This is a genomic window from Streptomyces mauvecolor (genome assembly GCF_039532965.1).
GTDB lineage: Bacteria > Actinomycetota > Actinomycetes > Streptomycetales > Streptomycetaceae > Streptomyces > Streptomyces violascens.
Genome location: NZ_BAAASQ010000025.1, coordinates 1 through 111,683 on the forward strand (window position 1 = coordinate 1; position 111,683 = coordinate 111,683).

General features: G+C 71.6%; 102 protein-coding genes and 3 pseudogenes. 57 read left to right on the top strand and 48 right to left on the bottom strand.

Features of this window, described 5'->3' with window-relative positions; genetic code table 11:
• Nucleotides 1-121: 121 nt before the first annotated feature.
• Both ABD346_RS29975 and ABD346_RS29980 read right to left on the bottom strand, forming a co-directional pair.
• The gene (locus ABD346_RS29975) at nt 122-637 is read right to left on the bottom strand and encodes a hypothetical protein (RefSeq protein WP_344379161.1); all 516 of its coding nucleotides are present in this window, start codon (nt 635-637) and stop codon (nt 122-124) included.
• Nucleotides 638-648: 11 nt separating this feature from the next.
• Nucleotides 649-801, bottom strand: a complete 153-nt coding sequence (locus ABD346_RS29980) for a hypothetical protein (protein WP_344379162.1) — start codon at nt 799-801, stop codon at nt 649-651.
• A gap of 195 nt (nt 802-996) precedes the next feature.
• Between ABD346_RS29980 and ABD346_RS29985 the strand changes: the two genes are divergently transcribed.
• Nucleotides 997-1,926 (top strand): TroA family protein, encoded by a 930-nt coding sequence (locus ABD346_RS29985; RefSeq protein ID WP_344379163.1) that lies wholly within the window; start codon nt 997-999, stop codon nt 1,924-1,926.
• Between the two features lie 89 nt (nt 1,927-2,015).
• Nucleotides 2,016-3,251: a cytochrome P450 family protein gene (locus tag ABD346_RS29990; protein ID WP_344379164.1), complete on the top strand. Its 1,236-nt coding sequence runs from the start codon at nt 2,016-2,018 to the stop codon at nt 3,249-3,251.
• A gap of 1 nt (nt 3,252) precedes the next feature.
• On the opposite strand, the gene ABD346_RS29995 is transcribed toward ABD346_RS29990, so the two are convergent.
• The 3 genes from ABD346_RS29995 to ABD346_RS30005 are packed head-to-tail and all read right to left on the bottom strand — an operon-like array spanning nt 3,253 to nt 6,835.
• Nucleotides 3,253-4,233 carry a TolB family protein gene (locus tag ABD346_RS29995; RefSeq protein WP_344379165.1) on the bottom strand — a complete coding sequence of 327 codons (981 nt, stop codon included), beginning with the start codon at nt 4,231-4,233 and terminating at the stop codon, nt 3,253-3,255.
• The gene (locus ABD346_RS30000) at nt 4,230-5,489 is read right to left on the bottom strand and encodes an MFS transporter (RefSeq protein WP_344379166.1); all 1,260 of its coding nucleotides are present in this window, start codon (nt 5,487-5,489) and stop codon (nt 4,230-4,232) included. The genes ABD346_RS29995 and ABD346_RS30000 overlap by 4 nt, the downstream gene beginning before the upstream one ends.
• Nucleotides 5,489-6,835, bottom strand: a complete 1,347-nt coding sequence (locus tag ABD346_RS30005) for a discoidin domain-containing protein (RefSeq protein WP_344379167.1) — start codon at nt 6,833-6,835, stop codon at nt 5,489-5,491. The genes ABD346_RS30000 and ABD346_RS30005 overlap by 1 nt, the downstream gene beginning before the upstream one ends.
• Before the next feature lie 380 nt (nt 6,836-7,215).
• On the opposite strand from ABD346_RS30005, the gene ABD346_RS30010 reads away from it, so the two are divergent.
• Complete coding sequence (locus ABD346_RS30010) at nt 7,216-8,040, top strand: SAM-dependent methyltransferase (protein WP_344379168.1); 825 nt, start codon at nt 7,216-7,218, stop codon at nt 8,038-8,040.
• A 24-nt stretch (nt 8,041-8,064) separates the two neighbouring features.
• On the opposite strand, the gene ABD346_RS30015 is transcribed toward ABD346_RS30010, so the two are convergent.
• From ABD346_RS30015 to ABD346_RS30025, 3 genes are all read right to left on the bottom strand, one after another.
• A complete protein-coding gene (locus ABD346_RS30015; protein WP_344379169.1) occupies nt 8,065-8,322 on the bottom strand; it encodes a hypothetical protein in 258 nt (85 codons plus the stop codon).
• 142 nt (nt 8,323-8,464) lie between these two features.
• Entirely contained in the window at nt 8,465-9,364 is a 900-nt protein-coding gene (locus ABD346_RS30020; protein WP_344379171.1) for an NAD(+)/NADH kinase, read from the bottom strand.
• Nucleotides 9,361-10,365, bottom strand: a complete 1,005-nt coding sequence (locus tag ABD346_RS30025; protein ID WP_344379172.1) for an SPFH domain-containing protein — start codon at nt 10,363-10,365, stop codon at nt 9,361-9,363. Before ABD346_RS30025 ends, ABD346_RS30020 begins: the two co-directional genes overlap by 4 nt.
• A 306-nt stretch (nt 10,366-10,671) precedes the next feature.
• Between ABD346_RS30025 and ABD346_RS30030 the strand changes: the two genes are divergently transcribed.
• Complete coding sequence (locus tag ABD346_RS30030; protein WP_344379174.1) at nt 10,672-11,907, top strand: polysaccharide deacetylase family protein; 1,236 nt, start codon at nt 10,672-10,674, stop codon at nt 11,905-11,907.
• Between the two features lie 346 nt (nt 11,908-12,253).
• A complete protein-coding gene (locus ABD346_RS30035; RefSeq protein ID WP_344379175.1) occupies nt 12,254-12,454 on the top strand; it encodes a hypothetical protein in 201 nt (66 codons plus the stop codon).
• 69 nt (nt 12,455-12,523) lie between these two features.
• On the opposite strand, the gene ABD346_RS30040 is transcribed toward ABD346_RS30035, so the two are convergent.
• Nucleotides 12,524-13,201: a phosphatase PAP2 family protein gene (locus ABD346_RS30040; RefSeq protein ID WP_344379176.1), complete on the bottom strand. Its 678-nt coding sequence runs from the start codon at nt 13,199-13,201 to the stop codon at nt 12,524-12,526.
• A gap of 43 nt (nt 13,202-13,244) precedes the next feature.
• Nucleotides 13,245-13,919 (bottom strand): DedA family protein, encoded by a 675-nt coding sequence (locus ABD346_RS30045; RefSeq protein WP_344379177.1) that lies wholly within the window; start codon nt 13,917-13,919, stop codon nt 13,245-13,247.
• A 123-nt stretch (nt 13,920-14,042) separates the two neighbouring features.
• On the opposite strand from ABD346_RS30045, the gene ABD346_RS30050 reads away from it, so the two are divergent.
• From ABD346_RS30050 to ABD346_RS30080, 7 genes are all read left to right on the top strand, one after another.
• Nucleotides 14,043-14,438 carry a BlaI/MecI/CopY family transcriptional regulator gene (locus tag ABD346_RS30050; protein WP_344379178.1) on the top strand — a complete coding sequence of 132 codons (396 nt, stop codon included), beginning with the start codon at nt 14,043-14,045 and terminating at the stop codon, nt 14,436-14,438.
• Nucleotides 14,435-15,376 (top strand): M56 family metallopeptidase, encoded by a 942-nt coding sequence (locus tag ABD346_RS30055; protein ID WP_344379179.1) that lies wholly within the window; start codon nt 14,435-14,437, stop codon nt 15,374-15,376. Before ABD346_RS30050 ends, ABD346_RS30055 begins: the two co-directional genes overlap by 4 nt.
• Nucleotides 15,377-15,488: 112 nt before the next feature.
• Complete coding sequence (locus tag ABD346_RS30060) at nt 15,489-16,019, top strand: DoxX family protein (RefSeq protein WP_344379181.1); 531 nt, start codon at nt 15,489-15,491, stop codon at nt 16,017-16,019.
• A 175-nt stretch (nt 16,020-16,194) separates the two neighbouring features.
• Nucleotides 16,195-16,509 carry a hypothetical protein gene (locus ABD346_RS30065; RefSeq protein WP_344379182.1) on the top strand — a complete coding sequence of 105 codons (315 nt, stop codon included), beginning with the start codon at nt 16,195-16,197 and terminating at the stop codon, nt 16,507-16,509.
• A 138-nt stretch (nt 16,510-16,647) separates the two neighbouring features.
• Nucleotides 16,648-17,076 carry an aspartate 1-decarboxylase gene (panD, locus tag ABD346_RS30070; RefSeq protein WP_344379183.1) on the top strand — a complete coding sequence of 143 codons (429 nt, stop codon included), beginning with the start codon at nt 16,648-16,650 and terminating at the stop codon, nt 17,074-17,076.
• Nucleotides 17,073-17,444, top strand: coding sequence for a GNAT family N-acetyltransferase (locus tag ABD346_RS30075; RefSeq protein ID WP_344379315.1), 372 nt, complete (start codon nt 17,073-17,075; stop codon nt 17,442-17,444). The genes panD and ABD346_RS30075 overlap by 4 nt, the downstream gene beginning before the upstream one ends.
• 2 nt (nt 17,445-17,446) lie before the next feature.
• The gene (locus ABD346_RS30080; RefSeq protein WP_344379184.1) at nt 17,447-18,073 is read left to right on the top strand and encodes an aspartate/glutamate racemase family protein; all 627 of its coding nucleotides are present in this window, start codon (nt 17,447-17,449) and stop codon (nt 18,071-18,073) included.
• 460 nt (nt 18,074-18,533) lie between these two features.
• Here the strand turns inward: ABD346_RS30080 and gndA are convergent, their stop codons facing one another.
• Nucleotides 18,534-19,976, bottom strand: a complete 1,443-nt coding sequence (gndA, locus tag ABD346_RS30085) for an NADP-dependent phosphogluconate dehydrogenase (protein ID WP_344379185.1) — start codon at nt 19,974-19,976, stop codon at nt 18,534-18,536.
• A gap of 231 nt (nt 19,977-20,207) precedes the next feature.
• Between gndA and ABD346_RS30090 the strand changes: the two genes are divergently transcribed.
• Complete coding sequence (locus ABD346_RS30090; protein ID WP_344379187.1) at nt 20,208-21,392, top strand: transglycosylase family protein; 1,185 nt, start codon at nt 20,208-20,210, stop codon at nt 21,390-21,392.
• Here the strand turns inward: ABD346_RS30090 and ABD346_RS30095 are convergent.
• Nucleotides 21,362-22,279 carry a DMT family transporter gene (locus ABD346_RS30095; protein ID WP_381227287.1) on the bottom strand — a complete coding sequence of 306 codons (918 nt, stop codon included), beginning with the start codon at nt 22,277-22,279 and terminating at the stop codon, nt 21,362-21,364. The genes ABD346_RS30090 and ABD346_RS30095 overlap by 31 nt on opposite strands.
• A 348-nt stretch (nt 22,280-22,627) precedes the next feature.
• Here ABD346_RS30095 and ABD346_RS30100 point away from each other — a divergent pair, with 348 nt between their 5' ends.
• The 4 genes from ABD346_RS30100 (at nt 22,628) to ABD346_RS30120 (ending at nt 27,622) form a co-directional block, all read left to right on the top strand.
• Nucleotides 22,628-22,870 carry a hypothetical protein gene (locus tag ABD346_RS30100; RefSeq protein WP_053730920.1) on the top strand — a complete coding sequence of 81 codons (243 nt, stop codon included), beginning with the start codon at nt 22,628-22,630 and terminating at the stop codon, nt 22,868-22,870.
• Nucleotides 22,871-22,872: 2 nt separating this feature from the next.
• Complete coding sequence (locus tag ABD346_RS30110) at nt 22,873-23,421, top strand: Clp protease N-terminal domain-containing protein (RefSeq protein WP_381227285.1); 549 nt, start codon at nt 22,873-22,875, stop codon at nt 23,419-23,421.
• 201 nt (nt 23,422-23,622) lie between these two features.
• A complete protein-coding gene (locus ABD346_RS30115; RefSeq protein ID WP_344379189.1) occupies nt 23,623-25,965 on the top strand; it encodes a GH92 family glycosyl hydrolase in 2,343 nt (780 codons plus the stop codon).
• 130 nt (nt 25,966-26,095) lie between these two features.
• A complete protein-coding gene (locus ABD346_RS30120) occupies nt 26,096-27,622 on the top strand; it encodes an SDR family NAD(P)-dependent oxidoreductase (protein WP_344379191.1) in 1,527 nt (508 codons plus the stop codon).
• A 73-nt stretch (nt 27,623-27,695) separates the two neighbouring features.
• Here the strand turns inward: ABD346_RS30120 and ABD346_RS30125 are convergent, their stop codons facing one another.
• Nucleotides 27,696-28,268, bottom strand: coding sequence for an inositol oxygenase family protein (locus ABD346_RS30125; protein WP_344379192.1), 573 nt, complete (start codon nt 28,266-28,268; stop codon nt 27,696-27,698).
• Between the two features lie 343 nt (nt 28,269-28,611).
• On the opposite strand from ABD346_RS30125, the gene ABD346_RS30130 reads away from it, so the two are divergent.
• Nucleotides 28,612-28,785 carry a hypothetical protein gene (locus ABD346_RS30130; protein WP_344379193.1) on the top strand — a complete coding sequence of 58 codons (174 nt, stop codon included), beginning with the start codon at nt 28,612-28,614 and terminating at the stop codon, nt 28,783-28,785.
• 65 nt (nt 28,786-28,850) lie between these two features.
• On the opposite strand, the gene ABD346_RS30135 is transcribed toward ABD346_RS30130, so the two are convergent.
• Nucleotides 28,851-30,521, bottom strand: a complete 1,671-nt coding sequence (locus ABD346_RS30135) for an amidohydrolase (RefSeq protein WP_344379194.1) — start codon at nt 30,519-30,521, stop codon at nt 28,851-28,853.
• 345 nt (nt 30,522-30,866) lie between these two features.
• Between ABD346_RS30135 and ABD346_RS30140 the strand changes: the two genes are divergently transcribed.
• The gene (locus tag ABD346_RS30140) at nt 30,867-32,894 is read left to right on the top strand and encodes a prolyl oligopeptidase family serine peptidase (RefSeq protein WP_344379196.1); all 2,028 of its coding nucleotides are present in this window, start codon (nt 30,867-30,869) and stop codon (nt 32,892-32,894) included.
• 19 nt (nt 32,895-32,913) lie between these two features.
• Here the strand turns inward: ABD346_RS30140 and ABD346_RS30145 are convergent, their stop codons facing one another.
• Nucleotides 32,914-33,162: a hypothetical protein gene (locus tag ABD346_RS30145; RefSeq protein WP_344379197.1), complete on the bottom strand. Its 249-nt coding sequence runs from the start codon at nt 33,160-33,162 to the stop codon at nt 32,914-32,916.
• 123 nt (nt 33,163-33,285) lie between these two features.
• Here ABD346_RS30145 and ABD346_RS30150 point away from each other — a divergent pair, with 123 nt between their 5' ends.
• The 5 genes from ABD346_RS30150 to ABD346_RS30170 all read left to right on the top strand — a co-directional run bounded on the left by ABD346_RS30150 (nt 33,286) and on the right by ABD346_RS30170 (nt 41,672).
• Complete coding sequence (locus ABD346_RS30150; protein ID WP_344379198.1) at nt 33,286-35,649, top strand: alpha-L-fucosidase; 2,364 nt, start codon at nt 33,286-33,288, stop codon at nt 35,647-35,649.
• 88 nt (nt 35,650-35,737) lie between these two features.
• A complete protein-coding gene (locus ABD346_RS30155) occupies nt 35,738-36,958 on the top strand; it encodes a DUF6777 domain-containing protein (RefSeq protein ID WP_344379199.1) in 1,221 nt (406 codons plus the stop codon).
• Between the two features lie 306 nt (nt 36,959-37,264).
• The gene (locus ABD346_RS30160; RefSeq protein ID WP_344379317.1) at nt 37,265-39,259 is read left to right on the top strand and encodes a SpoIIE family protein phosphatase; all 1,995 of its coding nucleotides are present in this window, start codon (nt 37,265-37,267) and stop codon (nt 39,257-39,259) included.
• Between the two features lie 188 nt (nt 39,260-39,447).
• The gene (locus ABD346_RS30165; RefSeq protein WP_344379200.1) at nt 39,448-40,782 is read left to right on the top strand and encodes a wax ester/triacylglycerol synthase family O-acyltransferase; all 1,335 of its coding nucleotides are present in this window, start codon (nt 39,448-39,450) and stop codon (nt 40,780-40,782) included.
• A 29-nt stretch (nt 40,783-40,811) separates the two neighbouring features.
• On the top strand, nt 40,812-41,672 hold the full coding sequence (locus tag ABD346_RS30170; RefSeq protein ID WP_344379201.1) for an Fpg/Nei family DNA glycosylase: 861 nt from the start codon (nt 40,812-40,814) through the stop codon (nt 41,670-41,672).
• 7 nt (nt 41,673-41,679) lie between these two features.
• On the opposite strand, the gene ABD346_RS30175 is transcribed toward ABD346_RS30170, so the two are convergent.
• Complete coding sequence (locus ABD346_RS30175; RefSeq protein WP_344379202.1) at nt 41,680-42,300, bottom strand: anti-sigma factor family protein; 621 nt, start codon at nt 42,298-42,300, stop codon at nt 41,680-41,682.
• Nucleotides 42,301-42,423: 123 nt separating this feature from the next.
• Between ABD346_RS30175 and ABD346_RS30180 the strand changes: the two genes are divergently transcribed.
• The 4 genes and pseudogenes from ABD346_RS30180 to ABD346_RS30195 all read left to right on the top strand — a co-directional run bounded on the left by ABD346_RS30180 (nt 42,424) and on the right by ABD346_RS30195 (nt 46,506).
• On the top strand, nt 42,424-43,170 hold the full coding sequence (locus ABD346_RS30180; RefSeq protein ID WP_344379203.1) for a LytR/AlgR family response regulator transcription factor: 747 nt from the start codon (nt 42,424-42,426) through the stop codon (nt 43,168-43,170).
• Between the two features lie 44 nt (nt 43,171-43,214).
• Nucleotides 43,215-43,568 (top strand): annotated as a pseudogene (locus ABD346_RS30185) (hypothetical protein); the annotation flags it as partial.
• An 80-nt stretch (nt 43,569-43,648) separates the two neighbouring features.
• Nucleotides 43,649-45,328 carry a sodium/solute symporter gene (locus ABD346_RS30190; protein WP_344379204.1) on the top strand — a complete coding sequence of 560 codons (1,680 nt, stop codon included), beginning with the start codon at nt 43,649-43,651 and terminating at the stop codon, nt 45,326-45,328.
• Entirely contained in the window at nt 45,325-46,506 is a 1,182-nt protein-coding gene (locus tag ABD346_RS30195; protein ID WP_344379205.1) for a sensor histidine kinase, read from the top strand. Before ABD346_RS30190 ends, ABD346_RS30195 begins: the two co-directional genes overlap by 4 nt.
• Before the next feature lie 26 nt (nt 46,507-46,532).
• Here the strand turns inward: ABD346_RS30195 and ABD346_RS30200 are convergent, their stop codons facing one another.
• Nucleotides 46,533-47,027: a hypothetical protein gene (locus ABD346_RS30200; RefSeq protein ID WP_344379207.1), complete on the bottom strand. Its 495-nt coding sequence runs from the start codon at nt 47,025-47,027 to the stop codon at nt 46,533-46,535.
• Nucleotides 47,028-47,149: 122 nt separating this feature from the next.
• On the opposite strand from ABD346_RS30200, the gene ABD346_RS30205 reads away from it, so the two are divergent.
• Nucleotides 47,150-47,356, top strand: coding sequence for a zf-HC2 domain-containing protein (locus tag ABD346_RS30205; RefSeq protein WP_344379208.1), 207 nt, complete (start codon nt 47,150-47,152; stop codon nt 47,354-47,356).
• Here the strand turns inward: ABD346_RS30205 and ABD346_RS30210 are convergent.
• Nucleotides 47,257-47,877, bottom strand: coding sequence for a sigma-70 family RNA polymerase sigma factor (locus ABD346_RS30210; protein ID WP_344379209.1), 621 nt, complete (start codon nt 47,875-47,877; stop codon nt 47,257-47,259). The genes ABD346_RS30205 and ABD346_RS30210 overlap by 100 nt on opposite strands.
• Before the next feature lie 277 nt (nt 47,878-48,154).
• On the opposite strand from ABD346_RS30210, the gene ABD346_RS30215 reads away from it, so the two are divergent.
• Nucleotides 48,155-49,345, top strand: coding sequence for a CapA family protein (locus ABD346_RS30215; protein ID WP_344379210.1), 1,191 nt, complete (start codon nt 48,155-48,157; stop codon nt 49,343-49,345).
• Between the two features lie 16 nt (nt 49,346-49,361).
• On the opposite strand, the gene ABD346_RS30220 is transcribed toward ABD346_RS30215, so the two are convergent.
• Nucleotides 49,362-49,841 (bottom strand): universal stress protein, encoded by a 480-nt coding sequence (locus ABD346_RS30220; RefSeq protein ID WP_344379211.1) that lies wholly within the window; start codon nt 49,839-49,841, stop codon nt 49,362-49,364.
• A gap of 71 nt (nt 49,842-49,912) precedes the next feature.
• On the opposite strand from ABD346_RS30220, the gene lysX reads away from it, so the two are divergent.
• Both lysX and ABD346_RS30230 read left to right on the top strand, forming a co-directional pair.
• Nucleotides 49,913-53,185, top strand: a complete 3,273-nt coding sequence (lysX, locus tag ABD346_RS30225; RefSeq protein ID WP_344379212.1) for a bifunctional lysylphosphatidylglycerol synthetase/lysine--tRNA ligase LysX — start codon at nt 49,913-49,915, stop codon at nt 53,183-53,185.
• Between the two features lie 129 nt (nt 53,186-53,314).
• Nucleotides 53,315-54,160, top strand: coding sequence for a polysaccharide deacetylase family protein (locus ABD346_RS30230; RefSeq protein WP_344379213.1), 846 nt, complete (start codon nt 53,315-53,317; stop codon nt 54,158-54,160).
• 12 nt (nt 54,161-54,172) lie between these two features.
• On the opposite strand, the gene ABD346_RS30235 is transcribed toward ABD346_RS30230, so the two are convergent.
• Nucleotides 54,173-54,832 carry a class F sortase gene (locus tag ABD346_RS30235; RefSeq protein ID WP_344379214.1) on the bottom strand — a complete coding sequence of 220 codons (660 nt, stop codon included), beginning with the start codon at nt 54,830-54,832 and terminating at the stop codon, nt 54,173-54,175.
• Between the two features lie 332 nt (nt 54,833-55,164).
• Between ABD346_RS30235 and ABD346_RS30240 the strand changes: the two genes are divergently transcribed.
• Nucleotides 55,165-55,644 carry a hypothetical protein gene (locus tag ABD346_RS30240; RefSeq protein WP_344379215.1) on the top strand — a complete coding sequence of 160 codons (480 nt, stop codon included), beginning with the start codon at nt 55,165-55,167 and terminating at the stop codon, nt 55,642-55,644.
• A gap of 85 nt (nt 55,645-55,729) precedes the next feature.
• On the opposite strand, the gene ABD346_RS30245 is transcribed toward ABD346_RS30240, so the two are convergent.
• The 3 genes from ABD346_RS30245 to ABD346_RS30255 all read right to left on the bottom strand — a co-directional run bounded on the left by ABD346_RS30245 (nt 55,730) and on the right by ABD346_RS30255 (nt 57,858).
• Nucleotides 55,730-56,287 (bottom strand): hypothetical protein, encoded by a 558-nt coding sequence (locus ABD346_RS30245; RefSeq protein ID WP_344379217.1) that lies wholly within the window; start codon nt 56,285-56,287, stop codon nt 55,730-55,732.
• A 197-nt stretch (nt 56,288-56,484) separates the two neighbouring features.
• A complete protein-coding gene (locus ABD346_RS30250; RefSeq protein ID WP_344379218.1) occupies nt 56,485-57,246 on the bottom strand; it encodes a bestrophin-like domain in 762 nt (253 codons plus the stop codon).
• Nucleotides 57,247-57,270: 24 nt separating this feature from the next.
• Nucleotides 57,271-57,858 (bottom strand): hypothetical protein, encoded by a 588-nt coding sequence (locus tag ABD346_RS30255; RefSeq protein ID WP_344379219.1) that lies wholly within the window; start codon nt 57,856-57,858, stop codon nt 57,271-57,273.
• Nucleotides 57,859-58,085: 227 nt separating this feature from the next.
• Here ABD346_RS30255 and ABD346_RS30260 point away from each other — a divergent pair, with 227 nt between their 5' ends.
• The 3 genes from ABD346_RS30260 to ABD346_RS30270 all read left to right on the top strand — a co-directional run bounded on the left by ABD346_RS30260 (nt 58,086) and on the right by ABD346_RS30270 (nt 62,282).
• A complete protein-coding gene (locus ABD346_RS30260; protein WP_344379220.1) occupies nt 58,086-59,042 on the top strand; it encodes an SCO0930 family lipoprotein in 957 nt (318 codons plus the stop codon).
• Nucleotides 59,043-59,298: 256 nt separating this feature from the next.
• On the top strand, nt 59,299-60,111 hold the full coding sequence (locus ABD346_RS30265; RefSeq protein ID WP_344379221.1) for an SAM-dependent methyltransferase: 813 nt from the start codon (nt 59,299-59,301) through the stop codon (nt 60,109-60,111).
• On the top strand, nt 60,108-62,282 hold the full coding sequence (locus ABD346_RS30270; protein WP_344379223.1) for a putative bifunctional diguanylate cyclase/phosphodiesterase: 2,175 nt from the start codon (nt 60,108-60,110) through the stop codon (nt 62,280-62,282). The genes ABD346_RS30265 and ABD346_RS30270 overlap by 4 nt, the downstream gene beginning before the upstream one ends.
• Nucleotides 62,283-62,303: 21 nt before the next feature.
• On the opposite strand, the gene ABD346_RS30275 is transcribed toward ABD346_RS30270, so the two are convergent.
• Complete coding sequence (locus ABD346_RS30275; RefSeq protein ID WP_344379224.1) at nt 62,304-63,206, bottom strand: LysR family transcriptional regulator; 903 nt, start codon at nt 63,204-63,206, stop codon at nt 62,304-62,306.
• An 84-nt stretch (nt 63,207-63,290) separates the two neighbouring features.
• On the opposite strand from ABD346_RS30275, the gene ABD346_RS30280 reads away from it, so the two are divergent.
• Genes ABD346_RS30280 through ABD346_RS30290 form a run of 3 tightly spaced genes read left to right on the top strand, consistent with a single transcriptional unit; the run spans nt 63,291 to nt 66,698 of the window.
• Nucleotides 63,291-63,995 (top strand): succinate dehydrogenase, encoded by a 705-nt coding sequence (locus ABD346_RS30280; protein ID WP_344379225.1) that lies wholly within the window; start codon nt 63,291-63,293, stop codon nt 63,993-63,995.
• A gap of 1 nt (nt 63,996) precedes the next feature.
• On the top strand, nt 63,997-65,946 hold the full coding sequence (locus ABD346_RS30285) for a fumarate reductase/succinate dehydrogenase flavoprotein subunit (RefSeq protein WP_344379226.1): 1,950 nt from the start codon (nt 63,997-63,999) through the stop codon (nt 65,944-65,946).
• Nucleotides 65,943-66,698 carry a succinate dehydrogenase/fumarate reductase iron-sulfur subunit gene (locus ABD346_RS30290; protein ID WP_344379228.1) on the top strand — a complete coding sequence of 252 codons (756 nt, stop codon included), beginning with the start codon at nt 65,943-65,945 and terminating at the stop codon, nt 66,696-66,698. Before ABD346_RS30285 ends, ABD346_RS30290 begins: the two co-directional genes overlap by 4 nt.
• A gap of 57 nt (nt 66,699-66,755) precedes the next feature.
• Here ABD346_RS30290 and ABD346_RS30295 read toward each other — a convergent pair whose 3' ends face one another.
• From ABD346_RS30295 to ABD346_RS30310, 4 genes are all read right to left on the bottom strand, one after another.
• Complete coding sequence (locus ABD346_RS30295; protein ID WP_344379229.1) at nt 66,756-67,427, bottom strand: hypothetical protein; 672 nt, start codon at nt 67,425-67,427, stop codon at nt 66,756-66,758.
• 199 nt (nt 67,428-67,626) lie between these two features.
• Nucleotides 67,627-69,375, bottom strand: a complete 1,749-nt coding sequence (locus ABD346_RS30300) for a glycosyl hydrolase family 18 protein (RefSeq protein WP_344379230.1) — start codon at nt 69,373-69,375, stop codon at nt 67,627-67,629.
• 155 nt (nt 69,376-69,530) lie between these two features.
• The gene (locus ABD346_RS30305; protein ID WP_344379231.1) at nt 69,531-71,873 is read right to left on the bottom strand and encodes an ATP-binding cassette domain-containing protein; all 2,343 of its coding nucleotides are present in this window, start codon (nt 71,871-71,873) and stop codon (nt 69,531-69,533) included.
• Nucleotides 71,874-71,928: 55 nt separating this feature from the next.
• Complete coding sequence (locus tag ABD346_RS30310) at nt 71,929-72,951, bottom strand: LLM class flavin-dependent oxidoreductase (protein ID WP_344379232.1); 1,023 nt, start codon at nt 72,949-72,951, stop codon at nt 71,929-71,931.
• Between the two features lie 81 nt (nt 72,952-73,032).
• On the opposite strand from ABD346_RS30310, the gene ABD346_RS30315 reads away from it, so the two are divergent.
• Nucleotides 73,033-73,521 carry a phosphatase domain-containing protein gene (locus tag ABD346_RS30315; protein ID WP_344379234.1) on the top strand — a complete coding sequence of 163 codons (489 nt, stop codon included), beginning with the start codon at nt 73,033-73,035 and terminating at the stop codon, nt 73,519-73,521.
• Between the two features lie 215 nt (nt 73,522-73,736).
• Here ABD346_RS30315 and ABD346_RS30320 read toward each other — a convergent pair whose 3' ends face one another.
• The gene (locus tag ABD346_RS30320; protein WP_053725434.1) at nt 73,737-73,958 is read right to left on the bottom strand and encodes a dodecin; all 222 of its coding nucleotides are present in this window, start codon (nt 73,956-73,958) and stop codon (nt 73,737-73,739) included.
• A 355-nt stretch (nt 73,959-74,313) separates the two neighbouring features.
• Between ABD346_RS30320 and ABD346_RS30325 the strand changes: the two genes are divergently transcribed.
• The 3 genes from ABD346_RS30325 (at nt 74,314) to ABD346_RS30335 (ending at nt 77,598) form a co-directional block, all read left to right on the top strand.
• Nucleotides 74,314-75,450 (top strand): extracellular solute-binding protein, encoded by a 1,137-nt coding sequence (locus tag ABD346_RS30325; protein ID WP_381227263.1) that lies wholly within the window; start codon nt 74,314-74,316, stop codon nt 75,448-75,450.
• A 75-nt stretch (nt 75,451-75,525) separates the two neighbouring features.
• On the top strand, nt 75,526-76,026 hold the full coding sequence (locus ABD346_RS30330; protein WP_344379236.1) for a peptidylprolyl isomerase: 501 nt from the start codon (nt 75,526-75,528) through the stop codon (nt 76,024-76,026).
• Nucleotides 76,027-76,236: 210 nt separating this feature from the next.
• Complete coding sequence (locus tag ABD346_RS30335; RefSeq protein WP_344379237.1) at nt 76,237-77,598, top strand: NAD(P)/FAD-dependent oxidoreductase; 1,362 nt, start codon at nt 76,237-76,239, stop codon at nt 77,596-77,598.
• On the opposite strand, the gene ABD346_RS30340 is transcribed toward ABD346_RS30335, so the two are convergent.
• Nucleotides 77,578-78,402 (bottom strand): cytochrome c oxidase assembly protein, encoded by an 825-nt coding sequence (locus ABD346_RS30340; RefSeq protein ID WP_344379238.1) that lies wholly within the window; start codon nt 78,400-78,402, stop codon nt 77,578-77,580. The genes ABD346_RS30335 and ABD346_RS30340 overlap by 21 nt on opposite strands.
• A gap of 14 nt (nt 78,403-78,416) precedes the next feature.
• The gene (locus ABD346_RS30345) at nt 78,417-78,905 is read right to left on the bottom strand and encodes a DUF2243 domain-containing protein (RefSeq protein WP_344379239.1); all 489 of its coding nucleotides are present in this window, start codon (nt 78,903-78,905) and stop codon (nt 78,417-78,419) included.
• A gap of 233 nt (nt 78,906-79,138) precedes the next feature.
• Between ABD346_RS30345 and ABD346_RS30350 the strand changes: the two genes are divergently transcribed.
• Nucleotides 79,139-79,585, top strand: a complete 447-nt coding sequence (locus ABD346_RS30350; protein WP_344379240.1) for a nitroreductase family deazaflavin-dependent oxidoreductase — start codon at nt 79,139-79,141, stop codon at nt 79,583-79,585.
• A gap of 53 nt (nt 79,586-79,638) precedes the next feature.
• On the opposite strand, the gene egtD is transcribed toward ABD346_RS30350, so the two are convergent.
• The 4 genes from egtD to egtA are packed head-to-tail and all read right to left on the bottom strand — an operon-like array spanning nt 79,639 to nt 83,904.
• Entirely contained in the window at nt 79,639-80,601 is a 963-nt protein-coding gene (egtD, locus tag ABD346_RS30355) for an L-histidine N(alpha)-methyltransferase (RefSeq protein ID WP_344379241.1), read from the bottom strand.
• Nucleotides 80,601-81,353 (bottom strand): ergothioneine biosynthesis protein EgtC, encoded by a 753-nt coding sequence (egtC, locus tag ABD346_RS30360; protein WP_344379242.1) that lies wholly within the window; start codon nt 81,351-81,353, stop codon nt 80,601-80,603. The genes egtD and egtC overlap by 1 nt, the downstream gene beginning before the upstream one ends.
• A complete protein-coding gene (gene egtB, locus ABD346_RS30365; RefSeq protein WP_344379243.1) occupies nt 81,353-82,654 on the bottom strand; it encodes an ergothioneine biosynthesis protein EgtB in 1,302 nt (433 codons plus the stop codon). The genes egtC and egtB overlap by 1 nt, the downstream gene beginning before the upstream one ends.
• Complete coding sequence (gene egtA / locus ABD346_RS30370; RefSeq protein ID WP_344379244.1) at nt 82,651-83,904, bottom strand: ergothioneine biosynthesis glutamate--cysteine ligase EgtA; 1,254 nt, start codon at nt 83,902-83,904, stop codon at nt 82,651-82,653. The genes egtB and egtA overlap by 4 nt, the downstream gene beginning before the upstream one ends.
• A 136-nt stretch (nt 83,905-84,040) precedes the next feature.
• Between egtA and ABD346_RS30375 the strand changes: the two genes are divergently transcribed.
• Nucleotides 84,041-84,865: a TIGR02452 family protein gene (locus tag ABD346_RS30375; protein WP_344379245.1), complete on the top strand. Its 825-nt coding sequence runs from the start codon at nt 84,041-84,043 to the stop codon at nt 84,863-84,865.
• A 29-nt stretch (nt 84,866-84,894) separates the two neighbouring features.
• Here ABD346_RS30375 and ABD346_RS30380 read toward each other — a convergent pair whose 3' ends face one another.
• Nucleotides 84,895-85,356, bottom strand: coding sequence for a type II toxin-antitoxin system PemK/MazF family toxin (locus tag ABD346_RS30380; protein ID WP_344379246.1), 462 nt, complete (start codon nt 85,354-85,356; stop codon nt 84,895-84,897).
• Nucleotides 85,357-85,427: 71 nt separating this feature from the next.
• Here ABD346_RS30380 and ABD346_RS30385 point away from each other — a divergent pair, with 71 nt between their 5' ends.
• Together ABD346_RS30385 and ABD346_RS30390 are read left to right on the top strand one after the other, a co-directional pair.
• Entirely contained in the window at nt 85,428-86,474 is a 1,047-nt protein-coding gene (locus ABD346_RS30385) for a glycosyl hydrolase family 18 protein (protein WP_344379247.1), read from the top strand.
• A gap of 154 nt (nt 86,475-86,628) precedes the next feature.
• Nucleotides 86,629-87,276: pseudogene (locus tag ABD346_RS30390) on the top strand (eCIS core domain-containing protein); the annotation flags it as partial.
• Between the two features lie 448 nt (nt 87,277-87,724).
• On the opposite strand, the gene ABD346_RS30395 reads toward ABD346_RS30390, so the two are convergent.
• Nucleotides 87,725-89,083 carry a (2,3-dihydroxybenzoyl)adenylate synthase gene (locus ABD346_RS30395; RefSeq protein ID WP_344379318.1) on the bottom strand — a complete coding sequence of 453 codons (1,359 nt, stop codon included), beginning with the start codon at nt 89,081-89,083 and terminating at the stop codon, nt 87,725-87,727.
• A 482-nt stretch (nt 89,084-89,565) separates the two neighbouring features.
• Between ABD346_RS30395 and ABD346_RS30400 the strand changes: the two genes are divergently transcribed.
• From ABD346_RS30400 to ABD346_RS30415, 4 genes are all read left to right on the top strand, one after another.
• On the top strand, nt 89,566-90,120 hold the full coding sequence (locus ABD346_RS30400; protein ID WP_344379248.1) for an RNA polymerase sigma factor: 555 nt from the start codon (nt 89,566-89,568) through the stop codon (nt 90,118-90,120).
• Nucleotides 90,110-90,841, top strand: coding sequence for a QcrA and Rieske domain-containing protein (locus ABD346_RS30405; RefSeq protein WP_344379250.1), 732 nt, complete (start codon nt 90,110-90,112; stop codon nt 90,839-90,841). The genes ABD346_RS30400 and ABD346_RS30405 overlap by 11 nt, the downstream gene beginning before the upstream one ends.
• A gap of 204 nt (nt 90,842-91,045) precedes the next feature.
• Nucleotides 91,046-91,369: a cupredoxin domain-containing protein gene (locus tag ABD346_RS30410; protein WP_344379251.1), complete on the top strand. Its 324-nt coding sequence runs from the start codon at nt 91,046-91,048 to the stop codon at nt 91,367-91,369.
• 26 nt (nt 91,370-91,395) lie between these two features.
• Nucleotides 91,396-92,304, top strand: a complete 909-nt coding sequence (locus ABD346_RS30415) for a metallophosphoesterase family protein (protein ID WP_344379252.1) — start codon at nt 91,396-91,398, stop codon at nt 92,302-92,304.
• 30 nt (nt 92,305-92,334) lie between these two features.
• On the opposite strand, the gene ABD346_RS30420 is transcribed toward ABD346_RS30415, so the two are convergent.
• Nucleotides 92,335-92,700, bottom strand: coding sequence for a YybH family protein (locus tag ABD346_RS30420; protein WP_344379253.1), 366 nt, complete (start codon nt 92,698-92,700; stop codon nt 92,335-92,337).
• Nucleotides 92,701-92,818: 118 nt separating this feature from the next.
• Between ABD346_RS30420 and ABD346_RS30425 the strand changes: the two genes are divergently transcribed.
• Entirely contained in the window at nt 92,819-93,709 is an 891-nt protein-coding gene (locus tag ABD346_RS30425) for a LysR family transcriptional regulator (protein ID WP_344379254.1), read from the top strand.
• Nucleotides 93,710-93,794: 85 nt separating this feature from the next.
• The gene (locus tag ABD346_RS30430; protein WP_344379255.1) at nt 93,795-95,072 is read left to right on the top strand and encodes a MalY/PatB family protein; all 1,278 of its coding nucleotides are present in this window, start codon (nt 93,795-93,797) and stop codon (nt 95,070-95,072) included.
• Nucleotides 95,073-95,079: 7 nt separating this feature from the next.
• Here ABD346_RS30430 and ABD346_RS30435 read toward each other — a convergent pair whose 3' ends face one another.
• The 7 genes and pseudogenes from ABD346_RS30435 to ABD346_RS30465 all read right to left on the bottom strand — a co-directional run bounded on the left by ABD346_RS30435 (nt 95,080) and on the right by ABD346_RS30465 (nt 104,075).
• Nucleotides 95,080-97,809 (bottom strand): discoidin domain-containing protein, encoded by a 2,730-nt coding sequence (locus ABD346_RS30435; protein ID WP_344379256.1) that lies wholly within the window; start codon nt 97,807-97,809, stop codon nt 95,080-95,082.
• Between the two features lie 135 nt (nt 97,810-97,944).
• Nucleotides 97,945-99,012, bottom strand: coding sequence for a bile acid:sodium symporter family protein (locus ABD346_RS30440; protein WP_344379257.1), 1,068 nt, complete (start codon nt 99,010-99,012; stop codon nt 97,945-97,947).
• An 82-nt stretch (nt 99,013-99,094) separates the two neighbouring features.
• Complete coding sequence (locus ABD346_RS30445; protein ID WP_344379258.1) at nt 99,095-99,952, bottom strand: isocitrate lyase/PEP mutase family protein; 858 nt, start codon at nt 99,950-99,952, stop codon at nt 99,095-99,097.
• 479 nt (nt 99,953-100,431) lie between these two features.
• Nucleotides 100,432-101,331 carry an NAD-dependent protein deacetylase gene (locus ABD346_RS30450; RefSeq protein ID WP_344379259.1) on the bottom strand — a complete coding sequence of 300 codons (900 nt, stop codon included), beginning with the start codon at nt 101,329-101,331 and terminating at the stop codon, nt 100,432-100,434.
• 65 nt (nt 101,332-101,396) lie between these two features.
• Nucleotides 101,397-101,873: an SRPBCC family protein gene (locus tag ABD346_RS30455; RefSeq protein WP_344379260.1), complete on the bottom strand. Its 477-nt coding sequence runs from the start codon at nt 101,871-101,873 to the stop codon at nt 101,397-101,399.
• A 79-nt stretch (nt 101,874-101,952) separates the two neighbouring features.
• A pseudogene (locus tag ABD346_RS30460) lies at nt 101,953-102,776 on the bottom strand (exo-beta-D-glucosaminidase); the annotation flags it as partial.
• Nucleotides 102,777-102,902: 126 nt separating this feature from the next.
• Nucleotides 102,903-104,075, bottom strand: a complete 1,173-nt coding sequence (locus tag ABD346_RS30465; protein ID WP_344379261.1) for an ROK family transcriptional regulator — start codon at nt 104,073-104,075, stop codon at nt 102,903-102,905.
• 159 nt (nt 104,076-104,234) lie between these two features.
• Here ABD346_RS30465 and ABD346_RS30470 point away from each other — a divergent pair, with 159 nt between their 5' ends.
• The 3 genes from ABD346_RS30470 to ABD346_RS30480 all read left to right on the top strand — a co-directional run bounded on the left by ABD346_RS30470 (nt 104,235) and on the right by ABD346_RS30480 (nt 107,549).
• On the top strand, nt 104,235-105,683 hold the full coding sequence (locus ABD346_RS30470) for an APC family permease (protein ID WP_344379262.1): 1,449 nt from the start codon (nt 104,235-104,237) through the stop codon (nt 105,681-105,683).
• Nucleotides 105,684-105,815: 132 nt separating this feature from the next.
• The gene (locus ABD346_RS30475; protein ID WP_344379264.1) at nt 105,816-106,808 is read left to right on the top strand and encodes a GlxA family transcriptional regulator; all 993 of its coding nucleotides are present in this window, start codon (nt 105,816-105,818) and stop codon (nt 106,806-106,808) included.
• Between the two features lie 117 nt (nt 106,809-106,925).
• A complete protein-coding gene (locus ABD346_RS30480; protein WP_344379265.1) occupies nt 106,926-107,549 on the top strand; it encodes an isochorismatase family protein in 624 nt (207 codons plus the stop codon).
• Nucleotides 107,550-107,620: 71 nt separating this feature from the next.
• Here the strand turns inward: ABD346_RS30480 and ABD346_RS30485 are convergent, their stop codons facing one another.
• A complete protein-coding gene (locus tag ABD346_RS30485) occupies nt 107,621-108,316 on the bottom strand; it encodes an alpha/beta fold hydrolase (protein WP_344379319.1) in 696 nt (231 codons plus the stop codon).
• Between the two features lie 159 nt (nt 108,317-108,475).
• The gene (locus tag ABD346_RS30490; RefSeq protein ID WP_344379266.1) at nt 108,476-109,723 is read right to left on the bottom strand and encodes an MFS transporter; all 1,248 of its coding nucleotides are present in this window, start codon (nt 109,721-109,723) and stop codon (nt 108,476-108,478) included.
• Nucleotides 109,724-109,971: 248 nt separating this feature from the next.
• Here ABD346_RS30490 and ABD346_RS30495 point away from each other — a divergent pair, with 248 nt between their 5' ends.
• Nucleotides 109,972-110,994: a LacI family DNA-binding transcriptional regulator gene (locus ABD346_RS30495; RefSeq protein ID WP_344379267.1), complete on the top strand. Its 1,023-nt coding sequence runs from the start codon at nt 109,972-109,974 to the stop codon at nt 110,992-110,994.
• Between the two features lie 43 nt (nt 110,995-111,037).
• On the opposite strand, the gene ABD346_RS30500 is transcribed toward ABD346_RS30495, so the two are convergent.
• On the bottom strand, nt 111,038-111,616 hold the full coding sequence (locus tag ABD346_RS30500; protein WP_344379268.1) for a DUF4352 domain-containing protein: 579 nt from the start codon (nt 111,614-111,616) through the stop codon (nt 111,038-111,040).
• Between the last annotated feature and the right edge of the window lie 67 nt (nt 111,617-111,683).

The following is a 111,683-nucleotide window of genomic DNA, read 5'->3' on the forward strand; positions in this document are numbered from 1 at the left end:
CACTCGACGGACACCCGCCCATCACCCGCGTCAACAACCCTGCGGGTCAATACAGCTAGCGCAAGGAAGAGCTCGTGGCCCCGGTGCCGATGCCGGGGCCGCAGCCGTGCGAAGGCACGGCTCAGGAGTGCGCGGGCGGACAGTCGACCCGGATGTCCGGGGTGCTGTAGGTGTCGCTCGTGGAGAACAGGCCGCTGCCGTACTCGTAGTAGAGATACGAGGAGAACCCCAGACTGCGCCCGCACGCGGAGTCCGCGGCGACGCGGTACGTCAGGGTCACCGTGCGGCTGGCCCCGGGGGCGAGCGGGACCTCGTAGTTGAGGCCCAGTTTGCCGGTGTCCTTGCAGTCGGCGCCCGCCGTTTCGCACGAGACAAGGGCGTACTTGAGGCCCGCCTGGCTGCTGGTGTCCCAGGTCGGCTGGATCGACTGGTAGACGAACCGGATCTCCGTCGACTGCGTGTTGGTGAGCGTCATCGTCAGGTCCACGGTGGAGCCGGGGGTGACCGTGTCCTGGTCGGTGCTGAACGTCAGGTCGGCCGTGTCGGCGTTCGCCGGAGTGTCCACGCTGAACAACAGGGCGCCGGCGCATGTAAGGGCCGCGGCGAGACCGAGACCCACGAGGCGTGTCGTGTTCATGGCCTCGCAGACTAGAAGCCGCCGGGCCCGCCGTCGCCCACATCCTCGCCGTACGGCTCGAAACGGCCGTGCCTGGCGGCCCGGGCGGGCGGGTGCCGCCCGGGCCGGTTCCCGCAGTCCAGGGCGGGGATCGAGGCGGCCTCCGCCGGGCCGCGCGCCGACATGACGGATCCGGCGGCGCGCGGCGGAAACGGCGTAGTCCGTCTGCTCGTGGCCTCCCGGCACGGAATCCCCGGCACTGGCGGCAGTTGGCGGCCCGGTGCGGGAACTGGCGTGACGATCCCATGCGTTGGGCAGTCAAGCGGGGAACCGGCTTCGCACGAGCCGGCAACGCGACCGCATTGGGGGCGGATGACGTCATGGAGCAGACGGCCTGGCGATTCTCGGACGACCGTGGACAGATGTCGGGCGGCGGCGGCCGAGGACGTGGCGGCGCGGCGGCAGCACCTCCGTCCCGCGTGGTGGCCTACATCCAGGCCGGCGCGACACTGGAGGACCTGGGGATACGCCCCCTCGCGGTGTTCGGCTCCTTCCACGACGGCCCGGAACCCGACCCGGCCAAGTCCGGCGCGCTGCCGCTGGACGAGGTCGGCTACCTGGGAGCGGGAGCGGACCTCGATGTGGAGGCCCTGCTCGCCCCGGGGCCGGACCTCGTCGTGGCCGTCAGCTACGGCGGCGGCCAGGTCTACGGGCTCGACCCCGAGACGGCCAAGCACCTGGAGGAGCGGGTCCCGGTGGTCGTCCTGGACGTGGGCCAGGCGCACACGCCCGCCCGAATACGGGGCCGATTCGCCGATCTGGCACGGTCGTTGGGGGCTCCGGACGAGGATGCCGCCGCGCTGCTCGCCGCGGAGGAACGCCTACGTGCGACCGCCGCGCGCACCCCCCGGCCGCGCGTCCTCGCGCTCTCCCCGGCGAGTGCGGACGAGGTCCATCTGGCGCGCCCGCAGGCCTGGCCCGAGCTGCGGGCCCTCGCGGCGTACGGCGTGGATCTGATCGAACCGGGGGAGGGGGCGGGAGCCAACTGGTTCACGACCGGGTGGCCGGCGGCGGCCGAACTGCGGCCCGACATAGCGCTTGTCGATGTCCGGTCGAACGCGGCCCCGCTCGGCGAGCTGCGGTCCGACGCCGCCTGGCGCGCTCTGGAGGCCAGGGCGCGCATCCTGGCCTGGAACCCCGAATCCCCGTGCAGCGCCCGCGCCCACGCCGCCTGGATCGGCCAGGTCGCGGACGCGCTGGAGGAGAGCGTGGAGGCGCGGGGAAAAAGCCAGGGAGATTTGCCGACTTGATCATGACTTGCTCAGGATGCGCGCCGGAACGGTCAACGACGGTGTGTACTGGGCAGGTTCATCTCACACACAGTCAGGAGTGACCGAGGATGACGACCGTGCCCACCCGTGTGCCCCTTGATCCGTTGGGGGCGGACATAGCCGCCGAGAGCGCCCGCCTGCGCGCGCTCGGGCCGATCGTTCCGGTCACCCTGCCGGGCGGCATCCCCGCCTGGGCGCCGACCGGCTACGACACCCTCAAGACGCTGATCCTCGACCCCCGGGTCAGCAAGGACCCGCGCCGGCACTGGGCGCTCTTCCCCGAGCTGGGCCAACACCCCGAGTGGGGCTGGATCCTGGGCTGGGTCGGCGTGATCAACATGCTGTCCAGCTACGGGCCCGACCACACCCGGCTGCGCAGGCTCGTCGCGCCCAGCTTCACGGCACGGCGCACCGAGGCGATGCGCGGCCGGGTCGAGGCGATCACGGCCGAACTCCTCGACGGCCTCGGCGAAGCCGCGGCGTCCGGCGGCCCCGTCGACCTCAAGTCGGGCTACGCCCATCCGCTGCCGATGCGTCTCATCTGCGAACTCTTCGGCGTGCCCGACCACTTGACCGAGTCCACCGGGGCGCTGATCGCCGCCATCATGGACACCTCCGACCCGAGCCCGCAGCACGCCGCGTTCGTGCAGGAGCAGATCGCCACCGTGCTCCCCGCTCTCGTCGCGTACAAGACCGAGCGGCCCGGCGACGACATGACGACCGAGCTCATCAAGGTGCGCAACGAGGACGGCGACCGGCTGAGCGCCGAGGAGCTCGTCCACACGCTGCTCCTGGTCATCGGCGCCGGGTTCGAGACCACCGTCAACCTCATCGGCAACGCGATCGTCGCGCTCCTGGACGACCCGGCGCAGCTGGCGGCCGTCCGCTCGGGCGCGGTCGGCTGGGACGCCGTCGTCGACGAGACCCTCCGCGCCCACCCCTCGATCGCCAATCTCCCGCTGCGGTTCGCGATCAGTGACATCACGGTCGACGGCGTCACCGTTCCAGCGGGCGACGCGATCATCACCACGTACGCGGCCGCGGGCCTCGACCCGGCGCACTTCGGAGCCGACGCGCACACCTTCGATGCCGCCCGCGGCGCCGACGACCACCTCGCCTTCGGTATCGGCGTGCACCGCTGCATCGGCGCCCCGCTCGCCCGGATGGAAGCCCTCACCGCCCTCCCGGCCCTCTTCGACCGCTTCCCCGACCTCGAACTCGCCGTAAAGCCGGAGGAGTTGAAGCAGGTCCCGTCCTTCATCGCCTTCGGCTGGCAGGAGATACCGGCGCGCATCGGGAAGTAGCTCAGCGCACCGCGACGGGAGACGAGGCGCCCTCCGCGACGAGCCGGGGGGCGCCGCTGCCGTCGGCCGGCGCGGTCCACACGTCGCTCGCGCGGCCTGCCCCGCCGGGCAGTGCGTACGCGACCGTGCGGTCGTCCAGCCAGGCCGCCTGGTCGTCGACGCTGTGGCGCTCGGCCAGGGGGTGCTCGCTCAGCGTCGCGAGATCGAGAACGTACAGCCGCCACGGCGCGGCGGGGTCGTCCGAGACCTTCTTCTTGAAGGCGATGCGGGTGTTGTCGGGGGAGAGCGAGGGGCATTCGGCGTTCTCCCGCAGGGCTTTGGCGGACCAGTCCGCCATGTTCCCCTCCACGAGATACGTCCGCCCCTTCGTCGAGACGGTCGCGTAGAACCGGTTGTCGTCGCGAGCGAACGTCACACCCCAGTAGTTGACGTCGGGGGCGTGATGGCGGGCACCGCCGAGGGTGAGCGGGATCTCCTCCATCGACTTGATGAGATAGCCGGTGCGCAGGTCCAGGATCGAGGTGCGGGTGGAGAAGGCGGTGGTGGCGTACGAGTCGCCGACCGCGAACACCGTCCACGAGAGCATCCGTCCCGAGGCGGAGACCCGGGCCCGGTTCGGGATACCGGGGACGGCGATCCGGCGTACCTCGTGCAGTCGGCGGTCGAGAATGACGGCGTACGCGCGGGGTGGCACCCCGGGCTCCCGCCGCAGACACACCGCGGTGTCCCCGGCGGCGTAGAACCGCTCGCACACGGGACCGCCGCCGGTGCGGGGGCCGCGTGGCGCGTCGAGCGACTGGCGGGCGATGCGTCCGGTGGCCGTGTCCCGGAAGTAGAGGCCCGGGCCCTCCAGGGTGAACGAGCCTTCAGCGGCGGCCTGTTGGGGGCCTCGGTGCGCCGAGTGCAGTACGTAGCCGAGCGAGCCGGAGGCGAGCAGCAGGACGGCGACGACCACGACGGCGAGTTTCGCGCGGGGGCTCATGCGGTGGGCCTTTCCGGATCGGCGATCGATGTGCCGGGCAGCAGCACCCAGCCGCCCGCGAGGGACACGAGCAGCGCGGCGGCCGCCGCCCACAGCGCGGGGCCCGGCCCCCACACCGTCCAGGCGGCGCCGAACCCCGCCGTGCCGAGGAGCCGGGTCAGCGCCTGGGCGGTCTGGAGCAGGGCGAGCCCCCCGGCCCGCCCGCCGTCCGGCAGCGCCGGTGCGGCCAGCGCCATGAGTACGCCGTCCGTCGCCGCGTAGAAGACTCCGAGCAGGATCAGGACAGGCGCGACGACTGCCAGGACGGGCCCGCCGGCCGGCAGGAGCAGCAGCGCGTACACGCCGAGCAGCGCGACATGGCCGTACAGGAACGGCAGCCGGCGCCCGACGCGGTCCGCTGTGCGACCCGCCGGGATCGCGAGCAGCAGATACGCCGCCGCGGAACCGAGCGGAAGCAGCGGGAACCACCCGACCGGGATGTCGAGCCCGCGCTGCAGGAGCAGATAGACGAAGGAGTCTCCGACGGTCGCCCCGCCCAGCAGGGCCGCGGCGCACAGAATCCGCCGGAAGGCCGTGCTGCGCAGGGCCTCAAGTGGGTTGGTCCGGCGGCGGGTTGAGGGTTCCGCCGGTGGGGCCGGGACGTACAGGACGAACAGGAGGACGCCGAGCAGGCCCGTGCAGAAGCTGACGACGAACACCGCGTCGTAGGCGTCCGCCGTCGCCCACAGCAGGGCGAACGCGGCGAGCGGGCCGAGCAGCGCGCCCGTGGTGTCCATCGCGCGGTGCACGCCGAAGGCGCGGCCGAGCAGGTGCGGCGGGCTGCTCAGGGTGATCAGCGCGTCGCGCGGTGCGGTGCGGATGCCGTTGCCCACGCGGTCGACGGCGAGCGCCGTGGCGATCTGGCCGGCGGCGCCGCCCGCGAGGAGCAGGCCGAGGCGGGAGCAGGCGGAGAGGGCGTAGCCGAGTCCGGCGACGCGTCTGTGGCGTCCGCCGCGGTCGGCGGCGTGCCCGCCGAGCAGGCGCACGACGGCGGCCGCACCGTTGAACAGGCCGTCCAGGAACCCGAATTGGAGGGGGGAGAGGCCGAGGCCGACCACGAGGTAGAGCGGCAGGACCGCCGTGACCATCTCGGATGACACATCGGTGACGAGGCTGACGGTGCCGAGCGCGAGGACGGTGGCGGGGACGCGCCGCCCGGGCCCGCCGGTGGCGGACGGGGGCGGCGCGTCCCGGCGACCGGTGGTCGCCAGGTACATCAGTGGCAGGTGTAGTTCGGTGCGGAGTCCTTGACCTGGCCGTCGGTGCCGACGTAACTCCAGGTGTAGCCGGAGTCGTTGAGATCGAGCTTCAGGACGCCGTACTGGCCGCTGATCCGCTTCTGGCTGTTGGGCTGGACCTGCTCGATGGGGTACGGCTCGGCGCCGCCCATGCCGCCGACGATCTCCACGATGCCGTCGGCGGTCGCCTTCCCGTCCGGGTTCTGCGGGGCGAACCGCTCGTAGTGGTGGTCGTGGCCGTTGAGGACGAGGTCGGCCTTGGCGTCGTACAGGATCTTCCAGACCGGCTTGCTGACCGGGTCGTTGCCGTGCCCGCCCGACGAGTACAGCGGGTGGTGCCAGTACGCGGCGATGCAGCCCTTGCTGTTGCGGGCCAGATCGGACTTCAGCCAGTCGATCTGGGCCGTCTGGTCGAAGGAGTTGGAGTCCAGGGCGATGAAGTGCCAGTTGCCCTCGTCGTAGCTGTAGTAGCTCTTGCCCTGCGGGTAGGCGATCGCGCCGAAGTACGCCTTGTAGCCGGACAGGGTGCCCGCCGGGTCGTACGTCTCGTGGTTGCCGGGTACCGGGTGGGTCTTCGCCTTGAAGGCACCCCAAGTCTTGTCGTAGTAGGCGCGGAAGTCGGCGATGCGGGCGTCGTCGTACTGGTTGTCGCCCATCGTCAGATAGAAGCGCGGGTTGATCTTCTGGGCCAGGGCCGCGGTCTTGGGGTGGGCGCAGGCGCTGTCGGACGCGGTGCACTGGGCGGCGATGTCGCCGGCCGCGACCACGGTGAAGCCGCCGGTCGGCGGCGTGGTGCCGCCGAGCGTGCCGTACACCGCGAAGTCGTACAGCGAGTAACCGTAGGAGGTGCCGCGGGCCGTGGCGTACACCCGGACGTAACGGCCCTTGCCGGACAGGCCGGTCCAGTCGTCCGCGCCCCCGTTCCCGGCGGTCTCGGCGGCCAGACGGGTCCAGGTGGTGCCGTCGGCGGATATCTCCACGCGGTACGCCTTGGCGTACGCGGCCTCCCAGGTGAGGGCGACTCCGGTGACGTCGGCGGTGGCGCCGAGGTCGACCTGGATCCACTGCGGGTCCTTGCCCTCGGCGCTGGCCCAGCGGGTGGTGGCCGAGCCGTCGACCGCGTTCTGCGGGCCGAGCGAGGAACTCTCGGAGGAGGAGGCCGTCGCGGGCCTGCCGCGGGAGATGAGGGGGTCGGCGGCGGCCCCGGCCCGGTCGGGCCAGGTGAGCAACAGACCGGCGACGAGGACGAGGACGGCGGCCAACGCGAGGCCCGCGGTGGGGCGGCGCGGTGGCGAGAAGGGGGGAACGGAGGCGTTCAGGCGCATACCTGGACTCCCTGCCTTGGGGACGGCGAGAGCTGGACACCGGAGCTCGCGGCGCCGCACCCCCGCCCTTGTGGAGGGCAGGGGGCAGCGTCGCGACGGCCGGATCAGAGCTCTCGCTGAGCGCGTCATGCCCACGGGGGAGTTCGGGCACCGCGCCAAGCCGCCGCGGGAAGCGTATAGGACAGGAAAGTTTCCTACTAGTGGTTCGGCCGGCCCTTCAACTGCCGTTCCGGCAACGGGAGATGGGGAAAGGGTGGCTCCCGCCGGTGCGAGCCCGTCCGAGATACCGGTGCGCCGCGGCACGTTCTCTGTGACAGTTCGCAACACGAGTATCTAGATTGGCCGTTGACGCAGCACCGCATCTCCAGGAGACCACACCCGTGACCGAGAACCCCACCCCCTCGTCGACGCCCGACCATGTGCGCGACCGCATCAACACCGCGCAGCCGCACACCGCCAGGATCTGGAACTACTGGCTCGGCGGCAAGGACAACTACCCCGTCGACCGGGAGGTCGGCGACCAGATCAGAACGCTGCACCCGGGCATCGGCGACTACGCCCTGGCCGACCGGCTGTTCCTCGGGCGGGCGGTGCGCCATCTGGTGGCCGACCGGGGGGTGCGCCAGTTCCTCGACGTCGGCACCGGGCTGCCCACCGCCGACAACACCCACGAGGTGGCCCAGCGGATCGCGCCCGACTCCCGCATCGTCTACGTCGACAACGACCCGCTGGTCCTCGCGCACGCCCGCGCCCTGCTGACCAGCACCCCCGAAGGCCGTACCGACTACCTCGACGCCGATCTCCGCGACACCGCCACCATCCTGGAACACGCGGCGAAGACCCTCGACCTGAGCAAGCCGGTCGCCCTCATGCTGCTCGGTGTCGTCATCTTCATCCCCGAGGAGGCGGAGGCACTGCGGCTCGTACGCGAGCTGATGAAGGAACTCGCCCCGGGTAGCTACCTCGTGCTCTCGCACACGATCACCAGCCCGGCGATGCCCGACGTCGATGCCGCGGTGGCGTTCTGGAACGAGCACGGCACGCCGAAGCTGACCCAGCGCACCCCGGAGCAGGTGGCCCGGTTCTTCGACGGACTCGACCTGCTCGAACCCGGCGTCGTGTCGTGCTCGCGCTGGCGCCCGGAGGCGGGCGACACACTCCCCGACGAGGTGGCGATGTACGGCGGCGTCGGGCACAAGCACTGACGCGGCGCCCCCCTGCCGCCGCGGTCACGGGCGGGGCCTCCCCTGCGTGGGCGCCCCGCCGGTGTGCAGGCTGCCGACGAGCGCGAACAACTCGGCCTCGTTGCCCGCCAGCCCGGCCCGCGCCAGCGCGTCGTCCGCCTCGGCGATGACCCCTTCCAGGGCGAGCGGCCCCAGCGGGCGGTCCGCAGGCGAGTCGAGGGCGGCGCGCACCGTGTTCAACAGGCGCAGATAGGCCTGGGCGGCGGAGCGTTCATGGGACGTCATCAGGGCGGTGGCGGTCATCGGCAGCCTTCCCTCGGCAGTACGGGCTCACCCATCACGATGCCGTACGCCACTGACAATCGACCGTCACGGCCCGCTGACGCGCGGCCGATCGCTGCTCAGAGCTCGTGCCCGAGCCGGACGCAATCGCAGACACCGGCTCTCAACCCACCAGCCGCAGCGCCGTGTCCGAGACGCCGAGGCTCACCGACTGGCCCCATGTCAGGTCCATCGCATCGCTCTCCATGCCGTCCCCGAACGCGACCAGGCGGTCCGACTCCACGGTGATCCGGAGCCGCTCGGACCGTGACAACTCCCCGTCCACCAGTGAGGTCCCGGTCACGGGCGACGGCCACGCCTCGCGTACGAACCACACGAGACGGGCATCGGCGCGAGCCGGCAGCGCCGGGGCGCTCGCACGCTGCCGCCACAGCGAGCGCAGCCAGCCGGTGGCCCCCGTGCCCGTGCCGACCAGGACGCCGGAGGAGGCCTGCGCCTCCGCGGAGGCGGCCGGGTCGTCGGGGCCGATGCGGTAGCGGGCGCTCTGGTGGCCGGGCGCGCCGAGGTAGATCTCGTTGAGCGCGAGCAGGCGCTGGCTGTCGTCGGTGAGCGCCTCCACCATCGTGAGTTCCTCGACCACGCAGCCCCGCGAGGCCGCCGCGGGCAGCAGCGCCGCCGAGTCCGAGGGCCGGTGGCGCACCAGAACACCCGGATTGCGCCCCGGCTCGGGATCGATGCCGATCACCGGCTGCCCCGACAGGTACTTGGCGGCGTTGGCGACCAGGCCGTCCTGGCCGACCACCACGATCACGTCCTCGGGGGCGAACAGGAAGCGGTCGAGGTCGGCGCGCTCGACCCGGGCCTGGCGCCACTGCGAGGGAATGGCCGCCGCCACGTCGGCCAGCGCCCGCAGCGCCCGGTGGTGCCGCTCGGCCACCTCGCGGATGCTCCGGCCCCGCGAGGAGAGGAAGAAGTCGGCCTGGCCGTGCGTGCCGTGCCGGGCCAGCAACTCCTCGTACTCCGAGGTGCGGTGCACGAGGACCGCCCGCGGCGCCAGGCTCACGGCCGCACACCCCGGCCGAACCGGTCGAGCAGCGTGGTGAGCATGTCGGGGGAGAGGGTGAGGCTGTCGATCCGGGGCAGGTTCTCGGCCAGCCGCGTCGCGGCCAACGCGTGCAGGGTCGCCGCGTCCGCCTCGCCGTGCACCTGGAGCCAGGCCGCCTGAGCCCCGGCCTTCGCCTCGCCCGACGCGCGGGCCGCCTCGGCCTCGGCCTGGGCAAGGCGCACCGTGCGGGCGGCCTCCGCTTCGGTGCGTACCGCGTCCGCCGCCGCTGCCTCCTCCGCCTCGCGCCGGGCGTTGGTGCCGCGCTGCTCCACCAACTGCTCCTCACGGCGGGCCAGTTCGATGCGGCTGGCGAGCTCGTTCTCGGCGATGGTCCGCTCGCGCTCGACCGCCACCGCCCGCCGCTCGTACGTCGCCCGGTCCGCCTCCTGCTGGATCCGCTCGCGCGCCGGGGTGCGCAGCGCGCGCTCCACCTCGGGCTCGGGGCGGATCGCGACGACCCGGACCGCCACCACCTCGATACCGGTCGCGGGCAGCCGGGACTCCGCCGCGAGCCCGGCCGCGATCCGCTTCCGTACGGCGGCGACACCGTCGGCCAGGGCGGCCGCGAGCTCGGTGCGTGCGAGCACGTCGAGGGCGTGCTGCTGAGCCGTCTCGGTGAGGAGCGTCGACAGCTGCTCCAGGGGGTCGCCGCGCCAGATCCCGGTGTCCGGATCGATCGAGAAGTCGAGCCGGTCGGCGGCGATGCCCGGATCGCTGATCCGATACGTCACGGTCGCCTGCACCGTGACGTCCTGGAAGTCGGCGGTACGGGCGTGGAAGGCCATGGCCAGTTCCCGGTCGTTGACCGGCACTTCGGACAGCGCGGCGCTGAGCGGCTGGAACCAGAAGCTCAGGCCCACCCCGTCGTGGGCGGGGCGGCCGTTCTTGTGGTGCCGGATGTGCGAGGTGGGCGCGGAGCGCAGATGGCGCCGACCGAAGCGCCTGGAGATGTCGGCCATGCCGGGACCCCTTTCTTTTCGTCAGATCGACGATAGGGCCTTCTCTCGTTATCGTCAATATGACGTGAATGGGCAGGGGTTGCCTTGTCCGCTGCAAGGCGAAGTGGGCGTGCGGCCGGGGCGGGAGCGGTGTCGGGAAAGCCGTTTCCGCATGAGCTGGAAGCGCTGAGTCGATGGGTGGTCACCCGTGGTGACCGTGTGGGCCGGGTGAAGCGGCGGGCGGCTCAATTTGTATGGATATCTGGTTAATCCTGGACCATTCGGTCTACACATCAGGGGTCCGTGCGACGAGTGACGGGAGCAGGCATGCCAGGCATCAGTCGAAGGGGATTGCTGGGCGCGGGACTTGGGGCGGTCACCGCGGCGGGGCTCGCCGGGTGTGGCTCGTCAGGGGGTGAGGGCTCGGGCCGACAGGGTGATCCGGTGCGTGGACCGGGCCCGGCGGAGCCGGCAAAGCCGCAGGCCAGGCTGATCGGTGACGGTTCGACGGCGGACACCGGCAAGCAGCCGAACCAGCCCGAAAGGCCCGTCCCTCTCGAACCCGGCCAGACCCCGCCGCAGTTCGTGATCTTCTCCTGGGACGGTGCGGGCGAGGTCGGCAACGGGCTCTTCCCGCGCTTCCTCGAACTGGCCAGAAACCACGGCGCGGGCATGACGTTCTTCCTGTCCGGCCTGTATCTGCTCCCCGAGTCGAAGAAGAGCCTCTACAAGCCGCCGAACAACCCCGTCGGCGCCTCCGACATCGGCTACCTCACGGACGCGCACGTCAAGGAGACGCTGACCTACACCCGGCAGGCCTGGTCGGAGGGGCATGAGATCGGCACACACTTCAACGGCCACTTCTGCGCCGGCTCGGGATCGGTAGCCAACTGGACGGCCGCCCAGTGGAACAACGAGATCGACCAGGCGGTCTCCTTCGTCACCGAATGGCGCACCAACACCGGCTGGACCGACGAGGCCCCGTTGCCGTTCGACTACCACAAGGAGCTCGTCGGCGGCCGCACCCCGTGTCTGCTCGGCCAGGAGAACCTGCTGCCCACCGCCAGGGAACGGGGCTGGCGCTACGACGCCTCGTCGCCCGGCGGTCGTCAGAGGTGGCCGGAGAAGCGCGAGGGCGTATGGGACTTCCCGCTGCAGGGCATCCCGTTCCCCGGGCACTCCTTCGAGGTCCTGTCGATGGACTACAACATCCTCGCCAACCAGTCGAAGAACACCACCAAAGGCATGCCCTCGCGCTACCCCGGCTGGCGGGCCCAGGCCACCGCCTCGTATCTGGCGGGCTTCAGGCGCGCGTACGAGACGAACCGCGCGCCCTTCTACATCGGCAACCACTTCGAGGAGTGGAACGGCGGCATCTACATGGACGCCGTCGAGGAAGCGCTGAAGGGGATGGCCGGCAAGGAGGACGTACGACTCGTGTCCTTCCGCCAGTTCGCGGACTGGCTCGACGCGCAGGACCCGAAAGTGCTCGACCGGCTCCGCGCCCTCCAAGTGGGGCAGGCGCCCCCGGGCGGGTGGAACGCCTACTTCAAGGCGGCCTGATTCGAGGTGTGTCAAGACCGCGTAAGAGGTGCGCAGTTGACGGCGCCCCGGCCGTGATCACTCGATCGGGCGCCGGGTTCCGCATTTTGCCCGGAACCGGCCTGACCGTCGCATCCTGCGGCGATGTATGCCGTCAAGTGCAACACGCCGGATGTGGCGAGGCGGTTCGGGCGGCGCCGGGAGGCGGGCGCACGGACCCCGGGGTCTGCTCGGAACAGGGAAGCGGGCCCCGGCCGGGTCGGCCGGTGCGAGGGTGCGCCGGCTCCGCGCGGCCGTGAACCACGGCGGCCGCGGCACTCAGAGCGGCAAGCGGCCCCGGCGCGGTCCGGGGCGGAGGGAGCACACCATGCGTGAACTGCGAGCGGAAGCGGTTCTCGACCGGGCGGGCGCGGAGGACCGCAACGCGCTCCTGTGGCACGTGATGAGCACCGACGACCCCACCACCCTGTGCGGACGCAGTCTCGCCCGCCAGGAGGCGGCGACCCCGCAGAAGCCTGACCTGACCAACGCCGACCGCTACTGCGGGATCTGCATGGCCGCCTGCTGAGGTCTGGATGCCCGTGAACGGGGTGCGTTGGCGAGAGGTTTCTCGGTCACCCCTCAAGTGGCCCGCGGATCAAGGAAGTTGGTCGGACGACCGGCCGGAATCGGGCGCGGGGCCTGCTCCGTGCGCGCGTACGAGAGGGCCCGTGGCCAGGGTCGCGAGGCAGAGCCACAGGGAGGCGAGGAGCCAGCCGCCCAGCACGTCGCTCGCCCAGTGCACTCCGAGATAGATCCGGGAGAGCCCGACGGCGGCCGCCCAGAGCAGCAGCAGGGCGGCCGCCGGGCGGCTGGCCGTGGTGCGGGTCGCGAGCGCCCAGGCGAGCAGTCCGGCGGTGAGTGCGCTCGTGGTGGCGTGACCCGAGGGGAAGGAGTGGCCCGAGGCCGTGGTCGCCCAGTCGAGGGCGGCCGGGCGCGGGCGGGCGACGGCCGACATCAGGCCGTACCGCACCGCCTGGCCGAGGAGGAGTACCGCGAGCGCGCCCGCCGCCGCGTACAGGCGCTGTCGGTTGTCGCGGCCCGCGATCAGACCCGCGACGACGGCCAGGACGTAGGGGAGCGCGCCGGATCCGGTCGCCGTGACGGCGCGGGCGGTGGCCACGGCGACCGGCGGGCGGTGATCGAGCGGCCAGCGGTGCAGGGCCTCGTCGCCCGGCAGCGGCGCCCCGTGGCGTACGGCGACGAGCACCGTGAGCAGCACGAACAGGAGAAGCAGCACACAGGCCGCCGCGCCCGTGCGCCGCGCCGGACTCATCGAGCGGTCACCGGCGGCCGCCCGCGTTCGTCGTCCCCATGCATCAGCGCGAGTCCTCGGTGGCCGTGCGGGCACGGCGGGCGCGCACGATCTCCAGGGCGACGGGGGTGAGCGAGACGGCCACGACCAGCGCGACGAGCGGCAGCAGATAGCGGTCGATGTTCGGCACGGACGAGCCGAGCGCGTAGCCGCCGAGCACCAGTGCGCAGGTCCACACGAGCCCGCCGGCGATCTGCCAGAGGGCGAAGACCCGGGCCGGTACACCGAGTACGCCCGCGAGCGGGTTGAGCACCGTGCGGACGATCGGCACGAAGCGCGCGAGCACGATCGCCTTCGCGTGCCCGTACTTGGCGAGCAGTTCCTCGGCGCGGGCCGCTCCCTCGTGCAGCTTGCGGGACTTGCTGCGGGCCAGCAGGGCGCGGCCGCCGCGGCGGCCGATCCAGTAGCCCACCTGCGCGCCCACGAGAGCGCCCGCCACCGAGCAGATCAGGACCTGCGGCAGCGAGAGCGACACCGGTCCGTTGCCGCCGGGCACGCACAGCAGGCCCGCGGTGAAGAGCAGGGAATCGCCCGGAAGGAGGAAGCCGACGAGCAGGCCGGTCTCGGCGAAGAGCACCACGGCGATGCCGAGCGCGCCGAACGCGGAGAGCAGCGAGCCCGCGTCGAGGACGTTCAGGGCCTGTGGGGCCGAGGCTGCGAACAGGGGTACGACTGCCATGTCAGTGGGCCCTCCCATAATGGTGGTCGGGCCGCTCGTCCTGCGGATGCGCACGGCCCGGCTGACTACAGTGATGTAGACGGTCTACGGCACTGTAGACGAATGAAGCGGGAGGAGTGTTCCATGACAGCCACGGGAGACGTCGGGCACGGGGACGCACGACGCCCCGCGGGTGAACTGGAGGCCGGTGTCCTCGCCGCGCTCTGGGCCGCCGAGGCACCGCTCACCCCGGGCGAGGTCCAGGCCGCGCTCGGCGGCAGGCTGGCCCGCACCACCGTGACCACGATCCTGACCCGCCTGCACGACAAGGGCACGGTCACCCGCCAGCGCGCCGGGCGGGGCTACGCGTACACCCCGACGGAGGACGCGCCGGGGCTGACCGCCCGCCGCATGCACACCGAGCTGGCGAAGGAGGAGGACCGTTCGACGGTGCTCGCCCGGTTCGTCTCCCAGCTCAGCGACGAGGACGAGCAGCTGCTTCGCTCCCTCCTGGAAGACTCCGGGGGTGACGGGCGATGATCTTCTCGGTGTGGATCCCGCTGCTCGTGCCGTTCCTCGCCGTGCCCGCCGCGCGCCGGCTCGCCGAGGCGCTGCCGCCCCGGCCGGCCGCGTGGCTCCTCGCCGCCGCGGCCACCGGCCTCGCCGCCTGCTCGACCGCCGCGCTGGGACTGATCGCGCTGGCCGGGGCGCTCCGGCTGCCCTTCTTCGCCTCCCTCGAAAACCTGACGGCCCCGCTGGACGCGCTCCCGGCCTGGCTCGCCATACCCGCCGCTGCCGTCGCGGCCGGTCTCGTCGCCGTCTCCGGGGTCGCCCTGGTGCGCACCGTGAGGCGCCATCTCGCCGAACTGCGAGCCGCCCGCGGCCGGTTGGGGCCCGGCGCCGGAGAGCTCGCCGTGCTGCGCGACCCCAGGCCCGACGCCTATGCCCTGCCCGGCCGCCCCGGACGGATCGTCGTCACCACCGGAATGCTGCGCGCCCTGGAACCAGCCGAGCGCGAAGCCCTGTTCGCCCACGAGCGGGCCCACCTCGCCGGCCGCCACCACCTGTTCCTGGCCGCCGCCGAGCTCGCCGCGCACTGCCACCCGTCACTGCGTTCGCTGCGCGCGCCCCTCGCCTTCGCCCTGGAGCGGACGGCCGACGAGTACGCCGCCGGGGCCGTCGAGGACCGCAGGCTCGCGGCGCGCGCGATCGGTCGCGCCGCCCTCGCGTCCCGCGCGGCCGCACCCGGCCCGGCCCGGCCTCGCGCGGTGCTCGCCGCGACGGCGGGGCCGGTGCCGCGCAGGGTCGCGGCTCTGCTCGACCGCTGCCCCGCGCCCCGGCTGCCCCGCTCGCACGGAGCCCGCCTGATAGCGGCCGTCCTGCTGGGCTGCCTGTGCGTCTCGGCGGCCTCGGCGATCGAGGCCGCGGCGGATCTGCACGGCGGGATCGAGATAGCGCAGGGCGAGGCCACCCGCTGAGGGCGTGCTTTCCGCTCCCCGTGACCCGTACGGCCCAGCAACGCTGCGGGTCGGTACCCCGCGCCCCGGAGAGTGGATCCCGAGCCCATCGCCCCACGCTCCGGGAGAAGCCATGACCTGCCTCAACCGACGCGACCTCGGACTGCTCGTGCTGCGGGCCGGCACCGGCGCGGTACTCGTGGCGCACGGTGCCCAGAAGCTCTTCGGCTGCTTCGGCGGCGCCGGACTCGAAGGCACCGCCGCCTCCATGGAGAAGATGGGGTTCCGGCCCGGCAAGCAGAGCGCCATCGCCGCCGGGCTCGGCGAGATGGGCGGCGGCGCCCTGCTGGCCATCGGCCTCGCCACCCCGGCCGCCGGGGCCGCGGCTGCCGGAGCCATGGCGGGCGCGGTCTCCGTGCACGCTCCGGCCGGATTCTTCGCCGCGAGCGGCGGCTTCGAATACCCGGCGTTCCTCGGCTTCACCGCCGCCGCGATCGGCCTCGCGGGCGCGGGCCGCTACTCCCTCGACCACGCCACGGACCACGTACTCGACCAGCCCTGGACCGTCGCCCTGGCCTTCCTCTCCAGCGCGGTCGCGGCCGCGGCCGTGGTCGGCCGCCGGGCCAGGGAGCAGGCCGAGTCCGAGGTCGAGACGTTCGACTGAGGAAGGCCGCCCGACATCAGGCGGCCCTCCATCCGCGCAGGCGGGCGAGTGCGCGCCCGAGTCCCTCAGCCGCCGACGAACTGGGCGCGTACCAGCCAGCTGCGGGGGGCGCCGCGGCGCTCGCGGGACTGAACCCCGTAGGGCCAGCGCACAGCGCCACTGCGACGGCGCACGGATGGCCGGCTCTCCCGCCTGGAACTCGTACTTGACGGGGCTCAGCTTCGCCATCAGGGCCCGGGAGCCACCGGAGTCGAAGAAGGGGGCGCCGGCCGGGACGTTGCGCAGATCGGGGCCGAGAGCGGAGGCGAACGCCTGGGTGCGCTCCGCGAAGGATCACCTCCTGCGGGGCGAAGCTGCCCCCTCAAGAGCCACCGGACGAGGAGGCAGGCGCAGGCGGGGCAGCACGTACGTCGAGATCGACTCCGGGCACGCGGCCGCCACCGGGCGGCCCGAGCAACTCCTCAAGGTCGTGCAGGATTTCCTGGCGTAGGACCTGTCCGCGGCCCTGCCCTCCTGAGCACGAAGCGGTGTTCCTTGCGATCTACAGGTCAAAGGCGCACCGCTGTACACTGACAAGCGCCCTTGACCTGCATGAAGCAGGCAGGGAGCCGTCTTCTAGGAGCACAGAATGCTGCGCACCATGTTCAAGTCCAAGATCCACCGTGCCACCGTGACCCAGGCCGACCTCCACTACGTGGGCTCCGTCACCGTGGACGCCGAGCTCATGGAGGCGGCCGACCTGCTGCCCGGTGAGCTGGTCCACATCGTCGACATCGACAACGGCAACCGCCTGGAGACGTACGTCATCGAGGGCGAGCGCGGCTCCGGCGTCATCGGCATCAACGGTGCCGCCGCCCACCTCGTGCACCCCGGCGACCTGGTCATCCTCATCAGCTACGCCCAGGTCGACGACGCCGAGGCCCGCGCGCTGAAGCCCCGCGTGGTGCACGTGGACGCGGACAACCGGATCGTGGAGCTCGGCACCGACGCCTCGGCGCCGGTCCCCGGCAGCGACCAGGAGCGCAGCCCGCACGCCCGGATTCCCGCCCAGATCTGAACCGGCCACCACCGAAGAGGACCCGCACCATGGCAGAGATCCGAGACGACCGCTCCCGGGGGCTGCTCGCGGCCTTCGAGGACGGTGAAGTGGCGGGCCGCATCGCCTACTTCACGCTCGACGCCGAGCCGGCCGCGCTGGTCGCGGTGCACACCGTCGTGGAGCCGGCGTACGAGGGCAGGGGCATCGCGGGCGCCCTGGTGCGGGAGTTCTACGCCATGGCCGCGCGCGAGGGCGTGCCGGTCGTGCCGCTCTGCCCGTACGCCGCGAAGTGGGCCGAACGCCACCCGGACGAGGCGCCCGCCGCCCCGGCCGGCCTCGTCGAGGCCGCCCGGACCCAGCTCGCCGCCAAACCGGAACTCTGGTGACCATGCTCGCGCTGCTGCACACCTCGCCCGCCCATATCCCGGTCTTCGACGCCCTGCGGGACGAGGACGCCCCGGACCTCGAACTGTGCCACCTCGTGCACGAGCAACTGCTCAGCCAGGCAGGGGAGTTGGGCCTGGATGCCGTGACCGGAGACGTCCACGCCGCCCTCGCCGAGGCGGTGGCCCAGGGCGCGGACGCGGTCCTGTGCACCTGCTCCACGATCGGCGGAATCGCCGAGGCGGCAGCGGCATCGCTCGGCGTCCCGGTGCTCCGGGTCGACCGGCCGATGGCCGCGGCCGCCGTGGCGCTCGGCCGCCGGATCGCTGTCGTGGCGACGGTCGCCTCGACCCTGGAGCCGACCGCCGAGCTGATCCGCGAAGAGGCCGGAGACCGGCCCCTCACCCTGCGCACGGTGCTTGCCGAGGACGCCTGGCAGCACTTCGAGTCCGGCGACCCGGACGCGTACTTCGCCGAGATCGCCCGCGCGGTGGATGCCCTGACGGAGGTGGATGCCGTCGTCCTGGCGCAGGCCTCCATGGCTCCCGCCGCCGCACGGACCACGATCGAGGTCCCCGTGCTGTCCAGCCCCCGGCCCGGGCTGCGCGCGGCGGCGGCCGTGGCGGCCTGAGAGCCTGCTGCGGGGCTCCCTCCGGGCATGCGGGCCTGGCACCCACGCCGGTCCCGGATGCCGCGGTCCGAGCGGGCCGGAGTTCGGACCCGGGCTCCGACCCGGACGGGTTGAACCGGCGGGCGCCGGGAAGGCGCGCAGGTGAAGCTGAACTCAGACCCTGAGGAGGCCGACCATGACCGTCCCGCACCCGGATCCCGTCCCGCCGTGGCCCACGCCGCTGCCCGACCCGGAGCCGGGCCCGCTGCCCGGGCCGGGTCCGGATCCCTCGCCGCCGGGCCCGGGGCCTGGTCCTGACCCCCGGCCGCCGAGCCCCGGGCCCGATCCCAAGCCGCCCGAGCCGGACCCCGACCCCGGTCTGCCGGACCCGGTTCCGCAGCCCCCGGGTCCCGACCCCGTACCGGGTCCGCCGGAGCCCGAGCCGGCCGGCTGACGGCGCCGGGTCCGGCAGAGCCGCTGGTCAGCCGGTGCTCACCTCGGACCGGTCGCCGCCCCACAGCGTGTGGAACGAGCCCTCGCGATCGGTGCGCCGGTAGGTGTGCGCGCCGAAGAAGTCGCGCTGGCCCTGCGTGAGCGCCGCCGGGAGCCGCTCGGCGCGCAGCGCGTCGTAGTACGCGAGCGCCGCCGAGAACCCGGGCACCGGCACGCCCTGCCGGGCCGCCGCCACGATCACCGCGCGCCAGTCGTCCTGCGCCGCCCCGATCTCGTCGCCGAACCGCTTGTCCGAGAGCAGGCTCGGCAGGTCGGGCTGCGCGTCGTAGGCGCCGCGGATCCGGTCGAGGAACGCGGCCCGGATGATGCAGCCCGCCCGCCAGATCGCCGCGACCGCACCCGGGTCGACGTCCCAGTCGTAGTTCTCGCTGCCCGCCTGGATCTGGTGGAAGCCCTGCGTGTACGACACGATCTTCGACGCGTACAGCGCCTGCTCCACCTGTGCGGCGAAGGCCGTCGCCTCGGCCTCGCCGAGCGGCGCCGCGGCCGGCCCGGCGAGCGAGCGGGCCGCCTCGCGCAGTTCGGCGTGGCCCGACAGGGAGCGGGCGAACACGGCCTCGGCGATGCCCGACACCGGGACCCCGAGGTCGAGCGCGATCTGCACCGTCCAGCGGCCGGTGCCCTTCTGTTCCGCCTGGTCCTGGACCACGTCGACGAACGGCTTCCCCGTCGACGCGTCGACATGGGCCAGTACCTCGGCCGTGATCTCGATCAGGTAGGAGTCGAGGCGGCCGGTGTTCCAGCCCCGGAACGTCTCGGCGATCTTCGCGGGGGAGTAGCCCGCGACCGTACGCAGCAGGTGGTATGCCTCCGCGATGAGCTGCATGTCGGCGTACTCGATGCCGTTGTGCACCATCTTCACGAAGTGGCCCGCGCCGTCCGGGCCCACGTGGGTGACGCACGGGGTGCCGTCGGGAGCCTTCGCCGCGATGCGCTCCAGGAGCGGCCCGAGCGAGTCGTACGACTCGGCCGAGCCGCCCGGCATGATGCTCGGCCCGTGCAGCGCGCCCTCCTCGCCGCCAGAGATGCCGACGCCCACGAAGTGGATACCGCGCTCGCGCAGTTCGCGCTCGCGCCTGCGGGTGTCCTCGAAGTGCGCGTTGCCGCCGTCGATGATGACGTCGCCCTCTTCGAGGAGCGGCGCGAACTCCTTGATCACCGCGTCCGTCGGCTCGCCCGCCTTGACCATGATGACGAGCCGGCGCGGCCGCTCCAGGGCAGCCACGAACTCCTCGGGCGACTCGGCCGCGACGAAGCTGCCCTCGGTGCCGAACTCCTCGACCAGCGCGCGGGTCTTGGCGGCCGTCCGGTTGTGCACGGCGACCGTGAACCCGTTGCGCGCGAAGTTGCGGGCGAGGTTGCGGCCCATGACCGCGAGTCCGGTGACGCCGATCTGGGCTGTTCCACTCATGCGTGTGCTCCTGGATCCTCGGGGTTCGCGGCGCCACGAGCGACCGTCACGGCGCACGGTTGCCGCCCACCCTACGGAAGGTGCCACGTCATCCGGCACGGTCGGGATTCCCGACACGAGGGCCCGAAGGTCCCGAGGCCGTAGAGGGGCGCCGTCCGCTTGTCCGACCCCTTGTCATGACCAGTTCGCAGCCCCTATTTTGGCGGCTCTTGATGCCTTCGAGGGGGACTCATGGCCTTACGCGGCCGGCACCGCCGGTATCAGCCGAGCCGGATCAACCGGGCGTCGCTGACGGTCACGGCCGGCGGGGCGGGCATCGCTCTCCCGCTGATCGGCGCGGGCACCGCGGACGCCGCCTCCGCGGACGTGTGGAACAAGGTCGCGGCCTGCGAGTCGACCAACAACTGGCACATCAACACGGGCAACGGCTATTACGGCGGGCTCCAGTTCAGCCAGTCCACCTGGGAGGCGTACGGCGGCCGCCAGTACGCGGCGCGCGCGGACCTGGCCTCCCGCGACCAGCAGATCGCGATCGCCGAGAAGGTGCTCAAGGGGCAAGGCCCCGGCGCCTGGCCGGTCTGCTCGCGTGAGGCCGGTCTCACCCGGGGCGGAGCGGCCCCGCAGCTGACCACGGCGAGCAACGGCCGGACCGAGATCAAGCCGAAGGCGGCCCCCGCCGCGTCGAAGTCCCCGGCGCCCGCCGCGAAGAAGGCCGAGCCGCCGAGCCCCACCAAGGTCCCCGGCCAACGGGAGTCGTACACCGTCGTGCACGGCGACTCGCTGTCCACGATCGCCGAGCGCGAGCGCGTCCAGGGCGGCTGGCTCAAGCTGTACGCCGAGAACCGCACGGTCGTCGGGGCCGATCCCGACCTCATCCGGCCCGGCCAGCGCCTGACCCTGCCCGGCGCCGCCCCCGCGAAGCCGACGGCCCCGCCGAAGACCACCCCCAAGCCCCCCGCCGCCAAGCCCCCCGCTGCCAAGCCGCCCGCGGCGAAGGTCGCCGCCAAGCCGGCCGGGTTCACCGCACCCGTCGACGCGCATCCCAGCACGCCCTACCACAAGGCCGGTTCGTCCTGGGCGAGCGGCTACCACACCGGCGTCGACTTCCCCGTGGTCACCGGCACCTCGGTCAAGGCGGTCACCTCGGGCACGGTGGTCGAGGCGGGCTGGGGAGGCTCGTACGGCTACCAGGTGGTGATCCACCACCCCGACGGCAGATACAGCCAGTACGCCCATCTGTCGGCGGTCAACGTGAAGGCGGGCCAGAAGGTCAGCACCGGCCAGCGGATAGGGCGCTCGGGCGCGACCGGCAACGCGACGGGGCCGCATCTGCACTTCGAGATACGCACCGGACCGGCGTACGGATCCGATGTCGACCCGCTGGCCTACCTGAGAGCGGGCGGCGTCGCCGTCTGATCCGGAGTGTCCGGCCGGCGTCGGCCGGGCGCCGGGGGCGGCACCGGTTTGACGTGGTGGGCGGCGCTCAGCCGTTCCGTGGTGAGCAGGATGAGACCGCCCGCCGCCACGACACCGAAGCCGAGGGCGATCGCCGTACCCGCCGTCCCGTACCGGAACGACTCACCGAACAGGGTCAGGCCGATGGCCGCGGCGACCACGGGGTTGACGACGGTGACCGTCGCCAGAGGCGCCGCGAGCCCCGCGCCTCGGTAGGAGGCCTGCGAGAGCAGCAACCCTGAGATCGCGAACCCGGCTATGGCGAACAGGATGGGCAGTTCGCCGAGCGGAAGCCCCGACTGCCAGTCCTCGGCGACGGACTTGGTGAACACCGAGGCGAGACCGAAGGCACCGCCCGCCGCGGTGGCGAGCAGAACGCTGCGGGTGGCCGCCCGGCGCAGGGCCCTGGACGCCACGAACAGCGCCGCCACCGCGCCGAACCCGGCTGCCGCGAGCACCAGGCGCGACCCCATGGCGAGTGCGTCCGCGTCCGCCCCGTCGGTCAGCGCGAGCAGCCCGGCCAGGCCCGCGGTGGCCATGACCGCGCCGCGCCAGGCGGCCGCCCCGGCCCTGCGTCTGATGAACACGGCCGACATCGGCAGCGCGAACACGATGGTGAGCGCGCCCATCGGCTGCACCAGCGTGAGCGGGCCGTACGCCAGGGCCGCCACGTGCAGCGCCGCGCCGAGCCCGTTGAGCGTGACCGAGCCCCACCAGGCCGGGCGGCGCACGGGGGCGTACGTGCTGCTCGGCCCGGACGCGGCGACGCGCTCCTGCACGATCGCCGCCGCCGCGTACGCGACGGCGGAGACCAGGGACAGCAGCACGGCCAGGACAAGGGCGCTCATGGCTCCACGATGTCTCGTTGCGGACCCCGTGTCGTCGTCCCTGAGCACCGATTGCTCAGTACTCCAGAAGGAGTAGGGGCGTACGACCAAAGTCGTCCCCGATATCGGACTTTCAGTAAAACCGCAGCTCAAAATGGGCGTCAAGGGGATCGGAAGATCACCTTCCGTGAGTTGGCGCGCCCCTTGGCGCCGTTCGGCGAACGCCGCTGCCCGCGGGGTGGAAACCGGCCACCGGCAAGTGCGTGCCATGGTGGCGCGACCTGCCACCTACCGGGCAGTACAGCGTCGCCACTCGCCAGCTGTCAGGATTCCTTGACAGCGACTGCCTGTCAGGGCACCCTGACAGGCATGGGAGCTGAGGACACACCGGCCTCGCTGGCCGGACAAGTCACCAACAAGGACCCCGCCGTCGGACTCGCGGCGGTCGTCGCGCTGCGCCGCCTCCTGGAGGAGCTGGAGCGCGTCCATGTGGACAACGCCCGGGACCAGGGCTGGTCCTGGCAGTCCATCGCCACCTCGCTGAACGTCAGCAGGCAGTCGGTCCACGAGAAGCATGCGAGCAGGCGCAAAGCCACGGGCAAGGAGGACTGAAGGTGTTCGAGTTTTTCACTGAGCGTGCCAAGCGGGCGATCGTGGCCTCGCAGGACGAGGCGCTCGCGCTGGGCCACGACTTCATCGGCACGGAACACATCCTGCTGGGGCTCGCCGGCACCGACGACAGCGCCGCCCGGGACGCGCTGACCGCCCGGGGCGTCGAGATGGACCGGGCCCGCCGCGAGACCGTACGGATCCTCGAAGCAGCCGGGGTGCCGAGCACCGGAGGGCAGCCCGCGAAGGACGCGCTCGCCTCGATCGGCATCGACGTCGAGGAGATCAAGCGCCAGGCCGACAGCACCTTCGGCCCCGGCGCCTTCCAGTACCCCCGGCCCGCGTACACGCCGCGCGCCAAGAAGGTCCTGGAGGCCACCCTCCGCGAGGCGAAGGCCCTCGGGCACGACCGCTTCGGCACCGAGCACATGCTGCTCGGCCTGCTCGCGGCCGGTGACGGGGGCCGGGGGCTGGAGGTCCTCACCGCCCTCGGCACGGACCCGGAGGGGCTGCGCGCGGAGGTCCTCTCGCGGGTCGCGCCGGACCACGCGTAAACGCCGGACCGCGTGCAAAGGGCGGGAACGGCAAGGGAGTTGGGGGCTCGGCGTGAATTTCCGCCGAGCCGCCAACCCCTGCTCCAACCCGCGCCCGAACCCTTGACGCGTACACGCATGAGGCCGAAGAATGATCGCGCTCTGACAACGTTGTCCAGGGTTCCCAGCTCGTCCACGGTGTCCAAGGAGGCGGTCCCACTCATGCGTCCGAACCGGAGAACGCGCGGGGCGGGCATCGCGCTCGCCTCTCTCGCGCTGCTTGCCGGGGTGCTCGCCGCGCCCGCCGCCCAGGCCGCGCCACCGGCCGGTGGAGGCCGACTGACCGATCTGGTCAACCCGTTCATCGGCACGGAGAACGAGGGCAACACCTACCCGGGCGCCGCCGTGCCGTTCGGCATGGTCCAGCTCTCCCCGGACACCGGCCACAACACCGGCTACGACCACGCCCAGGACCACATCCGGGGCTTCTCCAGCGTGCATCTGTCGGGGGTCGGCTGCGGGCTCGGCGGCGATCTTCCCACCCTGCCCACCACGGGCGACATCACCGAGACCGACTATGCCCGCTACGCCGCCAAGTTCAGCCACGACACGGAGACGGCGAGCCCCGGCTACTACGGGGTCGGCCTCGACTCCGGGGTCACCGCGGAGCTCACCGCCACCACCCGCACCGGCGTCCAGCGCTACACCTTCCCCGCCACCGACAAGGCCAACGTCCTGCTCAACGCGGGCCAGTCACTGCACAGGACGATCTCCACGACCGTCGAGATCCTGGACGCGCGCACCGTCCGTACCGCCATCACCGGCAGCGGTTTCTGCCAGGACACCAAGCCGTACACCCTCTACACGGTCACCCGCTTCGACCGCCCCTTCACCGCGTCCGGCACCTGGAAGGACGGCAAGGTCAGCGAGGGTACGAAGAAATCCAGCGGCAGCGCGGGCAACGGTGCCTGGCTGCGCTTCGACACCACCGAGGACCGCACCGTCGAGGCGACCACCGCACTCAGCTACGTGGATGCGGCGGGCGCGGCCGGCAACCTGCGTGCCGAGGGCGGCAAGAGCTTCGACCGGGTCGCCCACGCGGCCCGGGGTGTTTGGGAGCGCAGGCTCGAAACCGTACGGGCCCAGGGTGGCAGCGACACCCTGCGCCGCACCTTCTACTCCTCGCTCTACCGCTCGTTCCTCGCCCCCGACATCGGCAGCGACGCCGACGGCCGCTACACCGGCTGGGACCAGAAGATCCACCGCGCGAGCGGCTTCGACTACTACCAGAACTGGTCGCTCTGGGACACCTACCGCACCCAGACCCAGCTCCTCTCGCTGCTGGCCCCGCGCGAGGCCCGCGACATGGCGATCTCCGTACTGAAGATCGACGAGGAGAGCGGCTGGCTGCCGAAATGGGGCTACGGCACCGTCGAGACCAACATCATGACCGGCGACCCGGTCACCCCGTTCCTCACCAACGCCTACGCGCAGGGGCTGCTCAAGGGGTACGAGGACGATGCGTACCGGGCGCTCAGGAAGAACGCGGACGGAGTGCCGCCCGCCGCCTCCCCGGCCGTCGGCCGCGAGGCCAACTCCCTGTACATCAGGGACGGTTACGCCCCTTACATCAAGGACCGCCCGCACGCCAAGCCCGGCGACTCCGACTTCGACCACGGCGCGTCCGCGACCCTCGAATACGCACTCGCCGACGCGATGCTGGGCAGGACGGCCCGCGAGCTCGGGCACCCCGAGGACGCCGCGCGCTACACCGCCCGCGCCCAGAACTACCGGAAGATCTTCGACCCCTCGACCGGGTTCTTCCGCGCCCGCGACGCGCAGGGCGCCTTCACCGGACCCGCCGACCCGGCGAAGAGCGAGGGCTTCCACGAGGGCACGTCCTGGCAGTACCAGTGGCTCGTCCCGCAGGACCTGCCCGGGATGGTCTCCCTCATCGGCGGCCAGGACGCGGCCAACCGGCGCCTCGACTCGTTCTTCGCGTACGACCGGCTCCTCGGTGACCCCGCGAAGACCGCCCGCGAGGTGTGGGTGAACGGGCCGTACTCGTACTACAACGCGGACAAGTACAACCCGCAGAACGAGCCGGACCTCATCGCTCCGTACACCTATCTCTCGACGGGGCAGCCGTGGAAGACCACGGATGTGGTGCACGCCGCGCTGACCCTGTTCACCGACACCCCGACCGGGATGACCGGCAACGACGACCTCGGGACGATGTCGGCGTGGATGGTGCTGTCCTCGATCGGGATCTTTCCCGTCCAGCCCGGAACGGACACGTGGGGGCTGTCCACGCCGGTTTTCGACCGGGTCGACCTCTCTCTTGACCGGCGGTACTACCCGCGGGGCGGGTTCACTGTGACGGCGCCGGGCACGTCCGGCACCGACCGCTACATCCAGGGGGCTCGGCTGGACGGGCGTGCCCAGGCCCGTACGTACCTCACCGGGGCGGATCTCAGGGCTGGGCGGAGTCTGGCCTTCACGGTCGGTTCTGCCCCCTCAGGGTGGGGCACCGCGGCTTGTGCGGCGCCGCCCGTGGTCCGCTAGCGGCCCCCTGACCACCGCCCGCCCCCTGTCTTCCCCCGGGGGCGGGCGGTTTGGTATGTGGGGGGATCGGTCCGTACCATGGCGCTTTTGGGAACTTGATATTCACGACTGATCGAGGAACGCAGCGGCGATGACGGTGACAGAGGACTTCCAGGACCAGGAGCACGGTCCCGGTGTCGACGAGCGGCCCGAGCAGGGCGTCGGCCAGGACTTCGGCCCCGGCATCGACCCCGAGCGGCTCGCGCTCTGCCTGAGCGTGCTGGCGGAACTCGACCAGATCGACGTCGACCACCCCGACGCGATCACCGTGCGCCGCGCCACGGCCGGCATCTACCGGACCGTGAAGCAGCGCCGCCGCCAGGAGCGCCGCGCCGCCAAGACCGCCCACGACCGGGCCGTCACCGAGGCGACCGCAACCGGCTCCGCCGAGCGCATCGACGACGAGACCGAGGGCCTGCTGCCCAGCTCGTCCGTCACCGGCGAGATCGCGGGCATACTCCAGCGCCCCCGGTCCTGCTACATCTGCAAGACCCGGTACGTCGAGGTCGACGCGTTCTACCACCAGCTGTGCCAGAAGTGCGCCGCCGAGAACCGGGCCCGCCGCGACGCGCGCACCGACCTCACCGGCAAGCGCGCCCTGCTCACCGGCGGCCGCGCCAAGATCGGCATGTACATCGCGCTGCGGCTGCTGCGCGACGGCGCGCACACCACCGTCACCACCCGCTTCCCCAAGGACGCCATCCGCCGCTTCAAGGCGATGGAGGACTCCGCGGACTGGATGCACCGCCTCGAAGTCGTCGGCATCGACCTGCGCGACCCGGCCCAGGTGGTCGCCCTCGTCGAGCGGACGACGGAAGCGGGCCCGCTGGACATCCTGATCAACAACGCCACGCAGACCGTGCGCCGGCTGCCCTCCGCCTACGCCGCCCTGGTGGACGGCGAGAGCGCCCCGCTGCCGGCCGGTGAGCTGCCCGCCCACGCGGTCATCGGAGCCTTCAACTCCGGCGCGGTCGACGGCCTGACCGCGCTGCCCGTCGGCACCTCGGGCCTCGACGCCCAGCGGGTCGCCGACCTCGCCCTGGTCGCGGGCAACGCCAGCATCGCCAAGTATCAGGACGGCACCGCCCTCGACGCGGGCGGCCTGCTCCCCGACGTCGTCGACACCAACACCTGGGTCCAGTCCATCGACCAGATCTCCCCGGTCGAGCTGCTCGAAACCCAGCTGTGCAACTACACCGCGCCGTTCATCCTGATCAGCCGGCTGCGCCCGGTGATGGCCGAGGCCGCCCGCAAGGCGCCGAACGGCCGCGCGTACGTCGTGAACGTCTCGGCGATGGAAGGCGTCTTCAGCCGCGGCTACAAGGGTGCGGGCCACCCCAACACCAACGCCGCCAAGGCCGCCATGAACATGGTCACCCGGACCAGCGGCCAGGAGATGTTCGAGACCGACAAGATCCTGATGACCTCGGTCGACACCGGCTGGATCACCGACGAGCGCCCGCACCACGACAAGCTGCGGCTCGCCGAAGAGGGCTTCCACGCCCCCCTCGACCTCGTCGACGGCGCCGCCCGCGTCTACGACCCGATCGTGCGCGGCGAGCTGGGCGAGGACCTGCACAGCGTCTTCCTCAAGGACTACGCGCCCGCCAACTGGTAGGCCTGAGCCTCACAGCGAGGGGTGGCACGCATCGCGTGCCGCCCCGTCGGCGTCAACAGGCGCTTCCCGAGGGCTACGTGACGTACTCCGCGACGAGTTCCAGGACCGGACGCCAGTCCTCCATGACACCCACGTCGAGCCCCACGGCCTTGCCCGCGTCGTCGGCCTGCCGCAAGATCACCGCGTCCTCGGCCAGCGGGTCCCGCGCGAAGGCCGCCGCCTCCTCGGGCCCCATCACCCCGCCCTGAGCCCGCAGTGTCAGTGCGCTCTGCGGCGAGAGTGTACGGTCCGGCTCGACCGCCGCCAGATAGCGCTTCGCGGGCACGTGCAGCCGTACGAGGCGGGAGACCCGCGCACCGAGCAGCGGCCGCACCGCGCGCGCCGCCGTGTCGGCGTGTCCCGCGTCGTCACCGGGGCGGAGCAGATGCCCGAGATCGTGCACGAGGCCCGCCAACTGGAGCTCCTTGTCGGCCGGGTGGGACCGGCGCAGCAGATGGGCGGTCTGGAGCGCATGATCGTGCAGATCGACCGGATCGCCGCTGCGGTCGGGGGTGTCCCAGGCGCCCCGGCACGCGTGCAGCAGCTCCATCAGCTCGTCGACCGAGCGCACCGGCCGGTCGTGACCGGGCCTGCTCGACAGTTCCATGTGGTCCCCTCCCCGCGCGCGGCAGCCGACATCGTCAGCAGATCACGGGGGGATGAACATCGGGCTGAACGCCCGGCGAAGGAAAGTTGACGCAAAGGAAGTGGCCCTATCGAGCGCGACCGCGCTCATTTGGTTACTCTAGTGCGAACGGTAGCCACAGCGGGTCCACCAACCCTCGAGGCCCGTTCCGGATCCGTCCCACAACCTGTGGCCGTGATGCGGACAGAGTGCCGGCGCCACCGCGTCAGAACTGCCCTTGCCCCTGCCCTGCGGGCGGACGACCGGGTCGGAGAACGACGCGTGCCGGGACGCCCAGGGTTATTGCGACACAAAGGAGTGCGCGGTGACACCAGAAACCACAGAGCGCGAACGTCGGACGCCGGAACGCGGCGGCGAACGGGCCGCGCGGCCCGAGAAGCTCCGCAACATCGAGGTCTGGGCCCGCTCGGCCCCGATCCGTCTCGCGGGTTACGAGGAGGACCTCGCGGAGCCGCACATCCTGCCCGGGATCGACTGAACACGACGAATCACAGGTCCGTGCCCCCCTGCCGAAGCAGGGGGGCACGGACGTACCAGGGGCCGTTACCTGGGCCGCCCGATCGGCTCGGGGTGGATGGTCCGCCCTTCCTTGACGGTCTCGACGACCCGGATGTCCTTGATCTCCTCGGCGGGCACGGTGAGCGGATTCGCGCTCAGGATCACGAGGTCGGCGAGTTTGCCGACCGCGATCGAGCCCTTGACCGCCTCCTCGAAGTACTGGTGGGCGGCATGGATCGTGGTCGACTTGACCGCGTCCAGTGCGGACACCCGCTGCTCCTCGCCGAGCACATGGCCGCTGCGGGTCACCCGGGTGACCTGGCTGGACAGGATGGCCGCCGAGCTGGGCAGTGCCACCGGGGCGTCGTGGTGCGAGGTGTAGATCATGTTCCGGCGCAGCGCCGAGGCGGCCGGGGAGATGCGGGCCGCACGCTCCTCGCCGAGCACCGTGTCCCGGTACCAGTCGCCCCAGTAGAACGTGTGCATGGAGAAGAACGACGGGATGATCCCCAACTCCCGCATGGCGTCGAGCTGGTCCTCGCGAGCGGTCTGGGCGTGGATCGCCACGGGACGCGGGTCGATCGGGCGGTGCCGCGCCGTGGCCTGCCGCACGGCCATGAGGAACTGGTCGATGGCCGCGTCGCCGTTGGTGTGTGCCAGGACCTGTCGGCCCTTGGCGTACGCGTCGCCGACCGCGGCCACCACCTCCGCGTCCGTGAGCGCCGGATAGCCCCGGTAGTCCGCACTCTCCCCGTCGGGCTGGGTCAGATACGGCCGGGTCAGCCAGGCGGTGCGGCCCTGCGGCGAGCCGTCGAGGCCCAGCTTCACACCGCCGATCCGCAGCCGGTCGCGGTACTCCGGCACCGACACCTCGGCGTCCTTGAGCTCGGCGGCCAGCGAGACGTCCGGGTAGACGACGACGTCGATGTCGAACAGCCGCCGCCCCGCGACCGTTTCGAGGACTTCCAGGTCCTTCGCGGTCATCACCCGGCCGTCCTGCGCTGTGGTGAACCCGAACGAGGCCATGGCGCGCTGGCCGAGCAGGATCAGTGAGATCCGGTCCTCGTCGCCGAACCCGGCCGCGGAATGCCCCCAGGCGTGGAAGAGCGCGGACTCCTCCAGGACGCCGTTGGGTTCCCTGCTGCCGGGCCGGCGCCGGATCACACCGCCCGCCGGGTCCTCGGAGTCCGCGTCGTACTTGAGCAGTTCGAGAGCCTTGCTGTTGACCGAGCCGAGGTGGCTCGACTGGTGGATGACCAGGACCGGCCGGTCGGTGTCCACCGCGTCGAGGTCGTCGCGGGTGGGGTGCTGCGCGCCGGCCATCTGTGCGTCGTCGTAGCCGAATCCGACGATCCAGTCCCAGCGCCGGCCGGTCTCCGTGGTCTTCCACGCCTCCAACCGGGCCTGGAGGGCGGGGATGTCATTGACCTCGCCGTCGGGTGCGGGCAGCAGATTGGCCGCTCCCGCCTGGAAACCGATCAGGGACAGATGGCTGTGCGCGTCGACGAACCCGGGCAGCAGCGCCCGGCCCTTGAGGTCTACGAAGCGGGTGCCGTCACCGGCCTGCGCGAGCACCTCGCGCAGATCGCCGACGGCCGCGATCCGGCCGTCCCTGACGGAGACCGCCTCCGCGGTCGGCCGGGTGTCGTCGACCGTGACGATGTCCCCGCCGAAGTAGATCGTGTCGACTGCCCGGACGGGACTGGTGCTTGCCATGGTGTCCTCCGTAGGGTGTCCGGCCTGCTCGGCCGATTCCCGTGGAGGGCACACCCGAGGCCGGGGCCCGAGTGTGCCGAGCGCCCAGCTGACCGGTGGCCGGCTTCGGGGCGGGGCAGGCGGGGCGGCCTTCGCTGTCCGGTCCGAGTGTTGAGCCGCCCCGCGTTGCGCACAAGAAGGAGAACCGGCCAGCCACCGGCCCCGCCCCGTCGGATGCGAGGCGCCCCGACCGATCTCGGACGGGTGTGAAGGGCGGGGACGGGAGCGGAGGTGACAGTCCGTCAGGCCTGGGGTTCGGCCCTTTGCGCCCTGTCGCCCCGGAGCGCCGCAAGGCAGGATGACCGGATGTCCGAGACACCCGGTGACACCACCGCCTTCCACGACCTGTCCGCCTTCCTCGCCACCCCGCGCGTCAACGCCCTCGCCCTCTCACCCGACGGGCAGCGCCTTGTGGCGGCCGTGCAGAGCCTCAACGCCGAGGGCAACGGTTACGTGTCCGCGCTGTGGGACATCGACCCCGCCGGGGTGCGCGAGCCCCGCCGCCTGACCCGCTCCCGCAAGGGCGAGTCCGCGCCCGCGTTCGCCTCGGACGGAACGCTGTGCTTCCTCTCCGGGCGCGAGGACACCGACCCCGCCGCGGCCAGGGACAGCGAAGAGGGCTCCGGCGTGTGGGCGCTGCCCGAGAGCGGCGAGGCCTCGCTCATAGCCCGCCACCCCGGCGGAATCGCCGGGTTCTCCCTCGCCCGCGACACCGGCACCCTCGCCTACACCGCGGGGCTGCTGCCCGGCGCGGCCGACGCCGAGGCGCACGGCAAGCTGCTCAAGGACCGCGCCGACGCCAAGGTCACCGCGATCCTGTACGAGGCCGGGCTCACCCGGTTCTGGGACAGCGACCTCGGCCCGGACGAGCCGCACACCTTCGTCCGCCGCGCCCGCGACGAGCACGGCTCGCCGGTCGACGCCGGCGGCCAGGGATTCGTCAGCGAGGACGCGACCGCCCTCTCGCCCGACGGCACCCGGGTCGCCCACACCCGCTTCGTCGACGGCGGGATACCGGACCGCAACCGCACCGTCGTCGTGGTCGCCGACGCCGCGACCGGCGAAGAGCTACGCGTGGTCGACCGGGACAGATACCAGTACTCCACCCCGCAGTTCACCGCCGACGGCACCGGCCTGATCTGCACCCGCCAGCTGATCGAGACGTACGAGAGGCCGTTCGCCTACACCCTCGTACACATCGAGCTCGCGAGCGGCGCGGAGAGCGAGCTCGTGCCGGACTTCGAGAACTGGCCCATCGGGGCCGTCGTCTCGCCGCGCGCCGACGACGCGACCCTCTGGTTCGCCGCCGACGAGCTCGGCCACTCACCCGTCTTCCGGCGCGCCGCGGACGGCACCGTCACCCGGCTCACCGCCTCCGGCACGTACACATCGCTCTGCGTCGCGCCCGACGGACGCACCCTGTACGCGCTGCGCAGCTCCGTCGACTCCCCGCCCACCCCGGTCCGCCTCGATGGCGCCGCTGCCGACCAGGAACCCGTCGTGCTCAAGGCCCCCGGCGCGGCGGACCGCCTGCCGGGCACCTTGACCGAGGTGCACACGGTGGCCGACGACGGATTCCCGCTGCGCTCCTGGCTCGTGCTGCCCGAGGGCGCGTCCGCCGAGCGGCCCGCGCCGCTGCTCGTCTTCCCGCACGGCGGCCCCGAGACCTCGTGGAACGCCTGGACCTGGCGCTGGAACCCGTGGCCCTTCGCGGCCCGCGGCTACGCCGTCCTGCTGCCCGACCCCGCGCTGTCGGCCGGCTACGGCCCGCGGATGCACGAACGCGGCTGGGGGCAGTGGGGCGGCCAGCCCTACCGGGACCTGATGGCCATGACCGACGCGACCGAGGCCCGCCCCGACATCGACGCCACCCGCACCGGCCTCGCGGGCGCCTCGTACGGCGGCTACATGACCAACCGGATCGCCACCCTCACGGACCGCTTCAAGGCGATCGTCTCGCACGCCTCGGTCTGGGACCTGCGGTCGTTCCAGTCCGACACGGACGCCTCGGCCTACTTCCGGCGGATCTTCGGCGACCCGCTGGCCCGCCCGGAACGCTACGAGGAGAACTCGCCGTCCCTCCTGGCCGACCGCATCCGCACGCCCATGCTGGTGGTCCACGGTGCGAAGGACTACCGGGTCCCCGTCGGCCAGGGCATGGCCCTGTTCCAGGAGCTCCAGCGCTGCGAAGTTCCCACGAAATTCCTGTACTTCCCCGACGAGGCCCACTGGATCCTGGCCCCGAACCACGCCCGCCTCTGGTACGCGACCCTGCTCAACTTCCTCGACCACCATGTGCTCGGCGAGGAGTGGCAGCGGCCCGAACTGGTGTGAAAAGAGCGGGAGTCGAGGGTCAGTCGGTGGGGTCCGGGACGAAGAGGCTGAGCCGGTAGCTGGTGGGGGACTGCAGGCGGCCGCAGAACATGTCCACGCGCATCATCGATGGATCGGTCAACTCGCCCTCCGCGCGCAGCCGTTGTACGTGGGCGCGCAACTCCGCCTCGTCCCGCGTGGAGAACAGCGGTTCCCAGCGACCCGCCCGAGGGGAGCGCGCCTGAGCGGCGCGCTCCCGCTGTCGTTTCCGCTTCCTCTGGCCTGGCACGCCCCACAGCATGACGGGCGGTCAATAGGACGGCAAGAGGTCGGATGAGTCGGGGAAGCATGTGCATTTCCGACCGGTGAGGTGCATTGACAGCCCTACGACTCGCCTCAATCATCGGATGTCATGACCGAACTTCCCAGACGCTGCGTGCTCGGAGTACTCGGAATGACGGCGGGGGCGGCAGTCGGCGCCGCCCTTCTCTCCCCGGCCACGGCCGATGCGAACCCCCTTGCCACCTCAACAGGCGCTGCCGCGAAGGGCGGTGAGTGGGGCACGGTTCCCGCGGCCGTTCCGGTCGCGCTCGACCGCTGGTTCGACAACGACGGCATCGACACCGCGAGCGCCCGCGGCGGCGACTTCGACGGATCCGGTTACACCTTTCCCGGGGAGGAACTCCCTTCAGGGAACGTCCAGTTGGACGGCGTCGCCTATGTCTTTCCCGGCGCAGCCGCCGGGGCGAAGAACAACATCGTCGCCCTCGGGCAGCGCATCGACCTGCCCCGAGGGCGCTATCTCTCCGGGCTGTTCCTCGTAGCGTCCAGCTACGGGGACGCATCGGGCCCGGCGACCGTGCACTACGCCGACGGCAGCACCTCCGCCGCCGTGCTCGGCGGACCCGACTGGTACAGCGGCAGCGGGCAGTTGACCGCCGCGTACCGCTACGGCCCGGGCGGTGCGAAGGATCCGCACCAGGTCGTCGTCGCGAGCGCAGAGCTGGCGATGGACCCCACCCGCGAGGCCGTCGCCCTCACCCTCCCCGTCACCCACCCCGCCCAGCCGGGCAAGCCCTCCCTGCATGTCTTCGCGCTCTCGCTGCAACCGGCCGCGAACGGGCGCGCGGTCACCCTGCGGGACGCGCACTCGACCACCACGACGCTGGCCTCGGGCGCCCAGAGTGTCGAGGCCACCGTCATCAACGCGGGCACCGTCACCCTGCTCGCCTCCGACGCGCTGAGTGTCCAGGTCGACGTCGACGGAGCCCGTACGGTCGAAGCCGCCCGGATACCCCGGCTCGCACCCGGTGAGCAGGCCAGGGTCCGCATCGGCATCCGGCCGGGGACCGGCACCGCCCCGGGCACGGTGCGGCCCGGGCGTGTGGTCGCGCGCGGCCGGGGCCAGGAGGCCGCCTCAACGGCCCGTCAACTCACCCTGGGTGTGCCGGACTTCACCCCGACCGACGCCTCGCTCTCCTCGCACCGGGCGCCGTACTGGTTCCAGGACGCCAAGTTCGGCATCTTCATCCACTGGGGCGTCTACTCGGTGCCCGCCTGGGCGCCCGTCGGCCTGCAGTACGCCGAGTGGTACTGGGCCCAGATGCAGGACCCGAACAACGCCACGTACGCCTACCACCGCACCACCTACGGCGAGTCGTTCAACTACGACGACTTCATCCCGCGCTTCACCGCCGAACGCTTCGACCCCCGTTCCTGGGTCGAGCTGTTCCGCGACGCGGGCGCCCAGTACCACGTCCTCACGTCCAAGCACCACGAAGGCTTCGCGCTGTGGGACACCAAGGTGTCCGACCGCAACGCGGTCCGGATGGGTCCGAAGAAGGATCTGGTCCGCGCCCTGTTCGAGGCGTCCGAGCAGTACGCGCCGCAGCTGCACCGCGGGCTCTACTTCTCGATGCCGGAGTGGTTCAACCCCGACAGCCCCTGGCAGGGGCACGGCCCGCGCAACCCGTACACCCTCCAGCCGTTCCCGTACACCGGCTACACGCCCGGCAAGGACTACATCAAGGACCTTCAGGCTCCACAGATGCTGGAACTGGTCGAGGGGTACGACCCGGAGATCCTGTGGTGCGACATCGGCGGCGCCAACGACAGCCACCGGGTGCTCGCCGAGTACTTCAACCACGCGAAGAACCGGAGCCGCCCCATCGAGGTCACCGTCAACAACCGTTCCGGAATCGGGCCGCACGACTTCACCACCCCCGAGTACGCCACGTACGACACGGTGGTGACCGCGAAGTGGGAGGCGAGCCGGGGCCTGGACCCGTTCAGCTACGGCTACAACCGGGCCACTCCGGACGACCGGTACATGACCACCGAGGAGATCGTGCACACCCTCGTCGACATCGTCAGCAAGAACGGCAACTTCCTGCTCGACATCGGGCCGCGGGCGGACGGCACCATCCCCGAGATCATGCAGCTCCGGCTGCGCGAGACGGGGCAGTGGCTCACGACCAACGGCGAGGCGATCTACGGGTCCACGTACTGGGCGCGGATGCCGCAGCTCGGCGCCGAGCTGAGGTTCACCGTCCGGCCGGGCCGCGCCTTCTACATCCACTCGCTCGCCAGACCGGGGGCCACCCTCACCGTCGAGGCACCCGTGCCGATCAGGGCCGGGGACCGGGTGACGATGCTCGGCCACGGGCGGCCGCTCACCTGGCGGACCAGCGGCAGCGGGCTCGTCATCGACGTGCCGGCCGCCGCGCGGGCCGCGGGCAGCCACGCCTGGGTGTTCAAGGTGGAGTGGCTGGGGTGACCCGGGCGGACCACGTCCGTTTGCGCGAGGCGCGAGCCTGCGGCACACAATGTAGGGGCAACTCGGGGCGTACAGGTGGGAGATCCACGTGCCCTCGACCCTGCGCAGAATAGCCGCTGCCGCCGCCGTGCTGTCCGTCGGCGCCTTCGCCGCCGGATGCGGCGGCGGCGCCATCGGCGCCGACAGCGAGCAGGACCTCAACCTCCAGCCGATCGCCGCCGCCGGTCCGGACCCGTTCACCAAGTCCACGGCCGAGTCGACGGCGACCCCCACCCCGGCCGCGCCGCCCGGCAGCGGGAGCCGCACCCCGGCGCCGGGCACGCTGTCGCCGAGTACCGTCTCGGGCTCCACACCGGGCCTGTACGGCGGTACGCAGTCGGTGGCCAGCTGCGACGTGGAGAAACAGATCCGCTACCTCGGCGGCGACCAGGCCAAGAACCGGGCGTTCGCCGATGCCGCCGGGGTCGACCCGGGCTCCGTGGCGGGCTTCCTGCGCGGGCTCACGCCCGTCGTGCTGCGCATGGACACCCGGGTCACCAACCACGGCTTCCGCGACGGCTCGGCCACCAGCTTCCAGTCGGTCCTCCAGGCCGGCACCGCCGTCCTGGTCGACGACCACGGCGCGCCACGCGTGCGGTGTGCCTGCGGGAACCCGCTGAAGCCGGCCAACGGCCACCAGGGCGCCTGGCGCGACAAGGGCGAGCCCTGGCCCGGGTTCCGCGGCGACCGCGTCGTCGTGGTGCGGCCCACCACGGTCGTCATCAACAACTTCATCATCGTCAACATCACCAACAACACCTGGATCGAGCGGCCGCGCGGCGACGACGGGCAGCACGACCGCAAGCGGCCCGACATCCACATCGACCCGACCAAGCCGCCGGTCACCGTGCCGCCGTCGCCGTCGCCGTCGGTGAGCCCGAGCACCTCGTCATCGACCAGCAGCTCGCCCTCTTCCAGCAGCTCTCCCTCGGGCAGCTCGCCGCCGCCGAGCCCGAACTGCCCGACGCCGAAGCCGACCGTCACGGTCACCCAGACCCCCGCGCTGACGCCGCAGAAACCGCCGGCCCGGCTGCCGGGCTCGCCCACACCGAGCCCCAGCTGCCCGACGGCCACGACGACGGTCACCCCGACGCCGTCACCTTCGGCGAGCCCGCCGACGCCTTCGCCCCGGGTGCCCTCGACACTGCCGCCCGACACCAGCGCGCCCAGCGACCTGCCCTCCCTCCCGACCGACATCCCGACGAACCTGCCGAGCGGACCGGGCTCCGACATGTTCGGGCCGCCCTCGCCGGAGTCGGAGAACGTCTGAGGAAGTGCGTACGACCCCGGTCACCGGCGTGCTGCGCCGGTGACCGGGGTTCCTTCATCCCGCACCCTTGAGCAGGGTCGGTCCTGGCCGGCGCAGGGTTTCGGGAAGGTGCGGGGTGGGGACGTCCCGGTCGCCCGTCCCTCCCCTTCCCGCCGCCTCCCTGATGCGAGTGATCCGGGCTGCGCCTAGCGTGGCCCCATGGACGCGGGCACCGGGGACGGAGGGGCGGCCGAACTGTGCCACTGCGGCGAGCCGGCCGGCGGCGAGGACTGCCGCTTCCTTCACTCGTACGGCCGAGACCTGCGCATGGGCAGCTTCGACTGGGACCTCGGCACCGGTCTGATGCACATGGACGAGCCCGCGCTCGACGTGTTCGACCTGCGCCCCGACGAGTACGACAACCGCCCCGAGTCGCTGGCCGCCCGCGTGCCGCGCGCCGAGGCCACCAGGCTCGACGCGCTCGTCTCGCAGGCCCTCAAGAACGGCAGCGTCAACTACGGCGTCTACTTTCGCATCCGGCGCCGCGACGGCCGCCTGCGCTGGACCCACACCCAGGGCTTCGTACGCCGCGACGAGACCGGCCGCCCGCTGCGCATCATCGGGATCGTCCGCGACGCCACCCAGGAGCTCGCCGAGTCCACCGTGCGGGTCGGCCTCGACGACGAACGGCGTCGCACGACCAGCGTCGTGGAGGCCACCACCGCCGCCCTCGCACATGCCAGGACCGTCAAGGACGTCATCGACGTCATGAAGGACTCGCAGGGCCCCGAATACCTCGGCGCCACCAGCCTCGTGATGGGCCTCCTGGAGGCGGGCCGCATTCACTTGATCGCGGAGGGCCCCGAGGGCAGCTTCGTGCCGGGCACCCGGTGGACGCGGGTCGACGAGCAGTACCCGATGAGCGAGGTCGTCCGCACCCTCGCACCCCGCTTCATCGAGTCGCCGCAGGACTTCGCCGACTCCTATCCGGTCCTGTGGCCGAACATCAGCGGCCTCGGCATCACCTCCGCCGCCTACCTCCCGCTGATCGCCCAGGCCCGGCCCATCGGCGCGATCGGCCTGCTCTACAGCGACAAGTCGGGGTTCACCAGCGACGAGCGCAACCTCCTCGTGGCGCTGGGCAGTTCGATCGCCCAGTCCCTCCAGCGCGCCATGCTCTACGAGCAGGAGCACGACCTCGCCGAAGGCCTCCAGCAGGCGATGCTGCCGCGTCGCATCCCCGAGGTGCCGGGCGCCCAGCTCGCGGTCCGCTACCGCTCGGCACGGTTCGGCCGGGACATCGGCGGCGACTGGTACGACGTGATCCCGCTGCCCGGCGGCCGGGTCGGCGTGGCCATCGGCGACGTACAGGGACACGACACGCACGCCGCCGCCGTGATGGGGCAGCTGCGCATCGTGCTGCGCGCGTACGCCGCCGAGGGGCACACCCCGGCCACCGTGATCGCGCGGGCCTCGGTCTTCCTGCACGAGCTGGACACCGACCGGTTCGCGACCTGCACGTACGCGGAGGCCGACCTGAGTACCGGGGTGGTGCAGCTCGTGCGCGCCGGGCACGTCGACCCGCTCATCCGTCTCCAGGACGGCAGCTGCCGCAGACTGCCGGTGGAGGGAGGACTTCCGCTCGGGCTCTCGGCCGAGTTCGGGCGCCTCGAATACCCGGTGTCCACGGTCGAACTCGACCCGGGCCAGACCCTGTTGCTCTATACCGACGGCCTCGTGGAGCAGCCGGGCACCGACCTCGACGACGGCATGCAGGTCCTCGCCTCCCTCGTCAGAACGGGCCCGGAGGACCTCGAAGCGCTCGCCGACCGGCTCTGCGACGTGGTCGACGAGCAGGGCGGGGACGACGACGTGGCGCTGCTGCTCCTGCGCCGGAGCGCCATGGAGGTGCCGCAGGGCGGCGGCCGGCTGCGCCAGCACGTCGCGCAGAACGACCCGGAGGCGCTCAGCTCCTCCCGCCACATGATCCGCGCGGCGGTCCGGGCGTGGGGCGCCCGCGAGCGGTCCGACGAGATCGAACTCGCCGCCGACGAGCTCATCACCAACGCCCTGATGCACACCGACGGCGGGGCGATCGTCACCATCCGCGTCCTCTCCGGCCCCGAACGCCGCCTGCGCGTCGAGGTGGAGGACCGCTCCAGCGCCCTTCCGCGCCGCCGCGAGGCAGGCTCCTCCGGGGTCTCCGGGCGCGGCCTGATGCTGGTGGACCGGCTCGCGGACGTCTGGGGCGTGGAGTCGCGCGGCGGCGGCAAGTGCGTGTGGTGCGAGTTCGTCGTCCCGGAACGGGGCACCGGCCGATGAGGGGCGAGCGCCGGTGCTGCGTGTCCGCCGCGAGAACAACGCCTGATCAAGAACTGATCAATACTTGGAGGTAACTATACGTAACAACTCATTACTTGACCGTAACCGTTCGCCGGGGTTTGACTGCTCACTCTGTACGGGCGGCACCGTTGCCGCCCGACCGGCCTCCGACCGACACGAGGACCCCCTTGAGCAGTGAGCTGCTGGCCCCTCTCGATCTGGCGTTCTGGCACCTCGAATCGGCGGAGCACCCCATGCACCTGGGTGCGCTCGCACACTTCGACCCGCGTCCCGGCACCGACGGCGGGCAGATCCTCGAACTCCTCGCCGAGCGCGCCGCGGCCATCCCGCGCCTGCGGATGTGCGTACGCGGCGTGTGGCTGCCCCTAGGCGGTGCGGCCTGGGTCGCCGACAAGGACTTCGACGTGCACCGCCACGTCCGCAGGGTCCGCCTGCCCTCGGGCGACTTCGAGACCGAAGCCGTCCGGGCGGCAGGGGAGTTGATGGAGCGTCCCCTTGAGCGGGGCCTGCCGCCCTGGCGGATGTACGTCCTGACCGGCGAGGACGACGGTGCCTTCGCGGTCCTGGTGAAGCTGCACCACGCGCTCGCCGACGGGATGCGCGCGGTCGCCATCGGCGCGGGCATCCTCGACCAGCTCGCCGCGCCGACGGCCCGGCGCCGGCGCCCCGTGCCGCCCCGCTCCTGGCTGCCGGGCCCGCACCAGGTCGCCGGATTCGCCCGCGACCGGGTCGGCGAGCTCACCCGGGCCGTGGGCATCGGCGCCTCGGTGATGCGGGCCAGCCGCCTCGAACTCGGCGCCGGCTCCCCGCTCGCCGCCGACTCCAGCGGCACCCGCCGCCTCGCCACGGCCGTGCTCGACCACGAGGACGTCCAGCGAATACGCAGGGCCGAGGGCGGCACCGCCAACGACGTACTCCTCGCCGTCGTGGCGGGCGGGCTGCGCCGCTGGCTCCTGGAGCGCGAATCGCGCATTCCCGGTGCCGAACCGCGCGCTCTGGTCCCCGTCTCGCGCCGGCGCCCGGGCGCCCCGCCCGGCTCCGGCAACAAGCTCTCCGCGTATCTGCTCGGCCTGCCGGTCGCCGAGCCCGACCCGCTGGCCCGGCTCGCCGCCGTGCGCGCCGCCATGGACCGCAACAAGGCCGCCGGGCCCGGTCGCGGAGCGGGCGCCGTCGCCCTGCTCGCCGATCAACTGCCGTCGCTCGCCCACCGGTTCGGGGCGCCGCTCGCCGGGAACGCGGCGCGCATCCTCTTCGACCTGCTCGTCACGAGCGTGCCGCTGCCCCGCTCCCAGCTCTCGCTCGGTGGCTGCCCGCTGCGCGCGATCCACCCGATGGCCCCGCTCGCCCGTGGCCAGTCCCTGGCGATCGCCATGTCCACGTACGGCGGCCGCGTCCACATCGGCCTGGTCGCCGACGGCAAGGCGGTGCCCGACCTGGACCTGCTCGCCGACTCCTTCGGGCAGGAGCTGGCGGACCTCCTCGGGGCGAGCGCGGCTCGCTGAGCCCGCGCGGCCGGTGCACCCTGGTACGTATGCCGGAACTGCCCGAAGTCGAGGCCCTGCGGGACTTCCTCTCCGACCACCTGGTCGGCCGGGAGATCGCGGGCGCCCTGCCCGTCGCGATCAGCGTCCTGAAGACGTACGACCCGCCGTACACCGCCCTGGCCGGGCGCACCGTCACCGGTGTCGCCCGGCACGGCAAGTTCCTCGACATCGACGCCGACGGGCTGCACCTGTGCGTGCACCTCGCCCGCGCGGGCTGGCTGCGCTGGTACGACACGCTCCCCACGGCCCCGCCGAAACCCGGCAAGGGCCCGCTCGCGCTGCGGGTGACGCTGGCCGGCGGAGCGGGCTTCGACCTCACCGAGGCCGGCACCCGCAAGAGCCTCGCCGCCTATCTCGTCCACGATCCTTGCGATGTCCCCGGCATCGCCCGGCTCGGCCCCGACCCGCTGGCCCCCGGCTTCGGCCGCGACGACCTCGCGGCCCTGCTCGCGGGCGAGCGCCGCCAACTGAAGGGCGCGCTGCGCGACCAGTGCCTCATCGCGGGCATCGGGAACGCGTACAGCGACGAAATCCTGCACGTGGCGAAGATGTCGCCCTTCAAGCCGGTCGCCCACCTCACCGAGGAGGAGATCACCGCGCTGTACGAGGCGATGCGCGCCACCCTGACGGAAGCCGTCGAGCGCTCGCACGGGCTCGCGGCGGGCCGTCTCAAGGCGGAGAAGAAGAGCGGGCTCCGCGTGCACGGCCGGACCGGGCAGCCCTGCCCGGTCTGCGGCGACACGGTCCGCGAGGTGTCGTTCGCCGACTCCTCCCTCCAGTACTGCGCGACCTGCCAGACGGGCGGCAGGATCCTCGCCGACCGGCGCCTGTCGAAGCTGCTCAAATAGACCCGTTTCACCGGGGCGTGATCGTCGCAAGTCGGGTCCCGTCGGCGGCCCGTACCTCGAACCGTGCGATGGCGTCCTGAGCCAGCGCCGCCGCGCCCCGCATGCGTACGGGCTGCCCGCCCCGGTCCGCCCAGGTCGCCACCGTCTGTTGCGAGCCGTCCCGGCCCACCGCGATCAGCGTGCACGAGACGGGCGCCGCGCCCGTGAGGCCGAGTTCCACGTCGGTGCCCCACTCCTTGGGCGCGGTCACCAGCGACGCCGTCACGCCGGGCGCGTGCGAGGCCACCTGCCAGCGCGGTGCCGCCGGTGCCAGGACGACGCCGATCCCGCCCACCACGAGGGCCCCGGCCGCGGCCACCAGGCCGATCCGCAGCGTGCGCCCGTGCCGGCGCCGCTTCGCCACCGCGCCCAGCATCCGGTGCAGCACCTCGGGCGAGACCGGACCGGCGGGCATCGCCCCGTCCTCGGCATACGCGGCGAGCAGCGCCGTCACACTTCCGAACTCGGTCAACGCCCGTCTGCACGGGGCGCATCCGACGAGATGCTCCTCGAAGCGGAAGGTGTCGGCGGCACCGAGCACGCCGAGGGCATAGGCCCCGACGTCCTCGTGGATCTGCGGCGAACTCATGCCGTCAGGTACGCAGAAACCGTCCCGAACACTCAAGACACACCGGCATCCCACGCCCAAGGGGCGTCCGATGGGCCGCGGCCCCGGTCACGGCCCGGCGGACACCACCTAGACTCCGGCCCCATGCTGCGCGTACTGGCGGTCGACGACGAAGCCCCCGCCCTCGAAGAACTCCTCTACCTGCTGCGCTCCGACCCCCGGATCCGCTCGGCCGAAGGCGCCACCGGCGCCACCGAGGCGCTGCGGCTGATAGGTGCCGCGCTCGAAGCGGAGGAGGACGGCGAGCAGGGCGTCGACGTGGTGTTCCTCGACATCCACATGGCCGGGCTCACCGGACTCGACATCGCCCGCCTGCTCGCCGGGTTCGCCCGCCCGCCACTGATCGTCTTCGTCACCGCCCACGAGGGCTTCGCCGTCCAGGCCTTCGACCTCAAGGCCGTCGACTACGTCCTCAAGCCGGTGCGCGCGGAGCGGCTCGCCGAAGCGGTCCGCCGGGTCGCCGAGCTCGTCGGCGACCGCGGCGCGAGCGTCCAGGAGCCCGACCAGATCCCCGTCGAACTGGGCGGCGTCACCCGCTTCCTGCCCGTCGCCGACATCGCGTACGCCGAGGCCCAGGGCGACTACGCCCGGCTGCACACCGCCCGCGGCAGCCACCTCGTACGGATCCCGCTGTCCACCCTGGAGGAGCGCTGGCGCAGCCGCGGCTTCGTCCGGATCCACCGCAGCCACCTCGTCGCGCTCGACCGGATCGACGAACTCCGCCTGGACGCCGGCAGCATGAGCGTGCGGGTCGGCGAAGCCGAGCTCCCCGTCAGCCGGCGCCACGCCCGCACGGTACGGGACCGCCTCCTGCGCCGCACCAGCCGCTGACCTGGCCTTCCCCGAGCGGTGATCAGCTGCGTACACTCCGCGCCATGTCACCGGAGCAGGCTGCGCGGCGCGAGACGGTCACGGGGGAGCCGAGAAGGGTCCGCCCGCTGCCGCGCCACCGCGCCCAGTCCGAGATCGACGAGCAGACCGCGCTCGGCGGCGCCTATGTGCGCTCCCTGATGCGCGGCCAACTCCGCGCCGCCCTCACCGGGTTCGCGGTGCTCGCCCTCACCGTCGCGACCCTGCCGCTCGCCTTCCGCGCCCTGGACGACGACGCCGTCACCTGGTGGGTGCTCGGCTTCGCCGTCTACGGGCCGCTGGGCCTCATCGCCTGCTGGTACGTGCGCACCGCCGAGCGCAACGAACGCGACTTCGCCCGCCTGGTCGCCGACCGGCCGACGGACAACCGCCCAACAGGTGTGTCCTCAGCACGGGTCGACCAGTCGGAAGACCGTCCGGCAGAACGCCGCCCCGCCCCGTGAGCCAGACGTACGCCGTGGTCGCCGTCACCGCCGTCGTGCTCGCCACCGTCCTCGTCGGCGGGTTCGGTCTGCGCATCTCGCGCACCACCTCCGACTTCTACGTCGCCTCGCGCACGGTCGGTCCCGGCCTCAACGCGGCCGCCATCAGCGGCGAATACCTCTCCGCCGCCTCCTTCCTCGGCATCGCGGGACTCGTCCTGGTCCAGGGCCCGGACATGCTCTGGTACCCGGTCGGCTACACCGCCGGATACCTCGTGCTGCTCCTTTTCGTCGCGGCCCCGCTGCGCCGCTCGGGCGCGTACACGCTGCCCGACTTCGCCGAGGGGCGGCTCGAATCGCGGGCCGTCCGGCGCCTGGTGAGCGTGTTCGTGGTCGGCGCGGGCTGGCTGTACCTGGTGCCCCAACTCCAGGGCGCAGGGCTGACGCTGAAGATCCTGACCGGCGCTCCGGGCTGGCTCGGGCCGGTCCTCGTCGCGGCCGTCGTGGTGCTCGCGGTCGCTGCCGGAGGCATGCGCTCCATCACCTTCGTGCAGGCCTTCCAGTACTGGCTGAAGCTGACCGCGCTGCTCATACCCGTGTTCTTCCTGGTCCTCGCCTGGCAGGGCGACGGCGCCCCGCGCCCCGTCTACGACGAACCGGCCGCCCTGCGCCACCAGCAGACCGTCCGCTTCGCCGACACCCTGACCCTGCGCCTCGCCGAACCCCTCCCGGTCCGGGCCAACGGCACCGTCGACGGCCGCCGCCACGACGGCGACGCGCTGACGCTCCCGCCGGGCGAGCACCGCGTCGAGGCCGGCACCCGGCTCGCGCTCGCCGAGACGACCCGCGTCCCCGGCACCGCCGCCCGCACCGGACACCCGCTGTACGCCACGTACGGGCTGATCGTGGCGACCTTCCTCGGCACCATGGGCCTGCCCCACGTCGTCGTCCGCTTCTACACGAGCCCGGGCGGCCGTGAGGCCCGGCGCGCGACCGTGGTCGTCCTCGCCCTGATCGGCGCGTTCTACCTGCTGCCGCCCGTCTACGGAGCGCTTGGCCGCCTGTACGCCCCCGAACTCGCCCTCACCGGCGACGCCGACGCGGCCGTGCTGCTCCTGCCCGAGCGGCTCGTCGGCGGCACCGGCGGCGATCTCCTCGGCGCGCTGGTGGCGGGCGGCGCGTTCGCCGCGTTCCTGTCCACGGCCTCCGGGCTCACCATGGCGGTCGCCGGAGTCCTCACCCAGGACGTGCTGCCCTCGCGCGGCGTACGCCACTTCCGGCTCGCCACCCCGCTCGCGATCTCCGTGCCGCTGATCGGCGCGCTGCTGGTGAGCGGGGTGCCGGTGGCCGACGCGGTGGGGATGGCGTTCGCGGTGTCGGCCTCCTCGTTCTGCCCGCTGCTCGTGCTCGGCATCTGGTGGCGGGGGCTGACCCCGCCGGGCGCGGCCGCCGGGCTGCTGCTCGGGGGCGGCTCGGCGCTGCTCGCCGTCGCCGCCACCGTCCTCGGGGCGGTCCCGCCCGGCCTGCCGCACGCGCTGCTCGCGTGGCCCGCGGTGTGGTCCGTGCCGGTCGGCTTCCTCGCCATGATCGGCGTTTCGCTGGCCACCCCCGGCCGCATTCCGGCGAGCACCAACGCCGCGATGACCCGCTTCCATCTGCCCGAGGCCCTGGCCCGCGAGGGAGGCGCACGCCGATGACGCCGGCCGCCCTGCTCTTCCTCGGCCCGCTGCTCGCCGCGGCCGGCTTCCTGCTCGGCCGGCGCGCCTCCCGGCAGGGGCGTACCAGCGATGTCGGAACCCCCGTCGAACACGCCACCTTCGAGACCCTCCACACCGCCTCGCTCGCCGCACCCCCGCTGCGGGCCGGGCTCACCAGGGAGGCGGCCCGCAAGTCGGCCCGCGGCCTCCGGTCGCTGCTCGGCACCGACGCGCTCTGCCTCACCGACCACGACACCATCCTGACCTGGGACGGGGCGGGGGAGCAGCACCACAGCGCCCACGTCATGGAGCAGGTGCGGACGTTGCTCGACACCGGCCGCGACACGGCGTTCGCGCTGTCCTGCGACGACCTGGACTGCCCGCTGCGCTGGGCGGTGGCCGTCCCGCTGACCGTGGACCACCGGGTGCTGGGCACCCTTGTCGCATACGCGCCCCGCGAGTCGGCGGTGCTCGCGCGCGCGGCGGGCGAGGTCGGCCGCTGGGTCTCCGTACAGCTGGAACTCGCCGAACTCGACCGCTCCCGCACCCGGCTGATCGAAGCCGAGATCAAGGCCCTGCGCGCCCAGATATCCCCGCACTTCATCTTCAACTCACTCGCGGCGATCGCCTCCTTCGTACGGACCGACCCGGAACGGGCGCGCGAACTCCTCCTGGAATTCGCCGACTTCACCCGCTATTCGTTCCGCCGGCACGGCGACTTCACCACGCTCGCCGACGAACTCCACTCCATCGACCAGTACTTGGCCCTGGTGCGGGCCCGCTTCGGCGACCGGCTCTCCGTCACCCTCCAGGTCGCGCCCGAGGTCCTGCCGGTCGCCCTGCCCTTCCTCTGCCTCCAGCCACTCGTCGAGAACGCGGTCAAGCACGGCATCGAGGGCGCCGTCATGGCAGGCCGCATCACCATCAGCGCCCTGGACGCGGGCAACGAGGCCGAGGTCGTCATCGAGGACGACGGCGCCGGCATGGACCCCGAGGAGCTGCGCCGCATCCTGCGCGGCGACGGAGACCCGTCCGGCGGCATCGGCCTGCTCAACGTCGACGAACGGCTGCGGCAGGTGTACGGGGACGCGTACGGCCTGGTCATCGAGACCGGCATCGGCGCGGGCATGAAGGTGACCGTCCGCATCCCCAAGTACCGTGCCGGAGTGCATAGTTGACGTTGAGGCAGAGGCAAGGGATCGCTTCAGAACAGATGGATCGCCAAGTGGCCGAGCGGCAGGCCGAGTTCCCAGGCCGGTGTCCACACCCGGGGCTCGTCCTCCTCGTCCGCGCGCGGGTCGACCCCGCCCGGCACCACCGCTTCCAGATCGGTCGCCAGGAGCTCGGTCTCCTCCAGCCACCGCCAGGCGGTCCGCGCCATCTCCAGGTCGGGCCCCTGCTCCTGGTCACCGGCGAGCCGGCGCAGCCGGGAACAGACCCAGCGCCGCCACGGCCGCCCGGCCGCGGTGAGCGAGCTCCACTCGTCGAGCCGGGCCACCACCCGGGCGCCGCCGACCGCCCCGTCGGACAGGAAGATCGTCAGGGCGAGGGCATTGCGCCCGGCCCGGAACTCCAGTGTCGTCGGCGGCATCAGATCGCCGGTACGCAGTAATTCATCCGCGATGTACTCGGCGTACATCCATGCCATCGGCACCACCAGCTCGCCACCACTGGTCCCGCTACTTCCCTCCGGACGCATCCTGTCTCGCCTCTTTCATCGACCGTCCCGGCGCTCCCGGGGAGCTCCAGGGAGCATTGAACCGGGGGCGCGTGCCCGCCGTGGCCAGAAGGGCAGGATCCGTCACAAGACACGAGGTGCTCATGCATGTGCGGCAACTGCTCGGCGCGTACGTACTCGGTGCCCTCGCGCCCGGCGAGGACCGCGCCGTCGCCGCGCACCTGCGCCGGTGCGCGGCGTGCCGCACCGCCTACTTGGAGGTCGCCGAGGCGCCTTCGCTGCTCGCCCTGCTCACCGAGGCGGACCTGGAACCCACCGAGGAGAGCCCTTCGGGGCCTGACGCAGAATAGCCGGGCAGTACCCGGGCCAGCGCACGCAGGGCGTAGTAGGAACGGGACTTGACGGTCCCGGGCGGCACACCGAGCACTTCGGCCGCTTCGGCCACGCTCAGTCCGCGGAAGTACAACTGCACCAGGACCGCGCGGTGTTGGGGTGTGAGCGACTTCACGGCCGCGCGGACGTCGAGCGCGGCTGTGCAGCGCTCGGTGTGGTCGCCGGGCTCCGCCGTCGCGAGCAGCACCTCGTCGCCGACCTCGGCCGGGCGGGCGAGCCGGCTGCGCCGCGCGTCGATCGCGAGGCGCCGCGCGACGGTGAACAGCCAGGGCCGCATCGAGCAGTACGGCGCCTCGAACGCCTCGGGGTGCTGCCAGGCGCGTACCAGCGTCTCCTGGAGGAGGTCCTCGGCACGCTGGCGGTCGCCGTAGGTCAGGCCGAGCAGAAAGTGCAGCAGCGCGGGGCCGTGCGCACGCTGCAGTTCGGCCAGATCCCGCTCATGGGCGTACCGTCGGCTGCCCCCGAGTGCCGTCGTCACCGTGCACTCTCCTTCCCTGGGTTCCGCCGGATTCCGTCGACCGCAGCCGTATCGGAGCGCATCCGGGCGGACCTGGACAGTCGTCGCGCCGCGCCGTGCGACAAGCGGTCGAACCGAGCGGTGAATGGTGCGGCGAGCGGTCCGCGCCACGGAGGGGGCCGGCCCCGGTGCGTCCGATTCAGCGGTCTTCGGTGTTATAAACGGCTTTTATCCTTGACTGGCCCGTTCTCGGGAGGTGGATTTCGGACAGACCACCGCACTCGATCAACGGAGCCCGATGCACCAGCCGACCCAGCGCGCGCGAGTGAGGGCGGCGGCCGCCGCGGCCCTCCTGCTCGCGGCCACAGCAGGATGCAGCAGCGGGCACCGGCCGCCGCACGCTCAGAACGCCCAGCGCTCCCCGGCCTCCGGAGCCGCCCGTGTGCAGCACCCCTTCACGCTGGTCGCCACCGGCGACGTACTGCCGCACGACTCGACCATCGAGCGCGCCAACTCCGATGCGGGCGGCGGGGGTTACGACTTCCGGCCGATGCTCGCCGGGGTCAGGCGGATCGTCTCCCGGGCCGATCTGGCGATCTGTCACATGGAGACCGTGTACGGCGCCGACGAGGGCCCCTTCACCGGATACCCGGCCTTCACGTCGCCGCCGCAGGTGGCCGCCGCGCTGAAGGACACCGGGTACGACTCCTGCTCGACGGCCTCGAACCACACCCTGGACGACGGCGCCGACGGCATCGCCCGCACTCTGAAGGCCTTCGACAAGGCCGGGCTCAAGCACACCGGGTCGGGCCGCACCGCGAGCGAGTCGGCGGCGCCGGCGCGGCTTTCGGCGGGCGGCGCCAGGGTCGCGCAGCTCGCGTACACCTACGACACCAACGGCTATCCCCTGCCGGACGGCCAGCCGTGGGCGGTCCACCTCATCGACCAGCAGAAGATCATCGCGGATGCCCGGGCGGCCCGGGCATCCGGCGCGGACATCGTCGTCGTCAGCCTCCACTGGGGCACCGAGTGGCAGACCGAGCCCGACGAACTGCAGCTCACCCTCGGCAGGGCGCTCACCGCGTCCAAGACGGGCGGCCGCCCCGACATCGACCTGATCCTCGGCACCCACGCCCACATCCCGCAGGCTTACGAGAAGGTCAACGGGACCTGGATCGTCTACGGCGAGGGCGACCAGATCGCGGGTGAGATGTTCAACGAGACAGGTGCGCGCGATCACCGCGGCAACATGAGCTCGATCGCCCGCTTCACCTTCGCGCCGCCGGTCCGGCGCGGGGACCGCTGGCGGGTCACCAAGGCGGAGTTCATTCCGCAGTGGATCGACGTGGAGCGCGGCCGCGTGATGAGCCTGCCCGACGCGCTCACGAAGTCACCCGGTCGCGAGGACTACGCCGAGGCCCTGGACCACATCCGCCGGGCGGTACTCGGCCGCGGCGCCGCGAAGGACGGCCTGACGATGTCCCGCTAGCGGAGGCGTGGGACGCCTACGGGACCACCGTGACCGGCCAGCGGCCCGCCTTCACCAGGCGGACGGCCACCGAGCCGATGATGCGGTGGCCCGCCGACTCGGACGCGCCGACGACGACCGCGTCCGCCGTGAGCTCGTCGGCCGCGGTCACCAGTCCGGAGTACGGGTCGCCGCGGAAGGTGTGGAACTCCCAGCGGACGTCCCAGATGCCCCGGACCCGCTCGGCCGCCGCCCTGATCTCGGCGACCAGGCCCTCGGCGATCTCCCCGGTGGTGTCGGCCACGGGCGCGCCGAGGGCGGCGCCCGCCGACATCACGGGCTGGACGTACACGAGGGCGAGCAGCGCGTTCTGCCGCCGGGCCAGGCCGCTGGCGTAGGCCGCGGCCCGGAGCGAGGAGTCCGAGCCGTCGACGCCGGCGACGATCACCTTCGGACCGTCGGTACCGCGTTCGAATCGCTGGGACTCGGGGTGGGACTGGGGCTGCTGCTCTGTCACTGTTCGAGGCTATCCGGCCGGGTGGGGCTTCCGACAGGCGGCCCGGCCCCGGTCTCCCTAGAGTGCTGAGCATGACTGTCAGCGAGGCGGCGCCGATACCGTCCCGGACCGGCTTTCTGGGGCGGGTGCCCGAAGCGTTCGCGATGTTCTTCGGCATGCTCGGCCTCTTCTGCGGCCTCATCTCGCTCATACCGCCCCTGCGCCGCCTGCTCTACCCGATCGTCTGGTTCCTCGACCGGGTCAGCGTGCCGGTCAGCGCCAACCTGGCGTACGCCGTCTTCCTGCTGCTGCTCGCGGCCGCGATCGGCGCCCGCAAGAAGGTCGCCTGGTGGCTGGTCGTCATCTATCTGGGGCTGCTTTTCCTGCTGGACGTCCTGCTGATCGTCGTCGCCGAGTGGATGTGGATCCCCAACGGGGTGTTCTGTGCCGCGGCGCTGGTGGTGCTGATCCTGGCCCGCAAGCAGTTCTACGCCGAGACCAGGCGGGGCGCGTTCCGCCGGGCGGTGGGGGTGCTGTGCCTCGGGCTCGCGGCGGGCGTCCTCGTCGGCTGGGGCCTGGTCGAGCTGTTCCCCGACACCTTGCCGCGCGGCCAGCGCCTGCTGTGGGCCACCAACCGCGTCTTCGGCGGCCTCGTCTCCAACGGCCAGTTCGACGGGCGGCCGCCGCGGCCCCTGTACTTCTTCCTCGGCCTGTTCGGCGCCATCGCGCTGCTGGCCGCCGCCTCCACGCTCTTCCGCTCGCAGCGGATGGAGGCCGCGCTGCACGGCGACGAGGAGCCCCGCATCCGGGCGCTGCTCGGCGCGTACGGCCGCCAGGACTCGCTCGGCTACTTCGCCACCCGCCGCGACAAGGCCGTGGTGTTCTCGCCCAACGGCAAGGCAGCCGTCACCTACCGCGTCGAGGCGGGCGTCGCGCTCGCCAGCGGCGACCCGGTCGGCGACGCCGGAGCCTGGGGCCCCGCCATCGACGCCTGGCTCGACATCGCGCGGCAGTACGCCTGGGCGCCCGCCGTGATGGGCGCCTCAGAGGAGGGCGCCACCGTCTACGCCCGGCACGGCCTCGGCGCCATCCAGCTCGGCGACGAGGCGATCCTGCACGTCGCCAGGTTCGACCTCGACGGCCGCGACATGCGGGTCACCCGCCAGGCCGTCCACCGGGTCGCGCGCACCGGCGCCACCACCCGGATCCGCCGCCACTCGGCGCTCACCGACGAGGAGATGCAGCAGATCATCGACCGGGCCGACGCCTGGCGCGACACCGAGACCGAGCGCGGCTTCTCGATGGCGCTCGACCGGCTGGGCGACCCGGCCGACGGCGACTGCCTCCTGGTCGAGGCATTCGACGCCGACGAGAAACTGATCGCGCTGCTGTCCTTCGTGCCCTGGGGCCCGGACGGCATCTCGCTCGACCTGATGCGCCGCGACCGCAGCGCGCCCAACGGCGTGATGGAGTTCATGGTCGCCCAACTGTGCGCCGCCGTACCGAAGCTGGGGGTCCGCAGGATCTCGCTGAACTTCGCGGTGTTCCGCTCGGCCTTCGAGGAGGGCGCCCGCATCGGCGCCGGTCCGGTGCTGCGGCTGTGGCGCAGACTCCTGCTGTTCTTCTCCAAGTGGTGGCAGCTGGAGGCCCTCTACCGCTCCAACGTGAAGTACCAGCCGCAGTGGTACCCCCGCTTCCTCTGCTACGGCGACGCCGGCTCGCTCGCCCGGGTCGGCCTCGCGTCCGGCATCGCCGAGGGCTTCGTCTCCGTCCCGAGCCTGCGCAAGCTCTGGGGCAAGGGCCGGCAGCCCAAGGGCGTCACCAAGCCCGTCACCACCGCGGGGCTGCCCTCCATCGAGGCGCTCGGCCTCGCCGGGCCCGGCGCCATCGAAGTGACGGAGCGTCAACTCCCGGAGCAGGTACGGGTTCGCCACCGCAAGCTGGACCGGCTGCGCGCGGACGGCACCGAGCCCTACCCCGTCGCCATCGCGGCACGCACCCACACGCTGGCCAGGCTCAGGGCCGCGGGCGAGGGCACGAGCGCCACCGTGGCCGGCCGGGTCATGGCCGTACGCGACTTCGGCGGTGTCGTCTTCGCCGTCCTGCGCGACTGGTCGGGCGACCTCCAGCTGGTCCTCACCCGCGAAGGCGTGGGCGAGGCGGTCCTCGGCCGGTTCACCCACGACGTCGACCTCGGCGACCACATCACCGCCTCCGGCACGACCGCCGCCAGCGACAAGGGCGAGTTCTCGCTGTTCGCCACCGCCTGGCAGATGACCGCCAAGTGCCTGCGCCCGCTGCCCGACAAACGGCGCGGCCTCGCCGACCCCGAGGCCCGGGTGCGCCGCCGCTATCTGGACCTCGTGGCGAGCCCCGAGGCCCGCGAGGTCGTACGGGCCCGCTCCACCGCCGTCCAGGCGCTGCGCCAGGGCCTCCTGGACCGCGGCTACCTGGAGGTCGAGACGCCGATGCTCCAGCAGATCCACGGCGGCGCCAACGCCCGCCCCTTCACCACCCACATCAACGCCTACGACCTCGACCTGTATCTGCGCATCGCCCCCGAGCTGTACCTGAAGCGGCTCTGCGTCGGCGGCGTCGAGAAGGTCTTCGAGATGGGCCGCACCTTCCGCAACGAGGGCGTCTCCTACAAGCACAACCCCGAGTTCACGATGCTGGAGGCCTATCAGGCGTACGCCGACTACGACGTCATGCTCGACCTGACCCGCGAGCTGATCCAGGGCGCCGCCACCGCCGCCTTCGGCTCCCCGGTCGCCCGCAAGGCAGGCCCGGACGGCACCGTCGTCGAGTACGACATCTCCGGGCCCTGGCCGGTCAAGACGCTGTACGGGGCGGTGTCCGAGGCGCTGGGTGAGGAGATCGGCGCGGACACGGAGGAATCGAGGCTGCGCCGGCTCTGCGACCGCGCAGGGGTCCCGCACGCTCCGGACAGCACGCGCGGCGACGTCGTCCTCGAAATGTACGAGCGGCTCGTCGAGGAGAAGACGCAGCTGCCCACCTTCTACAAGGACTTCCCGACCGAGGTCTCCCCGCTGACCCGCCAGCACCGCACCGATGCGAGGCTCGCCGAACGCTGGGACCTGGTCGCCTTCGGGACGGAACTGGGCACCGCCTACTCGGAGTTGACCGACCCCATCGAGCAGCGCCGCAGGCTCACCGCGCAGTCGCTGCTCGCGGCGGGCGGCGACCCGGAGGCGATGGAGATCGACGAGGACTTCCTCGACGCCCTCGAATACGCCATGCCGCCCACCGGCGGGCTCGGCATCGGCGTGGACCGGCTCGTCATGTTCCTCACCGGCCTCACCATCCGCGAGACCCTGCCCTTCCCGCTGGTCCGCCGTACCTGAGAGCACCGGCGGCCGATGGCGCCGGGTGACTCCATTCGTGCTGGTGTCATCCAGGTGTTGACGTTTCGTCGGCCTCGCGGCGACCCCGCACGCCTAATCTTCCGCCATGACGAACAAAAGCCGTATGTCATGAAAAGGGATCAGATGCTCCCCAGTCGGCGGACCCTGCTGCGCGTCACCGCCTGCCTCGGAGCCGCCGCCGCGGTACGCATGCTGATCGCCGAGGACACCGCCGGCCCCGCGCCCGCGCCCCGGCCGGCGCCCGCGGCGGGACCCCAGGCCGCCGTACCGCGGCTGGGTTCCAGCGGGTACCGCCTGGAACCCATGACCGCCGACGCTCCGCCGCGCTACCACACGGCGCTGCCGCCGGTGCGGACCAAGCCGTTCCTCAGCATGCCCGAGCTGGGGGAGCACTCGATGGTGCTGACCTTCGACGACGGTCCCGACCCGCGGTACACCCCGGGCATCCTCAAGACCCTGCGCGAACACGACGTGCGCGCCGTGTTCTTCCTCTGCGGCGAGATGGCCACCGACAACCGGGACCTGCTGCGCGAGATGCGGGACGACGGGCACGTCGTCGGCAACCACACCTGGACGCACCCCCAGCTCAACAAGACGGCCCCCGCCCTGATCCGCTCCGAGATCGGCCGCACCAGCGAGGTCATCGAGCAGACCCTGGGCGAGCCGCCCCAGTGGTTCCGGGCCCCGTACGGTGCCTGGAACCGCAACGTGTTCGAGATCCAGGCCGAGATGGGCATGGAGCCGCTCGCCTGGACCGTCGACACCCTCGACTGGACCACGCCGGGCACCGCCACCATCATCCGCCGCGTCCTGGACGGAGCCGCGCCGGGCGTCGTGGTCCTCTCGCACGACGCGGGCGGCGACCGCTCGCAGAGCGTCGCCGCCCTGCGCACCTATCTGCCGGAACTCCTCGCGCAGGGCTACGAGTTGAAGGTTCCGCCGCGCCGCAGATGAGCAGCGGGAACGTTACTTCGTGGCGACGAGCCGGGCGAAGACCACGACGTTCGAGTTGTAGCCGTGGCTCTTGGAGAAGCCGCCCCCGCAGGTGATCACCCTCAGCTCCGGGTGCCCGGTGTCGCCGTACACCCGGGTGCCCGGGAAGGCGTTCTTGTCGTACACCTCGATGCCGTACACCTCGAAGACCGCGACGCGCCCGTCGAAGCGGTCCACCTCGATGTGGTTGCCCTTCTCCAGCGAGCCGAGGCCGTAGAAGACCGCGGGGCCCGTCGCGTTGTCGACGTGGCCCACCACCACGGCCGTGCCGCGCATGCCGGGGGCCACGCCGTTCTGGTACCAGCCCGCCAGGTTCGGGTCCTGCGGCGGGGGAGCCTTCACCCAGCCCTGGGTGTCCGTGCCCACGTCCATGATGGGCGCGTCCACCTTGATCTCCCCGATCCGGATCCGGGAGGCGGGCGCGAAGGACAGCGGCTGGACCGGGGCCGCCGGACGTGAGGAGGAGGCGTTCGCCGCCCGGCCGTTCAGCGCGGCCGCAGCGGCCGGCTGCGGCGGACCCATCGTGACATCGGCACCGTTGCGCATCAGCGCCAGACCGGTGAGCATCACCAGGGCCAGGGCTCCCCACGGGGAGCGCCTGCGACGCTCCACGCCGCTCTCATAGTGCGCCATGTCTCTCCGTATCCCCTTCGCCGTCCACCCTCAGAGCGCCTTCCGAGCACCGTAAGGGCGCGGCGTCAACTCGGCGATCGGACGGGGGCGAACGGGTGGCGGCCGTACGCGCCTGACCCATCCGGGTAACGCGGTGGCAAAACCGATCTGACGGTCTGTGACCTGCAGGTCCGTCAGATTCCGCGCCCATCCGGGGGACGCGGCGGTTCACCAGGGTGGATCAGTGCCGAAATGCGGCTTGTATGAGTGGCAGTGAGGGTTCGTCATGGGAGGCGTACTCGTCGATCATCCCGGAGCACCGCTTTGGGGCGTCCTCCCATGGAGGTTCAACGATGCGTGCTTCACGCGCTCTCGCGGTGGTGCTGGCCACCGGCGCCGCGATCGGGCTCGCCGCCCCGATGGCCGCCGCGACCAATGGCCCCGTCGACGTCGACGTCAGCCCCTCGGACGTCCACCAGGGGGCCACCCTGAGGGTCACTGCCCGGGGCTGCGGCCACGGCGGCAGAGTCACGTCCAACGCCTTCTCGGAGGTCCATCTCTCCGCGGGCGACGGCACCAACTTCGCCACCGTCAGGGTCCACGACCACGCCACCCCCGGTAACTACAACCTGGCGGTGAAGTGCAACGACAACGACCGCGTCGCCACCCGCAGCTTCACCGTCCTGGAGGGCCGGGGCGCGGACGGCGGGCTCGGCGCCACGGCGGGCCCGAGCGACACCGAGATGGCGGTCGGTGTCTCCCTCGTCGGTTCGGCCGCGATCGGCGGCGCGCTGTTCGTCGCCCGCCGCCGGCGCCAGGACGTGCGGGTCTGACCGGACGAACCTCCCCGGAACGACCCAACGGCCGGTCGCCCCCGAGTCCCGGCCAGGACTCGGGGGCGACGGGTGCCTTGCGTGGCTAGTGCCGGCGGTCGAGCCAGCGCCGGCGCAGGAAGTAGACGAAGCCGACTGCCGACGTCGCGATCAGCGTGGTGCCGACCGTCATCTCCGCGGGGCTCAGGCCGTCCTTCACGCTGCCGCCGAGGCCGCCGCGGACGCCGAGCGGGGCGGTGGCGCTGGGCTGGACGGTGGGGCGCACGGTGGAGCTGGTGGTCGGGGTGGCGGCGCCCGCGATCGTCAACTGGGCGGTGCCCCGCGCGTTGTTGCAGGTGAACGTCACGGTGTAGGCGGCGCCGCGTTTGGCGGTCGAGTCGACCGTCGCGTTGCGCGAACTCTCCGGGGGGATCGTGACGGTGTCGAAGACCCCGGAGGACACCGTGGCATTGGCGGGGCAGTTCGTGACGTTCAGCGTGACCTGGCCCCCGGGCACGATCACCGAGGGCGTCACGCTGAAGCCGAACGGCGGGATGTTGGTCGCGTTGGAGCTTCCATCGGCCGCCGTGGCGGCGGTCGGCATGCTGAGGGAGAGGGCGGCGGCGCCGAGCAGAGCGGTGGATGCGATGCGTATCGCGCCCATGGTCGATCCTCCGGTCCCCGAGGAGCAGCTGCGGAACCGATTCCACATATGGGGGGAGATGCACCTCGATGCCCGAAACGCTAGGAGGCGGCCCGGCGTGTCGCGACCCCTGTACGGCGAACGGGGCACCGCGGTCCCCCGTCCGGACTGGCAAAAGGCCCCGCCGGTCCGACGGGGCCATACGGGTGACGGAGGCGTCAGCGGATGCCGGGGAACAGGTCCAGGAACGGCCCCGCCGTCGCCGAGATCCCGCGGCCGAAGGGGGCGTCGAAGTCCCAGATCAGGAACAGCAGGAAGGCGATCAGGGCGCTGAAGAGCCCGGCGAGCAGCAGCTCCCGCCAGGTGCGCCTGATCTGCAGCGTGAAGATCAGCCCGACCGTGACGAGCGCCCCGCTGATCAGGCCGAACCAGACGACTCCGGGCATGGTGGCGCCCGCCCCCTGCCCGCGGGCCGTCCGGGCCTGGTCGACCGCGCCCACCTGGTCGATCAGCGGCTGGTAGGCCTGCGTCTCGTAGTCGTTCGCCGGGTGGTAGTCGGTCACGTCGCGGCGGATCTTCTCCAGTTTCTGGGTGCCCTCGTCGGTGAGGTCGCCGTGCTCGGCCATGTGGCTCCACTCGGTGTGCACGACGTAGGAGGCGTACGCCTCGACGTCGGCCCGGGTACGGTCACGCACCTCGGCCGGGTAGACCTGGACCCGCTGGTCGATCTCGTGCAGCGCCTGGGCCTCCTGCTGAACGTCGGCCTGGGCGGCCCCGCGGCCCTCCCAGACGCCCGCGATGGCGAGGCCGAGCACGATGGCGTACACCACGCCGATCATCATCGTCATGTATTCGATGACGTCAGGGGTTCCGGAGGGGTCGTCGTCGGGGGCGAGGCGGCGGTTGCTGAACAGGGTGATGGTGAGGACGACCGCGCAGGCGGCGGCCATCGCGATGAGCAGGACGAGCCAGTCGGACAAGGGGACCTCTCAGGTCGATGGGGCTCAGCGGGAGCCGGAGCGCGAGCGGAGGAGCGCCGCGCCGAGCACGGCGGGCGCGGTGATGAGCAGGGTGAGCGTCACCGGCGAGAGCCGCGGCGCGGGCTTCTTGGGCGGCGGCATCCGGTAGTTGTGCAGGGTGATCCGGTGCGCCGCCGGTGGCGCGGGGTGCGCCGAGGCGCTCGGTGAGGGCGCGGGCGGCAGCACGGGCGGTACCGCGGGCGGCGCGGCCGGCCCGGGCGACTTCGCAGGCCGGTGCGCCACGGGAGGCGCGGGTGGCGGCGGAGTCGGATGCGGCGCCGGGCGGGGCGGTGGCGTGGGCCGGGGCGCGGGCTTCGCGGGTGGCGGCGGCGCCGGCGCGTGCGACGGCGGGGTCGGGGGCACCCGGGTGGGCGTGGGCGTCGGGCTCGGCGGGGGCGGCCAGGGGCACCGGGCATGTCCGGCCTGGGCGACCGCCCAGGGCGAGCCGCTGCTGCCCTGCGTGACGGAGGCGTACGCACAGGCGTCGGCCTGCGCGGCCGGTGCCGGTACGGCGAGCAGCGCGGTGAAGGCCGTGGCGGTGAACAGCCGCCCGGCTAGGTGTCGTCGGTGCACGGGGTGATCATCAGGCCGCCGGGCCCGTGTGTTGTCGGGTGCTGAAGCGATTCGCCTGAACGGGGGAGATCCCGGCGATTTGCGTTCGGCGCGTTGACCGGCTGTTCGGGGCCGTTCGGAAAAATTCCTCGGCCCGCGTTGAACACACCGCCTCCCGCCACCCGTACTTAGGGCCATCACCCGGCGCATCCGGCGCCGCAACAGCCTTACGGACAACGGGAGTTGACATGGTCACCTGGCGCAGCGCATCGCTCGCGGCAGCGGCGGCGGCAGTACTGGCAGTGACCGCGACGGGCTGCGGACAGGACAAGAGCAGCGGCTACAGCAGCGGAAACGGCCAGCCGGTGGGCAACGCGAGCACCGCCCAGCAGCCCGGCGACAACGCCTACGGGTCGAGCGGCGGCTACGGGCAGGCGGGCGGCGCCGAATCGTCCGCCAAGCAGGCCGGGCAACTGACCGTCACCGACAGCAAGGAACTCGGCAAGGTCGTCACCGACAACGCGGGCTTCACGCTCTACCGCTTCGACAAGGACACCGCGAGTCCGCCCAAGTCGAATTGCGAGGGCGACTGCGCGAAGGCCTGGCCCGCGGTGCCCGCCGACGGCGTCACGGCGGCCGCCGGCACCGACCCGTCGGCGCTCGGTTCGGTCACCCGCGCCGACGGCACCAAGCAGCTCACCATCGGCGGCTGGCCGATGTACCGCTACGCCAAGGACACCAGCCCCGGCGACACCAACGGGCAGAACGTGGGCGGCACTTGGCATGCCGCGGCCCCCGACGGCAAGAAGGCCGCAGCCGCCGCCGCGGCGCCCGCCGCGGCGATGCCGGGCCTGTCCGTCCGCAAGGACCCCAAGCTCGGCGACGTCATCGTGGACGCGCGAGGCATGACCGTCTACCGGTTCAAGAAGGACTCGGCCTGGCCCATGAAGTCCGCCTGCACCGGCGCCTGTCTGGAGAAGTGGCCGGTGGTGGCTCCCGTCGACAAGGCCGACACCAAGGGCATCGCCCTCAAGGGCTTCGTCACCTTCAACCGGCCCGACGGCGTGAAGCAGCAGTCCATCACCTGCTGGCCGGTCTACACGTTCTCCGGCGACACCAAGCCCGGCGACACCAATGGCCAGGGCGTGGGCGGCACGTGGTACGCCGTGTCCCCCGAGGGCAAGCTCATCGGCGCACCCAAGTAACCCAGGGCCCAACCCTGTCGGCCCGTCACCGCGTCCCCCGCGCGGCGGCGGGCCGATGCTCGTGTCCAGCCCTCGATACGATGGCGCGCGCTCCCGCTTCCGCACGTACGATCCGGCGCACATGCCCTCGGCGTGTGACCAATAACGGACGAGCATTTTCCGTTTTTACTCGCTCTCCCGGCGGACGATCAGTAGCCTCAGGCCCAAACAATGGTCATGGTCATGGCCGTCCTGCGGCGACTTGTTGGAGACATTGATGGAGCGTCCCGCCTGGGCCCCTCAGGGCATCGACATCTCGGTGCCGAGCGTGTCCCGCATCTACGACTACTACCTGGGCGGTTCGCACAATTTCGAGGTCGACCGGGAAGCGGCCCGCGAGGCCATGCGGTTCATGCCGGGACTTCCCAAGGTCATGCAGGCCAACCGGGCGTTCATGCGCCGCGCCGTGCGCTTCGCGGTCTCCGAGGGCATCACGCAATTCCTGGACATCGGATCCGGAATCCCGACCTTCGGAAATGTTCACGAAGTCGCCCAGGCGGCAAGCTCCGAGGCCCGCATTCTGTACGTCGACCACGACTCGGTCGCCGTCGCCCACAGCCGCGCTGTCCTGGAAGGCAACGAGCTGGCCGGGATAACCGCGGCCGACCTGCGCAAGCCGCACGACATCCTGAACGCCCCCGAGACGTCCCAACTCCTCGACCTGTCCAGGCCGGTGGCGCTCCTCCTGGTCGCCGTACTGCACTTCGTCGAGGACCAGGACGACCCGTACAAGGCCGTCGCCGAGCTGCGCGACGCGCTCGCCCCCGGCAGCCTCCTCGTCCTCACCCACGCCTCCTACGAAGGCATCCCGCTCAGTGAGGAAGAGGCCGGCGGCACTGTGGGTGTCTACCGCGACATCAAGAATCCGCTGGTCATGCGCTCGCGCGAGGAGATCACCGGATTCTTCGACGGGTACACGATGCTGGAACCCGGCCTCGTCTCGATGCCGCTGTGGCGGCCGGACGACGAGACCGACCAGGAAGATCCGTACGCCTTCTCTGGCTTCGCCGGCGTGGGGCGCAAAGCGTGAGCATCCCGCCCCAGGCGCAGGCTCCGGACCTGGCGCCGGACAGCCCCGAGGACCGGCTCAGACGGTTCGCGACGATCTGGAGCCGGGCCATCTTCCCGGTGACGGCGACCTCGCTGACCCGGCCCGAGTTCGAGCAGCACCTGGTGCCGCTCGCCCGCCGCCTCATCGACGCCCTGCACGGCCGCCACTTCGACCCGTCGCCCGCCCAGGAGATCGGCGCCGCCCTGGTCGCCGTGCACTGCACCGACCCGGACGCGCTGAGCCGCACCCTCGGTGTGGTCGAGTCCTATCTCGTCCTGTACTGCGGCGCGGGCGACGAGCTGCCCGCCGAAGAGGCGCGGGCCCGCTGCGCCCGGCTCCAGCACGCCCTCGCGGCCGGCTTCGCGGCGGCCCTGCGCGAACGCACACGCTCCGAGCAGGAGGCCATCGCGCGCTCCGCGATGTCGGCGCGCAGCGATGCCCTGGAGGCCTTGCACGCCACCGAGACGCGGTTCCGTGCCGTCTTCGAAGGCGCCGCCGTCGGCATCGGCATCGCCGACCTCGAAGGCCGGGTTCTGGAGGTCAACGAGACCCTCACCCGGATGTTCGGCGGCATAGAGGGCCAGATCCGCAGCCGCAACGTCAGCGAGTGGGTGCACCCCGAGGACGCCCCGCAGGTCTGGAAGCTGTACGAGGAGCTCGTACGGGGCGAACGCGACCACTACCGGGTCGAGAAGCCCTACTACCGCGGCGACGGCACCGTCCTGTGGACCAACCTCACCGTCTCGCTCCTTCGCGACGCCGAGGGCCGGCCGCAGTATCAGCTCGCCCTCATGGAGGACACCACCGAGCGCCGGCTCCTCAACCTGCGGCTGCGCTACGAGGCCACCCACGACGCGCTCACCGGCCTGCCCAACCGCACCCTGTTCTTCGAGCGCCTGGAGAAGGCCCTCGCCCCGGGCGACGGCAAACGCTTCGGGCTCTGCTACCTCGACCTCGACGGGTTCAAGGCGGTGAACGACAGCCTCGGCCACTCGGCCGGCGACCGTCTCCTGGTCGAGGTCGCCGACCGGCTGCAGAGCTGCGCGACCGGGCCCGGCGAGATGGTGGCCCGGCTCGGCGGCGACGAGTTCGTGGCCCTGACCACCGGCCCCGACAGCGAGTACGAGGCCGACGAGCTCGCCTCGCGCATCCTGCACACCCTCGCCACCCCGATCCGCATCGAGGGCCGCGAGCTGACCGTGCGCGGCTCGATCGGCGTCGTCGAGGGCCCGGCGGGCGAGCGAAGCCCCGCCGAGGTGCTGCGCAGCGCAGACATCACGATGTACCGGGCCAAGTCGGCCGGCGGCAACCGCTTCGAGTTCGCCGACGCCGAGGCCGACGCCCGTGCGATCACCCGGCACGGGCTCACCAACGCGCTGCCCGCGGCCCTGGAGCGCGGCGAGTTCTTCATCGAGTACCAGCCGCTGGTCCACCTCGGCGACGGCAGCGTGCACGGCGCCGAGGCCCTGGTCCGCTGGTCGCACCCGCAGCACGGGGTACTCGGGCCCGACCGGTTCATCCCGCTCGCCGAGCACACCGGGCTCATCGTGCCGCTCGGCCGCTGGGTGATGCAGGAGTCGGTACGCCAGGCCCGGGCCTGGCAGGAGGCCCACCCGAGCGTCACCGACGGCGGCCCGCTGCGCATCAACGTCAACCTGTCACCGACCCAGCTCTACCACCCGGGCCTGGTCGCCGACACCGTCGAGATGCTGGAGCGCACCGGGCTCGCCCCGGGCGCGCTGTGCCTGGAGGTCACCGAGTCCGCGCTCATCGGCGCCGACGACGACCTCCTCAAGCCCCTGCGCCAGCTCGCCGAGATGGGCGTCGACATAGCCCTCGACGACTTCGGCACGGGCTACTCCAACCTCGCCAACCTGCGCCGGCTCCCGGTGAGCGTGCTCAAGCTGGACCGGTCCTTCACCCAGTCCATGCAGCAGCTGCCCGCCGACCCCGTCGACATCAAGATCGTCGAGGGCATCGTGTCGCTCGCGCACAGCCTCTCCCTCGCGGTCACCGTGGAGGGCGTGGAGACGGGCGCGCAGGCCGAGCAGCTGAAGGAACTCGGCTGCGACACGGCCCAGGGCTGGTACTACGCGCGCCCCGGGGCGCCGGACCGGATCCACTCCCTGGCACTGGTCGACGCGGTGTGACCCGGCGCCGGGGAGGCGGGCCTAGCCCGGACCGCGCTGCCCCGTCCCGATGCTGAGCAGGACCCGCTGCAGCTCCCGTGCCGCGCGCGGCGGGTCCACGTCGCTGCGGTGGGCCAGAGCGATCGTGCGGCGCAGGCCGGGGCGGGCCAGCGGGGTCACCCGCAGGTCCCCGGCCCGCGCCGCCACCATGCTCGGCACCACGGCCACCCCGAGCCCCGCCCGTACGAAGCCGAGCACCGCGTCCATCTCGCCGCCCTCTACCGTGAACGCGGGCTCGAAGCCCTCGGCACGGCAGGCGGCCACCGTCAGCTCCCGCAGGTCGTAGCCGTGCCGGAACATCACCAGGGGAGCGTCGCGCAGATCGGCGACGCGCACCGAGGAGCCCGAGCCGGGCGGCGCCTCGGCGGCCGAGGAGACCACCACCAGGTCCTCCTGGAGCAGCTCGATCGTGGTGAGGGCGGGGGAGCCGGCCGGGAGCGGCAGCACGATGAGCGCCAAGTCCAGTGCGCCGCGCGCCAGTTCACGTACGAGATCGTGGGAGCCGCCCTCCTCGATGAGGAGCTGGATGCCGGGGTGGCGGTCGTGGAAGGCGCGCAGCACATCCGGCAGGAGGCCCGTGCACAGGCTCGGCGTCGCGCCCAGGCGCACCCGGCCGCGGCGCAGCTGGGCCAGCTCCTGGACCTCGATGCGGGCGGTGTCCGCGTCCGCCAGGATGCGCCGGGCCAGCGGAAGCAGCGCCTCGCCCGCGTCGGTGAGCGCGATGTTGCCCCGGGCGCGGCTGAACAGCTCGGCGCCCAGCTCGTTCTCCAGCGCCTTGATCTGTTGCGAGAGCGAGGGCTGCGAGACGTGGACGCGCTCGGCGGCCCGGGTGAAGTGCCGGGTCTCGGCGACCGCCACGAAGTAGGTGAGCTGCTGGAACTGCATAACCCCTACGATAGGCCATCTCTATGGAGATGAGCCGAACCATGTCTTGGACCTCTTGGGCCCTTCGCCCCTAGCGTCAACGACATGGCTCTGGCAACGCGGACGGACAAACGGCCGTCCATGACGCGCACACTCTGGGACTCGACCGTCGGCAAGAAGACGGTCATGGCCGTGAGCGGTCTGATCATGCTGTCCTACCTGGTCGTCCACATGATGGGCAACCTGAAGATCTTCTTCGGGGCCGGACAGTTCAACGCGTACGCGCACTGGCTGCGCACCATCGGCGAGCCGTTTCTGCACTACGAGTGGGCGCTGTGGCTCATCCGCGTCGTCCTCGTCGCCGCCGTCGTGGGCCACGCCGTGTCCGCGTACCAGCTCAGCCGCCGCGACATCAAGGCCCGGCCGAGCAAGTACGTCCACAAGCGGGCCCGCGCCAGTTACGCGACCCGCACGATGCGCTGGGGCGGCATCATCCTCGCCCTGTTCATCGTCTGGCACATCCTGGACCTGACGACCGGCACCGTGCACTCCGGCTTCCGGCCCGGACACCCCTACCAGAACGTCGTGGACACCTTCTCCACCTGGTACGGGAACGTCATCTACATCGTGGCGACGGCCGCCCTCGCCCTGCACATCCAGCACGGGTTCTGGAGCGCCGCGCAGACCCTCGGCGTGGGCAACGCGACCCGGGACCGGGTGCTGAAAGCGCTCGCCAACGTCCTCGCGGTGGTGCTGTTCGCCGGATTCGTTTCCGTACCCGTCGCCGTCATGACCAAAGTGGTGAGCTGACATGACCTCGTACACCAACTACACGCTCGGCGACCCGGTCGCCGACGGCCGCGCGCCCCAGGGGCCGATCGCCGAGCGCTGGGACACCCGCCGCTTCGAGGCCAAGCTGGTCAACCCGGCCAACCGCCGCAAGCACACCGTCATCGTGGTCGGCACCGGGCTCGCGGGCGGCTCGGCCGGGGCCACACTCGCCGAACAGGGCTACCACGTCGTCCAGTTCTGCTTCCAGGACTCGCCCCGCCGCGCCCACTCGATCGCCGCGCAGGGCGGCATCAACGCCGCGAAGAACTACCGCAACGACGGCGACTCCATCCACCGGCTCTTCTACGACACCGTCAAGGGCGGCGACTTCCGCGCCCGCGAGTCCAACGTCCACCGGCTCGCCCAGATCTCCGTCGAGATCATCGACCAGTGCGTGGCCCAGGGTGTGCCCTTCGCCCGCGAGTACGGCGGACTCCTCGACACCCGCTCCTTCGGCGGCGTCCAGGTCTCGCGCACGTTCTACGCCCGGGGCCAGACGGGCCAGCAGCTGCTGCTCGGCGCCTACCAGGCCCTCTCGCGCCAGATCGCCGCCGGGAACGTGGAGCTGCACGCCCGCACTGAGATGCTCGACCTGATCGTGGTGGACGGAAAGGCGCGCGGCATCGTGGCCCGCGACCTCGTCACGGGGAAGATCGACACGTACTTCGCGGACGCCGTGGTCCTCGCCAGCGGCGGCTACGGCAACGTGTTCTACCTCTCCACCAACGCCATGAACTCCAATGCCACGGCGATCTGGCGGGCCCACCGGCGCGGCGCGTACTTCGCGAACCCCTGCTTCACGCAGATCCACCCGACCTGCATCCCGCGCACCGGCGAGCACCAGTCCAAGCTCACGCTGATGAGTGAATCGCTGCGCAACGACGGCCGTATCTGGGTGCCCAAGGCGAAGGGCGACACGCGCCCGGCGGCCGAGATCCCCGAGGACGAGCGCGACTACTACCTGGAGCGCATCTACCCGTCCTTCGGCAACCTGGTCCCGCGCGACATCGCCTCGCGCGCCGCCAAGAACGTCTGTGACGAAGGACGCGGCGTCGGCCCCGGCGGACAGGGCGTCTACCTCGACTTCGCCGACGCCATCGCCCGGATGGGCCGGGCGGCCGTCGAGGCGAAGTACGGCAACCTCTTCGACATGTACGCGCGGATCACCGCCGAGGACCCGTACGAGACACCCATGCGCATCTACCCCGCCGTGCACTACACGATGGGCGGACTCTGGGTCGACTACGACCTCCGGACCACGGTGCCGGGCCTGTTCGCGATCGGCGAGGCCAACTTCTCCGACCACGGCGCGAACCGCCTGGGCGCCTCCGCGCTGATGCAGGGCCTCGCCGACGGCTACTTCGTGCTTCCCTCGACCATCAACGACTACCTCGCCCGCAACCCGCACCAGGAGCCCGTGACCGACGAGCACCCGGCGGTCGCCGAAGCCGTCGCCGACACCGAGGACCGCATCAACCTGCTCCTCTCGGTCGACGGCGACCGCACCCCCGACTCCTTCCACCGCGAGATCGGTGAGCTCATGTGGGAGTACTGCGGGATGGCCCGCACCGAGGAGGGCCTGCGCAAGGCGCTCGACCGGATCCCGCAGATCCGCGAGGAGTTCTGGCGCCGCATCAAGGTGCCGGGCAGCGGCGAGGAGTTCAACCAGTCCCTGGAGAAGGCCAACCGCATCGTCGACTACCTGGAGCTCGCCGAGCTCATGTGCCTCGACGCCCTGCACCGCGCCGAGTCCTGCGGGGGCCACTTCCGCGAGGAGTCCCAGACGGCGGACGGTGAGGCCGAACGCCGCGACGAGGAGTTCTCGTACGCCGCCGCCTGGGAGTTCAGCGGCACCGGCGACGCCCCCGTCCTGCACAAGGAAGACCTCGTCTTCGAGTACGTCCACCCCACTCAGCGGAGCTACGCATGAAGCTCACCCTGCGCGTCTGGCGCCAGAAGAACGCCAACTCGCCCGGCGCCATGGCCACTTACGACGTCGACGGCATCTCGGCGGACATGTCGTTCCTCGAAATGCTCGACACGCTCAACGAGGAGCTCATCCTCAAGGGCGAGGAACCGGTCGCCTTCGACCACGACTGCCGCGAGGGCGTCTGCGGCGCCTGCTCCCTCGTCATCAACGGCGACGCCCATGGCCCGGAGCGCACGACCACCTGCCAGCTCCACATGCGGTCGTTCAGCGACGGCGACACCATCGACGTCGAACCGTGGCGCGCCTCGGCGTTCCCGGTGGTCAAGGACCTGGTCGTGGACCGCTCGGCGTTCGACCGGATCATCCAGGCCGGCGGCTACATCAGCGTCCCGACGGGTGCCGCCCCCGAGGCGCACGCGACCCCGGTGCCCAAGCCGGACGCCGACTTCGCGTTCGAGCACGCCGAGTGCATCGGCTGCGGAGCATGCGTGGCAGCCTGCCCCAACGGCTCGGCGATGCTATTCACCTCAGCCAAGATCAACCACCTGAACGTACTGCCGCAGGGCGCGCCCGAACGCGAGACCCGGGTCCTGGACATGGTCGGCCGGATGGACGACGAGGGCTTCGGCGGCTGCACCCTGACCGGCGAGTGCGCGACGGCCTGCCCCAAGGGCATCCCGCTGCCGTCGATCGCGGCCATGAACAAGGAGTGGCTGCGGGCGACGAGGAAGGCGAAGAAGGCAGGCCGCTGAAGTGCGCGACGAGCGCGCCCCCAGTCGTCCGGGGGCGCGCTCAACTGCGTTGCGCTGTCAGCCAGTTACGGTGATCTGCTGCGCCGGATCGGTCGTGTCGGTGACGTTGTACGTGGCCGAGAAGGTGGCCGCCTGGTTGCCCGTCGGGCACAGGAAGCCGCCGGTCACGGTCGCCGCCACGGGGGCGTCGGCGATGGCCAGCGATGAGGGCGCGCCGTTCGTCCAGGTGCCGGGCACCGTGGTGGGGCCGGTCGGCGACGCGGTGATCGTGCAGGCGGCCAGGCCGCTCGTCTTGAGCACGAAACCGCCCTTCGGCATGGTCAGACCGGCCGTGACGGGCGAGCCGTTCTGGGCCGAGATGCTCCATACCCCGTTGGTGGAGGCGGTGACGCCCACCCCGCCGATGCTGGTCGAACACCCGCTGAACGTGGGCGGGTTGATGGGTACGGAGACCGCGCCCGCGTCGTTGTGGTTGCCGGGCGCAGCCGGGATCTGGTTGTTGGCACCCGTGGTGGGGACGGAAGCCGAGACCGTACAGGTCATGGTGGTGGACCCGGCCTTGAAGGTGGCCTTTCCGGTCAGCTTGGCAGCGAAGGAGTGGCCGGCCGGCGAAACGGTGGTCGGCCCGGCGGCCGACAGGGCGCTCGCGCCTGTCGTGCCGCCGAGGACGAGGGTGGCCGCGGCGGCCGGAGCGAGCAGGATGAGCGCACGTGAGCTGCGTAGTGCCATGGGGGGACTCCTCGGTCGAACGGATTCGATGAGTGGGGGTGCGAGGAGGAACTCAGGTGACTCGAGAGTAGGACCGGGGTGTAGGGGCCGAAAGTCGTCTCCTGGCCAGTAATTTGACGAAGCCTCAGCTTTGCCGGGCGCCGGCCCGGTGCTACAGATCGTCAACAAGCCCCGGCGGGTGAAGAGTTGGCGTAAGTGATCAGGACACCGAGAGGTCGTCCCCGTACGCGGCGCCCTGCCCGTACCAGCCGTGCAGGTAAACGGTGACGGTGCCCGAGGCGCCGGTCGTGAACGGCACGGTCAGCTTGGACCAGCCGCTGGAGCTGGTCCAGGTGCTGCCGGTGGCTCCGCCGCGCACCCCGAGGTAGGCATAGCTGCCCTGTACCCAACCGCTCAGCGTGTACTTGGTGTTGGGGGCCAGCGTGAGCGTCTGCGCGCACTCGCCGGTCTGCGACGAGGTGGGCGCCGTCTTCAGCGCGTGACTGCCGCCGTGAACCGGGCTGGACACCACACCCGCGCTGCTGTCGCAGGTCCAGGGCGCGAGCGAGCCGCTCTCGAAACCGCCGTTGACCAGCGCGCCCGGGTTGCCGCCGGAGCCCGTCACGGTGAGCGTGAACGTGGTCGAGTGGGCGAGCGTGCCGGCCGTGCCCGTGAGGGTGATCGGGTACGTTCCGGGCGCCGCCGAAGCGGCCGCGCCGACCGTGAGCTGGGCCGAGGCGCCTGCGGTGACGGAGCTCGGGCTGAGCGTCGCCGTGACGCCGGCGGGGGCGCCGGTGGCGGTCAGCGCGAGGGACTTGGCGTTGCCGGAGGTCACCGCCGTGCTCACCGTGGCGGTGGTGGAGCCGCCGGGTGCGACCGAGGCCGAGCCGGGCGCGACGGCCACCGAGAAGTCGTCCTGGGCCGGCCCGCCGCCCCCGGTGAACGGCTCGAAGGTGTGGCTGAAGTACCACGGGTCCTGGGCGATGCCGGAGCAGGTGTCCTGGCCGCCGGTGCCGGGGCAGCCGCCGTTGTCGCGCTGAAGCGCCCAGAACGAGAGGGTGTTGATGCCCTTGGAGGTGGCCCAGTTGTAGACGGCGGTCGCGTCCGCGGTGGTGAACGTCTCGGCCGGCCCGTAGTCGTCGATGCCCGGCATCTCGGTGACGCCGACCATGCCCCACAGCTGGGCGGACGACTTGCCGGGGTAGAGGGAGGCCAGCTGGTTAAACAGGCCGGTGGCGGCGGTCTGGGTGTCGTTCGCCATGTTGTGCGTGGCGCCGTCGTAGTAGTCGAAGGTCATGATGTTCACGACATCGACCTTCGCGCCGTACTTGACCGCGCTGTTCAGCACCGCGAGCCCGCTGTCGGCGAGCCCGCCCGTGGTGGTGGGCAGGGTGTAGGAGATCTGCACCGAGCGCCCGCCCGCGGCCGCCCAGTCCTGCACCTTCTTGATCGCCTGGTTGCGCCGGTCGATGCCCGCCTTGTTGGTCAGCGAGTTGTCCTCGATGTCCATGTCGAGCCGGGAGAGGTCGTAGGTCGTGATGACCTTCTCGTACGCGGCCGCGATCGAGTCCACGTCGGTGCAGCTGTCGGCGATCTCGGTGCCGCCGTTGTCGGCCGCGTACCCGCCGAAGGACGGGATGACGTCACCGCCGCGTGAGCGGATGGTGGAGATGTCGGCTCCGAACACGGAGGACGAGATCGGCTGGCTCGTCGAGCCGTTCCAGTACGGGGTGCAGGAGCCCTTGGTGTCGGCCTGCACGAACGCCATCGTCAGATACTTGGCACCCGACTTCTGCGCCAGATCGGCCGGGCTGTCGGAGGAGTACGCCTCGAAGTACGGCGCGAAGACGTGCGCGGGGAGCGGAGTCGCGGCGTGCGCGGCACCGCCGGCCCCGATGACGAGGCCGGCGGAAGCGGCGACGGTGCTGAGCGTGGCGAGCAGGGCGCGAACGGATCTCGGACGTCTCATCGGGGCTCTCCGACGGGGGTGAGAGAAGGGTGCGGACGCCCCATGATTGGTCTGGACCAACAGCCGGTCAAGGGTCTAGGCCAATTCATTCCGTGCTGTTTGCTTTGACACTCAACCGGCCGTCTCTGATGGTGTGTTCGAGGCGCCGGAAGGGATCAGCTCCCCGCCAGCGCCTTCGCCAGATACGGCGCCGTACGCCCCTCGCCCGCGTCGGCGACCTCCGCCGGCGGCCCCGCTGCCACCACGCGGCCGCCCTCGTCGCCGCCGCCCGGGCCGAGGTCGAGCATCCAGTCGGCGCCTGCCACCACGCTCATGTCGTGCTCCACGACGATCACCGTGTGGCCCGCGTCGACCAGGCCGTGCAGTTGGCGCAGGAGGATTTCCACGTCGGCCGGGTGCAGACCCGTCGTCGGCTCGTCGAGGACGTACAGGGTGTGGTCGCGGCGGATGCGCTGCAACTCCGTTGCCAGTTTGATGCGTTGGGCCTCGCCTCCCGACAGCTCGGTGGCGGGCTGGCCCAGGCGTAGATAGCCGAGGCCGACGTCGAGCAGGGCGGACAGGCTGCGGGCGGCCGACGGGGTGTCCGCGAAGAGCTCGGCCGCCGCCTCCACGGTCAGGTCGAGCACCTCGGCGATGGTGCGGCCCCGACGGGTGACCTCCAGCGTCTCGGGGTTGTAGCGCGCGCCGTGACAGTCCGGGCAGGGCGCGTACGTGCTCGGCAGGAACAGCAGCTCCACCGACACGAAGCCCTCGCCCTGGCAGGTCTCGCACCGGCCGCCCGCCACATTGAAGGAGAACCGGCCCGCCTTGTAGCCGCGCGCCTTCGCCTCGTCGGTCTCGGTGAAGAGTTTCCGTACGACGTCGAAGAGCCCGGTGTACGTGGCCAGATTGGAACGCGGGGTGCGGCCGATCGGCTTCTGATCCACCCTCACCAGGCGCCCCACGGCCGGGAGTTGCTCGGTGAGGGCGTCGACCAGCGTGGACTTTCCGGATCCGGAGACGCCGGTCACCGCCGTGAACACGCCGAGCGGGAACACCGCGTCGACGCCGCGCAGATTGTGCCGCGTGATCCCGGTCAGCTCAAGGTGGCCGCGCGGCTCGCGGACCGTGCGGCGCGGAGCGGGGGAGCGGTCGAAGAGGAAACGGCGGGTCGCCGACTCCTCGACGTGGGCGAGCCCCGCCGACGGCCCGCTGTGCAGCACCCGGCCGCCGTGCTCACCGGCCAGCGGACCCACGTCGACCAGCCAGTCCGCGTGCCGCATCACATCCAGATGGTGCTCCACGACGAACACCGAGTTGCCCGCCGCCTTCAGCCGGTCGAGGACCGTGAGCAGCGCCTCGGTGTCGGCCGGGTGCAGCCCCGCCGACGGCTCGTCCAGGACGTACACCACGCCGAAAAGACCGGAGCGCAGCTGGGTGGCGAGCCGCAGGCGCTGCAGCTCGCCCGCCGAGAGCGTGGGCGCGGTCCGGTCCAGGCTGAGGTAGCCGAGGCCCAGTTCCCTCACCGGGCCGATGCGGGAGAGCAGGTCGGCTGTGAGGGTCTGTGTCGTCGGGCCGCCGTCCGCTGTGCGCAACAGCTCGGCCAGCGAAGTCAGCGGAAGGGCGACGAGCTCGGCGATCGTACGGCCCGCGAAGGTGACGGCGAGCGCCTCGGGGCGCAGCCGGCTTCCGCCGCACACCGGGCAGTCTGCCGCCGTAAGGAAGCGCTCGGCCTTCGTCCGCAGGGTCTGGCTCTTGCTCTCGGCGAAGGTCTTCATCACATAGCGCCGGGCACTGAAGTACGTTCCCTGGTACGGGCGTTGGATGCGGCCCGCCTCGCGCACCGGGTGCACCGTGACCACCGGCTGCTCGTCGGTGAACAGGATCCAGTCCCGGTCCTTCTGATCGAGCGCCCGCCATGGGCGGTCCACGTCGTATCCGAGCGTGTCGAGCACGTCGCGGAGGTTCTTGCCCTGCCAGGCACCCGGCCAGGCGGCGATCGCCCCCTCGCGGATGGACAGCGAGGGGTCGGGGACGAGCAGTTCCTCGGAGGTTCGGTGGATGCGGCCGAGGCCCTGGCACTCGGGGCAGGCACCGGCGGCCGTGTTGGGCGAGAAGGCGTCCGAGTCGAGGCGCTCGGCGCCCGCCGGATAGTCGCCGGCCCGCGAGAACAGCATCCGCAGCGAGTTGGAGAGCGTGGTCACCGTGCCCACCGAGGAGCGCGACGAGGGCGCCGAGCGGCGCTGCTCCAGGGAGACGGCGGGCGGAAGCCCCGAGATCTCGCCGACCTTCGGCGCACCCACCTGGTGGATCAGCCGGCGCGCGTACGGCGCGACCGACTCGAAGTAGCGGCGCTGCGCCTCGGCATAGATCGTGCCGAACGCGAGCGAGGACTTCCCCGACCCGGAGACGCCGGTGAACACGGCGATGCAGTCACGCGGAATGTCGACGTCCACCCCGCGCAGATTGTGCTCGCGGGCGCCGCGGACACGGACGTACGGGTCAGAGGGGCTTTGCATACCGGAATTCTACGGTTCGGGTGACGGCGCGCGATCTTCGCCCGGCAGGCCGCGGTCAGGCGTCCCGACGCGCGGCCAGATCCGCGATCCGGGCGAGGCGCCGGTAGGAGTCGAGCAGCGCCTCGCGGTCGTACGTGCTGGTCGTGACGAGGAACTCGTCCGCGCCGCTGTGCTCGATCAGCTTCTCCAGGGCGTCGGCCACCTCCTCCTCGGTCCCGTACACCTGCCTGCGCAGCGCGTCCGAGAACAGGGTCCGCTCGCCGTCGGTCATGTCCCGCGCGAGGATGTCGTCGGCCGGGGACAGCGCCGGGAACTCACCGCGGGTGCGGGAGTAGGCCGTCGACCAGGCCTCCGGGACCAGGATCCGGTGGGCGGCCTCCGTGGTGTCCGCGACGGCGACGGTGCCGGACACGACGACGTAGGGGCGCTCGGCGTGCGCGGAGGGGCGGAAGGCGTCGCGGTAGGCGTCGATGGCTCGCAGCATCGCGTCTTCGCCGCGTACGTTCGCGATGACCAGCGGAAGCCCGGCCTCGGCGGCGACGAGGGCGCCCTGCCCGGTGGCAAGGACGAACGCGGGGACGGCGAGGCCCTCGGCGGGGCGGGCATGGACCTGGGGGTGTGCGGTCTGGGTCCCGTCGAAGTAGCCGAGCAGTTCGGCGAGCTGTGTGCCGAAGTCGTCGGCGTCCTTCTTGTCGCGGCCGAGCGCCTTGCGGATCCCGTCGGTGAACCCCACCGAGCGGCCGAGCCCCATGTCGATCCGCCCGGGGAAGAGCGACTCCAGGACCCCGAACTCCTCGGCCACGACGAGGGGTTGATGATTCGGCAGCATCACACCGCCGGTGCCGACCCGGATCGTGGACGTGGCCGACGCGACGGCCGCGGCCAGCACGGCGGGCGCGGAGCCCGCGACGCCGGGCACGGAATGGTGCTCGGAGACCCAGAAGCGGTGGTACCCGAGCCGCTCGGCCTCGCGGGCCAGCGCCACGGTGTCCCGCAGGGCCTGCGGCCCGTCGTGCCCGGCACGGATCCGTGAGCGGTCGAGCATGGAGAAGCGGGTCGTCGCGATCACTGAGGTCACACAGGATTCAACGTCTGGGACGCGCCATGATTCCCGCGCCCCGCCGGCGGCTGTCCACTTGGCCGGTTCTAGCCTGGGGGCGTGATCGACAACACGTGGCCCCTGGCCGTCTTCGACCTGGACGGCACGCTCGCGGACAGCTCCCACCGCCAGCGCTTCCTCGACCGCAGACCCCGCGACTGGGACGCGTTCTTCGCCGCGGCGCCCGCCGACCCGCCGCTCGCCGAGGGCGTCGCGCTGTGCCGGGAGGCCGCCGGGGACTGCGAGGTCGTCTATCTCACCGGGCGGCCCGAACGCTGCCGCGAGGACACCCTGGCCTGGCTTGCCGAGCAGGGGCTTCCGGACGGCGCCCTGCACATGCGGCGCAACGACGACCGGCGCCCCGCCCGCGTGACCAAGCTGCAGATCCTGCGCGGGCTCGGCCGGGGCCGTGAGATCCGCATGCTGGTGGACGACGACGAGCTCGTGTGCGACGCCGCCGAGCAGGCCGGCTTCCGGGTGGTACGGGCCCGCTGGACCGCGCCCAGCGAGGCGCTGAAGGACGCCCAGGAGCGGGAGGGGCGCACCTGAGGGCGGGCCCGGCCGAGGATCGCCCGATGCGCCGGGCCGACGGGTGGCGGCGCCTGCCGGGGCCAGTCCGCCGACGCAAAGCCTGAACCTGAGGTCCAGGGTCAGACCTCGGCCGACGCGCGAAGCCGGAAGCGCAGAGCCGGGGCGCGGGACCAGGAGCACAGGCCCAGGATCGCCGAGCGCGGATCGCCGAGCCGGAATTCTCGGCCCCGGGGTCAGACCTCCGCGTCGTCGTCCAGTCGGAAGCCGACCTTGAGGCCGACCTGGTAGTGCTCGATCACGCCGTTCTCGATGTGGCCGCGGACCTGGGTCACCTCGAACCAGTCCAGGTTGCGGAGGGTCTGCGCCGCGCGGGCGACCCCGTTGCGGATGGCCTGGTCCACGCCCTCGTGAGAGGTGCCGACGATCTCGCTGACGCGGTACGTGTGGTGGGACATGGAGGTGCTCTCCTCTCGTCGCATTACTCCACCGTGCCCCACCCGGCCGCACTCCGCGAGACAGCGGCCCGCGCCCGGGCGGGCCGGTCCGGCGGTGGCCGGAAAAGTTCGCTCCCTCCGGGGCTTGACCGCTTCATTGGTCCATACCAAACTCACGAGCCACACCCGAACAAGCCACATCGCGCTTGCCCCCACGTCGGGTCATGACTGCTTGCCCACACGCAGAAGGTGACCTTTCGTGAGGATCCATCGCGCTCTTGCCCGCTCCGTAGCGCTTGTCTCGGTATGTGCCCTCAGCGGTTGCGGCGCGATACCCGGATTCGGCGACGGCACCACCAGGGTGACCGTCTGGCTGATGAAGGACAGCGCGTCGGACGACTTCGTGCAGCGCTTCAAGCAGGGCTTCGAGAAGGAGCACAAGGATGTCGAGCTCGATGTCCGGATCCAGGAGTGGACCGGCATCGGCGAGAAGATCACCGCCGCGCTGAAGAGCGGCGACGCGCCGGACGTCATCGAGGTAGGCAACACCCAGGTGCCCCAGTACGCGGCGAGCGGAGGCCTGCTCGACATGACCCTGGAGTCGCTCCGCGACTGGGGCAGCGACGCCTGGCTGCCGGGCCTCGCCCAGCCGGGCAACGTGGACGGCATGCAGTACGGCATCCCGTGGTACGCCGCCAACCGCGTCGTCATCTACAACAAGGACCTGTTCGGGGCCGCCGGAATCACCAAGCCGCCGAAGGACCGCGCGGAGTGGCTCGCCGACACCGCGAAGCTCAACTCCGGTTCCACGCAAGGGATTTACCTCGCTGGTCAGGACTGGTACACGCTGGCAGGCTTCGTCTGGGACGAGGGCGGGGAGCTCGCGCAGGAGGACACCGGCGACTGGAAGGGCACGCTCGACAGCCCGGCCGCGCTGCGCGGCATGCAGTTCTACAAACGGCTCCAGGCGCTCGGCCGGGGCCCCAGGAACGCGGACGAGGCGACCCCGCCGCAGGCCGACGTCTTCGCCAAGGGCAAGGTCGCCCAGATGATCGCGGTGCCCGGCGCCGCCAAAGCCGTCCAGAAGGCCAACCCGCGGCTCGCCGACAAGCTGGGCTACTTCCCGATCCCGGGGCCCACCGACGCGAAGCCCGGCGCGGTCTTCACCGGCGGCTCGGACCTGATCATCCCGCGCAGGACCGCGCGCCGGGCCGAGGCCGTCCAGGTCGTCGCGGCGCTGACCGGCGAGAAGTGGCAGACCGATCTGGCCACCACGATGAACTACGTACCCAACAAGTCCACCCTCGCCCACACGGTCGAGGGCCAGGCGGGCACCGCTGCCATGGCCAAGGGGGCGGCGCAGGGGCGGGCCACGCCCAACTCGCCGCAGTGGGCCGCCGTCGAGGCCGAGAACCCCATCAAGCCGTACATGACGGCCGTCCTCGAAGGAGCCGACCCGAAGAAGGCAGCCAAGACCGCTTCCGACCGGATCACGACCCTGCTGTTCCCCTGATCGGGGCCCGGTTCTGCGTCTCGGCAGGGCCGAAGGGGCGAGCCGGGATTGGGGCACGGGACAGCTGATGTCAGGATGGGGCCCATGCAGAACGTATTTTTCGACATCACCATTGACGGCAAGGACGCCGGCCGCATCGTCTTCCGGCTCTTCGACGACGTCGTTCCGGAGACGGCCCGCAACTTCCGCGAGCTCGCCACCGGCCAGAACGGCTACGGCTACGAGGGCTCCGCCTTCCACCGCGTCATCCCCGAGTTCATGCTCCAGGGCGGCGACTTCACGCACGGCAACGGCACCGGCGGCAAGAGCATCTACGGCGCCAAGTTCAAGGACGAGAACTTCGCCCTCAAGCACGACCGGCCGTTCCTGCTGTCGATGGCCAACGCGGGCCCGAACACCAACGGCTCCCAGTTCTTCGTGACGACCGTCGTCACCCCGTGGCTGGACGGCAAGCACGTCGTCTTCGGCGAGGTCGTCGAGGGCGAGGACCTCGTCAAGCAGATCGAGTCGCTCGGCAGCCGCAGTGGCGCCCTGAGCGCCAAGGTCGCCATCAGCAAGAGCGGCACCGTCGCCTGACGTCCGCACCACATGTGAACGGGGCCGGCCGCCCGGGTCCACCCCGGGCGGGCGGCGCCTTTTCTTGTCGCCGGGTTGCGGCATTCGGTGGTGCGGCCGCGCCGCGTTGATCACTATGGGGGTGTTGGCGAACGCCGGTCAGGGGCACTCGGGCAGTGGACGGCCCAGGGCCCGTCCCCGTTCGCAGGTCCCAGGGAAAGGACGCACACCGTGGCACGACCGAGGATTCTCGTCGTAGGCGCCGGCTTCGCAGGAGTCGAATGCGTACGCCGCCTGGAACGCCGCCTCCAACCGGGAGAAGCGGAGATCTCCCTGGTCACCCCGTTCTCCTACCAGCTGTATCTGCCCCTGCTCCCGCAGGTCGCGGCCGGGGTCCTGACCCCGCAGTCGGTGGCCGTGTCGCTGCGGCGCAGCGCAAAGCACCGCACCCGGATCATCCCGGGCGGCGCCATCGGCGTGGACCCCAAGGCGAAGATCTGCGTCATCCGCAAGATCACCGGCGAGACACTCGACCAACCGTACGACTACATCGTTCTGGCCCCCGGCAGCGTGACCCGCACCTTCGACATCCCCGGGCTGCTCGACCACGCCCGCGGCATGAAGACCCTCGCGGAGGCCGCGTACATCCGCGACCACGTCATCTCCCAGCTCGACCTGGCCGACGCGAGCGACGACGAGGACGAGCGGGCCGCCCGGCTGCGCTTCGTCGTGGTCGGCGGCGGCTACGCGGGTACCGAGACCGCCGCCTGCCTCCAGCGGATCACCCAGACCGCGCTCAAGCGGTACCCGCGCCTGGACCCGCGCCAGATCAAGTGGCACCTCATCGACATCGCGCCGAAGCTCATGCCCGAACTGGGCGACAAGCTCGGCAAGGCAGCCCTGGAGATCCTCCAGAAGCGCGGCATCGAGGTGTCGCTCGGGGTGTCCGTCGCCGAGGCAGCGGTGGACAAGGTCACCTTCACCGACGGACGCGTCCTGCCCTGCCGCACCCTCATCTGGACGGCGGGCGTCGCCGCGAGCCCGCTGGTGGGCACGCTGGACGCGGAGACGGAGCGCGGGCGGCTCCTGGTCACCCCCGAGCTGACCGTGCCGGACCTCGACGGCGTGTTCGCGCTCGGCGACGCCGCCGCCGTGCCCGACCTCGCCAAGGGCGAAGGCGCCTTCTGCCCGCCCACCGCGCAGCACGCCATGCGCCAGGGCCCGAAGCTCGCCGACAACATCGTCGCCGCGCTGCGCAACCAGCCGCTGAAGCCGTACGTCCACAAGGACCTCGGGCTCGTGGTCGACCTCGGCGGCCACGACGCCGTCTCCAAGCCGCTCGGCATCGAACTGCGCGGCCTGCCCGCACAGGCGGTGGCGCGCGGCTACCACTGGTCGGCGCTGCGCACCAATGTCGCCAAGACCAGGGTCCTGACCAACTGGATGCTGAACGCGGTCGCGGGCGACGACTTCGTCCGCACCGGCTTCCAGGCCCAGAAGCCCGCCACGCTGAAGGACTTCGAGTACACCGACGCCTATATGACCCCGGAGCAGGTCCGTGCACACACCGCTTCACTGACCGTACGAGGCTGATGCGGGCGGCTCCCCGGTCCCCGCGGCGCGGCGGCCCTCGCGCGCGAGGCGCCGGCCGCCGGCCGCGTACCACTGGAGCCCGATGACGGCCGCGAGGGCGATTTCCACGAGGTCGCCGCCGTAGTACATGAGCTCGGCGGCGGCCGAGAGGTCGCCCGGCGCGAAGCCGGTGCCGGGCGGGGGCGTCGCGTACAGCGTCTTGGCGAGGACGGTGTGCGCGCCGCCCGCGCCGACCAGCGCGGCCGACCGGAGGACCACCCCGTGGCGGCGCGGCAGCGGATCGAGCGAGCAGACGACGGCCGAGAACAGCAGCCCGGCCGCGACGACATGGATGTGGACCAGGACCATGAGCCACGGCCGTTCGTGTGCGGCGGCGAACAGCGGGGTGCGGTAGAGCAGCCACAGTCCGCCCATGTCGAGCAGCGCGGCCACGGGCGGGTTCGCGAGCACCTTGACCGGCCGAGAGCGAAGAACGGCCAGAAGGCGGCGCCGCCCGCCCGGCGGCAGGGAGCGCAGCGCCAGCATGATCGGCCGGGCGAGCACGAGAAGCAGCGGTGCCGCCATGCCCGTGGCCACGTGCTGGGCCATATGGACCGTGAACGGGCCGCCCGGCGGCGTGACGAGGGCCGCCGCCACGAGGACCGCCGCACCCGCCGAGAAGCAGAGGTCCCGCACGAGCGGCCAGCGGTCCCCGCGCCGCCGCAGCCGCGCCGCCGCGAGCAGATAGGCGGCCCCGCCCCCCAGCGCGAACGCGGCAGCGAGCAGAGCGGCCCCGCCCGGCTGCCCGCCGTGCTGATGGACCATCAACTCATGCACGGCTACCGGCTGTTGATGCGCAGGGTGGCACGGAGCAGCGTCACCCCGATCGCGAGGAACACCACAGCGAGGATGTTCCAGGTCAGGTCGTACGGGATGAGATCGACGTGGTACCTGATCTGGTGCAGCTTCATCAGCTTGTGCTGGACCGTGCCGTCGTACAGCTGGAACGCCCCCGTGCCGGTCAGGATGCCCCCGGCCAGCGCCCGCCCGACCAGGCCCGCCCGGTGGCGCAGATCGGCGACCATGACCAGGCCGATGACCACGGCGAACCAGCCGAACGCGTGGAAGAGCCCGTCCGACACCAGGCCGACGCCCGGCGTCGAGCGGTCGTAGAAGTGGTGCCAGTGCAGGAGCTGGTGGAAGACCGTCTCGTCGACGAAGGCGGCGATGCCCACGCCGATGAGCACGCCGGACCAGGCCGAGCGGGCAGGCAGCGGCACGGCTTTGGGCCGCTGCGGGGTAGTCCGGGAAGCGGATGGAGTCGTCATCGGCGGCACGTCCTCGAGGAGAGTCTGCGGAAGATCGTCCGACGCGGAACAAGCACACCGGTCCCGCTGCCCGCCCCCGGCACGAACAAGCGTCCGGATCGAGCCTTCCTGCCCCGTACGTCCCGATCCGGCCTTTTGTGGCCCCGCGGGAAGACGGGAGAGGCCTCCGGTGTTGTATGAGAGCCGGCCGAAGCCGGGCCGGTCCGCAGGTTGACTGACGAAGGGACCCCAGCATGCCTCTCGACGGCGAGTACGAGCCGAGCACCGCCCAGTGGGTGCGCGAACAGGTCGAACTCATCGACCGGTCCGGCGGCACCGAGGGCATGACGATGCACGGCATGTCCGTGATCCTGCTGACGACGCGGGGCGCCAAGAGCGGCAAGCTGCGCAAGTCCCCCCTGATGCGGGTCGAGCACGAGGGCCGGTACGCGGTGGTCGCCTCGCTGGGCGGCGCTCCCAACAATCCGCTCTGGTACTACAACGTCGTCGCCGACCCCAGGGTGGAGCTCCAGGACGGCACCGTACACACGGACATGACGGCCCGTGAGGTGACGGGCGAGGAGAAGGCCGAGTGGTGGGAGCGGGCCGTCGCGGCGTTCCCCAACTACGCGGAGTACCAGGAGAAGACGGACCGCGAGATCCCCGTCTTCGTGCTGGATCCTGTACCGGGCGGCCACTGACCGGCCCTCGTGCGGGCCCCGCGGCATGAGCGCCACGGGGCCCGCACGGCTGCTCAGCCCGCGGTCGCCAGCGAGAGCGCGAAGCGTCCGGCCGCATCCGTCCACCAGCGCGACGGCACGAACCCGGCGGCGCTGAGCTCGGCCCGTACGCCTTCCTCACGGAACTTCGCGGACACCTCGGTGCGCAGATCCTCGCCCGCCGCGAAGGAGACCACCAGGTCCAGCTCGGGGATCTTCACGGTCACGTCGCGGCGGGCCCGCAGCCGCATCTCGATCCACTCCTCCTCGCGGTTCCACAGCGCGACATGGTCGAAGTCGTCCGGATCGAAGTCCGCGCCGAGTTCGCGGTCGATGACGCTGAGCACGTTCTTGTTGAACGCCGCCGTCACGCCCGTCGGATCGTCGTACGCGCGGACCAGCACGGACTCCTCCTTCACCAGGTCCGTCCCGATGAGGAGCGAGTCGCCGGGCGTCATCAACTTCCGTACGGAGGTGAGGAATTCGGCGCGTTCGGCGGGCAGCAGATTGCCGATCGTGCCGCCGAGGAACGCCACCAGGCGGGGGCCGGGAGCCTCGGGCAGTTCGAGGACCCGGGTGAAGTCGGCGATGAGCGCGTGGACCCGCAGCCCCGGGTGATCGGCGAGCAGCCCCTCGGCCGCCCCGGCGAGCGCGCTCTCGCTCACGTCGACCGGTATGTACGTCAGGGGCGCGGGCAGCGCCTCCAGGAGCAGCCGGGTCTTCTCGGAAGATCCCGAGCCGAGTTCGACCAGGGTGTGCGCTCCGGTCGCGGCGGCAGTCTCGGCGGCGCGGTGGTCGAGGATCTCGCGCTCGGCCCGCGTCGGGTAGTAGTCGGGCAGCCGGGTGATCTCCTCGAAGAGCTCGCTGCCGCGCGCGTCGTAGAACCACTTGGGCGGAAGGGACTTGGGTGTCGCCGTGAGCCCGTGCAGCACATCGGCGCGCAGTGCGGCCCCGGTGGCGTCCTCGGGCAGGGTGCGGGTCAACTGGAACGGGCGCACTACTGGGGCTCCTTGAGGGGGGTGAGCAGGACATCGGTGCGAGTGGCGGCGAGCAGGGTGCGGTCGGGCACCTCGCGCCAGCACGGGTCGTCGTCGTACGGCTCGGAGGCGACGACGGTGGAGCGGCCGGGGGAGTGCAGGTACCAGAGGGTGTCGCCCCAGGCGGTGGCGGTGATCGTCTCGCCGTCGGTGAGCAGCAGGTTCAGCCGTGAGCCCGGGGCCGCGGCGGCCAGCTCGGTGACGGTGTCGGCCATCGCCTGGCCGGCCTCGTCGCCGCTGGTCAGCCGGTTGAGTACGAGCGCCCAGACGAACGCCGCGTCGCAGCGGGCCTCCAGGCTGAGCAGGGCCTGTGCGGGCAGGGCGGCGGCGAGCGGTGCCGCGCTGCGCGGCCAGCCCTTGACGGCGCCGTTGTGGCTGAACAGCCATCGTCCGTCGGCGAACGGCGCGGCCGCCGCCTCGCCGTCGGCGCCCGCCTCGGTGGCGTCCCTGACCGCCGCGAGAACGGCTCCGGTGCGCACGACCCGGGCCAGGTCCGCGAAGTTCGGGTCGGCCCAGATCGGCACGGCCCGCCGGTAGCGGGCGGCCGCCGGATCGCCGTCCGCGTACCAGCCGACGCCGAAACCGTCGGCGTTGACCGTGCCGTGTCGCTGGCGGCGCGGCGCCCACGCCTGCCGGTAGAGCCCGTGCGGTGGCCGCACGAGGAGCTCACCGAGGCTCAACACGGGTCCTGTGTATGCGATATGACGGCACATCAGTCGGCATCCCGTGCCGTGCGGAAGCCCGCGAAGATCTGGCGCCGCACCGGCAGGTCCCAGTTGCGGAAGGTGCCCCGGCAGGCCACCTCGTCCACGGAGAACGCGCCGCCGCGCAGCACCTTGTGCCCGGGCCCGAAGAAGACCTCCGAGTACTCGCGGTAGGGGAAGGCCACGAAGCCCGGATGGGGCAGGAAGTCGCTCGACGTCCACTCCCACACATCGCCGATCAACTGGCGTATGCCCAGCGGTGATTGGCCTTCCGGGTACGCCCCGGCAGGCGCGGGACGCAGGTGGCGCTGGCCGAGGTTGGCGTGGGCCGGGGTGGGGTCGGCATCCCCCCAGGGGTAGCGGCGCGAGCGGCCCGAGACCGGGTCGTGGCGGGCCGCCTTCTCCCACTCCTCCTCGGTCGGCAGCCGCCGCCCCGCCCAGCGGGCATAGGCGTCGGCCTCGTACCAACTGACGTGCAGCACCGGCTCGTCGACCGGGACCGGCTCGGTCACCCCGAACCGCCGGCGCAGCCACTCGCCGCCCTCGCACCGCCAGAACAGCGGCGCGCTCAGCTCGTGCTCGCGGACCATCGCCCAGCCCGCCGGATCCCACCATCGCTGCTCGCGGTAGCCGCCGTCCTCGATGAAGCGAAGGTAGGCCCCGCACGTCACCGGGGTGGTGTCCAGGTGGAAGGCGGGCACGATGCGATGGTGCGCGGGGCGCTCGTTGTCCAGCGCCCACGGCTCGGTGGAGGTGCCCATCGTGAACGGGCCTGCGGGGACCAGGACTTCGACGGGCAGGCCCTCGGTGGTGCCGGGCGGCGGCTCGGGAGCGGTGAGCGCGGCCGGGCCCTTGCGGAGCTGATGGGTGATCAGCATCGTCTCGTCGTGCTGCTGTTCATGCTGGGCGATCATCCCGAAGGCGAACGCGGCATCGGTCAGCGGTCCGCCGCGCAACGGGGTGCGCTCCAGGACGTCGATCGCCCGGCCCCGCACATCGGCGGCGTACCGGCGCGCCTCGGCGGGGGCGAGCAGGGGAAGGGCGGGACGGGCGGCGCGCGGGTGCTCGAAGGCGTCGTACAGCGAGTCGATCTCGGGCCGGATGGCGTCCTGCCCGGCGACGGCGCGCAGCAGCCACTGTTCCTCCTGGTTGCCGATGTGCGCGAGGTCCCAGACGAGGGGTGACATCAACGGCGAGTGCTGCGCGGTCAGTTCACAGTCGTCGACACTGGAGGTGAGCACGCCGGTGCGGGCGCGCGCAGCGGTGAGCGCTGTCAGGGCGCGGGCCCTGAGCAGCTCCGGGTCGGTCATATGCGGATGTCCTTCGGTGGGACGGGCGAGGGGGTGTCGTCGGCCGGACATCGGCCCCGTACGACATAGCGGTCGCTGAAGGCGGCCACCCGGTCCTGGAGCTCCGGGGAGGCGCCGAGGCGGGGGAGCGCGCCGAGTGCCGCGGTGAAGCACGCGGTGGCGGCCTCGCGCAGCTCGGGGTCGGCGAGACCGTCGTGGGCGGCTGCCCGCCAGAGCGGGTTGCGGGGAGCCGGCAGTGAACCGGCACGCTCGGCGAGGGGTTTGACGGTCCGATAGGCGATCTCCGCCGCTTCCGGGTCGTCGAACAGCGCGCTGGTCACGGCGAGCGGCACGGTCCACCCGTCGTCGCCGGGCTGCGCGTCGATCATGCGCAGCTCCAGATGGCCGCGCGGCCGCACCGGCGGGAACAGGGTGGTCAGGTGGTAGTCGAGATCGGTGCGGGTCGGCGGCCGCGGCATGCCGGTGCGCAGCCACTGCCGGAAGGTGAGCCCCGGCGGCGCGGACCACGGCCCCTCCTCGGCCCGTACGCACATGACCGGGGCGTCCAGAACATGCGCGGCCCAGGATTGGCGGGGCGGCTCTTCGAGCGGCGGGGCGAGCGCGCACACCGGATCGATGTCGCTCCAGTTGGCCTGCCGGGTGGACCGCCACCCTGTCAACCGGTCTTCCCTGACAGGCGAGTTGGCGAACGCGGCAACCAGCACGGCGCCGAGCAGATGAGCCATCAGCCAGCGCCGCCCGAAGCCGAGCGGTCCGGGCTCCTCGTACCCGGCGTCGATGCAGACCTGGACGGAGGCCGAGGAGCACATCATGGCCCGCCCGGCCGGACCCGTACGGTCGAGATGGGCCTCCATCGCGTCGTACCGGGCCTGGCGCAGCATGCGGCGCGGGGGATGCCAGGGGTCCTGGCCGAGGCCGACGAGCGCGAGGCCGCGCTCTTTGAGGGCGGCGCGGACCGCCGTCAGATCGGCGGAGACGGTGGAGATGCACTCCATGAGGGATGCGGCGGGCAGCGAGCTGAGCTCAAGCTGGCCGCCGGGTTCGACGGTGAGCGGCGACCGCAGCGGCAGGGTGCGTAAGGCGGCGTAGGCGGCTTCCAGACGCTCGTGCCGGACGGGAAGCCGGGGGTGGTGCAGATCGTGGACGAGCCATTCCAGCTCCACGCCGACCGTGCGTGGCGGACCCGTCTTGAAGCAGATACATCGCAGCAGGTCGTCGGCCTCTGTCTCGGTCAACTCACTGGTGTTCATGGACGCTTGCCCTCCTTCCGGGGCTTGGACACACATGCCGTCCTACCTAAGTCCCCGCAGCCGCATCGCACAAGGGCGCCTGCGGGGGCGGATATTCGATTGCGACAAACTTCCGCGGACGTTCACGATGCGTGCCATGAGTGCACGACTGCGCGGGATCGCGCGCCACACGGTGGAGATCGCGGACACCGCACGGTACGAGAGCGAGAACGGCCGTACGGTGTCGATCGCCCAGCCGCTGGCCGCCGCCCTCGCGGGCACGACCCTGCACGGCCCGGAACCGCTCGCCGTCACGCCCGACCGGGACCGCGTGACGCGCATCGAGGTGACGGGGGAGAGCAGTCTGGACGCGGCGCGGCGGATGGTGAGCACGGGGGAGGCCGGGGCGGTGGCGGTCCTGACGTTCGCCTCCGCGCGTAACCCCGGCGGCGGATTCCTCAAGGGCGCCCAGGCCCAGGAGGAGGCGCTCTGCCGCTCGTCCGCGCTGTACGCGACGCTGTTGCGCGCCCCGGACTTCTACGCCCACCACCGTGGTGACCGCGACGTGTTCTACACCGACCGGGTCATCCACTCGCCCGGCGTCCCGGTGTTCCGTGACGACCGCGGCCGCCTCCTGGACGTTCCCTACCTCGCCGGATTCCTGACCTCGGCGGCCCCGAACGCCGGGGTGATCAGGACCCGTACACCCGAAGAGGCGCACCGCATCGGGCCCGCGCTCGACGCGCGCGCCGAGCGCGTCCTGGAGACGGCGGCCCTGCACGGCTACCGGCGCCTGGTGCTCGGGGCCTGGGGGTGCGGGGTGTTCCGCAACGACCCGGGGCGGGTGGCCGCGGCGTTCCGCGACCACCTCACCGGGGACGGCCGGTTCGCGGCCCACTTCGACGAGGTCGTCCTCGCGGTCCTGGACCGGACGAAGGATCAGGCCACCCTGGGGGCCTTCGAGGCGGCGTTCAAGCGATAGCCGCGCGCCGGGGCCAACCCGAAACGGCCTCAGCGCCAGCCGTACCGTTCGCGCAGGCGGTTCGCGACCAGGGTGAAGCGGGGGAGGTCCAGGGCGCATGCCTCGCGGCGCATGCCCCGCTCGTGCAGCCGCAGCACCCGGTCCAGGTCCACCCAGGACTCGCGGCCCTCCCGGTCCCAGGGACCGACGCCGATCGGCACCCATTCGCGGTCGTGGTCGTGCCGCTTGCTGGACAACTGCACCGCGAGCAGCGTGCCGGCCGCCTCGCGGGCCACCACGAGCACTGGGCGGTCCTTGCCGCGGCCGTCGTTCTCCTCAAATGGCACCCACGTCCACACGATCTCGCCGGGATCGGGGTCGCCGTCCCGGTCCGGGGCGTAGCCCATGCGGACCACTCCCACGTCGTGGGGATCGGCCTCGGTGGTGGCCGTCGGGCCGCTCTGGCCGGGGAGCGGGGGGTGGTCGGTGTGGTCGTCGAGATACGCAGTCATCCGGACACCGTAGAGCCTGTACGGCCCAACCCACAGGGCGGGTACGCCGAGCGGGCCGCAGGCTCGGGCACATGATCCTTCGCTCCGGCGCACGCCTGCGCCTGGCCGTCCTGTGCGCGGCCGCCACACTGCTCACCGCCCTCGTCCAGCCCCAGGCAGCCGCCGACGAGCCGCCCCCGCGCACCGTCTCCGGCTGGCTCCCGTACTGGGACCAGGAAGGTGCGTACGCGGACGCGCTGCGGCACGCCGCCCAGCTGCACACCGTCAGCCCGTTCTGGTACCAGGCGAAGGCGGCGGACACGGTCGACGGCCACCCGGGCGCGGGGGAGAGGCGCATCATCGACGGGCTGCACCAGGCCGGCATCAAGGTCGTGCCGACGGTCATGGAGACGATGAAGTCCGGGGAGCTCGCGGCGATCCTCACGGACCCTCAGCTCCGCACCACCCACGTCGAGACACTCCTCGCCCTTGTGCGCAGCCGGTCCTACGACGGCATCGACATCGACTACGAGTCAATCGCCCCGACGGGTGACGCGGACTACCCGGCCGTGCGCGCCGCCTACGCGGCCTTCGCCGGGGAACTCTGCGGACGGCTCCACGCGTTGGCGAAGCAGTGCGTCCTCACCGTGTCACCGCAGACCGCGAACACCGGCCGGATCTGGGACTACCAGGCGCTCGGCAAGGCCGCCGACAAGGTCCGCATCATGGGGTACGACCTGCACTGGCAGGGCGGCAGCGCCGGGCCGCTGGCCAGTCCGCAGTGGTACGACGACATCCTGCGCCGGGCCACCGTGCTGATCCCCGCCGACAAGCTGGAAATGGGCCTGCCGGCCTACGGCTGGGACTGGGTGCCCGGCGGCAAGACCCGCCACGTCACCTGGCACGAGGCCGAGGCATTGCGGGTGGCGCAGGGCGCCCCCTACCACCTCGACCCGGACTCCCGGACCCCGCACTTCACGTACGAGGAGGACGACAGCGTCCGCGAGGTCTGGTACCAGGACGCCGCAGGTGTCACTGCCGATCTGCCGGTGCTGCGCCGCTACGGCATCCGCAACACGACGATCTGGGCTCTGAACTTCGAGGACCCGAAGGTATGGCCGGTCCTGGGGAAGGTGTGAGCATGCCCGGAATGCGACGGGGAGCAGAGGGGGGTGGCCGGGTACCTGCCCTTTCGGTCAGCCGCGTGCTGCCCTCAGGTACCTGGCGTATGGGTCAACTCGGGCGTATCCAGGATGAGTTGGAGTTGGATTCCTGCGCGGGAAGAGGCACCCCTTGCACGACCGAGACAACGCCAAAGACAACGCCACCGAGAAGGACGGGCGCACACCGGACCGCAAGCCCGAGGCCCAGGGCGGTGCGCACCTCGCCCTGCAGGGCACGGCGGGGAACGCGGCCGTGGTGCAGATGCTCCGCCAGGCCGGACACCCCTGGGCGCAGGAGCAGCACCAGCATGGCGCGGGGTGCGGCCATCAGCAGAACCCGGAGCCGGAGGTGCAGCGGTCGGCGGTCCATGACGTGCTGCGCAGCGGCGGCAAGCCGCTCGACGACGCGACGCGGGGCGACATGGAGTCCCGGCTCGGCGCCGACTTCTCGGATGTACGCATCCACAACGACAGCGCCGCCAAGGCTTCGGCGGCGGAGGTCGGCGCCCGCGCGTACACGTCGGGCAGCCATGTCGTCATCGGCGACGGAGGAGCCGACAAGCACACGCTCGCCCACGAGCTGACCCATGTCATTCAGCAGCGGCAAGGTCCGGTAGCGGGCACCGACAACGGATCGGGGCTCAAGGTCTCCGACCCCTCCGACCGCTTCGAGAGGGAAGCCGAGGCCAACGCGACGCGGGCGATGTCCGGCGCGCCGGTGCAGCGGGCCGAGTCGGAACGCACCGTGGAAGCGGCTGGGGACGGCGCCGTAGAGCGCGCCGACGTCGCAGTTCAGCGCGCCCAGGGGGACACCGCCGTCTCGATCGCCGAGGGGGAGGTCGACGAGGTCGGCCCCGGCGGCACCATCACGTACCCCGGCGTGACCAGTTGCCTGGTCATCACCGCGTACCTGCGCGACGGCGGCAAGGTGGGCGGCCACGCGAGCCTGTTCCGCATGGAAGGGAAGCTGTACTCGGACCAGATCCTGCCCGCGATCAAGGCGCTCATCGGCAAGCGCCGGGTGGAGTCCATCGATGTCAGGGGGGCCGTCTCGTCCTGGAACCCGGAGTACCTGACGAAGGCCATCGAGCGGTCCGAGGCACCGGCCCCGCAGATGGACGACCCGAGCGGCATCGGTGACGTCGTGGCCACTGTGCTGAACCGGCAGCGCAACAAGGTCAGCGTCCGCGAGGTCCCGGACGGCACGCTGACGAGGTGACCCCGCGTCAGCGGTGCCCGCCGGCCGCTTGTCCCGGGAGGCGGCCGGTCATCGTCAGGTTGCCGTCCGCGGTGCGCCGCGCGAGGACGCCGGTGCGGAGGTAGCCGTCGGCGGTGAAGGCGCGTGCGTTGCGTTCGGGCGCCCGGTAGTAGCCCCGCAGGGTGTACGGACCCCGGGCGAGGAGCTCGCCGGGCTCCCCGTCGGGCACGTCCTTGCCGTCGGCGCCGACGACGCGGATCTCGTCGTCGGGGGAGAGCGGGCGGCCCTGCGTCGTGAACATGGTCTCGTTCGGATCGCCGGGCCGGGTGAGGGTGAGCAGCCCCTCGCCCATGGCGAAGACCCGCTGGAGGCGACAGCCCAGTTCGGGGCCGATCCGTTCGGCGATCGCCAGGGGCACTCCTCCGTCTGCCTGCGCAAACCGCAGGCTGCTCAAGTCGGCGTCGCTGCTTGGGAGGTGATCGATCCAGGACCTGGCGGCGTCGGAGTCGAGCGACGTGACGGTGACCCGCTCTCGCGCGATGAGCGGAAGGCATTCGGTGGGTTGCGACGTCTCGGCCAGGACCACGGTGCCGCCGACGGAGAGGGCGCCGAGGATGCCGGGGCAGCCGAAGGCGACGTTCGACTCGGCGGCCAGCGCGGCGAGATACACGTCGTTCTCGGTGAGCGACACCAGCTCGGCGGCGGCCCGTGCCTGGTAGGCGTAGTCGTTGTGGGTGCGCGGAATGACCTTGAGCGTCTCGGCGGTACGGCCGGAGAGCAGGAAGAGCGCGACCTCGCCGGAGCTCTGCACGAGCGCCGGGCCGGGCGGCGAGTCGAGGGAGTTCAGCGGGAAGTAGTGGCAGCTCGACACGTCGGTCGAGAAGCCGCCGTACGGGGACGAGGTGCCGGGCGGCTCATAGGTGAACACCCGCCGCAGGAAAGGACCTTGGCTTGCGATGTCCGCGGCCATCGCTGTGTGGTCGAAGCCCTGGTACGTCGAGGGGGCGACGTATCCGACGGCCTCGGTGACCCGCACGAGGTGCGACACCTCGGGCGCGCGGAACGAGAGGGGGCAGAACACGGGGACCGCGCCGACCCGCATCAGCGCGAAGACGCTGCTGACGAACTCGGGCACGTTCGGCAGCTGGACGACGACCCGCTGTCCGGGCCGCATGCCGCGCAGCCGCAGCCCGGCGGCCATGCGGTCCACGCGCCGGTTCAGCTGCGCGTAGGTGATGCGGGTGGCGCCGTGCACGAGCGCGGTCCGGGGGCCGTACGCCAGAGCCCAGTCGCGCAGCATGCTGTCGAGGGTGTGGCCGCGCCAGTGCCCGGCCATCCAGTAACGGTCGACGAACTCCTCGGGCCAGGGCGTGCAACCGCTGAGCATGGATGTCACTCGCTTCCTTCTGTACGGGCCGAGGGTGTGGGCGCCGCTCAATGCCGGGGAGCGACCCGCCGTCTCGACGTCGCCAATCCAACTCTCAGCCGCCCCCGCACTCAATGCGCCATCCCGACCAGGCACGCGGATGTCGCTCAGCAGAAGATCCAATGGGCGTCGCTGACCAGCGGATACCTTGTCCCACCACCCCCGAGCGGTGCCGGACTCCGCCCTGCGAGCCGCTGTGTACCCGGCTGCGAACTGCAATGCCCCGGCGCTGGCCCGAACCTTGGCAGGCGCCTCGCTGAGCAGGGGTTCGAGCACGCTGTAACCCACCCTGCTATCTCCTCATGGAGAAGGCCGTTGCCGTGGGGAGCGGCCGGCCGGGATGGTGAGGCATGGCGATTCGCCGACCGAAGCGACACGGGCGCGAAGCCGGCGGCCGGGATGCCCCGGCGCGCCCAGGGAGCCGGGACGGGGCGGACGCCGGCGTGGATGCGCGGCGGCTGCGGCTCGTGCGCGGTGAGGTGTACGCGGACTGGGAATCCGTCTACCGCGACAACGTGAGCCTGGTGTTCCGGGTGATGTTCTCCAGGGTCGGCAACCGCATGGACGCCGAGGATCTGACCACGGAGGTGTTCCTCGCCGCGCTGGGTCCCCTGCGCACGACGGCGACCGTGCCCGAGGTGCGCGCCTACTTACTGGCCACCGCCCGCACGGTTCTTGCCGCGTATTGGCGGCGCGTGCTGGGGCACGAGGTGACGACGCTGGCGGCCGACTACCTGGACGAGCTCGCGGAACGCGAGCCTTCCGACCAGGTGTCGGACGCCCCGCGGCGGGCCCGCGCGATACTGGACGCTCTTCCGGAACGGTACCGGCGCATCCTCGAACTCCGTTTCCTGGAAGCGCGATCGGTCAAGGAGGCGGCAGCCGAACTCGGAGTGTCCGTGAGCCATGCGAAGGTGCTCCAGCACCGTGCCTTGCGCCAGGCGGCCCGTGGTGCGGCACCGGCCGAGGAGCAGGAGGGCGAGGACGATGGGCTCTGACGCATTGTGGCGCTACGTCGAGGCGTTGCTGCGGTCGCGTCGGCCACGGCCCTCCCGGACCCGGCCCCAGGACGCCGAGGTGCTGCGCACCGCCATCACCCTGCGGGCGGCCCGGCCGGGGAGCGACGTACCGCGCGAGGAGTTCGTCGGCGCGCTGCATGCCCGGCTTGCCCGAGAGATGGGTGAGGGGGAAGCGGGGGCTGGTGCCCTCGCGGAGCGGCGGACGGGGCGTACGCGCAGACGTGTCGTGCAGGGGGCGGCTCTCGTCGCGGCGTCGGCCGTCGGTGTCGTCGGGGGGCGATCGCTCGACGGCGGTGCCACGGGCCCGACCGGGCAAGGGGGGGCGGCGCCGGCGACTTTGCGGCCGAATCAAGGGGAGTGGCGGACGGTCGCGGCCGGCGCCGATCTTCCCAGCGGTGCGGTGCGCGGCTTCGAGACCGGGGCTGTGTCCGGCTTCGTATCGCGGGAGGGTGCGCGGCTGCGGGCCGTCTCCGGGGTGTGCACCCATCAAGGCTGTGCGCTGGTTCTGGACCGGGCGGCCCGGCAGCTCGACTGCCCGTGTCACCACTCCGCCTTCGCCGTCACCGGCGAAGTCCTGCACCACCAGCTCCCCATCCCTCTGGCGGCGTTGCCGCGGATCGCGGTGCGTGAGACGGACGGCCAGGTGCAGGTGTACGTGCCGCCGCCATCGGGTGTAACCCCACCCCCTATTCAAGGGTGAGGCCCGCACAACGGGGGGCCTGCCGGGTTCGCCGCAGGGGCGGGCCGATTACGGGGGAATCAGATGCGTACACCGAATCTCGCACGCCCGACAGGCCGGCGTGGACAGGCGATCGCGACGGCGGCGGCCATGCTTGCCCTGCTCGCCGCATGCGGCTCGCCACAGGGAGGTGGGAGCGCGTCCGCGCCGGCCGGGCACTCTGCGATGCCCGGCGCCGGCGCACCTGCGGCGAGTGGTACCCGGCAGGCCGGACCCGGTGGTGAGAGCCCTTCCACCGCCGGGTCCGTAACCATCAAGAACGACGCCTTCACGCCCAAAATCCTCACGGTGAAGGCGGGCACCACCGTCACCTGGACCAACGACGACGAGGAACCGCACACCGTCACCTCGGACGCGAACGGCCCTCTTCACTCACCCGGCCTGGACACAGGAGCGGTCTACCACTTCACCTTCACCACACCGGGGACGTACACCTATCTGTGCACGATCCACCCCTTCATGCACGGCACCGTGACGGTGACACCGTGACCGGGCCGGGCGAGGAGCGGCAGCGTATGACGCGCCGTCAACTCCTGCGGCACGGCGCATGGTTCGGGTCCGCTGTCGTCCTGACTGTCGGCGGAGGTGAGATCGTCAGTCATCTCGTCGGGTCCGGCCACCAGCAGACGGCGACGGGACCGGGGACGCTGAGCATCGTCCAGCTCAGCGACAGCCACCTCGGCTTCCGCGGCGCCGCCAACACCGACGTCACCGGGTCGTTCTCGCGCGCCATCGAACGCGTCAACTCCCTTGATTCGCGCCCCGACTTCGTCGTGCACACCGGCGACCTGACTCATCTGGCGACACCTGCCCAGTTCGACCAGGTGAAGCAGATGATGACCGGCCTGCGGACCGGACAGGTGCACACCGTGCCCGGCGAACACGATGCCATCGACGACGCCGGCCAGAAGTACCGGAGCGCCTTCGGGGCCGGAAGCCGGGGCGACGGGTGGTACAGCTTCGATGCCAAGGGCGTCCATGTCATCGCCCTCGTCAACTCGCTGAACCTGAAGAAGCTGGGCCATCTCGGCGCGGACCAGCTCGATTTCGTACGCAAGGACGTCGCGGGGCTGTCCAGCGACACACCCATCGTGGTGTTCAGCCACATCCCGCTGTTCGCCCTGTACCCCGCCTGGGGCTGGGGCACGGACGACGCGGTCCTGGCCCTCTCCTACCTGCGCCGCTTCGCCTCGGTGACATGCCTGAACGGCCATGTGCACCAGCTCTTCACCAAGACCGAGGGCAATGTGACCTTCCACAGCGCCACCACCACGGCCTACCCCCTGCCCCACCCCGGCGACGGACCCGCCCCCGCACCCGTCACCCTCCCGGCAGGCCGGCTGCGGCAAGCGCTAGGCATCCGGGACGTGACCTACAAGCGGGGCTCGGGCTCACCGGTCGTCAGGGACCGCGATCTGGCATGAGACCGAGGACGGGCGGGCGGGCGCTCCCGATCAGCGGGCGGGTGCGACGAACTCGGGCTGGTCGAGCAGGCGCAGCCAGCTTCCGTCGGGCTGGCGCCGGACGACCTGCGCCCGGGCTCCGCTCCCGTCCTTCGGCGGGGTCGAGGTGAGGGCGATGTCGCCGCTGACCAGCGTCGGCAATGGCTGTTCCAGCTCGAAGTGGGGACGGTTGGCCAGCACCTTTTCCCACAGCGCACGGATCGCCTCGCGGCCCACCGTCTCCTCGCCGGGCGGGTAGGCCAGCACCGCGTTCTCTTCGTAGAGCGCGGCGACCCCGGCCGCATCGCCGGCGTTGGACCGCTCGACGAACAAGCGCGTGATGTCTTCGGGGCGCATGGCCTTCTCGTATTCCGGCATGGTTCCGTCCCTTTCGGCGTCGGGGTCCTTCTGTGTCGGGCTTCTGTGACTCCCAGCCTGGTCGCCGGTTCATCAGAAGTCCAACAGATGGTTCTTCTGGAAAGTAGAATCCACAGTCATGGAACTCAGGCAGCTGGAGTACTTCGTCGCGGTCGCCGAAGAGCAGAACTTCACGCGGGCGGCCGAGCGCGTGCACATCAGCCAGTCCGGTGTCAGCGCCCAGATCCGACAGCTGGAACGCGAACTCGGTGCCGAACTGTTCGACCGGTCGGCGCGCACCGTCACCCTCACCGTCGCGGGAAAGGCCGCCCTCGAACACGCCCGCGCGGCGCTCGCCGCAGCCGGGGCGGTCGGCCAGGCGGTGGGAGAGGTCACCGACCTCATCCGGGGACGGCTCACGGTGGGGATGGTCATCGGCTGCACGATCACGCCGTTGTTCGAGGCTCTGTCGGCGTTTCACCAGGCGCATCCCCGCGTAGAGATCTCACTCCTGGAGGACAACTCCGACCGGCTCGTCGACGGGGTGCGCGCCGGCACCATCGACCTCGCTCTCATCGGGACCGCGACCGCCACCCCCGACGGCCTGGACGCGCTGACCATCATCAGCGAGCGGCTCGTCGTGGCGGTTCCGGCCGGGCACCCCCTGGCGAAGCGGCGGCGGGTGACCCTGCGCGACCTGGTCGCCCACCCGATCGTGTGCATGCCACCCGGCACCGGCCTCCGCACGGTATTCGACCGTGCCTGCGCCGCGCAGAACCTCCAGCCCGTGATCGCGCTGCAAGCCAGCGCGGCGGACGCCATCGCCGACCTCGCGGCCCGCGGGCTCGCCGTCGCCGTCCTCAGCGATTCGATGGCCGCGCGCCACCGCGACCGGCTCACCGCGCACACCATCGAAGACATCGAAACACCGGCGTTGCTCGCCCTGGTCTGGAAGAGCACGCACAGCCCCGCGGTACGCGAACTGCTCGTGCACAGCCGACGAGCGTTCACCGAAGCCGACCCCGCGTAGCGGGTGACATACGCGGGCGGCACACCGGGCCGCCGGACGTGAACAGGGGGGCCGGCGCTTGCGTCGAGGGCGAGATGGCGGTCCAATGCTGAACGTGACTGCCGTTGATGGGTGTGGCTCCGTAGACGCAGGTGCCGGGGAATACGCGAACCCGCTTGAGGAGCTTTCGCTGGAGCAGCTCCGCAAACGCAGCAGCATGAAGTGGCGCGCGCATCCGGCAGATGTCCTGCCCCTGTGGGTGGCCGAGATGGATGTCCCGCTCGCGCCGCCGGTCGCCGAAGCCCTGCGCGCGGCCATCGACGCCGGTGACACCGGATACCCCGCCGGAACCGAGTTCGCCGAGTCGCTGGCGGGCTTCGCCGCACGTCGCTGGAAGTGGGAAGGGGTGGCGGTCGACCGCGTCGCGGTGATCCCGGACGTGATGATGGGCGCGGTCCAGGTACTGCGGCTGATCACCGACCCCGGCGACCCGGTCATCGTCAACTCCCCGGTGTACGCGCCCTTCTACGCCTTCGTCACCCATGACGACCGCCGGATCGTGGAGGCACCGCTCGGGCGGGATCTCCGCATCGACCTGGACACGCTGGAGGAGACGTTCCGGCGGACCCGGGAGCGGAGCGGCAACGGCAGGATCGCCTTTCTCCTCTGCAATCCGCACAACCCCACCGGAACGGTTCACACCGCTCAGGAGCTCACCGCCGTGGCGGAGTTGGCCCGCCGGTACGGAATCCGCGTCGTCGCCGACGAGATCCATGCCCCCCTCGTCCTGCCGGGCGCCGAGTTCACGCCCTACCTCAGCCTGCCCGGGGCCGAGGACGCCTTCTCGCTCATGTCGGCCACCAAGGGCTGGAACCTCGCCGGAATCAAGGCGGCACTCGCCACCGCCGGGCCCGAGGCCGCCGCCGATCTGCGCCGCATGCCCGAGGAAGTCCACCACGGCGCCAGCCTCCTGGGCGTCATCGCCCATACCGCGGCCTACCGCCACGGCGACAGGTGGCTCGATGCCCTGCTGGCCGGGCTCGATGAGAACCGCTCCCTGCTGGGCCGGCTCATCGAACAGCACCTGCCCGGAATCGGCTACGCCAGGCCGGAGGGGACCTACCTGGCCTGGCTCGACTGCCGCTCCCTCGGCCTCGCCCCCGAAGGAAGCTCCGCAGACCTCGCGGTCGTCACCGACCTGGCCGGCCCCGCCCAGCTGTTCCTGGAGAGCGCCCGGGTGGCGCTCTCCGCCGGCCACATCTTCGGAACGGGAGGAGCCGGGCACGTCCGGCTGAACTTCGCCACCTCCCCGTCCGTCCTCACCGAGGCGATCACCCGCATGGGAGGCGCCGTGGCCAACCACCGGGGATCGCACGCCGGTTGAGCAGCACCTAGTTCACGGTCAGCTCCGCGATGCCGGGGTGCTGCTTGGCCTTGGCGTCTCCCTGCACCGTCACGCGTACGTACCGCGCGAGTCGCGCATCACCCGCCGTCGCGGCCTGCCAGTGGCGCCCGTCGAGGGAGAGGTCGACGCTGTAGCTGGTGGGCTTCGTGCCGTCCCAGGTGGGGGTGACCTTCGTGACGCGGACGGGCTTGGCGAGGTCCGCCGTGAGCCGACCGCTCGTACCGTCGGGGACCCAGGCCGTGGCGCCGTTGCCGTCGAGCGCGGCGTCCGCGTACATGCCGGGCTGTTCGGACGAGGCAGTCGCGGTGGTGCAGCGGGCCGCGTTGGTGGTGGGTGTGAGGTCCGGGCGCCGCGTCTTGAGGACGGCCGGGGCGCCCTCGCTGACGACCTGCTCGCCCTGCGGGGTGTCCAGCGTCATCGGGGCGCCGTCGGTGAGGCGCACGGTGGTGCGGTGGGCGCCGATCTCCATGTCGTAGGTGCGTCCCTGCCAGGTCAGTCCGCGCAGGGTGACACCGCGGTCGAGCTGCGGGGGCAGCATCGGGTCGACGTGGAGGCTGTTCTCGCGCATCCGCATGCCGGTCAGGCCGTTGGTGAAGACCTGCAGGAAGCCGCCCTTGCCGGTCAGGAAGTCCTGCGCGGGCGAGCCCGCCAGCGGATCCTGGGCGCCCGCCTTGTCGCCACGGGCCTCCGAGAACTGGGCGAAGGGGCCGCGTACGAACGGCTTGATGGAGCGTTCCAGATAGGTGTACGTGGAGCAGCCCGGCTCGCCGAGTCCGGCGGCGTCGACGGCGTTCACCGAGTCCGTCATGGCCGGGCCGTCCGGGTCGGTGCGCTGTGCGTAGTAGTCGAGGGTGGCGGCGTCGGAGCCCTGGGGCATCGGCCACTCCAGCGGGTACATCAGCAGCACTGTGTCGGCCTGTTTGATGGTGCCGCCCTTGTAGCCGTCGTACTGCTCGAAGACCTTGCTCTGTTCGTCGTACGGGATCCGGATGTGGTCGGCGATCGTCTTCCACGCGGCGGGGGCCGGCCGGCCGAGCAGTTCGGCGGCGCGGACGGCGTGGCGCAGGGCGGTGACGGCGCCGGCGTTGGTGAACACCGCGTCGTCGACGCCGTTGCTGTACTCGTCGGGCCCGGCCGTGTCCTTGATCGAGTAGCTTCCGTCCGGGTTGCGGCTGACACGTCCCGCCCAGAACTCGGCGATGCCCTGCAGCACCGGCCAGCCGCGCTCGCGCAGCCACTGCGTGTCCTTGGTGGCCAGGTAGTACTGCCAGGTGGCCAGCGAGATGTCGGACTGGAGGTGGATCTGGGTGCGGCAGTGCGGCGGGTCGACGCTGTGGCACTCCTGGGCCAGGTTGCCCGAACTCCCGCTGTTCCACGGGTAGAAGAGCCCTTGGTAGCCGAGCTCGCGCGCATTCTCGCGGGCCCCCGCGAGGGTCCGGTAGCGGTAGTCGACCACGGTCCTGGCGAGTTCGGGCCGGGTGGCGAGCAGGCCCGGGTACATCCACGTCTCGGCGTCCCAGAAGACGAGGCCCGCATAGTTGTCGCTGGTCAGGCCCGTCGGAGCAATGCTGTTGGCCGCGCCCGGGCGGGTGTTGGAGTACAGCCCGTACTGCGCGGACCGCACCCACGACTGCATCCCGGGCTGTCCGGGTATCTCGATGTCGCTGCGCCACAGTCGGGACCAGGCGGCGGTGTGGGCACTCAGCAGGGCGTCCCAGCCGTCGTCGGCGGCACGCTGCGAGGCGGCGGTGGCATCGCGGCGCGGCTCGCGCGAGGTCAGCGACGTGTCGACGCCGACGTACTTGGTGAAGTCGTACGACTTTCCGGTCCGGACCCGGAGGCTGAGTGCCTGATGTGTCGTCATGTTCTTTGGCCGCTCGGCCAGTTGCGACTTGGTGCCGCGTGTTCCGCGTCCGGCGCGCAGTGTGGAGGCGACGGCTCCGTCCACGTTCGTGCCGTCCGTGCGGAAGGCCACATCCATGCTCGGTGCGGTCCCCTCGCCGTGCTGCCCGCCGGTCCGGTCACCGCCGCCGGTCTGGCTCATGCGCCGAGCGCCGCGCCCGTCCAGCAGGTCGGTCACGGTGGCTTCGCCGCTCCAGTGCGGCGTCATGCTCAGACGTACGGCGCCCACGTGCGGGTTGACGCGGTCGGCGAGCACCTCGTACACGAGGTCGGTCCGGCGGCCGTCGGCGGCGGTCCAGGTCAGCGACGTACGCACCACGCCGCAGTGCAGGAGGAGCGACTGACGGTAGTGGGAGATCCGGCCGGACGGCGTCGAAGAGTTGAAGGTATCGCCCTGCGCTCCGCCGGTGCCGACGGCGAGCGAGGTCCAGGTGGGCAGCGCCGCGACGGCTTGCCGGTCCCCGGCGGTCTCCTTGTTGTGCGCGTAGAGCCCGGACACGAAGGAGCCGTCGTAGCTCGGGGTGAACAGCGGCCAGCCGGTCTTGGCCGCGCTGTCGGCATATCCGGCACCGTTCGGCGGCACGCGCTGCCCCAGGTAGCCGTTGCCGACGAAGGCATGGTGGGTGTCCGCCGGGTCGATACGGGTGGTGCCCAGCGTCCAGCCGTCGCCTTCGGGGCAGGTGGGGGGCGTGGCGGCGGTGTTCCGCACTGGCTGCGAAGCCGCCGGCGGCACGGAGGCGAGAAGCGCTCCGGCCAGCAGCACCGCGGTCAGCCGGGCGGCACGCGGCCGCACACCGAGGGAGTACGACGTCATGGTTCTCCGTCACTCTGGTTCGCCTGCGAGGGTCCAGGGACCATAAATTTCATGAACGATTGACGTCAATAGGTGTGCGGTTTTCGTTAAGTTCCGAACGGGTGGGTCGACGGTCGGCGCCCGAGACGAGGTGTTTCAGCCACAGGAGTCGCTGCTGCCCGTCCGTATCGGTATGTCCTTTCCACGGTCTTCACCGGTGCTCGGGGCGGCGGATCGCCTGGACGGCCACCGGCGGGCCAGCCAGGCGCAGGTCACCAGCTGGAGGGTGTGGTAGAGCATCAGCGGCAGCACCACGATCCCGACCCGCTCCGCCGGGAACAGCACGGTGGCCATCGGCAGCCCACTGGCCAGGCTCTTGTTCGAGCCGCAGAACACGGCGGTGAGCCGGTCGGCGTACGGCAGACCGATCAACCGGGCCGTGCTGTAGGCGAGTTGAAGGGCCAGGGCGAGCAGGAGTGCGCAGAGCGCGGCCAGCAGGAGCAGCCGCCCGGGCGACACCCGCTGCCAGATGCCGGTGGTCATGCCGCGGCTGAACGCGGAGTACACGACGAGCAGGATGGAGCCCCGGTCGCACACCGTGATCAACGCCCGGTGTCTGCCCAGCCATTCGGTGACCCAGCGCCGCGCCACCTGCCCGGCCAGGAAGGGCACCAGGAGCTGAAGGGCGATGTCCCCGAGCTGCGAGGCCCGTATCGGCATTCCCCCGCCGCCGGTCTGCCCGATGAGGGCGACCACGAGCAGGGGAGTCAGCACCACTCCGAGGACGGTGGAGAACGACGCCGAGCAGATGGCCGCCGCCACATTGCCCCGGGCCATCGACGTGAAGGCGATCGAGGACTGCACGGTGGACGGAAGGACGGTCAAGAAGAGGACCCCGATGGCCAGTTCGGGGCCGAGTACTGAACGCGGCAGCAGCCCGGCCGCGAGTCCGGCCAGCGGGAAGGCCAGAAACGTCAGGGCCAGGATGGGAACGTGCAGCCGCCAGTGGCGCAGACCGTCGTACGCCGCCTGGGGCGAGAGGCGGGCACCGTAGAGGAAGAACAGCAGGCCGACGGCGACCCGGACGGCGAGCGAGACTCCGTCGGCCGCATCGCCCTCGACCGGGGCGAGCGTCGCCACGCCGATGACGGTGAACAGCGCGACGATGTACCAGTCCACGCGGCGCCGGATGCGCCGGGCGACCGAGCGCAGGATGCGGAGCATGCGTCTCCTTCCGCGGAGCGGGGATTCACGCGGCGAGGGGCCGCGCCGCCGCTGAGGCGACGCGGCCCCACCTGGCTCACTCTCAGGCGCCGGCCGGGACGGGGTCGTGGTGGCGGCTGATGTTCCGTTCAAGCAGCGTCAGGCACTCGGCGACGCCGACGCTGGCCGGGGTGTGCTCGGGCAGCCGCCCGTCGGCCGCCCTGAGCTCGCTCAGCGCGCCGTCGATGGCGGTCTGGGCGGCGAACAGGCAGGGCGTGCTGTAGATCGCGACGTCGACGCCCAGTTCCTGAAGCTCCGTCAGCGAGAGCCGGGGCGACTTGCCGCCCGCGATCTGGTTGAACAGCAGCGGCTTGTCGCCGATGACGCGGCGCACCTTGTGGATCCAGTCGATGCTGCGCACCCCGTCGACGAGGATCACGTCGGCGTCGGTGGCGGCCAGGGCCTTGGCCCGGCGCAGGATCTCCTCCTCCTCGGTGGCGTCCGTGCGGGCGACGACGACCAGGTCCCGGCGTGCTTTGAGGACCATGTCGAGCTTCTCCAGGTACTCGTCCAGCGGCAGCACCTGCTTGCCGTCCACGTGGCCGCAGCGCCGCGGGCGCTGCTGGTCCTCCAGGATGACCCCGGAGGCCCCGCCGTTCTCCAGTTGCTGGACCACGTGGCACGCCGTCTCCGGGTCGACGTAGCCGTCGTCGATGTCGACAAGCAGGTGCTGCTGGGGGAAGGCGAGCCGCAGCCGCTGAACGAACGCGACGATGTCGGGCCAGGCGATGAAGCCGATGTCGGGCAGGCCGTAGTGGGAGGCCGCGAAGCCGAATCCCGAGACGAACATTCCGTCGTAGTGCCGCGCCGCCACGGACGCGGAGAACATGTCGAAAATGCCGATCAGGGGGGTGGTGCCGTCGTTGTGTATCGCGCTGCGTAGCCGGTTGGGGTGATTCACGGGTACCCTCCGATGAGGTCGCGGTCATGTGTCTCGCGGCCGGCCCGTTGCCTGCCAAGTCGACGGCCGGTGCGAGGCGTTGCATACCAAGGCGTCCTTGGGGCCATGCCGTTTCGGTGTGGCCCCATTTCCGTGTGCACGTATGTGCCGTGCGTGGGTGTCGTTCCCTTGCGTGCGGTCAACGGCATGAGCAATGACGCGAATTGCTGCTGTCGTTCCCGGCACGAGCAGCGTAGGGAAAGAGTTGGTCATGTAACAACCATGACTCCGTAATGTGGGCTGCTCGTGGCTGCTTTTGCGCCGGTCGTCGCGAACCGTGGCCGCTACGAGACGGCAAGCCGAAAACGGTCACTGCCCCAGGTCCGGCGGCATGCCGTGCGCGACGGCCCCATTGATTGATTACCTGTCAGATATGACGGGGTCGACGCCGGATAGTCCGAATCGGTTCACCTGGCTCGGCAGGGCTGATGCAAGCCCCCTCAGGCGGTCTTCCGGGCGTCGACGGGGATGTGCAGCCGGTCGGCCAGAGCGGTGAGGGCCGCGCCCAGGGGGAGTGCGACCCGGGTGACGGCGTGCTGGTCGCCGCGTGTCGGGTCCTGATTGACGATGAGTACGGGCTTGCCGGCCCGGGCCGCCTCGCGGACGAACCTGAGGCCGGACATCACGGTGAGCGAGGAGCCAAGGACCAGCAGGGAGGTCGCCCCGTCGACCAGTTCGCGGCAGCGCGCGACCCGCTGGGGCGGCACGGCCTCGCCGAAGAACACCACGTCCGGTTTGAGGATGCCGCCGCATTCCGCGCAGGCCGCGACGCGGAAGTCCCCGACCTGTTCGTCGGTGAGATCGGCGTCACCGTCGGGGTTGATTCCGGCGGCCACCGGTGCGAAGCCCACATTTGTCTCTTCGAGCCGCCGGGCGAGTTCGCGGCGCGCGCTGAAAACGCCGCAGGAGAGGCAGACGACCCGGTCGAGGCTTCCGTGCAGTTCCACCACGCCCTCGCTGCCCGCGGCCTGATGCAGGCCGTCGACGTTCTGGGTGATCACGCCCGAGAGCAGGCCGTGGCGCTCGAAGGCCGTCACGGCCAGGTGCCCGGCGTTGGGCCGGGCACGGCCGAACGTACGCCAGCCGAGGTGACTGCGCGCCCAGTAGCGGCGCCGCGCCCTGGCACTCGCGGTGAATTCCTGGTACGTCATCGGGGTGTGCCGGCTCAGGCTCCCGTCTTTGCCCCGGTAGTCGGGGATGCCCGACTCCGTGGAGATGCCGGCCCCGCTGAGCACCAGCACACCGCCGGCCCGCAGCGCATCGGCGACCGGCCCGGGATCCGTGGTGCCGGGCCTCAGGCCGTCGGTGGGCGTCCAGCTCAGAGTGGGGCGCATGCGCATGCCGTCAAGCCTACGAAAACGGCCGGGACACCGGTACGGGACGGCCGGTCGAACGAGACGGGGGCTCAGTGCGCCGGGAGGGGCTCGCCCGTCTCCAGGAGGGTCTTCAGGCTGGACAGGATCGGCGGCCAGCCCTGGCTGCACATGTCGTGCAGGATGCCCTCAGGGTCGAAGTCGTGCGTGACGGTCAGCTTGACCTGGTCGCCCTGGGGCTCCAGATCGAAGGTGACATTCGACCGGCGCTCCACCGCGATCTGCGCCTGTACGTCCTCCGCGATGCCGACCGCCCTGGCCCACTCATCCGTGAACGAGTGCCAGGTGTAGGAGAGTTGGCGGTACGGGTCCGAGACGAGCACGATCTGTTCCGGGTCCGCCATCGTCGCACCGCCCTGCTTCCAGACCAGCGGCGAGCCCTTCTTCCAGTCGCTGTCGAAGCCCACGCCCCAGTACCGCTCGGTGAAGGCCGAGTCCGTCAGGGCCTGCCACAGCCGTTCGGGGGTGGTGCGGATGTAGGTCGTGTACACGAACGTCTTGCTGTCCATGAGGGGCTGCTCCCATGCTCTCTTCAGGTCCGCGAGGGCGTCGACCCTGCCCTGGTCGAACCGGCTGATCCACCGCCCCTCAGTTCCCCGGCACCGTCGCCGTCGCCGTGTTCCACCCCGACACCCGCAGCATCGGCGCCGAGCCGTGCAGGTCCGCCGTGCGGTACGTCGCCGTCAACGTCGTCGACTCCCCGGGCCACAGGCTCACCTGGTTGTCCGACCACCGCACAGGGAGAGCCGGGGTGCCCGACGCGTTCACCAGGTGTACGTCGGTCAGCAGTGCCGGGGTGAGCCCCGAGCCCGTGTTCCGTACCGTCACCGTCGTCGTGGACGTGCCGTCCGCGCCCACCGTCGTCGCCCCGCTCGCGGACACCGCCGCCCGCGGCATCGCGGCCAGGCCCTTCAGGTCGGCGTACGCCGTGGTCGGGGTGTGGAACCAGTCGGTGTGGGCGTAGTCCAGGGTGTCCGGCCTGGCGGAGAGCCAGTACACGTTCCGGCTCACCTCCTTGCCCGTGCCGTCGCTCAGCACCAGCTTCGCGAGGTACGTCGTCGACATGCCGCTCACCGACGCCGGGACGGTCAGCGCGGTGGTGCTCGCGCCGTTGTCGCCGGCCTTCACACCCGTCACCGTACGGTCGTACTTCCGGGTGCCGTCCAGATCGAAGAGCGAGGCGCGGGCGGTGAGCCGGACGCCGCATCGGGTCGGCTGTTCACCACCGACACCGCGTGGTTGTCGTACCCGTACTGGATGTGCAGCGGCTCGTTCGCCTTCTTCGCGCCGAAGTAGGCGCCGCCCTGATCCAGGTAACGGTCCACCAACTGCCAGTGCAGGGACGTCCATCCACTGTTGAACATCCAGTACACGACCCCGGTCGCCGGCTTCGTCGCGTCCTTCGCGTTGCGGCTGGTCGGAACATCCGCGCATCGCTGCATCGCTACAAGTAAAGAATCCTTACTAACTCGTATCAGCAAGCTAGAGGGGGTGAGAGGGGCATGTCAATCGCAGGCCTGAGGGGTGACACGGAGTCCTCAGTGTGCCGAGCGCCGCTCGAAGGCCACGTCCCGCGCCGTTCCGAGCGCCGTCGCCACCGCGCCGAGCAGCACCGCGTCCTCCCCGAGCGCACTCGGTGCCACCTTCGGCCGCAGCGGGGTGAGCGCGCGGAGCGTCTCCCGTACGGGGCGCAGCAGCAGATCCGCGCTGTGGCCGACGCCGCCGCCGAGCACCACGAGATCGGGGTCGAGGACGGCCGCGACCACTGCCACGGTGTGCGCGATCCGCTCGCCCTCCAGCTGAACCGCCTTGGCGGCAGGGGCAGTTCCGGCCCGTGCAGCGTCGAAGACGTCCTTCGCGGTGAGCGGGCCCGCCATGCCGAGCGAGCGCGCGGCCGCGACGACCGCGTCGCCGGAGACCGCGTCCTCCAGGGTGTCCGGTTTCTGGAGGCCGGGCCACGGCAGGAAGCCGATCTCGCCCGCGCCGCCGTGCGCTCCGGTGAAGAGCTGGCCCTCGCTGACCACGCCCATGCCGAGACCGGTGCCGATCATGACATACACGAAGAGTCTGCTGCCCGCGCCGACGCCGAACGTGTACTCGCCGAGCGCCGCCAGATTCGCGTCGTTGTGGACCGCGAGTGGTATGCCGAGCCGCTCCCGCATCTGGTCGAAGAGGCCCGGCCTGCCCCAGCCCGGCAGATGCTGGGCATAACGCACGCGTCGCTTCTCGGCGTCGTACACGCCGGGGGTGCCGACCACCGCCTGGGCGACCTTGTCCGCGTCCACGCCGGAACCCTCGACGAGCTGGTGCGCGCTGGTGACGACCAGGTCGGCCATCGTGGCCGAGGTGCGGGCGTGGTTGCGGACCTCGGAGCGGGCCACCACCTTGCCGTCGAGGTCAGCCAGGGCGATCCGCAGCCAGGCCCGGCCGATGTCGATGCCCAGCGCGTAACCCGCCGTCGGGTCGGGCGCGTAGAGCACGGCGGCGCGGCCCCGCTCGGGGACGACCGTGCCCGCCTCGCGGACCAGGCCCGCCACCTCCAGCGAGGCGAGCGCGCTGGACACGGTGGGCTTGGACAGGCCGGTGTCCCGCGCGAGCTGGGCCCGGGAGGCGGGGCCCCCGGAGCGCAGCCGGTCGAGCAGCAGCCGCTCGTTGGAACTGCGCTGCCGCTGCGGGTTCCAGGGCAGGTCGCCCTCGTCGCTGCTGGTCATCGCATCATTCTCACGCATCGGTCAGAGCTGTTCACTGACGACCCCTTGACGGTGAAAGTAAAGGTACTTAACTTAAGCACGCCCCACGCCGAGGGAACCCCGCACTGGCGCATCCGCAGCAGCTCCCTCTTCTCGCCCATCAGCCCCGGGAGGACCTCAGTGTCCGGAACCCCTCCGTCGGCCGGCGGCTTCGTCCGCCGGATCGGACTCTTCCAGGCCACCGCCATCAACATGAGCCAGATGTGCGGGATCGGCCCCTTCGTGACCATCCCGCTGATGGTCGCCGCCTTCGGCGGGCCGCAGGCCGTCATCGGCTTCGTCGCCGGCGCGATACTCGCCCTCGCCGACGGCCTCATCTGGGCCGAGCTCGGCGCCTCGCTGCCCGGCTCCGGCGGGAGCTACGTCTATCTGCGCCAGGCCTTCCAGTACCGCACCGGCCGCCTCATGCCGTTCCTCTTCGTGTGGACGGCCATGCTCTTCATCCCGCTCATCATGTCCACCGGCGTCGTCGGCTTCGTCCAGTACCTCGGCTACCTCGCCCCGGACCTCGGCAAGACCTCCGGTGACCTGATCGGGCTCGGCATCATCGCCCTCGTGGTCCTGCTGCTCTGGCGCGGCATCGAGCACATCGCCCGGATCACCGCGGCCATGTGGGTCGTGATGATCGCCTCGGTGGCCCTGGTGATCATCGCCGCCGCCACCCACTTCAGCCCGCACCTGGCCTTCGACTACCCCGTGGGTGCCTTCGAATTGACGAGCAGTCAGTTCTGGATCGGATTCGCCGCGGGTCTCACCATCGGCATCTACGACTACCTCGGCTACAACACCACCGCCTACATGGGCGCCGAGATCAAGGACCCCGGACGCACCCTGCCGCGCTCCATCATCTACTCCGTCCTCGGCATCATGGCGATCTACCTGCTCCTCCAGATCGGCACCCTCGGCGTCATCGACTGGCAGCGGATGCTGGACCCGAACGACATCGCCTCCACGTCGGTCGCCTCCGCGGTCCTGGAGAAGACCTGGGGCAAGGGCGCCGCCGACGTCGTCACCGTCCTCATCCTGATCACCGCGTTCGCCTCCGTGTTCACCGGGCTGCTCGGCGGTTCCCGGGTCCCGTACGACGCCGCCCGCGACAAGGTGTTCTTCCGCCCGTACGCCAAGCTGCACCCCCGGCACCGCTTCCCGACGCTGGGCCTGGTCACGATGGGCGTCGTGACCGCCGTCGGCTTCATGATCGGGCGCCACACCGATCTGGCCACCCTCATCCAGCTGCTCACCACGGTGATGGTCATCGTCCAGGCGCTCGCCCAGATCCTCGCCGTCACCGTGCTGCGCAAGCGGCAGCCCGGGCTCCGCCGCCCGTACCGGATGTGGCTCTACCCGCTGCCGAGCCTGATCGCCCTGGTCGGCTGGCTCACCATCTACGGCTATGCCGACAAGAACTCGCCCGGCCGCCACCCCATCGAATGGTCACTGGCCTGGCTGGCGCTCGGCTGCGTCGCCTTCGTCCTGTGGGCGCGCTTCGAGAAGGTCTGGCCGTTCGGACCGCGCGAGATACGCGAGGAGTATCTCGACGAGTCCGAGGTGGAGGTGCTGCCCGCCTGAGGCCGGAGCCGGCACCCGGTCGCCCATCGGCCGGGCGTATCCGCCGGGTCGCCGAACCCGGCGGGGCCGCATGTCCGGATGTGACAGGGAATCGTCATTGCGGCCGCTGGGACCCGCGGTGAGGATGGGGTCATGCCCACTTCGCACCGGGTCGTCATCGCGGTCTTCCCCGATGTCGACCTCCTCGACGTCACCGGACCGGCCGAGGTCTTCGCCCTGGCCAACCGGGAGACCTCGGGCGGCGCCGGATACGAGGTCCGCCTGGCCGGGCCCGCGTCCGGCGAGGTGCGCACCTCTGCGGGGGTGAGGCTGCTCGCCGACCTGTCCTTCGACGAGGTCGGCGCGCGGGTGGACACCCTGCTCGTGCCCGGCGCGGTGGACATGACCGACGAAGGCCCCCTCGCCCGGATCGACAAAGACGTCGTGGCCTGGGTGAAGGACACCGCGCCACACGCCCGGCGGGTGGCATCGGTGTGCGTGGGCGCCCATGTGCTCGCCGCGGCAGGGCTCCTCGACGGGCGGACGGCGACCACCCACTGGTCGACCGCCGCCCAGCTCGCCTCGGACCACCCGGCCGTCACGGTCGACCCGGACCCGATCTTCGTACGCACCGACCGCGGAAGGCTGTGGACAGGCGCCGGGATCAGCGCCTGCCTGGACCTCGCGCTTGCGCTGGTGGCCGAGGACCTGGGCGAGGACGTGGCCCTCGCGGTGGCCCGGCAACTCGTGATGTACCTCCGGCGCCAGGGCGGCCAGAGCCAGTTCTCCGTGCCGCTGAGCCGGCCCGCCACCTCCCGGCGCGACATCGACGAGCTGCGGCTGTGGATCGCCGACCACCTCGGCGACGACCTGTCGGCGGAAGCGCTGGCGGCCCGGATGTGCCTGAGCGAGCGGCACTTCGCCCGCGTCTTCAAACAGGAGACCGGCGCCGGCCCCGCCGCCTATGTCGAGGCCGCCCGGGTCGAGGCGGCCCGGCGCCTCCTGGAAACCACCGACTGCCCGCTCGACGAGGTCGCGGACGCGGCCGGACTCGGCTCGGTCGAAACCCTGCACCGCGCGTTCAAGCGGCAGCTCGCCGCCACGCCGGCCGCCTACCGCCGCCGCTTCCGCACCCAGCCCGCCTGACCTTCCGAAACCAACCCACATGCGAGCCGGACGGCTTCGCCATGCCCGACTCCCTGACCACCCCACATGCGAGCCCGTCGGCTTCGCCATGCCCAACTCCCTTGTGAAAGGCACCTGATGAGCACCGACACGCCCTCCACCACCCTCCGCGACGTCGCCGGCCTGGACAACCGGCCGCCGAAGCTGAGCGAGTCCGTCCTGATCATGATCGACTTCCAGAACACCTACCGCACCGGTGTGATGGCCCTGGAGGGTGCCGAGGAAGCCCTCGCCGCCGGGGCCCGCCTGCTGGAGCGGGCCCGCGCCGCGGGCGCCCCGGTCGTGCACATCATCAACGACGGTGGCGAGGGAAGCCCGTACGACATCCGTGCCCACCTCGGCGCCATCAGCGACGAGGTCGCGCCGGGGGACGGCGAGCCGGTCGTGGTCAAGCAGGTCCCCAACGCCTTCCACCTCACGGAACTGGAGAAGACACTGACCGGGCTCGGCGCCGCCCCGGGCAGGGGGAAGGACCTGGTCATCGGCGGGTTCATGACCCACATGTGCGTCAACTACACATCCCAGGGCGCCTTCAACCTCGGCTACCGTCCCACGGTCGTCGCCGAGACCACGGCCACCCGGGCGCTCGCCGCCCCCGACGGCACGGTGCTCCCTGCGGCCGCCCTCCAGGCCGCGGCGCTCACCTCGATCACGGACCTGTTCGGCATCGTGGTGGCCACGGTCGACGAGCTCCCCGAGTGACGACCCGGCGCCGGGCGGCAGAGTCACGGGGGTGCCCTGCCGCCCGGCGCACCCGGCTACTTGACGGGCCGTCAGACCCACCCCTCCAGCGACGCCATGAACCCTTCGAAGTCGTCGCGGTGGATGGTGTGCCCCGCGCCCTTGACCGTACGCACCTCGAAACCGCGTGCTTCGAGGCGTGCCACCTCGCTCGTGTCGTACAGGAAGCTCCCGTCGGCGAACTGGACGAGCGAGGGGACGACGGCCTTCTCGGGGACCTGGTCCGCGCTGAATATCGGGGCGAGGCCGAGCGCGCTGTTCTCGTCCCAGAGCTTCAGCGTGGCCAGCTCGATGTCGACGTCCTCGGCCTCCCAGCGCGGATTGAGCGCCGCGACCGTCGCCCGGCTCGCTGCCTTGAACTGGGCGAAGATCTCCGGACTGATGCCCTGCTGCTGGGAGTTGACGTTCCAGGCGGGGTCCGAGTAGACCGCGCGGGCCGGCCGCAGCCGGTCGGCGGCGAGCGACAGGGAGAGCCCGCCGAGGGAGTGGCCGATCGCCAGCTCGGCACCGGCCGGGAGGGTTTCGACGAGATCGTCGGCGAAGAGCTCGGCGGTGTACTCGCCGCGCCCGCTCGCCCCGTGGCCGCGCAGGTCCACCGCGATGACGCGGTAGCCCCGCTCGGCGAGCGCGGGACCGACCTTCCGCCAGGTGCGGTGGTCGGCCATGATCCCGTGGATCAGGAGCGCGACACGGTCGCCCTCTCCCCAGGTGCGGGTGTTGAGCTGCACGGTGATGCCTTTCGGTACGGGTGGTGCTGTCGGGCGATGGTGGTACGGGGCCGGGGCGGGCGGTGCGGTCAGGAGCGGGCCCGCCCCGGAACCGTACGTGTACGGATCATGGTCCGGCACGCCTGTCAGGTGTGCGCCGGCCCCGGACCCGTACGTCTCTCAGCGCACGGACCTGATCGGGCGCACCGCGAGCGCGCCCAGGACCGAGAGCGCGGCTCCGGCCAGGAAGAGTGCGGTGTAGCCGCCGCTGACCGAGACGATCAGCGAGGCCGCGAAGGGGGCGACGATCTGCGGGCCCGCGTTGGCGACGTTCAGGACGCCCATGTCGCGGGCGGCGTCCTCGGCCTTCGGCAGGACCAGGGTGACCAGCGCGGTGTCGACCGCCATGTAGCAGCCGAAGCCCAGGCCGTTGACGACCGAGAACGCGATCATCGCGGGCCAGCCCGGCGAGACGGCCGGGATGACCAGGGCCGCCGCGGACAGCGCGGCCGACGCGCCGACGAACAGCTTGCGGCGGTCGTGGCGGTCGGAAAGCCAGCCGCCGAGGACGGTGGAGACGACCATCGCGAGCGCGTTGACGGGCATCAGGATCGCCACGGCCTGCTCGGGCTCGAGTCCGGCGGGCAGATGCGTGTGGTCCTGGAGGATGTAGAGCTGATATCCAGCCACCGCGAAGTAGCCGAGGACGAGCAGCGCGCGGCCGATGAACGCCCAGCGGAAGTCGTGGTCGCGCAGTGCCTCGGTGAACGCGGCGAGCTGTCGCCCGACGGGCAGCGCCGCCTTGGCGGGCCGCCGTTCCTCGCGCGTACCGGCGGTGAAGATCACCCCTGCGGCCGCGACGAGTGCTCCGAAAACCAGGTAGCCGGTGCGGTAGTGGTCAGAGAAGGCGGCGCCGAGCAGTGCCCCGATGGTCGAGCCGAACGGCAGCCCGAGCCCTACGGCCGCCGACGCCTTGCCGCGCGCGGCCATCGGGACCCGGTCGGGGACGACCGAGGTGAGGGCGGCCTGGTAGACGTTGAGAACCGCCTGGCCCAGGCACCACACGATGGTGACCAGCAGGATCGTGTGGACCGTGCCGAGCAGGAACATCACGGGCAGCGCGAGCAGCCCGCCGCCGAGGATCCAGGGATTGCGGCGCCCCGAGCGGTCGGAGAGCGCGCCCGCCACCGGGTTGAACACGGTCGCGAAGATCGCCGAGACACCCGAGACGAGTCCGAGGGCGGCGACCTTGTGCGCTGCGTCGATGTGCTCGATCTGGAGCGCGAGCAGCACGCCGGGCACGCCGATGTAGAGGGCGTACAGGGCGGTGTTGCCGAGCAGGAGCAGCGGAAGAAGCCCGCGTGCGGGCCGCGGAGCCGGGGCGGTGACGGCCACCGGAATGCCGGTACCGGGGGAGGAAAGGGCCACGCTGCCCTCCGAGGAGTGAGGAGGCGGATGAGGGGTGCGGGTGCTGTGCGGGGCGGCGTCCTGACCGGCCGGAATTGAGGGGTACCGGTCCGGAAGGTCGCCTGCGTGACACCGGTGACCGCAAGGGTCGAGGCCGTCCGGTGCGAGTGGTGACACGTGTCAATTGCTCGTGTAAGCACTGTGTAGCATCGAATTCAGGCCATCCGCTAGACCCCGAGCGGGATGCGTCTGGAAAGATGCCGATCGCGATGAGCCAGACACCCAAGCAGCCTGCCGACCGTCCCGTCCCGACCAGCGCCGATGTGGCCCGCCTGGCCGGGGTCTCCCGGGCGACCGTGAGCTATGTGCTCAACAACACCTCGGCCGTGCGGATCAGCGAACCCACCCGGGTCCGGGTCCGCGCCGCCGCCGAGGAACTGGGCTACGTCCCGCACGCCGCGGCCCGCAGCCTGCGCGCCGGTCACACCCGGATCGTGCTGCTTCCCACCGCGCACATCCCGGTCGGCCCGCTCTACAGCCGCTTCTTCAACGAACTCCAGTGGGAGCTGCGCCGGCTGGACTACACGGTCGTCCAGTACGGCAGCCTGGGGCTAGGCGCGGACGAGGCGGCCCGCGCATGGGCCGAGCTGCGGCCCGTCGCCGTGGTCTCGCTCGGCGAGATCGAACTCACCCCGCAGGGCGTCCGGCTCCTCAAGCGCTCCGGGGCCCGGGCGGTCATAACGCTGGGCCCGCAACGCGTCGAGGGTGCCCACGCGCTCGTGATGGACCAGCGCGAGATCGGCGAGAGCGCGGTGGCCCACCTCCGCGAGCGGGGCCGCCGCCGCATCGGCGTGCTGATCCCCGAGGAACCCGGCCTCGAACTCTTCTCCAAGCCGCGCCTGGCCGGCGCCCGCAAGGCCGCGCACGGCACCGACACGGTGATCGAGCCCGTCACGATGGCGTACACGGAGGAATCGGCGGCCGAACTGGCGGGCCGCTGGCGGGAGTTGGGCCTGGATGCGGTGTTCGCGTACAACGACGAGTACGCGATGCTCCTGATGCGCGCCCTCCAGGACGCTGACATCGATGTCCCCCGCGAGACCGCGGTGATCGGCGCCGACGACCTCCTGCTCGGCCGACTGCTCCGCCCCCGCCTGAGCACGGTCCACGTGGAGATGGTGACCGGCCGCCACCTGGCCGAACTGGTGGACCGTGTGGTGCGCGACCCGGACGGCGCCCCGGAGCGGCACGACCTGATGGGCGCCAGGGCGCTGCCGCGCGAATCCAGCTGAGCGGGGCGCCTCGGCCTCGACGGCGGAGGCGCCCGTGGCGGGGCTACTTCACGGACCACTGGCCCGTCTGGTCGGCGAACCCGCTGTCCATGGTGAACTGCACCGTGGCGATCTTCGACGTCTTCGGCACCTCGAACAGGATCCAGCCGAGGGCCTTGTCGCCGGGCACAACCTTGGCGGACGCGGGGATCAGCGGCCCGGCGGTGATGTCACCGAACGTCGTCTGAAACCGCTGACCGTCGGTGTCGGCGGCCTGCGCCCCATTGGACGGACTGTCCTCATAGAGAGCCGAGCCGGTGTTGGCGAGTTGGAACTGCGCCGCCACCCACCGTTTTCCGTCCTGCGGAACGGAGAACTCGTTGGCGCTCACGGCGGGGTCGAGCCACCGCTTGACCGTGACGTCGAGCTGCTCGCCCTTGTTCGTGCCCTTGAGGGTGATGGTGTCGCCGACAACGGCGGTCTTCGCGCGGCTCGCTGTGGGCTGGGCGGCTCGGGACGACCCGGGCGCGGAGGGCTTGCTGTCGTTGGGCTTGGTGGTGACCGTGTTTCCCGCTGTGCAGGCGGTGCCCGCGAGGAGGAGAAGCACGCCTGAACCGATGGCATGGGCGATGGTGTGGCGCATGGTGCCCCCAGATGGTGCATGGCTGAGGGACGCAGTGTGGGGCGCAGGGTCGATCGGCCGCGATCGA

What these genes read in the sequence shown, in the direction of transcription:
- ABD346_RS29975 (WP_344379161.1), bottom strand. Translation starts at nt 637, where the DNA reads ATGAACACGACACGCCTCGTGGGTCTCGGTCTCGCCGCGGCCCTTACA.
- ABD346_RS29980 (WP_344379162.1), bottom strand. Translation starts at nt 801, where the DNA reads ATGTCGGCGCGCGGCCCGGCGGAGGCCGCCTCGATCCCCGCCCTGGAC.
- ABD346_RS29985 (WP_344379163.1), top strand. Translation starts at nt 997, where the DNA reads ATGGAGCAGACGGCCTGGCGATTCTCGGACGACCGTGGACAGATGTCG.
- ABD346_RS29990 (WP_344379164.1), top strand. Translation starts at nt 2,016, where the DNA reads ATGACGACCGTGCCCACCCGTGTGCCCCTTGATCCGTTGGGGGCGGAC.
- ABD346_RS29995 (WP_344379165.1), bottom strand. Translation starts at nt 4,233, where the DNA reads ATGAGCCCCCGCGCGAAACTCGCCGTCGTGGTCGTCGCCGTCCTGCTG.
- ABD346_RS30000 (WP_344379166.1), bottom strand. Translation starts at nt 5,489, where the DNA reads ATGTACCTGGCGACCACCGGTCGCCGGGACGCGCCGCCCCCGTCCGCC.
- ABD346_RS30005 (WP_344379167.1), bottom strand. Translation starts at nt 6,835, where the DNA reads ATGCGCCTGAACGCCTCCGTTCCCCCCTTCTCGCCACCGCGCCGCCCC.
- ABD346_RS30015 (WP_344379169.1), bottom strand. Translation starts at nt 8,322, where the DNA reads ATGACCGCCACCGCCCTGATGACGTCCCATGAACGCTCCGCCGCCCAG.
- ABD346_RS30025 (WP_344379172.1), bottom strand. Translation starts at nt 10,365, where the DNA reads ATGGCCGACATCTCCAGGCGCTTCGGTCGGCGCCATCTGCGCTCCGCG.
- ABD346_RS30030 (WP_344379174.1), top strand. Translation starts at nt 10,672, where the DNA reads ATGCCAGGCATCAGTCGAAGGGGATTGCTGGGCGCGGGACTTGGGGCG.
- ABD346_RS30035 (WP_344379175.1), top strand. Translation starts at nt 12,254, where the DNA reads ATGCGTGAACTGCGAGCGGAAGCGGTTCTCGACCGGGCGGGCGCGGAG.
- ABD346_RS30040 (WP_344379176.1), bottom strand. Translation starts at nt 13,201, where the DNA reads ATGAGTCCGGCGCGGCGCACGGGCGCGGCGGCCTGTGTGCTGCTTCTC.
- ABD346_RS30045 (WP_344379177.1), bottom strand. Translation starts at nt 13,919, where the DNA reads ATGGCAGTCGTACCCCTGTTCGCAGCCTCGGCCCCACAGGCCCTGAAC.
- ABD346_RS30050 (WP_344379178.1), top strand. Translation starts at nt 14,043, where the DNA reads ATGACAGCCACGGGAGACGTCGGGCACGGGGACGCACGACGCCCCGCG.
- ABD346_RS30055 (WP_344379179.1), top strand. Translation starts at nt 14,435, where the DNA reads ATGATCTTCTCGGTGTGGATCCCGCTGCTCGTGCCGTTCCTCGCCGTG.
- ABD346_RS30060 (WP_344379181.1), top strand. Translation starts at nt 15,489, where the DNA reads ATGACCTGCCTCAACCGACGCGACCTCGGACTGCTCGTGCTGCGGGCC.
- ABD346_RS30065 (WP_344379182.1), top strand. Translation starts at nt 16,195, where the DNA reads ATGGCCGGCTCTCCCGCCTGGAACTCGTACTTGACGGGGCTCAGCTTC.
- panD (WP_344379183.1), top strand. Translation starts at nt 16,648, where the DNA reads ATGCTGCGCACCATGTTCAAGTCCAAGATCCACCGTGCCACCGTGACC.
- ABD346_RS30080 (WP_344379184.1), top strand. Translation starts at nt 17,447, where the DNA reads ATGCTCGCGCTGCTGCACACCTCGCCCGCCCATATCCCGGTCTTCGAC.
- gndA (WP_344379185.1), bottom strand. Translation starts at nt 19,976, where the DNA reads ATGAGTGGAACAGCCCAGATCGGCGTCACCGGACTCGCGGTCATGGGC.
- ABD346_RS30090 (WP_344379187.1), top strand. Translation starts at nt 20,208, where the DNA reads ATGGCCTTACGCGGCCGGCACCGCCGGTATCAGCCGAGCCGGATCAAC.
- ABD346_RS30095 (WP_381227287.1), bottom strand. Translation starts at nt 22,279, where the DNA reads ATGAGCGCCCTTGTCCTGGCCGTGCTGCTGTCCCTGGTCTCCGCCGTC.
- ABD346_RS30100 (WP_053730920.1), top strand. Translation starts at nt 22,628, where the DNA reads ATGGGAGCTGAGGACACACCGGCCTCGCTGGCCGGACAAGTCACCAAC.
- ABD346_RS30115 (WP_344379189.1), top strand. Translation starts at nt 23,623, where the DNA reads ATGCGTCCGAACCGGAGAACGCGCGGGGCGGGCATCGCGCTCGCCTCT.
- ABD346_RS30120 (WP_344379191.1), top strand. Translation starts at nt 26,096, where the DNA reads ATGACGGTGACAGAGGACTTCCAGGACCAGGAGCACGGTCCCGGTGTC.
- ABD346_RS30125 (WP_344379192.1), bottom strand. Translation starts at nt 28,268, where the DNA reads ATGGAACTGTCGAGCAGGCCCGGTCACGACCGGCCGGTGCGCTCGGTC.
- ABD346_RS30135 (WP_344379194.1), bottom strand. Translation starts at nt 30,521, where the DNA reads ATGGCAAGCACCAGTCCCGTCCGGGCAGTCGACACGATCTACTTCGGC.
- ABD346_RS30140 (WP_344379196.1), top strand. Translation starts at nt 30,867, where the DNA reads ATGTCCGAGACACCCGGTGACACCACCGCCTTCCACGACCTGTCCGCC.
- ABD346_RS30150 (WP_344379198.1), top strand. Translation starts at nt 33,286, where the DNA reads ATGACCGAACTTCCCAGACGCTGCGTGCTCGGAGTACTCGGAATGACG.
- ABD346_RS30160 (WP_344379317.1), top strand. Translation starts at nt 37,265, where the DNA reads ATGGGCAGCTTCGACTGGGACCTCGGCACCGGTCTGATGCACATGGAC.
- ABD346_RS30170 (WP_344379201.1), top strand. Translation starts at nt 40,812, where the DNA reads ATGCCGGAACTGCCCGAAGTCGAGGCCCTGCGGGACTTCCTCTCCGAC.
- ABD346_RS30175 (WP_344379202.1), bottom strand. Translation starts at nt 42,300, where the DNA reads ATGAGTTCGCCGCAGATCCACGAGGACGTCGGGGCCTATGCCCTCGGC.
- ABD346_RS30180 (WP_344379203.1), top strand. Translation starts at nt 42,424, where the DNA reads ATGCTGCGCGTACTGGCGGTCGACGACGAAGCCCCCGCCCTCGAAGAA.
- ABD346_RS30195 (WP_344379205.1), top strand. Translation starts at nt 45,325, where the DNA reads ATGACGCCGGCCGCCCTGCTCTTCCTCGGCCCGCTGCTCGCCGCGGCC.
- ABD346_RS30200 (WP_344379207.1), bottom strand. Translation starts at nt 47,027, where the DNA reads ATGCGTCCGGAGGGAAGTAGCGGGACCAGTGGTGGCGAGCTGGTGGTG.
- ABD346_RS30205 (WP_344379208.1), top strand. Translation starts at nt 47,150, where the DNA reads ATGCATGTGCGGCAACTGCTCGGCGCGTACGTACTCGGTGCCCTCGCG.
- ABD346_RS30215 (WP_344379210.1), top strand. Translation starts at nt 48,155, where the DNA reads ATGCACCAGCCGACCCAGCGCGCGCGAGTGAGGGCGGCGGCCGCCGCG.
- lysX (WP_344379212.1), top strand. Translation starts at nt 49,913, where the DNA reads ATGACTGTCAGCGAGGCGGCGCCGATACCGTCCCGGACCGGCTTTCTG.
- ABD346_RS30230 (WP_344379213.1), top strand. Translation starts at nt 53,315, where the DNA reads ATGAAAAGGGATCAGATGCTCCCCAGTCGGCGGACCCTGCTGCGCGTC.
- ABD346_RS30235 (WP_344379214.1), bottom strand. Translation starts at nt 54,832, where the DNA reads ATGGCGCACTATGAGAGCGGCGTGGAGCGTCGCAGGCGCTCCCCGTGG.
- ABD346_RS30240 (WP_344379215.1), top strand. Translation starts at nt 55,165, where the DNA reads ATGCGTGCTTCACGCGCTCTCGCGGTGGTGCTGGCCACCGGCGCCGCG.
- ABD346_RS30245 (WP_344379217.1), bottom strand. Translation starts at nt 56,287, where the DNA reads ATGGGCGCGATACGCATCGCATCCACCGCTCTGCTCGGCGCCGCCGCC.
- ABD346_RS30260 (WP_344379220.1), top strand. Translation starts at nt 58,086, where the DNA reads ATGGTCACCTGGCGCAGCGCATCGCTCGCGGCAGCGGCGGCGGCAGTA.
- ABD346_RS30265 (WP_344379221.1), top strand. Translation starts at nt 59,299, where the DNA reads ATGGAGCGTCCCGCCTGGGCCCCTCAGGGCATCGACATCTCGGTGCCG.
- ABD346_RS30275 (WP_344379224.1), bottom strand. Translation starts at nt 63,206, where the DNA reads ATGCAGTTCCAGCAGCTCACCTACTTCGTGGCGGTCGCCGAGACCCGG.
- ABD346_RS30280 (WP_344379225.1), top strand. Translation starts at nt 63,291, where the DNA reads ATGGCTCTGGCAACGCGGACGGACAAACGGCCGTCCATGACGCGCACA.
- ABD346_RS30285 (WP_344379226.1), top strand. Translation starts at nt 63,997, where the DNA reads ATGACCTCGTACACCAACTACACGCTCGGCGACCCGGTCGCCGACGGC.
- ABD346_RS30290 (WP_344379228.1), top strand. Translation starts at nt 65,943, where the DNA reads ATGAAGCTCACCCTGCGCGTCTGGCGCCAGAAGAACGCCAACTCGCCC.
- ABD346_RS30295 (WP_344379229.1), bottom strand. Translation starts at nt 67,427, where the DNA reads ATGGCACTACGCAGCTCACGTGCGCTCATCCTGCTCGCTCCGGCCGCC.
- ABD346_RS30300 (WP_344379230.1), bottom strand. Translation starts at nt 69,375, where the DNA reads ATGAGACGTCCGAGATCCGTTCGCGCCCTGCTCGCCACGCTCAGCACC.
- ABD346_RS30305 (WP_344379231.1), bottom strand. Translation starts at nt 71,873, where the DNA reads ATGCAAAGCCCCTCTGACCCGTACGTCCGTGTCCGCGGCGCCCGCGAG.
- ABD346_RS30320 (WP_053725434.1), bottom strand. Translation starts at nt 73,958, where the DNA reads ATGTCCCACCACACGTACCGCGTCAGCGAGATCGTCGGCACCTCTCAC.
- ABD346_RS30325 (WP_381227263.1), top strand. Translation starts at nt 74,314, where the DNA reads ATGAAGGACAGCGCGTCGGACGACTTCGTGCAGCGCTTCAAGCAGGGC.
- ABD346_RS30330 (WP_344379236.1), top strand. Translation starts at nt 75,526, where the DNA reads ATGGGGCCCATGCAGAACGTATTTTTCGACATCACCATTGACGGCAAG.
- ABD346_RS30340 (WP_344379238.1), bottom strand. Translation starts at nt 78,402, where the DNA reads ATGGTCCATCAGCACGGCGGGCAGCCGGGCGGGGCCGCTCTGCTCGCT.
- ABD346_RS30345 (WP_344379239.1), bottom strand. Translation starts at nt 78,905, where the DNA reads ATGACGACTCCATCCGCTTCCCGGACTACCCCGCAGCGGCCCAAAGCC.
- ABD346_RS30350 (WP_344379240.1), top strand. Translation starts at nt 79,139, where the DNA reads ATGCCTCTCGACGGCGAGTACGAGCCGAGCACCGCCCAGTGGGTGCGC.
- egtC (WP_344379242.1), bottom strand. Translation starts at nt 81,353, where the DNA reads ATGTGCCGTCATATCGCATACACAGGACCCGTGTTGAGCCTCGGTGAG.
- egtB (WP_344379243.1), bottom strand. Translation starts at nt 82,654, where the DNA reads ATGACCGACCCGGAGCTGCTCAGGGCCCGCGCCCTGACAGCGCTCACC.
- egtA (WP_344379244.1), bottom strand. Translation starts at nt 83,904, where the DNA reads ATGAACACCAGTGAGTTGACCGAGACAGAGGCCGACGACCTGCTGCGA.
- ABD346_RS30375 (WP_344379245.1), top strand. Translation starts at nt 84,041, where the DNA reads ATGAGTGCACGACTGCGCGGGATCGCGCGCCACACGGTGGAGATCGCG.
- ABD346_RS30380 (WP_344379246.1), bottom strand. Translation starts at nt 85,356, where the DNA reads ATGACTGCGTATCTCGACGACCACACCGACCACCCCCCGCTCCCCGGC.
- ABD346_RS30385 (WP_344379247.1), top strand. Translation starts at nt 85,428, where the DNA reads ATGATCCTTCGCTCCGGCGCACGCCTGCGCCTGGCCGTCCTGTGCGCG.
- ABD346_RS30395 (WP_344379318.1), bottom strand. Translation starts at nt 89,083, where the DNA reads ATGCTCAGCGGTTGCACGCCCTGGCCCGAGGAGTTCGTCGACCGTTAC.
- ABD346_RS30405 (WP_344379250.1), top strand. Translation starts at nt 90,110, where the DNA reads ATGGGCTCTGACGCATTGTGGCGCTACGTCGAGGCGTTGCTGCGGTCG.
- ABD346_RS30410 (WP_344379251.1), top strand. Translation starts at nt 91,046, where the DNA reads ATGCCCGGCGCCGGCGCACCTGCGGCGAGTGGTACCCGGCAGGCCGGA.
- ABD346_RS30415 (WP_344379252.1), top strand. Translation starts at nt 91,396, where the DNA reads ATGACGCGCCGTCAACTCCTGCGGCACGGCGCATGGTTCGGGTCCGCT.
- ABD346_RS30420 (WP_344379253.1), bottom strand. Translation starts at nt 92,700, where the DNA reads ATGCCGGAATACGAGAAGGCCATGCGCCCCGAAGACATCACGCGCTTG.
- ABD346_RS30425 (WP_344379254.1), top strand. Translation starts at nt 92,819, where the DNA reads ATGGAACTCAGGCAGCTGGAGTACTTCGTCGCGGTCGCCGAAGAGCAG.
- ABD346_RS30430 (WP_344379255.1), top strand. Translation starts at nt 93,795, where the DNA reads ATGCTGAACGTGACTGCCGTTGATGGGTGTGGCTCCGTAGACGCAGGT.
- ABD346_RS30435 (WP_344379256.1), bottom strand. Translation starts at nt 97,809, where the DNA reads ATGACGTCGTACTCCCTCGGTGTGCGGCCGCGTGCCGCCCGGCTGACC.
- ABD346_RS30440 (WP_344379257.1), bottom strand. Translation starts at nt 99,012, where the DNA reads ATGCTCCGCATCCTGCGCTCGGTCGCCCGGCGCATCCGGCGCCGCGTG.
- ABD346_RS30450 (WP_344379259.1), bottom strand. Translation starts at nt 101,331, where the DNA reads ATGCGCATGCGCCCCACTCTGAGCTGGACGCCCACCGACGGCCTGAGG.
- ABD346_RS30455 (WP_344379260.1), bottom strand. Translation starts at nt 101,873, where the DNA reads ATGGACAGCAAGACGTTCGTGTACACGACCTACATCCGCACCACCCCC.
- ABD346_RS30465 (WP_344379261.1), bottom strand. Translation starts at nt 104,075, where the DNA reads ATGACCAGCAGCGACGAGGGCGACCTGCCCTGGAACCCGCAGCGGCAG.
- ABD346_RS30475 (WP_344379264.1), top strand. Translation starts at nt 105,816, where the DNA reads ATGCCCACTTCGCACCGGGTCGTCATCGCGGTCTTCCCCGATGTCGAC.
- ABD346_RS30480 (WP_344379265.1), top strand. Translation starts at nt 106,926, where the DNA reads ATGAGCACCGACACGCCCTCCACCACCCTCCGCGACGTCGCCGGCCTG.
- ABD346_RS30495 (WP_344379267.1), top strand. Translation starts at nt 109,972, where the DNA reads ATGAGCCAGACACCCAAGCAGCCTGCCGACCGTCCCGTCCCGACCAGC.
- ABD346_RS30500 (WP_344379268.1), bottom strand. Translation starts at nt 111,616, where the DNA reads ATGCGCCACACCATCGCCCATGCCATCGGTTCAGGCGTGCTTCTCCTC.